The sequence below is a fragment of the Bacillus sp. EB V-12 genome (assembly GCF_056158125.1).
The window spans coordinates 1-82,321 of sequence record NZ_JBUXJL010000014.1 but is presented as its reverse complement, the minus strand read 5'-3'; the positions used below and the strand labels follow the sequence as shown (position 1 = coordinate 82,321).

The window sequence follows — 82,321 nt, the reverse complement described above, 5'->3', positions numbered from 1 at the left end:
CAATACTATTCATATAAAATTATATGGTGGAGGATGACGGGATCGAACCGCCGACCCCCTGCTTGTAAGGCAGGTGCTCTCCCAGCTGAGCTAATCCTCCGAAGTGGTGACCCGTACGGGATTCGAACCCGTGTTACCGCCGTGAAAGGGCGGTGTCTTAACCACTTGACCAACGGGCCAATATGTATGGCAGAGAAGAAGGGATTCGAACCCTCGCACCGCGTTAGCGATCTACTCCCTTAGCAGGGGAGCCCCTTGAGCCACTTGGGTACTTCTCTGTATGGCTCCGCAGGTAGGACTCGAACCTACGACCGATCGGTTAACAGCCGATAGCTCTACCACTGAGCTACTGCGGAATAATGAAGACAATTTGTATCTTATAAAAATTCTCTCTGTAAGTCAAGAAGTTTTTAACAACATCTTGTTCAAACGTGACATGTTTATAATATACTGGATTGCGTTTTTACTGTCAAGATGTTTTCGATATCGGTTTGAGTTTCCCTTTACACTTTCCACAGACATATCTTTTTGTATTTATTTGACGCCTTCTTACATATTGAATTGAACACTCCATACATTCATACTTATAAATCTTTTTTTCCTTCTCTTCATTAATCATTCGTTTACAAAAACGTGGTGCATCAACTTTCTTTAACAACTCACGAAAATCCCTGTCCCTGTGCTTATACCCTCTTCCTGCAATATGTAAGTGATAATGACAAAGCTCATGTTTAATAATCCCGACTAACTCTTCTTCACCATACACTTCGTAATATCGATAATTCAATTCGATATTATGACTCTTCAATAAATAACGCCCACCAGTTGTACGTAATCTATTATTAAACACTGCTTTATGTAAGAACGGCATCTCAAAGTATTGTAGTGATACTTCTTCCACTAGTCGCTGAATTTCTTGCTCATCCACTCTCATTCCTCCTAAACAAAAAAATATTTTTACACTTTTCTCCCTTCTTATACATATATTAAATAGTACATATACCCATCCTCATGTAAGAAGCGTGGTTTCTAAAAACAAAACATGAATAGAAATCCACTCACCAACCTCTCATAAATAGCATTTTAGATTTTTGAGAGCAGGATTAAACAAGGAGGGATTCCTATGCCTACGTGGCTAAAAAAACAAATGCAACGTGCATATTTCGAAAAAAACCGGTATCAAATTAAGTTATTAAATGAATGCTGGTTTTATTATAGCAAAATACATCAAAGCTCATAATCCATTACACTTTTTATTCCATAAAAAAAGAGCAGTTTCATCTGCTCTCTTCTCTTACTATTCAATCGGCAACATAGATAGTGCAACGCGTCCTTTTTTTGTATCAATATCATCTACCCATACTTTTACAATTTGCCCTACTGATACAACATCTAACGGATGCTTTACAAACTGTTTGCTAAGTTTAGAAATATGTACTAAACCATCTTGCTTTACGCCAACATCAACAAAAGCACCAAAATCAACAACGTTACGAACTGTTCCTTCTAATTCCATGCCACGTTTTAAATCTTCTAATTTCAAAATCCCTTTTTTCAGAAGTGGTTTAGGCAACTCATCCCTCATATCGCGTTCTGGACTAATAAGTGCATCTATAATATCAACTAACGTCGGCTCCCCAACTCCTGTTTCTTGAGATAACTTAGAAATCTCTACTTCTTCCAATCTCTTTTGTAATTGCGGTTGTCCTACGTCATCTATCGATAACCCTAGACTCTTCAATAATAATTCAACATTTTTATATTGCTCTGGATGAATACCTGTTCGATCTAATGGATTCGCTCCTTCTAGTATACGTAAGAAACCTATACATTGTTCATACGTCTTTGCACCTAAACGTGGGATTTTCTTTAATTCCGTGCGCTTCGTGAATTTCCCATCTTCTTCTCTCTTTGCCACAATATTTTTCGCAACAGTTTTCGATAAACCTGAAACATATTGTAACAATGCAACCGAAGCCGTATTTACATTAACCCCAACTTGGTTAACAGCTGTTTCTACTACAAATGTTAATGACTCATTCAGTCTCTTTTGAGATACATCATGTTGGTATTGTCCAACCCCAACTGATTTAGGATCAATTTTCACAAGTTCAGCAAGTGGATCTTGCAGACGTCTCCCAATAGAAACGGCACTTCTCTCTTCAACTTGTAAATTTGGGAATTCCTCACGGGCTAAATCAGAAGCTGAATATACACTAGCACCCGCTTCATTTACAATAATATAAAAGACATCTCGGTTCACACTTTGTAATACATCTACTATAAACTCTTCTGTTTCTCTAGATGCTGTCCCATTACCAATTGCAATCATTTCAACTTGATATTTATCTATAATAGAAAGAACTTTCGTTTTTGCATCATCATATTTACGAACAGGTGGATGCGGATAAATAACATCGATATGTAGTACTTTCCCCGTATCATCTACTACAGACAATTTACAACCAGTTCTATATGCCGGATCTACCGCTAGCACGACTTTCCCTTTCATCGGAGGTTGTAATAATAAGTTACGTAAGTTCTCAGAGAAAATATGTATTGCTTGTTCTTCAGCTGTTTCTGTTAATTCTTTACGAATCTCTCTTTCGATTGAAGATTGAATTAATCGTTTATAACCATCTTCAATCGCTAATTGTACATAATGTGCACTTTTCGAATCGTTATCACGAATTACTTTCTTATTTAAGAAAGTTACTATCTCATCTACTGGCGGAACAACAGCAACTCTCAATATATCTTCTTTCTCGCCACGATTCATTGCTAATACACGATGTGGTACTACTTTTTGCAATGGTTCTTCATAACTGTAATACATTTCATATATATTCTTTTCATCTTTTTCTTCATCTTTCACGGACGAAGACATAACACCTTTTCTAAAAGTAACATTTCGAATCCAACTACGATACGCAGCTTCATCTGAAACCATTTCTGCAATAATGTCTTGTGCACCTTGTAAAGCTTCTTCTGCAGATTGCACTTCTTTCTCTACATTAATAAATTCCACTGCCTTTTTAGCCGGATCTTCTTTCTTATATAACAATAACCATTCAGCTAATGGTTCTAATCCTTTTTCTTTAGCAATTGTCGCTTTCGTTCTTCTTTTCTCTTTATATGGACGATATAGATCTTCTACTTCTTGCAACTTTGTAGCTTTAACAATTTGCTGTCGTAGCTCTTCTGTCAGTTTCCCCTTCTCATCAATAAGACGAAGAACTTCTTCCTTCCTATCTTCAAGTTGCATCATATATTGCCATCTCTCTAAAATCGTACGAATTTGCACCTCATCTAAAGAGCCTGTCCATTCTTTTCGGTAACGAGCAATAAATGGAACTGTGTTACCTTCTTCTGTTAATTGAATAACATGACGAACTTGCTTTTCGGTAAAGCCTAATTCTTTCACTAACATTTTCATTAACGCTTGTCGATTACCTACCATTTCCATATACAACCGTAACCTCCTCTATAATAAAAAAAGTTGCCCTTCAAAGAGAGCAACTTAAACTGCCGATTTAAAAATCTATTAGTCCTAAACTAATTTGTAACGCTTCATCTACACGACTCATCATCACTTCATCCAAATGAGTGATTTTGTCCGTTAAGCGTTGCTTATCGATTGTTCGAATCTGCTCAAGTAAAATAACAGAATCTCTCTCAAAACCATACTTTTTCGCATCAATTTCCACATGAGTGGGTAATTTCGCTTTTTGAATCTGTGCAGTAATAGCCGCTACAATCACCGTTGGACTAAAACGATTTCCGATGTCATTTTGAATGACAAGAACCGGACGAACGCCTCCTTGCTCAGAACCAACAACTGGGGAAAGGTCTGCAAAATACACGTCGCCGCGTTTTACAATCAAAATATTACCCCCCGCTAACTAAGCGTTCTACTGTATGAGCTGCTTCATACTCTGCTAAGAAAGCTTCAGATGCAATACCAAGATTAATTTTTCCCATTTCAATGTACCCACGTCGCATTGATTCATGTTGGTAGCGTTTCTTCGTCTTATGTTGACGCAATAACAATTGTGTTGCCTGGCAAATTAGTTCATGGCGATTCTTATTCTCTTGTTTTCCAATTCCGTCCAATTCCGTTACCATTTGCTTTGGCAACCGAACCACGATTTCAGTAGTTACACTTGATTCGGACACAAAAATACACCTCCACCGTCAACTACACACCCAAATATATATATGACACCTATTGTAATAATACCATTGTATGGAGCCTGTTGCAAAGACTTCCTTATTCCTTGCTTATGTTTTCCAATTCACAAACAAAACATTCATCTTCTTAAATTTTTTATCTCATAACTCACTAAAAACAATAGAACTCCTCTTCAAAACTTACGTGCAACTTATATAAAAAATGATTATAAGTAAAAAACTTCTCATCAAAAAGAGCTTATTATCCAGCAATGAACAGTCACCCCAATGACAAGAAGCAATCATACTACCTTCTATATATTGTTCAAGTAATTAATTATCTCTACAACCTTACCATTCCGTATAAATATTCTTGGCACACGGAAACTGATCGTTGCAATAATTTCATAATTAATAGTCCCTGAGTATTCCGCAACCTCTGTAGCGCTAATATACTCATCTCCTTGCCTTCCAATAAGCGTAACTTTCGTACCAAGTGGCACTTCACAAGGAAGATGAATCATGAACTGATCCATTGTTACTCGCCCTACAATCGGTACCCTTTTACCATTTATAAGCACTTCAAATCCTTGTAACCTTCTAAGCCACCCATCTGCATAGCCAATCGCTACAGTCGCAATCCATTCTTCAGTTTTCGTTCGGTAGGTGACATTATAACTAATTCCATCACCTTTAATTACCTGTTTAATATGAGCGACTTTCGTATGAAGTGATAGCGCCGGTTCTAATTCAAATGGTAAAAAAGGACGTATTTCTACAGAAGGAGATAATCCATACATTGCAATCCCAATTCGCACTGCATTAAATGTAATCCCTTGAAAACGTAACGTCGCAGCACTATTAGCTGTATGAACAAACTTAGGATCCACTCCGAATTCTTTCAACCAACTTAACTGCTCTAAGAACGTGTTATATTGCTTATCAAAATACGAAGTCTCAACCTCATCTGCCGTTGCAAAATGCGTGTATACTCCTTCTAACTCTAAAAACGGTGCACCCTCTAAACTCTTTAAAAATTCTTTTAGCTCTTTTCTTTCACGTATTCCAATTCTCCCCATACCACTATCAAAGTTAATATGGAATTTCATTACAGATGAACCATCCCAAAGTTTAATTGCTTCGTCCACCCATTCTTTTTGAAAAACAGTTAGCGCTACATCATTTTCAGCAGCTACATTTACATCACGCGGCGGCGAGGGACCTAACACTAAAATCGGCTCAGTAATACCAGCCCTCCGAAGCACTAAAGCCTCATCTAAAAAAGCAACAGCTAACCTTGTTGCACCTGCTTCTAATGCCGTTTTAGCCACCGGTACATAATCGTGCCCATATGCGTTTGCTTTAACTACAGCAAAAATCTCTACATTACTTGGGATGAACTCTTTAATATGTGTAACGTTGTTATAAATGGCATCTAAATCCACTTCCACCCAAGTGTCACGGTAAAATGGTGCTTCTTCCATAAATACACTTCCTTATACACGATATGCGAAGCTTATTCTTTTATATGCTTCTTTTATGAAATCCACCTTCAAACTAAGAAAAGACGTGGTGCACATATATCACCACGTCTAAGAAGTTTACTTCACCTGCTTCGCTGTAACTGAACGAGCAACCATTAACAGCTCCTTCGGCTCTAAACCTTTAGACACGAGCATATATTCTACTCCGTTATGCGACCACGTTACAGAGTCTTTTGTTAATGCACCAATCGTAAACCCAAGATCAACTGGTTCTCCACTTACACTTACCGCTGATGATGCCTCTGCAACTTTTGCCTTTTCTTGTATTAAAGTAAAGGATTTCTTATTTCCAGTGTATGTGAGTATCGCACGCTTGCCACTGTCTGTCTTCAACTCTTTTTCATCTTGCAGAGTCATACCTTGTGGTGTATCAAATGGATACAAAATAGCAAACGGTTTGTCTTCTTTCGCTGTTGTTTGAACATCTACCTGCGCTCTAGACATATTTTGTTTCGTATCAAATGCACCTTTATCAAATTTCGCATCGAATTTCACTTTAGAGAAATCTACTTTCACAAGAACATTTTGATCATTATCCATTAACTTCACTGAAACTGGAGTCAAGTCGCTCTTATTCAATGTAATCTCTTGTCTCGGCAACATATTTTGATGTTGATAGTTTGTTTTTGTTTTAAAAATATAATACTTATCTGTTTTCTCAAAAGTAAGGTTTTTCTTGTCCTGCAAAATATCTCTTACAAGTGATTCATATAAATAAGCCTGGCTACTATTTTGCGGCCAATCACTTTGAAAACGGAAGCTCTTATTAAGTGCTGGCGTTAATACAAATACACCTTCTTCATTTCTCAAAATAATTTGGCTCTGATCTTTTTTTGCATTTTTTAAATTCACACGATAAAAAGACGGTTCCTTATGCCAAATCTCTACGTTATACTCTTGAGGCTCATTGCCTGTTTTAATAGATAATTTTGCCTCAGCTTGATAACTTTTCATCCCTTTTACTTTTGATTCTAAATCTCTCACGACATCCTCTTGCTTCTTTTCCATACAACCCGCCAACACAAAAACGGTCAACAAACCGACAAGAACTAAAAACAGACGCCTTTTCATCAATTCAGCCCCTTTGCCCCTATAAATGAATGGAAGATGTACCTTCCTTATCGCTACCTCAAATATATGAGACAAAGATATAAAATATGCAGACTAGCGTGACGAGCTTTCTAAAACAACTTGAGCAACAGCAAATTCCTTACTATGACTAATTGATAAATGAACAATATGCTCTGTACTTGTAATCAGAATTGGCTTACCTCTTTCATCATTTTTCACTTCAATATCTAAAAAACTCACTTCTTTTCCGATACCAGTACCTACAGCTTTTGAATACGCCTCTTTCGCTGCAAACCTTCCAGCTACAAACTCTGTAAGGCGACTTCCTTTCAGCTCCATAGCAACATTACGTTCATTTTCCGTTAAAATACGTTCCATAAATTTAAGCTTTCCATCTAGCATTTTTTCAATACGATTTAATTCAATAATATCGATACCAATCCCTATAATCATTTCGAAATCCCCTTCTTCTATTTAACTTTCTTCTTTCATATTGATAAGAATAACAGAGAATCTTTCTGATGCAAAAGGGGTGATAGTAACCGTATGCTAATAAGATCCACTCATATTTCTTTACAACCGACTATTCTTACCTTACTGCTTATTCATTTAGTCATGATGATATTAGGCGACTTTTTTCTCTTACCACTGGCAGCCTCTAATGAATATATCGCGAAAGGAGAATGGTGGCGTGTCATAACTTCTCTTCTCGTACACGTAGACTTACAACATTTTCTTTCTAATAGTATTTTTTTGTTTGCTCTTGGTTCTTCTATCGAGAAGCAACTCGGACACTTTTCTTTTTTTATTCTATTTTTTCTCTCTGGAATTTCTGGAAATATTTCTTCTTATATTATTATGCCGCTTGAATATATTCACGCAGGTGCATCAGGTGGTATTTTCGGACTATTAGGTGCACAGTTATTTTTATTGTACAATCGATACCGCTCTTCAAAACCAAAAGAAATTGCCATTTTCTCAATTATGATACTTCTATTACTGCTATTTACTTTCTTTAACCCTTCTGCCAATCCGATCAGTCATTTAACAGGTTTAATAACCGGTGGCATTTTAACCCCTTTTTTAACAAAAAAAAACGATGGTGCAAAGCTTATTTAATATAAAAGCTTGCACCATCGATAATTTCTACATCTACTTGTTCACTTAAATCTCTCATTAATTGAAATAAAGACTCATCCTTCATCTTCGCCTCAATCATACAATCAATTTGCGGAACACTTCCCTTTATCCTTCTTAAAAAAGATAAAAATGCGTCTACATTAATATAATCTGCATGAGCTCTTGGATCTTTTCCCTCTCTAGGGCTAGAGATATGCATTTTAATCGGCAACAAAGACGTTTCCCACGTATGAACAACACGTGCCCAATCTTCATACCAATCTTCTTGCTCATTATTCATCATATGGTGATGCAAGTCAAATACGACGGGAATATCTAATTTTTCTCCTAAATATAATGTTTCCTCTAACGTAAAGGTTGTATCATCATTTTCTAATATAATCATTTCTTGAATACCCCTTGGGACATTCGACCAATTCTCTATAAAGCGCTCTAATGCAAGTTCTTTATCTTTATATCCTCCTCCAACATGCAGTACACATCGTTGCTTATGTTCAATCCCCATGCCTTTTAATAATTTTTTGTGCATCTGCAATGTTTTTACAGATTGTTTAAAAACACTCTCCTCAGGTGAATTTAGTACAACAAAATGATCTGGATGGAAATCAATTCTCATATTCATATGAACTGCATATTCACCTAGTTTTTTTAAATTTTCTTTTAACGGACGAATATAGTTCCACTCTAGCAATTCCTCATGATTCGCTAAAGGAATGAGCTTTGAACTGAGCCGAAAGAAAGATATGTCATGTCCTTTATTATGCTTTAATAAACGTAAACAATTTTCTAAATTGGAATTAGCAATTCTTTCAAGCTTACGAATTGCAGCATCACGATCATCTAATTTCTGAAACTGTGCATACGTCATCGTTTGAGATGGAGATGCATTCTTCAAATGTACACTCATCGCAACGTAACCAAGCCTTACAAGCATATAACAGCCCCTTTTCTATCATAACTATTATGTAGTATGCACAATTATAGAAATAAAAAAAGAGAATGCCCGCAAAGGGCATTCTCTTTTTTATTAAGCTTGTGGACGGCTATGATGTTTTCTTTCGCCGCGTCCATTTGAAGAACCAGGGCGACCTTGGCCTTCACCTCTACGACCACGACTACCACCATCACGATTACGATCGCGGTTACCATCACGATTGCGATCACGGTTTCCGTCACGATTACGTCCATCACGGTTACGGTCACGATTACGTCCATCGCCACCGCCGCGTGCATCACGACTACGATTACGGTTACCATCACGGTATCCGCCTCCGTTACCGCCGCGTTTTTTAGAACCGCCGCCTCTTGAAACAACAGGTGGTTCTGATGTTAAAGCGATCGGAGTTGTATCCGGCTCTTTAGTCATCATTTTTAAAGCAGCAGCTACTACTGTTACAGAGTCATTTTCTTCTAACATTTCTTCTGCAATACGCTTGTAGTATGCTAAGTTTTCATTTTCAATTGTGCTTTGAAGCTTTTCAGCGATTAAACGTTGTTGACCTTCTAATGCCTCGTCAAGTGTCGGTGCATCCATACGGTCCATTTTACGTTTTGTTGTACGCTCGATATTTTTTAATTGTCCTGATTCACGTGGTGTTACAAATAGCATTGCAATACCTTTTTTACCTGCACGACCAGTACGACCGATACGGTGAACGTATGATTCTGGATCTTGTGGAATATCGAAGTTATATACGTGCGTTACGCCTGAAATATCAAGACCACGTGCAGCAACGTCTGTTGCAACAAGAACTTCAATAGAACCTTCTTTAAATTTACGTAATACAGACATACGTTTCGCCTGAGTTAAATCACCGTGAATACCTTCTGCAGCATAACCACGTAAGTTTAATGCTTCTGATAATTCATCAACACGACGCTTTGTACGACCGAATACGATTGCAAGCTCTGGAGATTGAATATCTAATAAGCGTGTTAACACGTCAAACTTTTTCTTTTCTTGCACTTCTAAATAGAACTGCTGAATGTTTGGCATTGTTACTTCTTTTGCTTTTACTTTAATGTGTTGAGGCTCAGTCATGAAACGCTCAGCAATACGGCGGATTGGATCCGGCATTGTCGCTGAGAATAGTAATGTTTGATGTGTTTCTGGCACATCTGTTAAAATTGCTTCAATGTCTTCAATGAAGCCCATGTTTAACATTTCATCCGCTTCGTCAAGAACAACTGTCTCTACGTTTTGCAGACGAAGTGTTTTACGGTTAATATGATCTAAAATACGACCCGGCGTACCAACAATAATGTGTGGGTGTTTTTTTAGAGCACGAATTTGGCGGTTAATATCTTGACCACCATAAATTGGTAAAATACGAACGCGTTTATGCTTACCAATTTTGTATAATTCTTCTCCAACTTGAATTGCTAATTCACGCGTTGGCGCGATAACAATACCTTGAACCGATTCTTTATGTGTATCCACTTTATCTAATAGTGGTAATCCGAATGCTGCTGTTTTCCCTGTACCTGTTTGCGCTTGCCCAATAATATCTTTACCTTGCAATGCATGTGGAATTGTTTCAGCTTGAATTGGTGTAGCCTCTTCAAAGCCCATACTTTCAACAGATTGCAGTAAAGAATCACTTAATCCTAATTCTCGAAATGTTGTCAATGTTACTTCTCCTTTTCTATCCTATACTTATCATTTAAAAAAAGGCGTTTTCCGAATTTGCGGAAAAGCCCTTTTCCTGAATGCTCACGTATATAAACGGGCGTATATTCTTCACGAAAATACTTCTAAACGTTATTACACTTTATCAATTATAAGTTTTGTATGTGTAAAAAGCAAACCCAACTGTTACCTTATTTTCATATTCAGAGTTTTTTTCTTCACTTTTATTTTTTTATATTTACTGTAAGCGCTTATTATAAGTTTCTTCTATTTTCGTAACTATCATCCCTATTTATATACACCAATTATTTCAACATCGTAATTACTTCTTCTAATTTCATACCGCGAGATGCTTTTATTAATACAACATCTTTCACATCGACTACTGCTTGTAAATCTTTTACTAACTCTTCTTTATTATCATACGCCTTTACACGTTCATTAGGGAAATTAATTTTCGCTCCTTCAGCAATTTGAGCCCCTAATCTACCGTATGTGAATACATGCGAGATTTTTGCTGGATCAATTAATTTTCCTACCTCATAATGGAACTGTACTTCTTGATCTCCAAGTTCTAACATATCACCGAGCACAACGATTTTTTTAGCAAAACCATCTAAACCATTCATTAAATGGAATGCTGCTTCCATAGCCGTCGGGCTTGCATTATAAGCATCGTTGATAATTGTTAAACCACTATTTGTTTTCACAATTTCCATACGCATGCCCGTCATTTGAAGTGTTACTAAACCTTCTTTCATCTCTTCCCACGTTACACCAAAATGTTTCGCAATTGCCATTGAAGCAAGTGTATTATACACATTATGTTTTCCTAACACCGGTAAGTAGAATGAAATATTTTCATCTCTATTCATTTTGAAATGTGTCCCAGTTGCTTGTAATGTTACAGTCGTTGGATAATAATCGTTTGCTCTTGCATCACCAAACGTAACCGTTTCTGCTGCTAAATTCATTCCAGGAACACGATTCGTTAATAAAGGCTCATCTCCGTTATATACGAACACGCCACCTTCTTGTAATCCTGTAACAATTTCTAATTTCGCTTCAGCAATTGCCTCACGAGATCCTAAATCCATTAAATGTGCCTCACCAATATTTGTAATGATAGCTGCATTAGGACGAGCTAACTTAGATAAGAATTCAATTTCGCCTCGGCTTGACATACCCATCTCTAATACTGCTACTTCTGTATTTTCTTCTAAGTTTAAAATGGTAAGAGGTAATCCGATATGGTTATTGAAGTTCCCTTCTGTTTTTTGCACTTTGAATTTAGTCGCAAGAAGACTTGTTACAATATCTTTCGTAGATGTTTTACCGTTACTACCCGTTACACCTACAACTTTAACATCCAATTGATCGCGATAGTTTTTCGCTAACATTTGCAATGCCGATAGCGTGTCTTCTACAAAAATAACCGGAAGATTCTCAGGTGGGTTCGCTACATCTTTCATCCATAATGTAGCCACAGCTCCATTTTCAACAGCTTTATCTACAAAAGCATGCCCATCGAAGCGCTCCCCTTGAATCGGAACATACAAGTTTCCTTTTTCAATTTTTCTCGTATCAATAGACACGCCTTGAATAGTAATTCCCTCATATTGCTCTGCTAATTCAGTACCATTTACCATCTGTTCCACTTGCTTTAACATTCGCTTTATCATATAGAAACGCTCCTTACATAGAGGAAGCACTATTCCTATGAATAGTGCTTCCTCCTTTTTTGTTAGATTGTATATTTAATTTTTTGTTTTTCTTCGTGACGTTCAATCGCTAAACGAATTAGCTCTTCGATTAATTCTGGATACGGTAACCCAGTATGTTGCCATAATAGAGGGAACATACTGAACGGTGTAAATCCTGGCATTGTGTTTACTTCGTTAATATACACTTCTCCATCTTTCGTTAAGAAGAAATCAGCTCGCGTTAAACCTGCACCGTCTAATGATTGGAATGCAATAATCGCATCACGCTTAATTACATTAGATTCTTCTTCTGTCATTTCAGCTGGAATAATTAGCGCCGTATCACCATCGATATATTTCGACTTATAATCATAGAAGTCCTTTTTCGGAACGATTTCACCTACAACTGAACATTTCGGCTCATCATTACCTAGTACCCCAACTTCTACTTCACGACCTACAATATTTTCTTCTACAATAATTTTGCGATCAAATTGGAATGCCTCTACAAATGCATCCTCAAGTTCTTCACGATTTTTACACTTATTAATACCAACACTTGAACCAAGGTTCGCTGGTTTTACGAAGCAAGGATATCCTAACTTATCTTCTACTTTAGAATAAGCTTCCTCACGATTTTTTTCCCATGCACTACGAATGAAGGATGCATATTTTGCTTGTTTTAAACCAGCCTCTGCAAAGATGTTTTTCATAACAACTTTATCCATACCAGCAGATGATGCTAGAACACCATTTCCTACATAAGGGATATTCATTAATTCTAATAGTCCTTGAACCGTTCCATCTTCACCGTTTGGTCCATGTAGTAATGGGAAAATAACGTCAATAGCGTTCTCCTCAGAAGCTGCAGATGGGATAATTTCTGTACTTAATGATAACGGAGAAATCGCATTTTCTGCACCGCTCATTTTTAAAGCTTCAACATCTGTTACTTCGCCTTCAATACGCTCACCACGTATCCATTGACCTTGTTCTGTAATATAAATTGGATGAATCTCGAATTTATCTTGATTTAACGCTTTAATAGCAGCAAGAGCCGTCTGTAGCGAAACTTGATGCTCAGCTGATTTTCCACCATATAATAAACCTAATTTAATTTTCGTCAATGAAATCACCCTAACCAATTGTTTTCATTTTTCTATTTTAGCACTTTTTATAAAAATAGGTAGTTCCTATTTGAAATAAAATGTAACTTCCATAAATAATTAAATAACATCACTTATTGGTTTTTCATTTCATTTTCTATATAACTACACAAAATAAAATGGCAATCTAATCTAGTTATGTACCTAAAATATGTAGAAATCCCCTTTTTTGTGTATGTCACCTATTCACTAAGAAGATTGTTTGGTTAGTGTGTCTTTTTGCCTTTGCTCCACAAGGCGATCTAAAGAAACATATACAATACCTGCAACTACACATCCTACAGCTAAAATTGTAAATAGAAAGTGACCAAGTAATCGATCTAATAAAAAACCGCCCAAAAGTGGACCAAATGCGCTTCCTGTAATCCACTGCAAACTTGCAGCTCCCATATAAGTCCCTCTCAAATGCTCAGGGGCCAAATTTGCTACAAATGTCATCTGTACAGGCGACATAATCATCTCACCTAACGTATATATAGCATAAACGAACAGTAGTATTATTAAAATAATTGTAGCATTTGTATTAAATTCTCCAAACCACTTCGGTAACCATCCTATAAAAAATAATCCAATCCCGAATAAACATGCACCATATAACATCGTCTTCCCGACTGGTTTATCCGTAGCCCATTTTGAAATTTGAAATTGGAATAAAACAACTAATAGTCCGTTTAACGCCATTAAATATGGATATGGATTATTCGTTCCAAAAATATGCTTCATTTCATTATCAAAATGTAGTGGCAACATGCCTTCGGTTTGAGAAAACCCCATCGAAATGATAATGCCTGCTAATAAGTAAATCATTAATGCCTTATCTCGCATTACAATTTTCCAAACTGCCCCAGCTTCCTTTTCTTTATGTTCTTCCTTATCTGTCCTTTTTGGCATCGTCTCTTGAATAAGAAGTAATACAAGTAACGCATAAAATAGCATTGTAGAAGAGGCAATAATAAACACAAGGTTCTTTGACAACACAACTACTGATGCTCCCATTATCGGACCAATCGCAGCACCTATATTGTGTCCCATTCGTAATAAACCATATGCCTCTGTTCTTTTTTCTGGTGCCGTTACATCCGCGACCATAGCTGATGCAGCTGGATGAAATAAAGAATTACTCAATCCTAAAAAAATAGATAAAATTGCATATGGAATAAATCCTTCTATAAATAGAAAACCGAGCATTAATAATGCATTACTTGCCATAGAAAATATCATAATAGGCTTTCTTCCATATATGTCAGCAATTCTCCCTCCTATAAGTGATCCAAAGCTTGCAGCAATTGGAGAAAGCGCCATAATAACCCCAACTTCCAACAACGAATCTACCTTATCTTTTAAATATAATGCAAAAAAAGGCATTAACATCATCATTGCAATTCCATTTAACGTCTCTCCAATAAATCGAATCCATACGTTACGGTCCATCTCCCTTAACTCACGCCACGTATTTTTCATCATTTCACCCCTTTAGTTAGCCAACAATTATCTTATAATAAGTTCAGAAAAATGTAAATTTTCAAACAAAAAATCCATTCTAACAGAATTAGAATGGATTTTTTCACTTATAAATTTGCAACATCTTCTTCTTTTTTACTATTATTTAAAGCACTATGTTTTCGGCTATATAAGAAGTAAACCGCTATACCAATAACCATCCATATCCCAAAACTAATCCATGCTGTCCCCGATAATTGAAGCATTAAGTATAAACAGAAGATCACTGTTAATGCTGGTAAAAATGGTACAAGCGGAGCCTTAAATGCCCTTGGTAAGTCTGGATGTGTTCTTCTCATTACGATTACCGCAACAGCTACGAGTGCAAATGCTGACAATGTCCCCATATTTACAAGATGTGCTAAAACATTTAAATCTATTAATCCTGAAATCAGTGCCGCAATAATTCCCGTTGTCCATGTATTTAAAAATGGCGTTTTAAATTTCGGATGGACTTTAGCAAGACGTTTCGGCAGTAAACCATCTCGGCTCATCGCATAAGAAACACGAACTTGCCCATACATCATAACTAGCATTACTGTTGTAATTCCTGTAATTGCTCCTACTGAAATTACCCCCGCTAAACCATCTTGTCCAATAAATTGAAGTGCAAAAGCAACTGGATCTGATATATTTAGCTGTCCGTATGGAACAATTCCTGTCAAAATAAGCGAAACAACGATATAAAGAACTGTACAAATTAATAACGATGCAATAATACCAATTGGTAAATCACGTTGCGGACGTTTCACTTCTTCTGCCGCTGTTGAAACTGCATCAAATCCTATAAATGCGAAGAATACTGTAGCCGCTCCAGCCATTACACCATCTAAACCAAATGGCATAAAAGGCGTCCAGTTTTCAGGTTTCACATAATTAAAACCAGCAAAGATAAAAATAAGAACAACTGCTATTTTAATAAATACCATAATGTTATTTACTCGTGCACTTTCACGAACACCCCTAGATAAAAGAACTGTCATCACTAAAATAATTAGAACTGCAGGTAGATCAATTATTCCACCCTTACCTGTACCAGGAGCCGAGGAGAGAATAGTCGGAATATGAATTCCAAACCCCTTTAATAAAGATTGAAAATATGCAGACCAACCGTTCGCTACAGCAGATGTAGCAAGTAAATATTCCAGCATTAAGTCCCAGCCAATTAAAAATGCGAATACTTCCCCCATCGTCGCGTATGTATACGTATACACACTGCCCGAGACAGGAACTGAAGAAGCAAATTCAGCATAACAAAATGCAGCAAAGGCACAAGCTAGAGCGGCAATCGCAAATGATAATATAATAGCTGGCCCAGAATGTTCCGCTGCCACAACACCCGTTAGAACAAAAATACCAGTTCCAACAATTGCTCCGATTCCAAGCATAGTTAAATCTAGCGCGCCCAATGTTCTTGCTAACGTTTTTTGCTTACTTTCTTGCATTAACTTTGCAATTGGCTTCTTTTGAAAAATTTGCTTCATCTTTCACTCCTCCAAGTTTTAAATTTTCTGAAAATTTTTAATTCGCTTTTTCATTTTACTCATTACGCTTTTCCTAGTCAATACTTTTGTCGAAACAAGTAGAAATTCTTCTGAATATGCACAATCCTTATTATTCTTTCTATATATCTTTCCATTATTTTTTTGGTATTATTATACATGTCGATTCCGTGAAAAAGGCATGCCCCCTTATTGAGAGCATGCCTTTTTTACTTATTTCACAGTATATGAACCTTGTTCAATCCAGCTATACATATACTTTTCATCTTCTGTTTCATGTGCTTGTTTTACAATACGAAGCGGACGGAATGTGTCTATCATAACAGCTAATTCAAGCGTCTCTTTCTTCCCTATACTTGCCTCTGTTTTCCCCGGATGCGGTCCATGGGGAATCCCGCTCGGATGAAGTGTAATAGAACCTTCTTCCACACCTTTGCGACTCATAAAGTTTCCTTCTACATAGTAAAGAACTTCATCACTATTAACATTACTATGATAATATGGTGCCGGAATTGACTCTGGATGATAATCGTATAAACGTGGTACGAAAGAGCAAATAACAAAATTATGTCCTTCAAATGTTTGATGTACTGGCGGTGGCTGATGAATGCGCCCTGTAATTGGTTCAAAATCCTCTACATTAAATACCCACGGATATAAATAGCCATCCCATCCCACAACATCTAACGGGTGGTGTCCTAAAACATGTTTATGCATATAGCCTCTTGATTTTGTCATTACGACAAACTCGCCTTTTTCATCATATGTCTCTAATTTTTCTGGACCACGAAGATCTCTTTCACAAAACGGACTATGCTCTAACAATTGTCCGTATTCATTTCGATAACGACGCGGCGTTGTAATTTGGCTATTCGCCTCTACAACAAGAAACTTAGTCTCTCCTTCATCTGGAATAACACGATAAATCGTTCCAATTGGGATCGTTACATAGTCGCCTTTTCTATAGTGAATCGTTCCAAACATTGTTTCAATTTTCCCTGTTCCATAATGAACAAATAACATTTCGTCGCCATCACCATTACGATAGAAATAATCCATTTTTTCTGTTGGACTCACTACTCCAATTAACAAATCTTCATTTCCAAGTATGAAATTCCGTCCACTTATTGCATCACCACTTTTTTTACTTTCTTTCGTTCGAAAGTGGCGATGAGAAAGAACAACATCCTCTTCATACTGCAACTGACAAGAATGCGATAATGCAGAATGACCTACTTCTGTTGGCATATAATGATGATACAAAATAGACTGCGTACCAGAAAAACCTTTTGTTCCCATTACCTGTTCACGATAAAGCGATCCATCTTTTTTACGAAATTGTACATGTCGTTTATGAGGTAGTTCTCCCATGTGACGATAAAACATGCCCATCACCCGCTTCCTTTTCTTTTTTGATCGTATTACGTAGTGTACCTAAACCAGTAATCGACAGTTCTACAACATCTCCATCTTGTAGCCACTCTTCTGTACCCAGTTCTAAAATACATCCTGTTCCTACTGTCCCAGAACCAATCACATCTCCTGGATATAACGTAACGTCCTCTGAAGCACGTTCAATCATTTCAGCAAATGTATAGTAAATATCTTGGAAGTTTCCTTTTGATAATAGTTTTCCATTTACATGGGCAGTCATTTCTAAATTATATCGATCACCATTACGATAAACGTCTAATTCCTCTTTCGTAACGAGATGTGCTCCTAATGAAGTTGCAAAGTCTTTTCCTTTCGCTGGACCGAGGCCTACTTTCATTTCTGTTGCTTGTAAGTCTCTCGCACTCCAGTCGTTCATAATACAATAACCAAAAATATATTCCTCTGCTTGCTCACGAGAAATATTTCGCCCTTCTTTTCCCATTACGCAAGCAATCTCCAACTCATAATCAAGCTTTTTAGACTTTTTCGGACCAATTACAAAATCACCGGAACCAATTACAGCACGATGATTAGTAAAATAAAAAACCGGAATATCATACCATTCGGGCACAACATCTAATCCTCTTCGTCCGCGAGCTGTTTTTACATGTTGTTCAAATGCGTAAAAATCTCGAATACTACTCGGATTAGGAAGAGCAGCTGTCAATTGTACTTCTTCTAAAGCATATATACCCTTATTTGGATTCTTAATATTCCGCACTACTTCTACATACTCATCCGCTTTCTCTAAAAAAGCCATCATAGAAGAAGGGATTTTCCCTTCACTAGCAAGATTCATATCTATTACTTTGTCACCTTCAAGCCATCCAGCCCGTAGTTCTTTTGAAGGAAGACAAAATGTAACAAATTTCATCCTGATTCCTCCTTATAAAAATGAAATTTCCACCAGCAAAGGGACTTTTGCTGGTGGATATAAATCTTATAAGTTTCCGCGACGCTCTTGTTCTCTTTCAATTGATTCGAATAACGCTTTAAAGTTTCCTTCACCAAATCCACGAGAACCTTTACGTTGAATGATTTCAATAAATAAAGTCGGGCGATCTACAATTGGTTTCGTAAAGATTTGTAGTAAGTAACCTTCATCATCACGATCTACTAAGATCTTTAATTCTTTTAACTTATCAATTTCTTCATCGATTTTTCCAACTCGTGCAGTTAACTCATCATAATAAGTATCAGGTGTATCTAAAAACTCCACCCCATTTGCACGAAGCGCTTCAACTGTTTTAACAATATCACTTGTTAATAAAGCAAGATGTTGTACACCAGCTCCATTATAGAATTCTAGATACTCTTGAATTTGTGACTTTCTCTTTCCGTCTGCTGGTTCGTTAATAGGAAACTTAATACGACTTCCATTCGTCATAACTTTCGACATTAACGCCGAATACTCTGTACTAATATCGTCATCATCAAAATGAATCATTTGTTTAAAGCCCATAACATTCTCGTAATAACTAACCCACTCTTCCATTTTTTCAACATTACCAACTACATGATCAACAGCAATTAAACCAGACTCTTCAAATGGAATATTAAATTCTACCTTTTGGAATCCTGGCATAAATGCCCCTTTATAATTTTTACGCTCTACAAGCGTATGAATTGTATCACCATACGTACCAATAACTGCTTTTTTCAATGTACCGTCCTCATCTGTTAATTCCTGCGGTGGAGCAATTGCGACGGCACCACGTTTCACTGCTTCTGAGTATGCTTTATCAACATCATCAACAAGTAGTGCCACATCCTTCACGCCATCACCATGAGTCTTTACAAACTCTGCAATACGATTTTCACTACTTAAAGCTCCAGACACAACGAAACGCATATTTTTTTGCACAAGAACATAAGATACCTTTTCACGGTTTCCAGTTTCTAATCCAGAGTAAGCCACAATTTTGAATCCGAACGCTCTCGCAAGATAATAACTCGATTGCTTCGCATTCCCTACGTAAAATTCCAAATGATCTACATCACGTACTGGAAAAAAGTCCTCCATTTGTGCAGCTAGCGTATCCATAGATTTTTGTTTCATAATATCTTCATCCCCCTGTAAATAGATTAAATGGTCCATACTTAAAACCAACCGAAAACGCTTCCAACATTAATTAATAGAAATTAGTTAGCAAGCTAACAAATTCTGACCTTTAAAATTTTCTATCTTTTCTGTCAAATTCCTCTTTTTTTCTTACATATAAAATTCGACTTTTTTCTCTTTGAAATAAAGCGGGATTTTATTCAGTGGATTTTTGATTATTCGTTGAATCAAGTTTCAACCGCAGCGTTTAATTAGCCATGAATGCTGGATAATGAGGTAACTTTAATACTTGAGGGGATATAAGAAGAATATAAAAAAGACTCCAACATATTAACTACTTACTAATACGTTAGAGTCTTTATTTTTTTTGAATGATTGTATTTATATATCTCATACTAATACATTTGCAAGGAATAGAATAAATGATGTTAATATTACTGCTCCACCTAAGGATCCTAATAAATCTGTTTTTGTTACTTGAAACACTTGTTCACTGTTCATATCCCTCATTCTCCTTCCTTTTTTGTTTGATTTAAAACTTCTATTATACTAATACACTTGATAAAAATACGATTAATGCTGTTAATACTACCGCTCCACTTGCTGATCCTACGAAGTCACCTTTTGTTACTTGTAATACTTGCTCTTTCATATCTTTCATTCTCCCTTCTTTTTCTTTTGTTACAAAGCTTCTATTATACTAATACGCTTGATAGAAATACGATTAACGCTGTTAATACTACTGCTCCACTTGCTGATCCTACGAAGTCACCTTTTGTTACTTGTAATACTTGCTCTTTCATATCTTTCATTCTCCCTTCTTTTTTCTTTTGTTACAAAGCTTCTATTATACTAATACGCTTGATAGAAATACGATTAACGCTGTTAATACTACCGCTCCACTTGCTGATCCTACGAAGTCACCTTTTGTTACTTGTAATACTTGCTCTTTCATATCTTTCATTCTCCCTTCTTTTTCTTTTGTTACAAAACTTCTATTATACTAATACGCTTGATAGAAATACGATTAATGCTGTTAATACTACCGCTCCACTTGCTGATCCTACGAAATCACCTTTTGTTACTTGTAATACTTGCTCTTTCATATCATTTATCCTCCCTTTTTATAAGTTATCTATATGTAATTTCTAAGAAATGTTTATTTCATAGTTTTTATGTTAACGTTACATTAATTTTGATAACGTAACGTTTGTAACATTAATGTAACATAACTATTATTACGTTGCAATATAATTACGTAAAATTTATTACACTTTTTTTACGTTTTTTTATAATAACCCTCAAAAACCTTTATTTAATGCGTTTTTCACTAAGTTCACGTTTGTAACATTCGTGTAACATTACAGTCATAAAGTGAAATGTAGTCATATTCCTCTCTATTTTTGTTATAAATCGTTTATTTAGTGACACTAAACCTATCTAATCTTTTACTTACTTTTAATATGAGATAAAATACCGTCTTTCCAAGATAAGTTTATATGTTTCCTCTATATAACTATGTATAATGAAAACAAAGAGGTGGTCATTTTGAAATTAATCGCATTAGATATGGATGGTACACTACTATCATCTAATCTTGAAATCTCCAAAGAAAACCTACAAGCAATCCAAACTGCACAAGAAGCTGGTCATATTGTAATGATCTGTTCTGGTCGTGCGAAAGAGGATGCTTTAAAGCTATTGGAAGAATATAAATTATCTCTTCCAGTCGGAGCAAGCAATGGGGCTATTGTTTATGTGGATGGAAAAGTAATTAACTCGCGTTGTATACAAAACGACAAAGTGTACAAACTTGCAAAATTACTAGAATCTGAAGGTTTCCCATATAAGCTATATACGAATAAAGGAGTTTATTCTCCATATACATGGCAAGATCAAGTGATGCAAGCATTCGAAGAAAATAAGCATGCGCTTGATGTTACATTAGAGGAACTTGAACGAATTACAGAAAAGCAAAAGAAATCGAACCTAATTACTGATTTCAAAAAAATAGAAGATGTTGTAAATAACCAAGAACTAGAAATATCTAAATTCTTCATTTCAACATTTAATGCAGCGCATCGCGCACAGCTATTAAGCGTGTTACAAGAAGACGCTGATATTATGGTTACAGCATCAGCTCCTACTAACTTAGAAATTATGGATAAGAATGGACATAAAGGAAATGGGCTACAGCAGATGGCAGCTCATTTTAATATCCCTATTGAAGATACAGTTGCTATTGGTGATAATTTTAATGATGTACCAATGCTAGAAGTAGCAGGCTTATCTGTTGCAATGGGCAACGCTGAAGAAGATGTAAAAAAACTATGTGATGTTGTAACACTAACAAACAATGAACATGGTGTTGCTCACGCAATTGAGCAATTTGTATTGAAACAAACTTCATCTAGTAAATAAAAAAAGGACTCTTTCAATTTGAAAGAGTCCTTTTTTTATACATGATGACAAGAAACAAAATGATTATCACCAACATTACGAAATTCTGGTATTGTTTTTTTACAAACATCTGTTGCAAACGGGCAACGTGTATGAAAACGACAACCCGAAGGTGGACTTGCTGGACTTGGAATATCCCCTTCTAGTATAATTCGCTCTCGCTTCACTGTTGGATCTGGTATTGGAACAGCTGATAACAATGCTTTTGTATACGGATGTAGCGGATTGGTAAATAACTCATCACGCGGCGCCGTCTCCACAATTGTACCTAAATACATAATTCCGATTTTCGTACATAAATGTTCTACTACACTCAAATCATGTGAAATGAATAAATAAGATAATCCCTTTTTCTCCTGTAACTCACTAAATAAATTAATAATTTGTGCTTGGATAGATACATCTAGTGCCGCCACAGGTTCATCAGCTACAATAAATTCCGGATTTAATACCATAGCTCTTGCGATTACGATACGCTGACGTTGTCCACCAGAAAATTCATGGGGATACCGGTCAATATGATAAGGAGCTAATCCACATAACTCCAATACTTCAATTACCTTTTCACGAACATTTTCTTTCGTCGCTAATCCGTGGGCCAACATTGGCTCTCCAAGCGCTTCTCCAATTCTCATTCTCGGATTTAATGAGCTAAATGGATCTTGGAAAACGAGCTGCATATTAGGGCGATGTTTTCTTAATTCCTCCTTGGATAAAGAATGAACATCTTTCCCTTTAAACTTCACTTCTCCCTCCGTTTTTTGAACGAGGCGTAAAATTGTTTTTCCTATTGTTGTTTTTCCGCTCCCTGATTCGCCAACGAGACCAAACACTTCACCTTTATTAATAGTAAAACTTACTCCATCAACCGCTTTTACATGCCCAATTGTTCTACTAAATACGCCACCCTTAATTGGAAAATATGTCTTTAGATTTTTCACCTCTAATAATGGTTCACTCATTGTTCCGCACGCTCCTCATATAACCAGCAAGCTACTTTATGATTTTCATCATTTACATTTAGATTTGGGGCTTCTTTTTCACATATTTCCATACAATGCTCACAACGCCCACTAAAGTAGCAAAACTCACCTAAACCAACTAAATTCGGAACTTGCCCTGGAATAGAATATAGTTTATCTATTCGTTTTCCCATTACTGGTTTTGATTTCAACAATCCTTTCGTATAAGGGTGTTTTGGATTTTGGAATATCTCTAGTACTGGAGCTTCTTCAATAACTTTCCCGCCATACATAACGACAACGTAATCAGCCATTTCTGCTACGACACCTAAATCATGTGTAATTAATAAGATCGACGTTTTAAATTCTTCTTTCACTTGTCTTAGTAAATCCAATATTTGAGCTTGAATCGTAACATCAAGAGCTGTTGTTGGTTCATCTGCAATTAATAACTTAGGATTACAACTAAGCGCAACAGCAATCATAATACGTTGTAACATCCCGCCGCTCAATTCATGCGGATAAGAATGAACAATTTCATTAGCACGGGCTATGCCAACTTTACGAATTAACTCAATTGCTTTCTTATACGCTTCATTTTTACTAAGTAATTCATGCTCCCTTAGCGTTTCTACAATTTGCTCACCTACAGTGAAGACGGGATTTAGCGATGTCATCGGTTCTTGGAAAATCATCGCAATATCATTGCCTCGTAAACTACGAAGTTCTTTCTCTTTCATTCCTAAAAGACTTTTTCCTTCATATAAAATGTCTCCACCTACTACACTGCCAGATTCAGCAATAAGCCCCATAATAGATAAAGCCGTTACACTCTTCCCGCAACCTGATTCTCCTACTACACAAACCGTTTCACCTTCTCGAACAGCAAAGCTAACATGGTTTACAGCCTTCACTGTCCCTTCCTCCGTTTGAAAGTGTGTTTGTAAGTCTTTTAGCTCTACTACCGCTCTACTCATACCTTCTCACCTACCGTCTCATCTTTGGATCTAACGCATCACGAAGTGCATCACCAAGTAAATTAATTGATACAACTGTTATAAAGATTGCAAAACCAGGCGGAATCCATAACCACGGACGCTTTTGGAAATCAATTAATGAGTTAGCTGCGCTAATCATGTTCCCCCATGATGGCGTAGGTGGGACGACGCCGAGACCTAAGTAGCTTAGCGCGGATTCTCCCAAAATAGAACCCGCAACACCTAATGTAGATACGACAATTAAAATGGGTAAAACATTAGGTATTAAGTGATATATAATTTTCCGGTAATCTTTTATTCCTAACACATCCGCAGCTTGCATAAATGCTTGCTCCCTAAGTGATAAAATTTGCCCTCTTACAAGGCGAGCAAGCCCTGGCCAACCTACTAAACTTAAAATAATCATAATGACATATAAACGATAATCAGACGGTACTTTCCACTCTGATAAAATCGCACCCATTATAATAAGTAACGGTAATCCTGGCATCGACATTAAAATATCTGCAAGCCGCATAATAATATTGTCCACAATACCACGATAAAAACCTGCAATCGCTCCTAATACAGCTCCTAGTATCACTGATAAAACCATTGAAGCTATGCCGATAGTTAATGAAATCCGTCCCGCTTGCATTAGTCTCGTTAAAATATCTCTTCCTAATTGGTCTGTACCAAGCCAATGAGAAAAACTAGGTGGTTTGTTAATTAGTGCAACTTGTATTTTCCCTGATGCATATGGTGAAAAGAAAGGACCAATAAAACAAAATAAAAACATAAAAATTAATGCATACAATCCTACGAGTGCCATCTTATTTCTTTTTATCTTTTTAAGAGCCTGTCGCCACGGTGATGATTCATTTTTCCTTTTCTTCTTTTCTTTTTTCTCTGTAATCGCTGTAACAGTTTCCATCTCATTCCCCCCTTACTTCAACCGAATACGTGGATCAACAACTGCATATACAATATCTGCGAAAAAATTCGAAACAATTGTTAAACAAGAAAGAAACATCGTAAATGCCATTAACACTGTATAATCGCGGAAATTTAATGCCTCTAATTGAATACTACCAATCCCTGGCCAGTTAAAAATTTGTTCAATAATAATCGCTCCTGAAAACAAACCTGGTAATTCAAATGCTAATAACGTAATTGCCGGTAATATTGCATTTTTTAATGCATGCTTATAAATAACCGTCTTCTCCTTCAAACCTTTCGCTCTTGCTGTTCGTATGTAATCTTGTCTTACAACCTCTAACATACTTGTTCTAAAATAACGAGTTAGCGAGCCGACCCCAAGAAGTGTCAAAATAAATACTGGTAAAATCATATGTTTTGCAACTTCTATCACGTAAGCAAATCCTGTTGAATTACTGCCAACATCAATCATTCCACCTATCGGCAATAATTTAAGATCCACTGCGAACACCTTAATTAGAAACAAACCAATAAAAAATGAAGGAAATGACATTGCCGCAAAGATACCAATTGTTACAAGCTTATCGAATAAAGAATGTTGCTTCGTCGCCGAGAATACACCGATAATAAGTGCAATTAGCCAAATAAAAAATAACGCAATAACTGCTACACTAAAAGAATTCCAAATAAATTTATTTAATAATGATGTTACAGGTTCTTGATATTGAAGCGAGAAACCAAAATCTCCTTGCAATGCATTACCTAACCAATGAAAATAACGCTCAATAATTGGCTTATTTAATCCATACAATTCCCTAAGCTCTGCTGCTCTTTGTGGTGTAATCTTAGGATTTGAATCAATATAATCCCCCGGAAGAAGTGCAAACAGGAAGAAAATAACAATTGATGTTCCAAATAGTGTAGGAATCATTTGTAACAACCTACGAACGATATACGTCTTCACCCTTTTCCTCTCCAATCTTATGCTTAAAATAGAAGAACATTTTTTCGAATCAGCATATTACTAGCTGAATGAAAAAATGTCTTCTACTTATACATTCTTCTCGTTATTTTTCAATAGATAATACTGGCGAGTTCGAACTAATACTGTCATACTTCTCAGGATCAATTCCTTTAATGTTTCCATTGTAAGCTGTGATGACTCTACGATAATTCAATAAAATTACTGGCGGATCATCACTTAATTCTTTGTATAGTTCTTTATAAATCGGTTTACGTTTTTCAATATCTACAGTTTCAAGTCCCTTTTTAATTAATGCATCTACTTTTTCATTTTTATATCCTAGGGTATTATCATCACCATCCGAGGAGTAGCCACCTACAGTTTCACTTGGATCTGTTGTAATTGGTGTTGCAACAGAAGCTAAATCATAATCTCCTTTTTTTACTTTTGACAGCATCGTATTAAAGTCCATAAATTCAGGGTTAAATTCAACGCCTAATTCTTTATAGTTCTCTTTTGCAATCGGAATAAATAAATCACCGTCTTTTGCCGAGCTTGCACCATAATACGTTAATTTAAGCTTTTGACCATCTTTTTCACGAATTCCGTCTGAACCAGCTTTCCATCCAGCTTCATCTAATAATTTCTTCGCCTTATCTAAGTTATATTCGTACTTATTAATCCCCTCTTCTGTATAAGCCCAAGATGTTGGATGAATTGGAACATTAGCTACTGTACCGTATCCTTTAAAAGCTGTATCTACATACTTTTTACGATCCAAACCATAAATAAGAGCTTGACGAACTTTCTTATCTTTTAAATACGGTTTTTTACTATTCATTCTTATATAACTAAATGAAGAAGCCGTCTCTATTTCAACATTTGCAAACTGCAAACTCTTCACTTGTTCTAAAATTTCATCCCCATAACCTACTCCTGTATAATCTATCTCACCTGTTTGGAATAATTGGAACTTGGTATCCGGTGAAGTAATTTTATAAATAAAGTTTTGAATTTTTGGTTTACCTGCATAATAATTTTCATTTGCTATAAAACGAACTTCCTGTCCTGGTATATACTTTTCGAACTTATATGGCCCCGCAGCTATCGGTTTTCCATATAACTCTTTTAAATAATCTAAACTAGTATTTTGTTTATACTCTTTTCCATAATAAGCTTTCGATAATACTGGACCACCTAAAGCAATTAGCGCTTGTGAGTTAACTTTTTCAGTCGTAATTTTAATTGTTTGTGGATCAACAACTTGAATTCCTTCAATAGACATCGCTTTTCCTTCTTTATATTCTTTTCCACCTTTAATTACATATTGTGAAATATCATCGCCGCCTTCATATGCTTTATCATGTAGAAGTGTTAATGTAAATGCTACATCGTCGGCAGTTAATGGCGATCCATCACTAAATTTCAAGTCTTTACGTAAATGAAATGTATATGTTAATTGGTCTGAAGAAACATCCCACTTCTCAGCAAGATCCGGTATCGGTTTTCCTTGTTTATCTGTTGTAACAAGAGAAGCAAATATAACCGATGTCACATTACCATCCCAACCATTCTCTTGAAAGTAAGGTAAGAAAACTCCCCCAGGCTTGGAGATACCTGAAATAAAAGTATCTTTTCTATTTTTTGCCTTATCAGGCACCTTTGTCTTATCTGTAGCAGCAATCTTTTCAACTTTTACATTTTTTAAATCCTGCTGTTTAACCGGCTCTGTAGAAGCCGCGTCCTCCTGTCCCCCACAAGCAGACAACACAAGCGAACTACTTATTAATACCGAAAATACACCAGCCCATTTTTTTGTCTTTTTCTTCATTGTCCCCACCCTAACTTTTTATGATTATACCCTCTGAACGAATTACCTTATGTATGCCTCCCACAGCAACATTTATAGCCAATCGGAAAAGTCGGTTTTAATCGTAAAAAAATAGATGTTTTTGAGGGGTAACAATCTTATTCCGACCTTTCCGGTAGACTTTATGGTTATTAGCTTATATCGTTCATTATGTTTTGTCAATTCTTTCTAAATAAATATTTTGAGAATTTTTCCAAAATTATCACTCTACATTTATACTTTAAGAAAACTCAGCTATAATTCGTATTAAAACTTAAAAATCTACTTCTATTCCTTCAGCATGAAACATAGAATACTAATAACCAATTACAAAAAAGGGGGCGAAAATATGGACAACCTATTCCAATACGTCCTGCACTACGTATTATTAACAATTATGATAGTCGGAGCGCTATTACTATTCCCGTTCTTCCCAAAGTTCGTCCTCTTTTTAGCTTTTTTTATCATGCTCGGGATCGCTATTATAATTTCAACGAGAGAAGATGCCACGCAAAAAGAGAGCAGAGTTCAGCGCGTAAAGCTGTAACTTTGCTCTCTTTTTGTTTTCATTCACTAGTCTCTGTTACACATATTTATTCCGCTATTTGCCGGGCAGTAAGACCCCCTCTGATTAAAGTTTCACTTTATCTCTCGGGAAATAATTAGCCTTTGTTTTTGTAATTACTCCTATCGAAAAACCACTAATGACATTTATTTTTCAGCTTATCATTTTCATATGTTTCACAAACTATGCAAATTAAGGAAAATGGATTTATCTAAGTTACTGTTTCACGTGAAACACATCGCTTCATTTAACCTTTAAAGCAAAATATCATTATGAAAAAAGCCACTTCCTCCAGCAAAACTGAAAGGAAGTGGCTTTCTACTCATTACTCCACCATATTCTCTAATTCATTATATAAATCTGCTCGTAACAACTCTTTCTTCGTTTTTTCCTCATATAATTTTTCAAGTCTTTCAACATCAGCTACATATTCCATTTCACTTTCTAATGCATATATATCTTCTTCTATATGCATTAACTCGTTTTCAATCTCCGCAAAACTTCTAGAATCTTTCTTTTTTATAGAGATTGCTTCAACACTTTTTCTTCCATGGTGCTTATGCTTTATTACTTCCTCCTCAAGCTTTTCTTCCCACTTTTGACGAGCCCATGCATAGTTTCCTGCGAACTCAAATAATTTGCATCTATCAATCCAGTACGTCTTTTCAAATAACTTATTTAAAAAATATCGATCGTGTGAAACAGCTAAAATCGTTCCGTTATATTGCTCAAGGGCTTCCTCTAAAACTTCCCTTGATTCAATATCAAGATGGTTTGTCGGCTCATCTAAAATTAGAAAATTGATGTCTTGATACATAAGTTGCGCAAGTCTTAATCTCATTTTTTCTCCACCACTAAGTTGCGTTACTTTCTTAAATACTGCTGGACCATAAAACAAAAACTTAGCTAATATATGTCTTGCTTCTCCCTCTGTTACAGCCACATTCTCTCTGAATGCTTCCAATACATTACTCTTCATATTTTCATATGCATGTTGTGATAAATAACCAATTTTGACACTACTACCAATTCGAATTTCACCAACGTCTGGATTTATTTCTTCTAATAGTAGTTTTAATAATGTAGTCTTTCCTGTACCATTACGACCAACGATAGCAGCACGCTCTTGAAAACGAACATGTAAATTCGCTTGTTCAAATAAAGATCGGCCAGCAAAACCTTTACTCACTTCTTTCATTACAACAACATCTTTTCCGCTTCTCTCTTGCCCTTCAAACTGAAGACCCATCTGTTTTCTTTCTAAAATCGGCCTCTTTAATTTCTCTATACGCTCTAACGCACGTTCCATATTCCTCGCTCTTTTATGCAATCCTTCATTCGGAGGATTCGCTTGATTTGCCCATTCACGTAGGCGCTTAATTGCTTCTTTCATTTTCTTTATTTTCTTTTGCTGCTCTTGATAAGCTTGAAACTCTTGAAGTGATCTTTCTTCCTTCTCCTCAACGAACTGAGAATAATTCGTATGGTACACGTGAATCTCTCCATCTTCCAGATCAAAAATTTTCGTTACAACTTCATCAAGGAAATAGCGATCGTGTGAAATAACCATAACTGTTCCATTATATTCTTTTAAAAATTTCTCTAACCATTCAACTGCAAACAAATCTAAATGATTTGTTGGTTCATCTAATAGAAGTAAATCTGGTTTCTGCAATAGCATATATGCAAGGCTTACTTTCGTCTGTTCTCCTCCACTTAATTCCGTAAATACTCTTGGAAATAAGTCTGTTACTTGTAAGCCATTTGCTACCTTCATTATATTTGCCTCTATTTCATAACCACCGAGAAATGCAAATTTTTCTTGAATTATTCCGTACCTCTCCATTAGCTTTTGCAAAGAAGATTGTTCCTGCTCCTCCGCCATATTTTTTTCTAGAGCATGCATTTCTTTTTCTAATTCCTTTTCTACTTTAAAAGCGGAACTCAATACATCATATACAGTCATGAACTCATCAAACTTCGGAATTTGTGCGACATGACCAATACGTGTACCTTTCTTCATATGGATGGCTCCTGCATCCAAACTCTCCATTCCCGTCAGAAGCCCAAAGATTGTTGTCTTCCCACTACCGTTACGACCAACTAATCCAACACGTTCACCATTCTTTATTTCAAGCGATATATTTTCAAATATGGTGTTTCCACCAAAAGATTTCGTTACATTATTTACACTACAAATAGTCATTTTCCGTACTCCTTTCAATATAAAAAACCATGAGAAAGAAACATTCCCCATGGTTTTTCGGCATAGAAAAAGGAAGCCAAATAGCTCCCTTTTCACACGTTTATTAAAAATGGGTGAAGAGATTTCTATCGTTCAATAGTCACTATGCAATTGTTAAAAAAGGGCATACGTATCCCGTTAACAACTACATCATGAAAAATCGCACGACAAAAATAGATAAAATCTAAAAATTTGGCACGTGCAGCTAAAGAACGTTTCATCTCATTCACCCCTTTCGTACGGAATTTAATACTTACTTCTTTATTATACTTTCCAATTTCATGTTTGAATAGTCATTTTTCTGAAAATAATGAAGATAGACTAAACATTTCAATAAGTGACATCAAATCTTACAAAACTGTTATGTTCACGTAATGGAAAGCGATAGTACGAAAAGATGCCTCCCTATACAATAAAGATGTAAACAAGCGAGACAAACAAAAGGAGGAAACAAACATGATGAAAGAAATCGTAAAAGCAATCTTTGAGGTATTAGTGAACGGACAAGCAGTTGTAAAAGAACTAAATGAACTATAAAAAGGAGTGAAGAAATATGATGAACATGGTGAAAATGATTTTACACGCTTTAGTCGATGCAAAAGCAGTTAGCCAAGAATTAAACCAACAATAAAAAGGGGTATATGAATATGAAGAAAGCCATTATTATAATTGCAAGCACAGCAATTACCTTATACACAATAAAAAAGAGAAAAAAGAAAAATAATGAAAATGTTCTATATTATCCATACACGCTATTAGAGAAAAAATAAAAGACAAGGTACCCTATCGTAATGAGGATATCTTGTCTTTTATTTTTCCCCTATTCCTTTAGAGGATTTCCTTCTCCTTTTCCCGAATGTATTAAGCGGGATTTTTACACATATTTTAAAGGGGCATATATACAAATGGATACACAACAACTATATTTTTTAAACGATATCGGTAAACAAAAACCAGAAAGTATTCGGAATAGAAGCGCTGCATGTCCATTTTGCGATAAAGAACAATTAACGGATATTTTAGCAACTGATGGTTCTATTATTTGGTTAAAAAATAAATTTCCTACATTACAAGATACATTTCAAACAGTGTTAATCGAAACCGATAATTGCGAAGATCATATCGCAACATATACAAAAGAACATATGAGAAAATTACTGCAATTTTCTATTCAACATTGGTTACACTTACAGAAGAACGAAGAGTTCGCATCTGTGATTTTATATAAAAATCACGGTCCATTTTCAGGTGGAAGTTTGCATCATGCACACATGCAAATTATCGGAATGAAATATGTAGATTATCTTGAAAATATTGAAGAAGAAAATTTCCAAGGGTTAATTGTTCAAAAAAATGAACGCATTGAGCTTAATATTTCAGAGCGTCCCATTATTGGCTTCACTGAATTCAATATAATCATTGATAATATTTCATATATAGATGAAATGGCAAATTACATTCAGCAAACTGTACGTTACATACTGACAGATTTCCATAAAGGATGCAGTAGTTATAACTTATTCTTCTATTACTTAAATGGAAAAATTATTTGTAAAGTTGTACCTAGATTTGTCGTTTCACCATTGTATGTAGGATATAAAATACCGCAAGTTTCTACAAAACTAGAAGAGGTGAAAATACAACTCACGCAGTATTTCACGAAAGAAAAGAATGAAATTATTCATAAAAAAACAGAGTAGGTATAGAAAACCTACTCTTTTATTACACCTTTATTTCGATAGTACACATCTTCTAATCCGATGTTATACTTCATGTTATTATCCGTCCACTCTGGCCCTAAATTCCCTGGCCATCCAGATGTATTCGCTATATATTTCAGTAATGCAAAATCAGTCAAACCTTTTTGCACCCCACGCTTATATCCTTTCATTAAATGCGGCATTGCAATTTGCGCATTTGTACGTGGATCTTTCAGCTCATCATCAGTTAAATGTTCTGGTGCAAGCCCGCCGCCGCGGTGTAGTTGAAACAATCCGAATGAAGTTCCATTATCTCCAACACTTCTTGGATTTAATCGACTTTCATGCTCGGCAATTGCAAGAGGTATCCATTCTGGAAGATTTACTTTCTTCGCTTCCTCTATAATGATTTGTTTCATCTGTTTTGCTTCTTCTGAATCAACATAGCTTGTTCCATTCACTAGCTTATCCATTCCTTCAGACTTTCCTTGGAAATATAAATATACTCCAAGAACAACTAAAAATCCTACAAAGAATTTCTTCACTACCTCTACCTCTTTCTCCGCTGAAATTTGTCCCCTTTCAGCCTTCCCTTTACAATTACCTACATTCTATTACTCTTTTATCATAGCAAATAACTATACATATTATCATCATGCTTTAGACCGATTTTGTGAAAAAACAGCTGGTAAATACGGGCAAAAATGTAACTTTCATAGACTATAACGCATTTATTGTATATAATTGTAAACTGAACTCTATATATAGAATAGGAGCGTACAAAATGAAAAAATGCCTAACACTCTTGTTCAGCATTTTACTACTCATCCCTACCTACACCTCTGCACAAACATCATCAAAACCAAAAGTACTTGTTTTGTATAGTACACAAGACGATAAAGTTTCAAATAATGTCCAAATCCTTAATACTCAATTAGGACATTTTACAAATGATATAACCGTAAAAAAATTAAAAGAAGCAACTTCAATTAATAACGTATCCTCCTATACACATATTGTTTATATCGGTGAAACAAAAGAAGCGTTTTCTGATGAAACGAAACAATTTCTAGAAAACTTCTCCGGCCCTATATTAGTATTAGGACAAAATGTTGAACAATTATCTAAGCGTTTTTCTTTCATTACTTTGAAGAGTGATGATATACGAGTTAATAAAATTGAATATCCAGACAAGAAGCTAAAAAATACCTTAGAAGAGGAACGATTAATTCAATCATTTGATACGAATGGAACTGTGCTTGCTAACGCCTTAAGCTCAAATAACACTAATCCACTAATTGTTCAGCATGAAACATCTTATTATGTTGCAACACCTAACCTCTTTGACTGGATGTCTCATTACGTCGGTGAAATGTTATTTTCTTATTTCGGCCAAAAACCAACGAAAAATAAAGTTGAAGCTTATTTACGCCTTGAGGATGTTCACCCAGCAGCAGATATAAATCAATTGAAAGAAATTGCTGAATTACTAAAAGAGAAAAAGATGCCTTACATGATTACTGTTATTCCGGTATATAAAGATCCAGATACAGGAAAGATAATACATTTAAAAGATAGACCAGAACTAGTTGATCTTTTACGCTCTATGCAAGATGATGGTGCAGCAATTATTATGCATGGTTATACTCACCAATTTTATGACAGTGAAACAGGTGAGGGCTTTGAATTTTGGGATGTAAAAACAGATCAACCAATTCGCCAACCGAAGCATGAAAAACCGAAGACAAAAGATGACTTTCCAAATATAGAGGCATATAACCAATATGTAAAAAAAGGGGAAGAATTCGAGGAAAAATATACGAAAGATCATATCGAAAAAGGAATTCAAGAACTTGTAGATGCTAAACTATATCCTGTTGCCTTTGAAGCACCTCATTACACGATGTCTCAAAAAGGATATGAAATATTATCAAGGTACTTTTCAACTTATGTAGGACAACTACAGTTAAATGATACAACTTGGAAATCCATGCACTCACCATATTATACAAGTACTCCGTCATTTTTACATGGAATGAAACTATTGCCTGAAACAGTCGGATTTATTGAAGAAGATACGCCACAAACTATTGCTAAAATGAAAGAACGTGCTCTATCTGTTTCTAAATTATCAGATGGAGTTATTGGTGCATTCTATCATCCTTACTTAGGTGTGAAACCATTAAAAGAAGTATTAAAGGATCTAGAAAGTATTCCAAATATAGAATGGATTGATTTACAAAAGGAAAAGAATGAAGTAAAAATGAAAGATATTCATATTACGACGAATAAAGACGGCATTCACGTCGAAAAACCAACCCGTGCGAATGACATAATTGATTATATAAAGCAATATGGCTTCTTCCTTATACTGGGGTTCGTTATCATTGTCTTTCTTTTATTATTAAAACGTGCGAAAAAATTAGAATCCTAATACAAAACCACCGAGCGGAACGCTCGGTGGTTTTTTTCATATATCAAACCGTGGCATTTTATTAAATAAATTCAACTTTTACTTTTTCCGTTACATTATGAAAATTATAATTCTCCTATCCTTTCAAATAAAATCGACTTGTATTTCCATATATTGTTTTTGCGACCTTATCAATGGATATGTTTTTTATAGAACTAATTTCCTTTAATACCTCTCGAATCATTCTTGGATGCGTTATAACACCCTCTTGAAATTCCCATGGTCCATCTGTTTCTACCATCATATATTCAAGCGGATAATACGAAACAATTTTTCTAATCTTCTCCTTATGTAAAACATCCGGTGTAATCGAAATATAATAACCATTCTTCATCATCCGTTTCATTGTTTCATCACTTCCTTTAAACCAATGGAAATGTGCACGTGAAACTTTATATTTCTCTAGCAAATCACATACAGTGTCAGCATCTTCATAAACTGCGTGTAATATAATCGGCAAATTATACTTACTAGCTAGTTCTATAAATTTTTTCAATACAGCTATGTATGGATCTACAGCAATTCTTTCATCTTCTTTCCTCAAATAATAGGGCAAACCTACTTCACCAATCGCAACAATTTCCTCTGCGTTCTGTTCAATAAGTTGATAAATCTGGTCACACTCTTCTTTATGAATCTGTTGCTCTGGATGAAACCCTATCGCTGGATATATAAAGGGATACTTCTTCGCTAAAGATAACGTTTCCTTACAAGATTGATAATTCATAGATACTGCAATAAGCCCCTTTATTTCCTTACTATTTTCCACCTCTTTCAGTAATCTGCTCTTCTCTTCATCCTTATATTGATCAACATGTATATGACTATCAATCCATTTCATCTTTATGCCCCCATAAAAAAAACAAGAAAGGACTTCCTTTCTTGTTTTAGCATCTATATTATTTAACAATTAAGTTTGTTATGATATCAAATAATCCAATACACACTACGGCAACAGTAAAGTAGCTACAGAAATCTTTAATTGGTAACTTCACTACTTCTTCTTTACGCATCCCATTCTTCTCCCTTCTTACTAGATCCCTAATTATTTTTCTATCTGTATCTATTATGCAAAAAATATGACAAATTTACTATCGAATTAACTTACGTAAACCTTACAATGTTGTAAGGTTTAAAAAAGGATCCCCATCTTTATTCAGATGAGGATTATTAAAAATTAGTTGGTTTTTCATTCTTCATTACAAACAGAAAGTAATACATTGAGACTTTCTAGTTACACTATATGAAAATTACTATCTTTTAACTATCGAATTACATTACAGAAGGCTTACATGTTTGTAAGTTATGTGTAATGTAATTCGATAGTTCCCCTTACTTATATTTCGTACAATAAAGTTAGGAAGTAAGCCAAATAAGAAGAACACTCACATAACCAAATTACATTGCTAGTAGCTACTCTTCTTATACCTTTCACCCATGCTACTACAATGTACCCCCTTCCTCTTTATATAATAAAAAAGCCTTAGTCTATATGGACTAAGGCTTTTTTGTTAATCTTAAAAATACCCTTACCCAGTATTTTTATTTTCGACAAAAAATAGCTGGGGGTATATTTTACTATCTCATCGTTAAAAGTTTGCTCTTCGCATTTATAGGAATATTTGCAACCTCAATCTCTTCAATCGATTCACCGTAACGTCCTTTTGCAAAAACCTTTAATGCTTCATCTCTCTTTAACATATGCTTAACCGTTTTCTTTATTTTCTGCTCTCTACCACGTTCATCGAATGCAATAAATTCATATTCATACCACTCATCACCAATATGCTGACCAATTGTATTCACAACCGTATAGTATTCTTTCGTCTTATAAAATGGATTATATTTATCGATAACCGGTCCAAGTTTCGTAGGCAGTAACATTACTACTATCACTATCATCGCTATTATAGTAGTGATCATTTTTTTCTTCATAATAAACATTCCTCCTCTGCAGGATATATATACATCCATTTTAAAAAGGGGGAATAAAATCTACTATTGAATCTCATTACATTACACTTACATTTTTGTAAGAATTAAAAAAGGTGAACGAATTTGCTCGTTCACCTTTTAGCTTGCTTTAAAGCCACCGCCAAGTACATCACGTACATCATGTATAACAACGAAAGAATCTTCATCTACCCGACTAATAACTTGTTTTAACTTAACAAGCTCTTGTTTATTAATAACAACATATAAAACTTCTTTATTTTTACCAGTATATCCGCCGCGCCCTTCTAATACAGTAACACCGCGTGTCATATTTTTCGTAATAGCTTCACGAATTAAGTCTGGTTGATTCGAAATAATCGTAACAGCCGTTTTTGTGTCCATTCCTTCTACAATGAAATCAATCACCTTCGCTCCAATGAACACAGCTACAAGTGTATACATTGCCTTTTCTTGCCCTATTATAAATACAGAACCAGCAATTACAACAATATCAATAATTAGTACACCTTTACCTACACTCCAACCTAAATATTGATTTGCTAACTGAGCTAAGATTGCTGATCCTCCCGATGTACCTCCGGCTTTGAACATACAGCCTAATCCAATACCCACAAATAAACCAGCAAATAAAGCTGCTAATAATGTATCACTATTTACATGATACTCAATATGTTCTGTAACGTATAAAAACAAAGATGTTTCTACAATCCCTAAAATTGTATAAATCATTGTTTTCTTATCAAAAAATTTATAACCAATAGCTAGTAAAATTGCATTTATAGCAAAATTCACAATCCCTGGTGACCAATCAAATAAGTAGTACGTAACAACCGTTAAACCAATAATTCCACCTTCCGATAAACGGTTTGGAATTGCAAAGTAATTAATACCAATTGCGAATAATAATGAACCAATTGTAATTAGTGTTATTTCCTTTATACGTTGATTAACCATAGTTCATACCCTCCCCCCATTTGACATTGTATCACTATCTCCTAGAGGTTTAGAAGTGGTTTTTATTCCGCATTTTCCCTCTTAAAAATTGAAATATTATGTTTAAACAGAGGGTTGATTAATTATTCATATTTGCTCTAACTACATGGACAAATCGCTCCACATTCCCTTTCTGAATATGCTTAGCTCTAACCGTTTCATGATTATAAGTAAACTCAAAGTACGAATGAAAATCTATGCTATCTATATGCAAATATGGGTACTCTTTAAATGTTGAAGGATAGTACGGAAATTTCCCGTAAAAAAGGAGACGTCTAGTAGTGGCAACAAAAATTCCATGTTGGTAACATAACATAAAATTATCCTTCTCAAAGATCCCTACTACAAAGGCTAACATTTTTTCGTTATCCTCTATATACTTGTTCACACTTAATAAAAGTTCATTCATGCATATCCCTCCAAATACTATTCTTGAAAAGAATCCATGGATTGTTACAAACCGGTTTAACTCCTTTATAAAGTATGAAACGCGTTTCCTGTCAAAGGTATTTCAAAAAAATAATCCGTTATGCGATTATACACATAACGGGTTAAAATTAAACTGTAGAGCGTTCCACAAGTTCGTATGGAATTTCCAGCTTTTCTTGTTCAGAACTCTCTTCATTCACTTTTCTATGCAACATTTCAAAAGCAGTTTTCCCTATCTCCTTTAAATTTTGATCAATAGTTGTCAATTGTAACACTTGCGAGATAGGTTGATTATCAAAGCCAATAATCGCTAAATCCTCAGGAACTTGAATCCCTAATTTTTCAACCTCTGTCATAACCCCAATCGCAACTTCATCGCCTGCTACTATTAATGCTTCAGGAAGATCCTGCATCTCTTTTAACTTATGAGCCACTTTCACACCATCTTCTAGTGTAAAACATTCTGTAAAAATCCATTCTTCATTAACCTCTTCGTCTATAGATTGCAATTGCTGTTTATAAACATCAAAACGCTTTTGACTACTCGGCCCTAATTTTCTTCCCGTACAATAACCAATTTTTTTATAACCTTTCTCAATCAAATAATCCATTCCTAATTGAAAGGCCGCTGAATGATTCGTATATACACTTGAGATGTTTGAAATATCATTGTCTTCACAAGCAATTATTGCGCCGTAAGAAGCATACGGTTCTATCGTTTCCCAATCATTTGCACGTGAACAAATAATAAGACCATCCAATTGTTTTGTTTTTAACATATGTAAACTTTTCATTTCTTCTTTTTTATTATAATTCGTTTGGCAAAGTAGCACCCTGTAATTATGAGTTAACGCTCCCTCCATCATTCCCCCTACCATTGCATCAAAGCTCGGGTGATTAATGTAAGGTAGAATTACACCAACAATATTCGTCTTCCCTTTTGATAAATGAACAGCATTTGCGTTTTGCGAGTAATTCAATTTCTCAACTATCTCTATAACCGCTTTTCTTTTTTCTTCACTTACATATGGGTGATCATTCAACACTCTCGAAACAGTCGTAACTGAAACTCCCGCCATCTTTGCGATATCTTTAATATTAGTCATACACTCACCTCTATCTTTAACTTAATGAATCCCATGAACATATGTCAAATCTTCTTATCATTACACCTTCATTCGTTTCTCTTACAAAAGTGTAATTTTTCTGTAAGCTAATTCGATAGTGACTTTCCGCAACATTTCATACAATTAAGTCAGAAACAAGGTAACAACTATTCGAAAAGGAGCGGATTAATATGATGAACAAAATAAAAACGAACAATTTCTTACATACAATGGGCATGGTATTTTCCGCTCTTATCGACGCAAAAGCTGTTGCTTCTACATTAAACAAGTAAGGAGAATGTATTATGAATAACATCACTTTTAACAAATTAGATTTTTTAGGACTAGCTAGTGGCTCGATTCTTCTTACTGCTTTTATTTACGCCGCTACGCTTGTATAACTTTGTGTCCCCTTTCCCCTTTATTATAAATAGTAATAGAAAAGACGACCGTCTATGCCCGGTCGTCTTTTCTTATTTTTGATTTGATTGCAAAGCTTCTTTTAACTCCTCAAACTTCTCATTTAATTGATCCGTCATCATTTTCATAGCGGTTTTTCGATCTATTTGTTCTCCAGCCTCAATTTGAATTGGATCTCCAAAAATCAATTGTGCCCTTTTCCCCTTTATTAATTCTTTTACACTTGATGGACCAACATAAGCTGCTGGTACTAACGGAACATTGGAACGCATCGCAATTGTCACAGCACCCGCTTTTAATGAAACATCTTCCGCTGATCTTGTTCCACTCGGAAAAATCCCTACTACCTTTCCTTCTTTTAATAAACGTGATGGAATTTTAAGTGTACTTGGTCCTGGATTCGCACGATCTACAGGGAATGCATTTACATTTTTAAAGAACCAATTTTTGAATTTCCCTTCAAATAATTCTTTTTTGGCCATGTAATGAATTTGAGTTGGATACATCCCTGTAGCTAACATTAATACATCCATAAAACTTGTATGTGTACATGCAACAACATAGGGTCCACCTTCTGGTAGCTTTTCTCTTCCTTGTACTTCTACTTTCCCAGCTGTTTTAAATATATATTTCAACAAAAATGTAATTGGTTTATACATTTATTTCGTTCCTTTCTAAACATCCGAAGTATAATCATATTCTTATAATAATTATAACACTAAGTTTTAGGAGTTGGTAATAAAATTAAGGATGAATTGTTAAATTTCAATTCTTACAAAAGTGTAATTTTCTTGTAAGCTAATTCGATAGTTACTTCTTACTATATTTCATACAATTAAGTCAGAAACAGGGCAACAATTATTCGAAAAGGAGTGGATCAATATGATGAACAAAATGAAAACGAACAATTTCTTAAATACAATGGGCATGGTATTATCGGCTCTTTTCGATGCAAAAGCTGTTGCTTCTGCATTAAACAAGTAAGGAGAATGTATTATGAATAACATTACTTTTAACAAATTAGATTTTTTAGGATTAGCTAGCGGCTCTCTTCTTCTTACTGCTTTCATTTACGCTGCTACGCTTGTATAACTTTGTGTCCCCTTTCCCCTTTATATAGAAAAAGACGACCGTCTATGCCCGGTCGTCTTTTTAATTTTTTCTTTCTTTCAATTCTTTTAAAAGCTGTATCAGCTCAGCTTGTTGTTTTATCTTTTTACGACCATTTCGATTAATTGCTGCAAGCTCACAGGCAACTCCGACGGCGAAGAAAAACAATAAACTTTCTAACATGTGAAATCCTCCATTTGCCTATTAAACAGCTTGACGTAATTGTTCTTCTTGTAAAACTCTCTTATTTATATTTTCTTCTTTTCTCTGGCAAACGTTATTGCGAATAAGCGCTGCAATAACAAGTACAGTCCCTATAATATCAAACATTGTGATTTGATACCCTTGCATCATCATAATAGCTAAAGTCGTAATTGGTACAAAATTAATAAATAAAATCCCATTAATGGATGATAAAATTTTCACACCATAGTTCCAAGCAAGTAGCGCTACAATACCTGGCAATGTCATCATGAATAACAAATCATATTTCACAATAGAAATCGTTCCCATACTCGGAACTGAAATATATCCAAGCGACGTAATAATTACCGTTATAATTCCTGTAACAGTCGTACCGAATACACACGTCAACGTAGAATAACGTAATGTTGACCAATCACTACAAGTTTGACCACCCATCGTATAAATAACCCACCCTACAACACCAATAAATATAAATGCTAATGGGAACATATTATCTTTCAATGTTACAAAGAAACTCATGTCACCTTTTGTAATAACAAACACAGCTCCTACAAAAGCAATAACCATACTCGTTATCATATACTTCTTCGGTTTTATATGCTTATATCCCCATAAAATACAAATAGAAATCATCGGCATAAGTGCTTCCATAATGGAAGCTACCATTACACCCGACTTACCCATTAACATTTGCCCTAAAAATATGAGGACATTATATACTGTAAATGCCATCGTTCCAAAAAAGACGAGTAACTTTCCTCTTCCCTCTAAACAAAATGCCTGTTTTCCTTCTTTCACTAACAACAATACAATCAGCATTATCGCCACTGCTCCATAGCGAATAAGCGAAAAATAAAATGGATCTATGTATTCTAGCGCATGATCAGCAACTGGAAACATCGCTCCCCATGACATACTCGCAATTAAACACGCCAAAGCCCCTATTATCATTTGACCTCTTCTCACCGCAATCCCCCGTTTCTTTCTATTTGCACAAAGAGAATTGTAAAAGAAAAAATATATCACGTAAAATGATTCAAAATGATGTTAACTATCATTTATAATGATAGTTAACATCAAGGGGGATTACAAAATGGAATTAAGAGACTTACAAATCTTTAAAAGCGTTGCCGATCAGGGTAGTGTAAGTAGCGCAGCAAAGGAATTAAATTATGTACAATCAAATGTAACTGCACGTATTAAACAACTAGAAAACGAATTAAAAACCCCACTCTTTTACCGCCATAAACGAGGAATGACTTTAACAGCTGAAGGAAGAAAAATGCTCGTTTATGTTAGTAAAATTTTGCAAGATGTCGACGAACTAAAACAAGTATTTTTAGATAGCGAAACACCTTCTGGTATATTAAAAATCGGTACAGTCGAAACAGTAAGTACACTGCCTACCATTTTATCTTCTTACTATAAAAGCTATCCGAATGTCGATTTATCATTACAAGCGGGTCTAACAGAAGAATTAATTAGAGAAGTACTTGATCATCAATTAGATGGCGCCTTTATATCAGGTCCTATTAAACATCCACTAATCGAACAATACGATGTTAGTACAGAGAAATTAATGCTTATAACACAAAATAAAGCCTTTCATATAGAAGAATTTACAACAACGCCTCTACTCGTTTTTAACCAAGGATGTGGATACCGCTCCAAACTAGAACGTTGGCTTAAAGACGAAGGTTTGCTACCAAAAAGAATTATGGAATTCAATATATTAGAGACAATATTAAACAGTGTTGCACTCGGTCTCGGAATTACACTCGTACCACAGTCTGCTGTCCATCATCTTTCTAAAGCAGGTAAGGTACATTGTCATGCAATCCCTGAAAAATACGGCAGTATTTCAACGGTTTTCATACGCCGTAAAGATAGCTATATGACGAATTCAATGCGTAGTTTTTTAAAAACAATTGAAGACCATCATCATATCAATATGCTGTGAAAGACATTCTTACATGAATGTCTTTTTTTCTTACAAAAGTGTAAGTCTTTCGTAAGCTAATTCGATAGTTGGAAGTATCCATATTCCCTATAATTAAGACATAAGCAGGGCAACAACTATTCGAAAAGGAGCGGATACGCATGATGAACAATATGAAATCAAATAAATTTTTAAATACAATGGGCATGGTGCTATCCGCACTTGTCGATGCAAAAGCTGTTGCAACTACATTAAACAAATAAGGAGAGATTATAATGAACAACATTACTTTCAACAAATCAGACTTTATCGGACTTGCAAGTGGAGCTACTCTTCTTACGGCTTTCATTTATACACTTGCTCAAGGTCTTATTTAACACTTTGTTTCCCCAAACCCCTTTATATATAGAAAAAGCTGCTCGTCTTATAGACAAGCAGCTTTTTAGTTTGTCCCGCTTTAATGGGCAGTAAGACCCCCTCCTCAAAATTCAGCGAAAGCAAAGAAGTTAGGTGGGGGTCGGGCTGCCCATAAAAGTCCGATTGGTGAAGGCTAATAATCAGTGGGGGACGAAGAACCCCCACACTGATTAAAGTTTCACTTTATTTCATATACAATTTGACCTGTTTTCGTAATATCATATCCGCCAATCGCATTTAATTCATTATGAAATTCTTCCGATTGCAGAATGTCTTTCACAACTTCAATCAGCTCTTCATTTTCTTTATTCTTCAAAATTACTAAATCATACTGTTCTTTCATGATTGGAATAAAGTCCACATTTACAATTTGCGAAAACTTTTCTGAACCTACTCCTACATCAGCTTTTCCATTTGCAACTTGCGTGGCAACACCAAGATGATTCGATTCTTCCCATTCATATCCACTAATATCAGCTTTATTTAATTTTCGGATTCGTAATTGTTCATCCACTAACACTCTAATACCAGAACCCTTTTCTCGATTCACAAACTTTATAGTGGACCCGGATATGTCAGCCCATGTCTTTATTTTCTTCGGATTTCCTTTTTGAACATAAAACCCTACATTTCTGGACAATAAATTAATCATAAGACATGGCTGTCCTACTAAAATACGTTTTACGTAAGGAATATTATATGTACCCGTTTCACCATCAAACAAATGCAAACTAACGATACTTCCTTCTCCTTGATACATTTTCACTAAACTCGTTAAGCTACCTTGATACGCTCTTAAAACATTAGAACTTGGCAAACGATTTTCTATACGTTTAGCTAACATATCTAACGTTAGTTCTTGACCACTAATAATACACGTGTTCAAGATACTACTACCATCGTTTTTTACAGGATTAACTTGTACTTTCCCTGTTTTCATTTGCTTTATATATTGATCTAAATCTGCTGCATCAATGCGCATCTGTCTACCAACTCTATAAGAAGGAAGTTCTCCTTTTTTAATTAAGTCGTATACAGTTAATTTTGATACTTTTAATCGCTTTGCTACTTCTTCCGTTGTGTAGGAATGATGATCCATAGACGATTCCTCACTTTCTCCTTTCATTGTAACAAAGAAAAGAATATTTCTCCTATTTTTTAAAAATAGACTTATGTTCAAATTATATTCAATTATAACTAGTTATATTTAGTTATATTTAGTTATAATTAGATGTGTCAAAATGAAAGGGGATTTTTTTATGAATAAATTTATATTACGTTCCATCGGGGCACTTATACTTTCTTTCCTTCTTATATTTAGCGCTGCTTGTACAAGTGGGGAAAAGCATACAAAGTCAGCTGCTAAAGAGGATAAAACAGTTGAACTGACTATCTCAGCTGCTGCAAGCTTACAAGATGCATTAAAAGAAATCGAAAAACAATATAAAGAAAAAGAGCCAAATATCAAACTTTCTTTTAACTTCGGTGCTTCTGGAGCACTTCAACAACAAATTGAACAAGGTGCACCTGCTGATTTATTCTTCTCAGCAGCAGAAGATAAATTCCAAACCCTTGTAAAAAAAGGATTCATTAATGAAAAAGAAGGGAAAAATCTTCTTGGAAATGAACTAGTTCTAGTCATCCCTAAAGATAGTTCTCTTACAAAATTTCAAGATTTAAAAGATGAGAAAATCAAAAAAATTGCACTTGGTACACCTGAATCTGTACCTGCTGGCAAATATGCAAAGGCTTCTCTAACACACGAAAACCTTTGGAATGATGTTCAAAATAAAGTCATATTTACAAAAGATGTTCGCCAAGTGTTAACATATGTAGAAACAGGGAATATCGATGCTGGTATCGTATACAAAACAGATGCTCTCATTTCGGATAAAGTAAAGATTGGTGAGACAGCAGCAGCTACTTCTCATGAGCCAATCCACTATCCTTTAGGTGTTATAAAGGAATCTAAACATAAGAAAGAGGCGACTTCATTTTATGAGTATTTGCAGTCAAAAGATGCACAATCTATCTTTAAAAAATATGGATTTACAGTCCTGTCGTAATTACTATGAGCATTGATGCTATTTTATCGCCTGTCTTTCTATCTTTAAGAGTAGCTGCATGCGCCACTATTCTCGTTACAATTTTAGGGACAATTGTCGGGCGAGCACTAGCTCGCTCCTCATGGCGATATAAAGTACTATTAGAAACCATATTTTTATTACCAATGGTACTTCCACCAACTGTTATCGGCTTCTTTCTCATTATCATCTTTGGAAACAACAGCCCGATCGGAAAGTGGGTTGAATCATTATTTCAGCAGTCTATTATGTTCACATCTACTGCTGCGATCATTGCTTCTACAGTTGTTGCATTTCCGCTTATGTACCAATCAGCGAAAACCGGATTTTCTATCGCAAATGTACAAATTGAAGAAAGTGCTCGTGACCTTGGCGCAAGTGAATATCAAGTTTTTCTGCACGTTACACTTCCGCTCGCATTTCCTGCCTTACTAAGCGGGATGATTTTGAGCTTTGTCCGCGCGCTCGGTGAATTTGGCGCTACACTTATGTTTGCCGGGAACATTCCTGGTAAAACACAGACAATCCCAACTGCAATTTACATGGCTATTGATGCAAGTAATATGCAACTCGCATGGACACTTGTAGTTATTACTATCAGTATGTCACTCGTATTTCTACTATGTATTCAACTTATTAATAAAAGAATTACTAACTCTTAAAGCAGCTTTTTTCGAAGCTGCTTCTTTATTTCTTAGGAAATAAAATATACCACCGGGAAATAACTGAATTTTACCTCTTATTAAAATATACATTTTATTTGAATTCACTTTCTAAAATAGGCAATTTCCTGTTATTATATGGAGGTGTTTCAAAAAATGAAGAAATGAAAACGCATTTATATCGTGAATTCTTCATCCTGTTTTAGCGATCGGTAATCTTCTACTCTATTAGTGGGGCATTACCGATCGTTAGAACGATATGTAACTATATTGGTATAGCAAACCGAAGGGAGTCTTGTAATGGACATTTTATTAGCGCTTCTTCCTGCAATTGCATGGGGAAACATCTTATTAGTAAGCGTAAAAATGGGCGGTGGTGCATATAGCCAAACGGTAGGTATGACAATCGGTGCTCTATTCTTCGCAACAATTATGTATGTATTTACTCAACCAGCTTTAACAATGACAATCTTAATTGTTGGTTTTATTTCAGGTTTATTCTGGGCTTTAGGACAAGTAAACCAATTAAAAACAGTTGAAAAACTAGGTGTTTCAACTACTGTAACGATTTCTACTGGTATGCAACTTGTTGCAACTTCTATCTTTGGGGTTATCGCTTTCCGTGAGTGGACTACTACTACAACGATCATTCTGGGAACGATTGCAATCCTATTAATCGTAGTTGGTGTTGTATTCACATCATTAGATGATAAAGAAAATGCTCAGCCACCTGGACAATTGAAAAAAGGACTTCTTACTTTAATTGTTTCTACTTTCGGCTATCTTGTATATGTAATTATTATTCGTTGGTATAATATCGATGGTTGGTCTGCTATTTTACCACAAGCAGTTGGTATGTTTGTTGGTGCGGTTGTACTGACGTCTAAACATAAACCATTTAACAAATATGCAATCCGTAATGCTTTGTCTGGTTTACTATGGGGAACTGGAAACTTATTCTTACTTCTTTCATTACCACGTGTTGGAGTAGCAACAAGCTTCCCATTATCTCAAACTGGAATCGTTATCTCAACATTCGGTGCGATTGTATTCTTAGGTGAAAAGAAAACAAAACGTCAATTGATCTTTATTGCACTAGGTAGTGTTTTAATTATCGGCGGCGCTGTATTACTTGGTATGACAAAAGCATAATCTTATATTCTATTAGTAAACCCCTGAAGCATATGTACTTCAGGGGTTTTTTAATTCTAATTATTTTCTAGATATAATTATTTGTATGTTCTTGCCCCTTATAATTGCTCTTCCACTCTAGCAAACCAGCTACACATATAAAGAGATTAATAATAGCTAATATTAGCATGACGTATAAACCAGTAGAAATATAAATTACAATGCTAACTATGTTATATAAAATCCATAAATGCCAGTTTTCTAATATTTTTCGACTTAACATAAATTGAGCCACTAGTCCCAATACGGCATTTAAAGCGTCTAAATATGGACTTGTTGACTCTAAATAACGGACTTGATAATAACCCCAACCAATCCAAGCAACTAAAATAAAACTTATATAAAAAGTCCATCCTTTCAAATCTAAACGAACTGTTGCTTTTACCTCTCCCTCCCCACTTCGTGCAATCCAATAATACCAACCATATACATTAAATATAAATTGAAAAGCGGCTAATACTGCCATTGCATATAAACCTTGTGTAATAAAAATGTATAGAAATACCGCAACAGTAATCATGCCAAATAAAAAGTTGGATACTTTTTCTCTCGCTAATAACCAAACATTAATGATCCCCATAATTGATGCGAAAATTTCAATATAACTCGATTGAATATACAATCCAACTAATACACAAATAATACTAGAAACAAGTAAAAAAAGTGGACTTCTAACCATATTTATCTCTCCCCAGATGTGTAATAAATTCCCTATCACCAGTATAAGGAATAGCCCTTTCCTTTACCATGAATCTCCTCCTTCTCATTATCCATTCCATCTACGGTAAGTCTTTTCTTTTTACAAAATTCTCTTAAAGATGATATCGTTTTTATAACATATCTCTACTAGAAAGGAATAAAGGATATGCTAACTAAACATCGAATTTTATTTATTGGTGCCGGTCGTATGGCAGAAGCTATATTTTCCGGATTACTTAAAACAAGCAAAGAGTACATCGAAGAAATTATCGTCTCTAACCGAAGCAACATAGAAAAGCTAAAACAGTTACAACATCGATATAATGTGTCTACTACAACAGATTGGAAACAGCATGTTACATCTGTTGATACGGTTGTTTTAGCAATGCCACCTTCGGCTCATGAAGAGTTATTAGCTGAGCTATCTCCGTTAATATCAAATCAACTAGTCGTAACAGTAGCAGCTGGCATTGGACCATCTTATTTAGAAGCTAGACTCCCAAAAGGCACGCCTGTTGCTTGGATTATGCCTAATACAGCTGCTGAAATTGGAAAGTCTATCTCCTTATATACAATGGGACAATCAGTAAACGAGATACATCAAGAAACCCTGCAACTACTTTTAAAAGGTATTGGTACTTCGCAACTTTGTACTGAGGAAGAAGTTCATCAGCTTACTGCAGTTACTGGAAGTGCACCAGCCTTCCTTTATTACTTTGCTGAAAGCTTAATTGAAGCAACAAAAAGTTATGGAGTTGATGAAGAAACCGCAAAACATCTTGTGATTCAAATGATTTCTGGCTCTGCTTCTATGCTTGAACAAACGCAAAATCCAGCTAACCTTCGCGAACAAGTAACAACGCCAGGTGGTTCCACAGCTGAGGGTCTCAAAACTTTATACGAATATAATTTTTCAGAGGCAATTCAAAAAGCAGTAGAAGCAACAAACAAAAAAGCTAGGGGGAAATAATATGATTTTAACAAGTTTAAAAGACTATACAACATTACATAACGGTGTAAAAATGCCTTGGTTTGGTTTAGGTGTTTTTAAAGTAGAAGATGGTTCAGAAGTAATTGATTCTGTAAAAGCAGCAATTAAAAATGGCTACCGCAGCATCGATACTGCAGCAATCTATCAAAATGAAGAAGGCGTTGGGCAAGCGATTCGTGAATCCGGTGTTTCACGTGAAGAATTATTTATTACCTCAAAAGTATGGAATAGCGATCAAGGATATGAAACAACGCTTCAAGCATTTGAAACTACATTAGAGAAATTAGGTCTAGAATATTTAGATTTATATTTAGTACATTGGCCTGTAAAAGGGAAATATACTGAATCATGGAAAGCATTAGAAACACTTTATAAAGATGGCCGTGTTCGCGCTATCGGTGTGAGTAATTTCCACATTCACCACTTACAAGACGTATTTGAAATTGCTGAAATTAAGCCAATGGTCAACCAAGTGGAATACCACCCACGTTTAGCACAAGAAGAGTTACATGCATTCTGTAAAGAACATAATATCCAGCTTGAAGCTTGGTCACCATTAATGCAAGGACAACTACTAGATAATCCAACGTTACAAGAAATTGCGACAAAATATAATAAATCAACTGCGCAAATTATTTTACGTTGGGATTTACAAAACGAAGTTGTAACAATTCCCAAATCAATTAAAGAACATCGCATTATTGAAAATGCAAACATCTTCGACTTTGAATTAAGTGCTGATGATATGAAAGCAATTCAAGCTTTAAATGAAGATCGTCGCGTTGGTCCAGATCCAGATAACTTTAACTTCTAGTAGAAAAACCACTGCCATATGCAGTGGTTTTTTCATTTAAGAAAACTGAAAATTTAAACTATATTTCATTTAGTTGACACTTCATTATTCAAGGTGTAAGATTTTGAATTATCAAAGAAACACAAAAATTAATAAAATTTATTCGTTTACTCATTGTATCAAGAGAGGTGGAGGGACTGGCCCTTTGAAACCTCGGCAACAGGTTCATTTTGAATACTGTGCCACTTCCTGCAAGCTTTATGCTTGAAAGATAGAATGAGGGACTTCGTTTATATACGGGTGCATAACTTGTACGTAAAAATCCCTCTTTCTCAATATGAAAAGAGGGATTTTTTATTTTTCATTTCCCTCATCATCATCCAAACTTAATTATTTAGGAGGAAAATCAAATGAAAAAGAAGTTTGTACCCGGTATTGCATCAGTTGTAGGAGTAAGTATTTTATTAACTGGTTGCGGTAGTTATAAAAACGAAGCAAGCGGAGCAAATGCAAAAGACGAGGCACCTAGTAAACAGGTTTTAAACTTATCTTCACCTACTGAAATACGAACAATGGATACGGCTCGTGCTACAGATACTGATTCTGGTCAAGTAATGAGAAACGTATTTGAAGGTTTGTATAATCTTGGTGAAGGTAACAAACCTGTTCCTGGTGTTGCAAAATCTCATGAAGTAAGTGGCGATAAAACGAAATACACATTCCATTTGCGAGATTCAAAATGGTCAAACGGCACTCCTGTTACAGCTAAAGATTTTGTGTTCGCTTGGCAACGTGCCGTAGATCCAGCAACAGCCTCTGAATATGCATTTTTATTCTTTGATATTAAAAACGCAACAAAAATTAACAACAAAGAACTTCCAGCCGACCAACTTGGTGTAAAAGCAGTTGATGACCATACGTTTGAGGTAGAATTAGAGCGTCCTGTTCCTTATTTTATTAGCTTAACAGCGTTCCCAACATTTCTACCAATTAATGAGGAATTCTTTAAAGTACAAGGTGATAAGTACGCTTTAGAAGATAATACAATCTTGTACAATGGAGCTTTTACACTAAGCGATTGGAAGCACGAACAAAGCTTTAAATTTAAGAAGAACCCTACCTATTGGGATAAAGATACTGTCAAACTAGAAGAAATCAATTTTAATGTCGTAAAAGAAAAATCAACAGAAGTAAATTTATTCGAGTCAAAACAATTAGATCGTATAAAACTAACATCTGACTTCGTCGATAAATATAAAAAGGATGCTAACTTTAAAGAACGTCCAAACGTAGGCGTACAATTTTTACGTATGAATCAACAAAACAAAGTACTTCAAAACGTTTCTGCACGCCAAGCAATTGATCAAACAATTGATAGAAAATCCTTTGTAAATACGTTATTAAATGATGGCTCTACACCAACATTTGGTCTCGTTCCAAAAAACTTTGCAAAAGGACCTGAAGGAAAAGACTTCCGTACTGCAAACGGCGATTTAACAAAAGTTGATACAAAATCTGCACAAGAGTTATGGAAAAAAGCTAAACAAGAGCTTGGTTCTGAAAAGATAACATTAGAATTATTAACGAGTGATGCTGACCTTGATAAGAAAACTGGTGAATTCTTAAAAGGACAACTAGAAAAGAATCTAGATGGATTAACAGTAAATATAAAACCTCAGCCGCGTAAGCAACAAGTTTCGCTTTTATTAAAAGGTGACTACGAAATCGGAATTGATGGCTGGAGCCCTGACTTTGCGGATCCAATTACATTCCTTGAGCTATTTACAACGAATAACCCTTATAACTTAGATCATTACTCTAATAAGGAATTCGATGAAACAATAGCAAAAGTGAAAACAACTTTAGCTGGTGATGAAAAAGCTCGCTGGGAAGCATTACTAGCATCCGAGAAAATATTATTTAAAGACTCTGTTATCGCTCCTCTTTACCAAAAAGGCGAATCTTATTTAGAACGTTCTTATGTGAAAGGAATTGTGCAAGTAGACTTTGCAGGTCAATTAAACTTCAAGTGGGCAAAAATTGAAAAATAAAGTGAAACTTTAATAAGTGGGGGTTTCTTCATCCCCACTTATTATTAGCCCACACCAATTGTTTTTTTAGCAAAATATATTAAAAATAGGTTCTCTCACACATGAGAATCTGCTTTTTTAATATATTATTCTGAGAAATTAACAATCTATTTTTATTATTGACATATAGTTCTTTTCAGCGTTAATATTCTAAATAATCAAAGAAACAAAATATTTCACCATCAAAATATAATGTCTACTACGTTGAAACATATAACGATAGATTACAGTTCAACATGTATATACATATAGAACACCTGATTACCTATAAACAAATATTTATAATAGGTTTTATCTCCTTCTATAGCTACTTCAAGACACGGACATTATGACGTTACGAACAACACATTTAGGGAGGAACGAACAATGAAGAAAAAAGTTGTACCTGTTGTTGCATCTGTTTTGGGGGCAAGTCTATTACTAACTGCTTGCGGGGGAAATAAAGATAATGCAAGCGGAGCGAAAGCAAACGATAAAGCACCTGATAAACAGGCAATTAACTTATCATTCGCTTCAGAAATTCCAACAATGGATGTTGCAAAAGCAACGGATGGGGAATCCATGAACGTAATGCGTAATGTTTTTGAAGGGCTATATGCAATGGGAGAAGATAATAAACCGGTTCCTGGTGTCGCTGAGTCGGTTGACATTAGTCCCGATAAAACAAAATATACATTCCATCTCCGTGATTCAAAATGGTCAAACGGTACTCCTGTTACAGCAAAGGACTTTGCCTTCGCTTGGCAACGTGCCGTAAATCCTGATACAGCAGCTGAATACGCATTCTTATTCTTCGATATAAAGAATGCGAAACAAATAAGCCAAAAACAATTGCCAATTGATCAACTAGGGGTCAAAGCTGTTGATGATAAAACGTTAGAAGTACAACTAGACCGTCCTGTTCCCTACTTCTTAAGCTTAACTACATTCTCAACATTCTTACCAATTAATGAAGAGTACTTAAAGTCTCAAGGCGATAAATATGGTTTAGAAACAAATCATTTAATTTATAACGGTGCTTTCACATTAGATAACTGGAAACATGAACAAAGCTTCCAATTGAAGAAAAATCCTAACTATTGGGATGCTAAAACTGTAAAATTAGAAGAAATCAACTTCAATGTCGTTAAAGATAAGTCTACAGAAGTGAACTTATATGATTCAGGACAAATTGATCGTGTTGCTTTAACTGCAGAGTTTGTTGATAAATATAAGAGCGATCCAAACTTCAAAGAACGCGCTGAAGTCGGTATTCAATTCTTACGATTAAATCAGAAAAATGAAACATTAAAAAATCAACATGCACGCCTTGCTATTAACGGCGCAATGAATAAAAAAGCTTACGTAGAAACAATCTTAAATAACGGCGCTGTTCCAGCTGAAGGAATGGTTCCTGCGAAATTTGCAAAGAGCCCAGAAGGCAATGACTTCCGTAAAGAAAATGGAAATCTAGTCAAGGATGATGTGAAAACAGCGAAAGAAAACTGGAAAAAAGCAAAACAAGAACTTGGTACTGACAAAGTAACAATCGAACTATTAACAAGTGACAATGCTTTAGCTAAAAAGACTGGTGAATATTTAAAAGGTGAATTAGAAAAGAACCTAGATGGATTAACAGTGAATTTAAAACCACAACCACGTAAACAACAGCTAAAACTACTATTAAGTGGTGACTATGAAATTGGTATTGACGGCTGGGGCCCTGACTTCGCTGATCCAATTACATTCTTAGATTTATTTACAACAGATAGTGCTTATAACTTCGATAAATACTCTAACAAAGAGTACGATGAGCTAATTCATAAAGTGAAAACAGATTTAGCTGGCGATGAAAAAGCACGCTTTGAAGCAATGAAGCAAGCTGAAAAAATTCTATTACAAGACGGCGCTGTCGCTCCTTTATACCAACAAGGCCGTTCTTACTTACAACGCTCTTTCATTAAAGGACTTGTAACAACTGACTTCGGTGGTGAGTTTAACTACAAGTGGACAGAAGTTACAAAATAATAAGTGCTAATAAAAAGGTATCCCACCGAGGATACCTTTTTATTTTATACTTCTTTAACTACAGAGCTTCTTCTTCCCTTTACCATTCCTTTTATAGCTAAAGTCATCACTGCTACTGATTGTGTAACCAATACAATAACTAATAATGAAATAATATTTCTCTCTAAACTAACTCCTCCAAATATTATTGTATAATAGCCATTCGCTGCATATGTTGCAGGAAATAATTCACTGATTGTTTGATATGTTTTAGAAAGCATTTCATGTGGCACAGTTACAACCATTTGTGTTAATGAAAGAAAGGCGGAAAAGACTATTGTCAATAATCCTCTTTTCCTTCTTTTTGCATCGAACCAAAACTCATCATAAATATAAACACAAACATCAAATATGTTCTCCACGTCAAAGAAGGTATATGCCCTGACCAAAGATAGCTAACTAAATAATTAATTCCCATAATACAAGACGATATTACTAAACTAATACTTATTAGTTTTACATATTTGAGCATATCTTTTCTCCTTGTTTTTATTTTTCTACTTCTTCAAACTGTAGATTCACCGGATCTTCTAAAAGTGTTTCATAAAAGTTCTCTGCCAAATCTGTTGAAGGGATTTTTTCATCTACTTCATCAAATCGAATACTATCTAGCCACACACAACCTTCTCCTGATAATAAAACACCAAATGCAATACCAAGTGCTTCTTCTTTTATATCTAATACAACCGAGTACGATTGCCAGTTATTCGTATTTTTAATGGGGCGATTTTGCATATTATCCATAGCGAGCGGTTCTGTATCTTTTCCATCTACTCGCATCCACAATCCTGCCCAATCTCTTACATTTTCACTCTTAATAAATGCTGTAAAACGTAATCTCTTCCCTACATATTTATCCGCTCGGAACATTTGCATTAATGTTGAAAATCCTCCATGCGTAACATTCTCTTTTGCTTTTATGTATGCAGATACTTTTCCTTGATGGACAACTTCATAATCTAAACCCATCTCATATTCAGCAGGATGACTTCCACTTAAGATCCATCCTTTCGGTATACCTTTTTGCATTGAAACACCCTCTCTTTCTATATAAAATGACTGAAAGTACTTTCGATATTTCTTTGGTGGCAATTGAAACATTCTTTTAAAAGCTCTCGTAAATGCCTCTTGTGAGGAAAAACCGTATTGCACTGCAATATCAATAACAGCTCTCTCCGTTGACACTAAAACTTGCGCAGCATGAGTTAACCTTCTCTTTCGAATATAATCTGTTACACTCATCCCAACATATCTTTGAAAGATGCGATGAAAATGGTACATCGATACTGCACTGTGAGATGCCACTCTTTCTGTTGTAAGCTCCTCATGTAAGTGATTCTCTATATATTCAATTGATTTTTTTATTATCTCTTTATATTCTTCATGCATTTTAGCCCCTCCCTCACAACTTCAATTTACCATATACATACAAATCGTTTTTGATTTAAATTGCGGATTAGCCCTTGTGACTGCAGGATAATAATTTATTTTCAACACATACATAATTACATGTTTTTGGGAAAAACTTGTATAGAACGAATTTACATAAGGAGGAATTTATAATGAGAATTCTACTATCAGTTTTATTAGCTCTTATGCTAGTACCTGCATTAACAGGATGTAAAGCTCCTGCCAAAGAAGACACAACTTCTAATAAAAAGACGACTGAAGAAGCAAAAAATGAGGCTCCTGCAGATTTAAAACTAAACTTCAATGAATTCGATTTAAAGGCAGACTACCAAGATACAAAGAAAGACTACGAAGCAGACTATAAAAATGTAGCAGCTGACAAGAAAATGGAAGCAAAAATTGAAGATCATAAAGCAGATGTAAAATTAACAGGAGACGAGGCTATCACAAAATTAAGCCCACTTCTACAAGAATTAAAATTTGATAAAGATACTCCTGATCAAGAAGTAATCGATCAAGTAGTGAACGTGTTCAAACTTGATAAAGACTATCAAAAATTCGATTTAGAAGTTGTCTTCTCTGATGGAACGAAAAAAGAATATAAAAGAGAAATAAAATAAAGAAGTAGGCGGTAGTAAGAAGAAAAAATAACCTTGCATAGGCAAGGTTATTTTTTCGTTTCTGCTTGAAAACGTTTATAGTATGTCGATGCTGTTGCAAAATTAATTTCTATATCACGAATCAACGATGAATCTTCTTCTTTAGCTAACTTCTGTAATTTTTTCATTGCTTGTTCCGATTCATTCAAGAAACCGACATATACCTCATGTTCTTGCTCTTTCGACTTCGGAACACGAATTTCTTTTCGTATATGATCAATATCTTCTAACATGCTCGTTGTTACCTTTTGCACATCTTCTTTATATGTAGCAGTCGTTATTTCCTTACCGCCCTTTTCTTTTGCCACTTCAAATAACTGCAGTGCGTTATTAATTTCTTTATTCATTTTCAAATCGTATTTTTCATGTACTGCAAGGTATTCTTTCATTTCTTCTGTTTGTTCTGTAGATTGCTCTACCTTTTCTTTCGGTTCTTTCGTATCCTTATTTCCATTACATCCTGCTAGAAGGATCATACTTCCCATTACAGCAATACCCAAAACCTTCTTCATCTCTTCTTCTCCTTTTATCTACAGCTACTACTCATTATAGTTTCTTTTATCTCCACTTGTTATTATACCGAGAACATCCTACTTTTTACACTTAAGACGACATCGTAATATATATACCAACATGTTTGTCACAGTATCGTCACTTTATACAAATAACTTTTGCACTGCTTTACTACTCACCTTACAAAACTGTAAGCACACATAAAGAACAAACCATGCTAGACTTACATATGCATAACGCAAACATATGTAAGGTTTTAAGGAGAATCATCTATGTACAACACAATACCTTTTATGGGAGAAGATATTCGTGTCCTTATTCGCGAAAAATCACTTCATATCGAAAATACAGAGAGCCTTCGCCGCGTATTAAAGAAGAAGCATGCTCCATTTAAGTTAGCTCAATATTTAAAACAACAACATACAAATCAATTTCATACCGTGCTAAATATATCGGATAAATCATTAACAATCGAAATCATCGGTCATGTCTACATTGGAAACTTTGCAGATACCTTAAAGGAAATCCCACGTATACCGAAGATTGCTCCTATTATCGTTAAAAAAGCGTATAAAATTACTGACCATACCGATATTATCGACTGTGGGGAAAAAGAAGTCGATAGTAATCGCTGGGTGTGGGATAAACTTGCTGTTTTATATGATACGATCATGAATAATATGTATGAGGTATTTCAAAGAAATGAAAAAAAGAACTGATTCAAACATTCCCTTTGAATCAGTTCTTTTTTGTTAAGCCTCTAAATTTTGTTTTTGCTGCAGTTCAAACTGCTTCTCACTTCTTCTGGCCATAAATAGATAACATAACACTGCTCCTACTTCACAAAGCGCAATAACAACCCCCATCGGTAATGCTGTATTACTTCCACCGATACCTACTAGCGGCGCAACAAGAGCTCCTGAAATGAACTGTAATAAGCCTAATAAAGCTGATGCTGTTCCTGCAGCTTGTTTCTGATTTCTCATCGCTAATGAAAACCCAGTTGTTGATACAACCCCGACACTTGATACGACAAGGAATAACGAACATAAAACACCGATTAAACCTATTCCTAGTACGATTGTCAGTAGTAAAGATAGGCCACCAACAGCTGCGATAATAATACCAGCAACAAATAATGTCTTCTCATTCACTTTCCCCGCTAAACGACCCGTTACCTGACTAGCAATAATAATACCGATGCCGTTAATCGCAAAGAATAAACTAAATTGCTGTGGTGATGCTCCGTATATGTTCTGCAACACAAATGGTGAGCCCGAAATGTATGCAAACATTGCCGCTGTTACTAATCCTTGTGACAATGCATATCCCATAAACAGACGGTCCTTTAACAATTTTCCGTACGTCGCCAAAGTCCCTGACAAACCACCCGTTTCTCTTTCTTCAGGAGGTAATGTTTCACGCAATACAAAAGTAGCTGAGATTAACATGAATACACTAATTGCTCCAAGAACGATGAAAACACCGCGCCACGTTGTAAACTGTAATAATTGCCCCCCAATAATCGGTGCCAAAATAGGTGCTGCTCCGTTTACTAACATAAGCAGTGAGAAAAACTTCGTCATTTCAGAACCTGAATACATATCACGTACCATCGCACGTGATATAACAATCCCGGCTGATCCTGAAGCTCCTTGTAGGAAGCGCAATAACACTAATGTCCAAATAGATGGCGCAACAGCACAAAGTAAAGAAGAAGCAACATAAATAATAAGAGCAATAATAAGAGGTTTGCGTCTTCCGTAAATATCACTAATTGAGCCAACAAATAATTGTCCTACTGACAGCCCAAGCAAACAAGCTGTTAATGTAAGCTGCGCGAGGGATGCACCTGTTTGCAAATCATCCGTTAACTTCGGTAATGAAGGCAAATACATATCAATAGATAATGGTCCAATCGCCGTAAGTGTTCCTAATACAAGAATCATCCATAACCTGTTTGCCTTTACAGGTTTATATATTTCGTGATTAACTTCATTCACTTTTTCAATTCACCCTTTCCTATACAAACTGAATCGTAACAATTATAGTTACATCATAAACATACGTCAAGTACAGTGCATTTTCCTCTTTCATAATGTAAAAAAAGCGATAGAAATTCTATCGCTTTACTTTTTTACATTGCTATTCGTAAATTTAGATACTGAGGCCATCGTCTCTCCCGTATCTAAATATGTAATTTGAATTGGGTCTCCTACTTCTGTAAACATAGCATATGGGAATTTCTTCACCGGTATCATAAATACCTTTTGTTCATTCTCTAAAAGTACGTACACGATTGTATTTTCACCTGATTTCTCTTTATATACACGTTGTACAATACCTTCTTTTTGCGCTTCTTTTCCTGTTGAGGTTGGTCTAAATGTATCACCATTACCGCTCATTACGTTTTTATAATTCTCAAGCGCTTCTTTCTGCGAAGAACCTGTCGCAAATATTTTTGCATTAGCAGCATATACAACTGTATGTGCACGTACTAGGCCTCCGTCATCAACAACCGGAATAATCCAAGCTGGTTTACCGTATACGTTATAAATGACAGGCATTGTCCCATGCCATTTCTCTCTCTTAAAGGAATTATCTACTACTTCTGTAGCTGCTGAACCATCCATAATCCCCTTTACTTCTTTTCCATTATAGTAATATAGCTTGCCTGTGCGTGCATCTACTAATGAATAGCCTAGGGCTGAATCTACTCCTTCTTTTGGAGAAGTAAAGTCTGTAAAATAATACAATGTTCCATCTTTACCAAAGATCGGGGTCACGCCTTCTTTCGTTCCCCACTCAGTCGGAATTTTCATATCTGTTTGTGAGAATTTCGTATTCCAAAATCCGTGAATATATTTACCAAAGTACGTATTTAACGTAGATGCAGTCTCATGATTTAATACACCATCAACAAATTTAGGTGCCTTTCCTTTATCATATCTTTTCACTTCACCTGTTTGTGCATCTACTACGACAACACCTTCTACCTCAAATCCAGATCTTCCTGAAATAAATTCACCATACGTCATTGTATAATATGGTTTTCCTTTATCATCAACCTCAAATTTAGGTTTTCCTTTAAAGATTAAATTTGGTTCTGCTTGCCTTACCACACGCTCTAAATTATTACCAAAAAACATGCTTGGCACATATTTCATTTTATAACCGAGGTGCAGTTTCGCTTCCGCATCAGGATTCGTACCTGACATCGTTACGTACCCTGGAATTGTCTCAGCTTTACGCGCTTTAAAAAATCCTGAAACTTCAATCGGCGCTACATATAAAGCCTCGCCGTTTACCATTTGTGGCGTTAATTCTCCTAGCTCAAAATAAGCTACTTTTGGAATATCACCAAATACTTTTTTCATCTTATTCTCCGCTGTCTTTGGCGGCACTGTAAACGGCTGGTCATTTTCAGTAAATGGCTCTGAAATATCTTTCTCTACCTTAACAACAGAATCATATTTCTTTTGCGAGATTACTATATCATGCAAATAACCAAAGTAGCCGTAACTTGCGAGTAAAATAAACATTAGAAGTCCTTTTAATGTGCCTTCTAATTTCCCTATTTGATCTTGTGAAAATAAAACAAGCCCAATTAAAATTGCTACTGCAACAGAATAATGAGTAAGAATCGAGTCTACTCGATCATCAATTAGCCAAAAGTATTCATAGATTGCAATACCTATCCAAAATAAAACAGGAATAACTAAAATAGATGATTTCTTACCCTTTACAACCTTCTTATCTCCCTTCTTATCCACTGCTCGAAGCTTACTACTACTTCTTGTCCATGGAATCAAAAACAAAGTAAGAATAGCTAAAACTACAAATTTCATCAAAGGCACTGTCCCCTTTTCTTTTGTATTCCCTTTTAGTATAACAAATAAAGGGTATTAAGGTGAAAATAGGAATAGTTATATTTTTTTACTACCTAATACAATCCCGCTCACTACATATAGAATAGATGCAATATAAAAAATTGTACCAATCGTAAAGAAATCTACTAAATATCCCGTGGCAATAACCGCTACTGCTCCGCCAATGGATGTCCACACATGGTATTTTCCAATCTCATAACCAGCCTTTTCCTGCGCAACCTTTCGTGCTAATGAAGTCTTCTCAGTATTACGCTGCACAGCACCTAAAACTCCCATTACAATTTGAAGAATATACACATGCCATACTTCCGTGGCAATCGGAAAGCAAAGCATTAAGATTGCCATGGACCAAGCGTATATGATTAATAATTTTTTATCACCTACTTGATCAGATACCTTTCCCACTAGTGGATATACAAGCGCTGATGTTAAAGCAAATAAGCCATACGCCCAGCCAAATTGCGAGAAGCTATTTCCAACGTTTCGAAGTAATAATATATAAAAAGGAAATACCATACTTCCTGCCATCATGATAATACTTTGCGAAGCCACAAATCTTCTATATGTCATTTCGTATACTCCCTATAAAATAAATTAACAAATCGCTCTTCTGAATCTACTTCCTTCTTTTTCTTGAGAAATTCTTCAATACGAGGATATGCCCTCTTTAACTGCTCTTTCGTTGGATAAGAATAGTACGGCAAATAGTAACTACCGTTATGCTTTAAAGTAACATCAATCATCTTCCGAATGACATCCTCTGTTCTCTTTATCTCACTCTCTGAGCGTCCCTGGTTAATCAAAAGAACCAGCGCAAACATATCATCTTTCGCATAGGACAAAACTGCATTTTCATTCTTTTCCACGTAACGAATCGTAATGTTGAGTAAATTAAACTCTTCTTCATTTAATACGTTACGTAAATCATCTATATACTCTGTGAAAGCATCTATAGGCACAAAGTATTCTTGTAACACTTCGGTCCTATTTGGATTTTCATATTCCATAAAAGCACTATCTGATCTCATAACATTATTACGCGTCTCATACTTTCCATCTGTACGTTCAAAATAACCTCTTTGTATATCCCAAAATGTATTCTTTCCCCAATCACTATAACGTGATAACCCAAGTAAAAATTTCGGTGCAGCTATAATATTTTCTTCCTTTAATTCACTGTACTCTTCTCTCATATTTTGATTTTGTGCCAAAGTATAATCCGTCACATACATCTCTTTTAAAAATGAATTTGGAGCAACAGAAATACGTGCTAAGTGCATACGAACATTCTCATCTCTTTTCACTTTCTCTTTGAAATAAGATGCGTATTCTTTATAATCTATCATTCTCGTGTGCATTTCATATAATTCATCTTCTGTTAACTTCAGCGTCATATCTAAAATAACTCCAAATAAACCGTAACCCCCAATGACATATGGAAATAACTCTGCATTTTCTTCTCTACTTACATTACGTACCGTGCCATCTGCCATTAACAATCTAAATGAATCTACTGTATCAATCAGTGCCTCATGACGAATATCACGCCCGTGTACATTTACACTTAATGAACCGCCAACAGTAAAAATATTTTGAGACTGCATGACCTGTACCGCAAGGCCATAAGGATTTATTTTCTTCTGAATATCATTCCAGGTGACACCACTTTGAACTGTAATCCGCTTCTTCTCTGGATCAAATTCTAATATTTTATTATATCCTTTCATATCGAGCATCGTGCCATTCGGATAATATGTCTGTCCTCCTTGGCTATGTTGCATGCCTGCAATGGAAATTTTCTCTCCTGAAACTTTTGCATCTCGCACTAATTTTATTAACGGGTGCTCTTCCGTAGCACTTTCAACACGTTTTATTTTCGTCGGAAGCAATTTACCTACATCACTCATAATAGGATGATCAATTTGTTTTTTATACGTATGTACAGACGTTGCAAGCAAAACCGTATATACGACAATGACCACTGCTATCTTTCTTTTTTTCAAAGGACACTCTCCTTATTAGCAACAAAAAGAGATACCCGTTCTTTCAGGTACCTCTCTTGACAGTGATTACTTTGCTGCTGGCAATTGTATTGGATCAAATTTATCATACGATGTAAACTTTGCATCCGTAATAATATGCGCTTTATCCTCACCATTGCTACTCATAACCATATCTATCTTTGCTGATTCATATTTAAAATCTTTTGTAATAATATATTCCCCATCTATTTCTTCTATCTTTGCATTTTGGCCTTGTAGCATTTGTTTCTGCTTTTCATCCATACTAGCTAACATACTCTCTGTCTCTTGCCCTTTTAATGCAAACTTCAGCTTATAATTATCTCCACTTTTCTCCATCTTCACTTTATTTAAAATTTCCGATGGAATCTCTAAATTATCTACCATTCCTTGAGTCGCGTTCATTCCGTTAGCATTTAATTGTTCCTCTGGTACAGACATAACTTCACCCGTATTAGGATTTTTCAACTGACCAGCAATTTTGCCACCCACATCATAAACAACAACCTCTGTACCAGAAACATTCATTTCAGAACGAGAATTTTTTTTCTTCGGCTCTAGTTGCATTTTGGCCTTTATTACATTCATCTCTGTTCCTTCAGCCTTTATTCCCACATCATATGTCATCGTTACATTTTCTTCGTTTTTAAAAGCTTCATTCGCTTTATTAAAAACATCCTTCGCTGTTAATTCCTTTTCTTTCTGCACAGCTTCTTTTTTCGGTTCATCAGTCTTTTTTGTTTTCTCATTACTACACCCTACTCCTAGACCGACTGCAAGTACTAAACTTGAAATTAAAATAAATTTTTTCATAACGTCCCCTCCTTCCCAAAAATAATATCATCTCTTTTCCTATGAAATCTATATAATTCGTAATATTTATCTTTAAATTTATTTCCTATATAACAACATGTTTGAGAAAAAGTTTAAATATGATGTAAATAATAACAACTCATTTCAGGAGGTCAGGATGAAAGCGATTATTTGCACAAAGTATGGACCACCTAATGTTCTCCAGCTTCAAAATGTAGAAAAGCCTAAACCTAAAAAAAATGAAGTATTAGTTAAAATTCACGCAACAAGTGTATCAACTGGAGATTGTAGAATACGTGGCTTTAATAGCCCCCTCTTATTTTGGATTCCTATGCGGATCATATTAGGTTTCAGAAAACCGAGAAAACCTATACTTGGCGTAGAATTATCCGGTGAAATCGAAGACATTGGAACAGATGTAACACAATTTAAAAAAGGAGATCCAGTTTTTGCATTAACAGAACTAAACCTTGGTGGTTATGCGGAATACACATGCGTGCATGAAAGTGGATTAATAGCATTAAAACCTACCAATGTGACATATGAAGAAGCTGCCGTTATTCCTTTTGGCGGAACTTCAGCATTGCACTTCCTTAGAAAAGGACAGATAAAAAAAGGGCAACGAGTACTTATATACGGCGCCTCTGGGTCAGTAGGGACAGCTGCCGTACAACTTGCGAAATACTTCGGGGCGACTGTCACAGCCATTTGTAGTAGTTCGAATTTCGATTTAGTAACAGCTTTAGGGGCAGACAACGTAATTGATTATATGAAAGAAGATTTTACTAAGCGGGGCGAGCACTATGATATTATATTTGATGCAGTTGGAAAATATAAAAAGTCTCTTTGTACAGATGCATTAATGCCTAATGGAAAATATGTATCTGTGAACGGAATGATGGCAAAGGTCAGTAAAGAAGATATGAACCTACTAAAACAACTAGCTGAAACAGAAAAGCTAAAGCCTGTTATTGATAGAACTTACCGATTAGAAGAAATTGCTGAAGCTCATATATATGTAGAAAAAGGACATAAAAAGGGGAACGTTTCGATTACCTTAAAATAAAATATATTCTGAAAATATCATTGACAATTCTTTTTGTACGATTTACTATTAGTACCATATTCAAAACTACATACACATACTCTTATCAAGAGTGGCGGAGGGACTGGCCCGATGATGCCCGGCAACCGAGCTTATGACGTATAAGCTAAGGTGCTAATTCCTGCAAAACGAGTTTTCGTTTTGAAAGATAAGAGAGGAATCTATTTCGTCTATTCGGCACCTCTCTTATTTTGGGAGGTGCTTTTTATTTTGGAACGTATATGAAGGGGGATTTATAGATGAAAAAGGTATTATTAAGCATTATAAGCGGAGCAGTATTATTATTAGGCGCATGTAGCGTGAGTTCAAATAAAGAGGTAAAAGCATTAGACGAGAAAAAGATTACTGTCGGTGTAACAGGTGGACCACATGAACAAATTTTTGAAAAGGTAAAAGAAGTTGCAGCAAAAGATGGTCTCGAAATTGATATAAAAGTATTTAATGATTATGTAGCGCCAAACGTATCATTAGATGAAAAAAGCCTTGATGTAAATAGTTACCAAACGAAATCGTATTTAGATGTATTTAAAGCTGAACGCAATATGAAATTAGCTGAAGTATTTTCAACAGTAACATTCCCTATGGGCGTATATTCTAAAGATATAAAAGATGTAAAAGACTTGAAAGAGGGCGATGCAATTGCTGTACCAAATGACCCAACGAATGAACTTCGAGCTTTAAAATTATTTGAAAAAGCAGGGGTTTTAAAAGTTGATCCAAAGGCTACAGAAAAAGCGACTGCAAAAGATGTAATTGAAAATCCAAAAAAATTAAAGATTGTCGAATTAGAGGCATCTCAATTACCAACGCAACTAAGTGAAGTGAAAGCAGCTGCAATTAACACAAACTTTGCATTAGGTGCAAAATTAAGTCCAGCGAAAGATTCTATTTTCCGCGAAGGAAAAGATTCACCCTATGTGAACTGGGTTGTTGTTCGTACTGAAAATAAAGATGATGCCGTTGTAAATAAATTAAAGAAAGCTTATCAATCTAAAGAAGTAAAAGAGTTTATCGAGAAAAAATTTGATGGTTCAGTTTTACCATCTTGGTAGGAGCTGACGATAATGATTGAATTAAAAAACATATCCAAAGTATTTACAACAAAAAAAGGGAATGTTGAGGCTCTTAAGTCTACTTCCCTTAAAGTAGAAAAAGGCGAGGTATTTGGAATCATTGGGTATAGTGGCGCTGGTAAAAGTACATTGATTCGATGTGTAAATTTATTAGAAAAACCAACGACAGGAAATATCATTGTAAACGAACAAGACTTAACAACGTTATCGACAAAAGAACTAGCAAAAGCGAGACAAAGAATCGGAATGATCTTTCAAGGATTCAATTTACTTAAAACTGTTACCGTTTATGAAAATATCGCATTACCGTTACGGCTTGCTGGCATTCCAAAAGCAGAAATTGAAAAAAGAGTAGAAAAGTATTTACGCATTGTCGATCTTTTTAATCGAAAAGATGCGTATCCAAGCGAACTTTCTGGTGGTCAAAAACAGCGTGTTGCAATTGCTCGTGCGCTATCACATGAACCTGAAGTGTTATTAAGTGATGAAGCAACGAGCGCATTAGATCCCGAAACAACCGATTCTATCCTTGATTTGCTATTAAAGATTAACGAAGAAATCGGAATTACGATTTTACTCATTACACATGAAATGAATGTCATCCAGCGTATATGTGACCGCGTTGCTGTTATGGAACATGGATCTGTAGTCGAAAGTGGGACTGTAAAAGATATTTTCACAAACCCACAACATGTAACAACGAAGAAATTTGTAAATAGCGCATTTGCAGCGAAAATTCCAGAAGAGGTACAGAAAGAACTACAAAGTACTGGAGAAATTGTAACACTTTCATTTATTGGCACTACTTCAGGGGAACCTGCCTTAGCCGTTGCCACAAAACGTTTCCAAGTGTATCCCAATATTTTATCCGGTAATATTACGCAGTTAAAACATGAAGCATATGGGAAACTAGTCGTTCATATGCAAGGGGAACAAAATGAAATCCACCGTGCTTTATCATTTTTACAAGAGCAAGGAATCATCGTAGAAGGAGGTAGAACAGACTATGGGAAACAAGTCCTTTTTGGATGAGTGGGGTAAAGTCATATGGGAAGCTACGATCCAAACCTTTCAAATGACATCTATTTCATTACTCATCTCGATCCTTATTGCACTGCCACTTGGTGTTACACTTGTTTTAACGAGACCTGGTGGGCAGCGTGAAAATAAAATCATCTATCCTATTCTTAATACAATTATTAATATCATTCGCTCTCTTCCATTTATCATTCTATTATTCTTTATTTTACCTTTTACAAAGTTTCTAATGGGAACGTCCATTGGCGTGCAAGGTGTTATCGTACCGCTTGTCGTCTTCACAGCCCCTTATATCGCACGTTTAATGGAGACAGCTTTACTAGAAGTCGATCGCGGTGTCATTGAAGCCTACCAAGCGATGGGCGTTTCTACTATAAAAATCATTTGGCACGTCATGGTTAAAGAAGCTCGTCCCTCCCTTGTACTTGGATTAACAATCGCAACAATTGGCTTAATTGGCGCAACAGCAATGGCTGGCCTTGTAGGTGCTGGCGGGCTAGGGGATTTAGCATACCGGTTCGGACATTTACGCTACGAGCCTGAAGTAATGTATGCAACCGTCTTTATTTTAATTATCCTCGTTCAAGGATTACAGTCTTTAGGGAATGGTGTTGCACGAAGATTGAAGAAAGATTAAAAAAAGAAGGCATCTCACCAAGGTGAGATGCCTTCTTTTTTATCTTTTAAATCCACCTTCTGAATGAATAACTTGCCCAGTAATCCACTCGGCCTCTTCACTTACTAAAAATTTAATGAGTCTAGCTGCATCCCTTGGCTCACCAATTCTGCCAAAAGGAAACAGCGGCTTTAACCCTTGTTTTATCTCTTCAGTCATCCATCCTGTATCGGTTGGTCCTGGATTAATTGCATTCACTGTTATTCCTAAATGAGCTACCTCTGCTGACAACGTACTAGTAAGAGCATCAATAGCTCCCTTCGTTGTCGCATAAGCTAGTTCTCCTGCCATAGGACCTTGAAATTGCCCCGAAGTAATATTAACAATTCTACCACCATATTTCTTATCAAATCCCCGGGAAAATTGACTACTGAGCAATGTAGTCGCACGAACATTTACCATATAATGCTTATCTAATTCTTCAGCAGTCAACGTAGAGAAATCATTATTCGTAGAATATGCTGCATTATTAATTAATATATGAGGGTACCCTAATTGTTCAGTAACTTTATTTATAAGATCTTTCGGTGCATCATTCTGAGTTAAATCTAACTCCATACTTGAGACTTTAACACCGTTTTTTAGTAACTCTTCTTTTAATTGTATTTGTTCATTTTTATCAACGCCCCAAGGCATCTCTTTATCGTAAGCTGTCCAATACGTAAAAAATATATCGTATCCTGATTCAGCTAATTCTTTACAAACCGCTGCGCCTATACCATCTAGACGACTTACCCCTGTAATAACTGCTACTTTATTTTTCAATTGGTTCATCATATACTCCTCCAAGTTTAAAGGACGCATATTTTATATAAGAGATATAAACTTTCCCACAAAAAAGACAGATACATAAAATAGGCACCTATCCTTATAAAAGGGATGTACAATCCAAATATGCATTCCTTGAATGATTTACAGATAACTAAATAAACCCTCGCTTATGAGAGCAAAATTCATCTATCTAGTTTCTAATCATTACAAGTTCATCCACATATCTAGTCTTTGCCTCCTTTTGATATATCTCTATTATTAGTCTATCAAAAAAGATGAAATGTTACAAAAAATAAAACAATTACTCAAAACATATATTCGTTCACATTTCCTCCATTGTGAATTTATTCACAATGGATATATAATAAACATGTAAATACAATATTGGAGGGATTTCAATGGTTATCAATTTTTTAAGAACTGATAAACGTGCTACTTTCATATTATTACTTTTACGGCTTTACATAGGATATACATGGCTCGCTGCTGGGATAGGCAAAGTCTTCGGACAATCTTTTGACGCAAGCGGTTTTCTAAAGGGTGCTATTGCTCAAGCATCAGGTGACCATCCTGCAGTACAAAGTTGGTGGGCAGATTTTCTTCAACATTTTGTCCTTCCAAACGCAGACCTATTTAGCTTTTTAGTTCAATGGGGAGAAATTTTAGTAGGTCTAGGTTTGATTTTAGGCGGATTAACAAAAACAGCTGCATTTTTCGGAATCATAATGAATCTTTCATTTTTATTAAGTGGAACCGTTAGTGTAAACCCAAACCTGCTTATTTTGACTATGTTCATTTTAGTTGCAGGGCAGAACGCTGGACGTATTGGATTAGATGGCTATGTTTTCCCTAAACTTTTCCGTAAAAACAACCACAGAACATATAAATTAAGTAAAACTGCGTAGTAACAGTTTACTTTTAAAATATAAATAAGAAAAAGAGCCTGAATATAGGCTCTTTTTCTTATTTATCCTAATTTAAACTTTTAACGAACCACGAAAACCTCTGGCAGCATAGTAAGAGTCTGCTCCATTGTGGTACACGAAAACATGTCCAAAGCGATAATCGCAAAATAGAGCACCACCAAGCTCTCTAATATCTGAAGGTGTTTGTACCCAACTCGATGATTTCATATCAAAATCTCCAAGTTGTTGTAACTCTCGATATTGTTCTTCCGTTAATAACTCAATGCCCATAGCATTGGCAACATCAATAACGTTATTTTCTGGTTTATGTTTTTTTCTTGATTCTAACGCTTCAAGATCATAACAAAGACTTCTGCGGCCTTTAGGACTCTCCTTTGAACAATCATAGAAAGTATATTCGTCCTTTTCTTCATCATAACCAACAACATCCGGCTCACCACCAGTTACTTCCATTTCGTTAAGTGACCACATTTTTTCATTATTAGTAGTCAGCTTCGCTTCAACTTTAGCCCATTCAAGACCTTCATGGCGGTTCATGTTTTTCTCAAAACGAGCTTGCAATACTTTCAATAACTCTTCACGTTTTTCTACTAGTAAGTCATTTTTATTTCCTGTCATATTAGTCCTCCCTGATGTATGTACTGATAGTAGTTTAAGTATATATTTTATAATAAATCATCTCAATATGAAGACCGTTTCAACCCTATGTCTTGTACAAACATCCATTACAAAGTCCTAAAGCCCTCCATACTCTCCTCAAGAATATAGTGTGAAAACCACATCAAGTTCTGCTTCATAATAGCCACATGAACTCCTGGTTGGTCAGAACTATATGCCATTCCTTTAAATATAATTAATTCTGTATCAACTTCCATATCCATTAATCCTTGATATAGATCATATGCATTTGTAATTGGAATTCTTGCATCCTTTTCCCCATGTTGAATTAAGGTAGGCGTACAAGCTGATTTAATATACGTCATAGGTGATGTCTTCGTATATATCTCTGGATCATTCCATGGAGTATTTCCTAAATACATTCTAATAAAGTAAGGTATATCTGTATTTACATAATGGGTACTCCAGTTAGTGATTCCACCGCCAACTGAAATAGCTTTAAACCGACTACTAAACGTAGAACAGAAAGCTGATACATATCCACCGTTGCTCCATCCCATAACTCCTACTCTATCCTTGTCTACCATCCCTTTTTCTACTAGTTCATCCACTCCAGATATAACATCATCGTAGTCAGCAATCCCCTGTTTTCTATAGTTAGCTTTTAAAAATTCATTACCATAACCTGAACTTCCTCTGTAATTTGGTTCTAAAACGATAAAGCCTTTTTCAACAAACTGTTCAATCGGATATTTCTCATTGAAGCAGTCTGAAAATATCGGAAAAGATGCCCAAGCCGGACCGCCGTGAATTACTACTAATAAAGGATATTTTTTATTAGTGTCAAACTCTACTGGCGTTGATAAAACACCTTCTATTTCAAGACCATCGCTACTTTTCCATGAGATGATTTCCCTGTTACTTCTAAGTTTCCCTTTGAAAAAGCTATTTTCATCCGTTATTTTTTTATCGTCTAAATAGATTTCAAAGGTTTCATTTGTTATAGCCTTATTGTAGGATATATGTTTGCCATCCTTTGTTATAGAAGCATCCATTATAAAGCCATCTACTTTTTCGCTTAATATTTCCACAGTGCCATCTTCGGCTAGCAAACCAATAAGATAATTCGTTTTATTCTGCCACCTAATTAAAACCCCTTTAGCTGTCCACTGTAATGGCATAACCGTACTATCAAAATTTGTTACAGGTTGAATTACCTTTCCGGTATTTATATCATATATCTCTAACGTACTATCTTGTATATGGTTTCTATAGTAATCCTTCTCTCTTATGCTTGCTGTGTAACATATTTCACTGCCATCAGGAGAAAAGCAAACACTCCCTCCCAACAACTTATCCACATTCAGCTTTTGTAGCTCTCCAGCTTTAATATGGAGTATGTATAGATCTCCATTTATATAATCTGCCATATTTGAGCTTGGTGTCGCCATAAATACAACCTTTTTACCATCATTTGAAATATCAAATTCATGGATATGAAAATCCTTACCATCCGTTAATTGATAAACGACTCTGTTCTCGTGTTCATCTGTATCACTTTGTATCACCTTCTCTATTTCAATGTAATATAAACAATTATTCTGGTGTTCCTTACCTATATGTTGAAAATCTCCATATAGGTCCTTACGTTTCTTTATCTCCTCACATTCTTTTGACTGCGTAACATAATAAAGACCCTTGCCAGTAGGACCCCATTTGAATGTACTGACTCCTTCTTTCTCATCGGTAATTTGAACCTCTCTATAACCATCTAGTGACTTAACAAATATCTGATTTTTCCCATCACCAACTGGACTAAGATATGCGATACACCTAGCATCTGGAGACCATAATGGGTGTATACTATCTATATCACTATTTGATAATGGGTAACTCCGCTTCTTATCTTTTTCATATATCCATACATGATTCCTATATGTATTGTCTTTCCAATCAGCCGTCTTCTTAACAAATGCTACGTTTTTACCATCATCACTTATGTTTGTACTTGATACGGTTGGTAATGAAATAACCTCTTCTATACTTAAATATGTTTTTTCATTCACTTTCATCAATATACCCCCTCGAAATGTCCATAAATCTCTCGTCTCTTTTTGTCGTAATAAAGGAAATTGTTCACGAATACTTAAAATGATAACGGAAAATTCAGATAAATAAAAGTGAAGTCGATAAAGTAAAACTTTAATTTATGGAGTTCTATCCACTTACCAATTCTAGATGTTCTTTTTCGACACAAAAACACCCCTTTTAGATACAAATTTGTAAATTTATTTTAAAGCTATAACTATATGTTGGTTTGGAATAAAATTTGATAGAAATGAAGTCACAAATCTTTATTTAACAACAAAAAAATTCATTTTGAAAAAACGATTGATCAAAATAGAATTACTCTTTTTAACTAAGTATGAGATTTTTATAAAAAAATTTTAATCAAAACTCACTTAGAATCTTTACTTGAAGGAATAAAGCTTCGCATCTTTTTTGTGAACATCGTTAAACTAAGATAAATTTTGACCGTATCTGTAATTAATTGTAAAATATTATACGTAGAAAGGTATTATAAAATAAATATAGAAGGGGTATGTTTTTTAGTTTTAAAGGGGCTAAAGCACATCTATTTTATGTTTTCAAAGGGAGAATTGAAAAATCATATGAAGAATTTCAAAAAGAGTACAGGTAAAATTTTACTAGCATCCGGATTAGTAGTTTCTATGTCAGCTTGTAGTGTAACAAATTTATTTGGAGAAAAAGAAAAAACAAATGCTGAATCTGGTAAACAAGAAAGTAAAGAAACTAAGACAGAAGGAACAAATTCAACTAAGTCAGAAGGTAAATCATCTGAAACAAAGGAAAAATCAACTAACTCAAAAGAAGAAAGTAAAGATGTTAAGATGATTATGGTTTTACCTGAGGATTACCCACAACTTATGGTAGACATTGAAGAAGACTTATTAAGACGTCTAGATTACTATGATGCTTCTGTGAGGGATAATAAAAAGGGAAGTAAGTCAAATGAAGAGGTACGAGATAGTATTAAAGACTTAGATAAAGTATTTAATAAAATAGAACGTATAGATGCACCAGGAAAATACAAAGAAGATCATAAGGAAATTGTAAAAGCTGTTCAAAAGTTAAAAGAATCTTTCAAAGAAGTATCGAAGTTATTTGATTACTCTAAAACACTTAAAGATACGGATGATGCAATCATAGATAAAGCAAACAATAAATTAGATGAAGCAAAACGCATTTGGAAACCTGTATTTAATAAGTTAAAAGCGGAAGCTAAGGGTGGTTCAACAACTACTTCTACAACAAGTGGTACTAGTTCTTCTAACTCACCGAGTTTATCTAGTGGTAATACAGTTAAAACATACAGTACCCAAGATAAAACTGGTATATTCAAAGGAAAAATTGATACACCAGACGAGGATTCCGCTAAGTTTAAGAATGTACAGAACAACTATAAAGACGGTACAGAGCTTGTAGGTAATTGGGGTATTGATTACGGAGACGGAGTCAAAACTACGTTAGTCCTAAAAGCAGATAAGACATTTGAAACATATGCAAATGGTTCTTATCCAAATAAAGATAATTACTTAACAGGAACATACCAAGCAGACGTTTCTTCCCATCAGTTAACGCTAATGGTGGAAAAAGGAACTCAAAATGGTCAAGAAGTGAAATTAGAAAGACCTATTTATTCATCATATGAGGTTAAAAATTTAGATGGTAAAGCGTTACAGATTTTCCACATAGACGAACAAGTAACAATTTGTTATGTAAAACAATAAATAACTAAAAAAACTCTGTAAAATGATTTTTACAGAGTTTTTTCTTAGTTTTAATTTATTTCAAACGTATAACTATACTTATTAACCTACCAATCTCCTACTCAACAGTAACAGACTTAGCTAAGTTACGTGGCTTATCAACGTCACACTCGCGGTGAAGTGCTGCGTAGTATGAGATAAGTTGTAATGGAATAACTGCTACTAGCGGTGCTAGCGCTTCGTGTACAGCTGGTAATACGAAGCTGTCACCTTCCATTTCTAAGCCTTTCATTGAAATGATACATGGGTTAGCCCCGCGTGCTACTACTTCTTTCACGTTACCACGAATTCCAAGGTTTACGTGCTCTTGTGTAGCAAGTGCGATAACTGGTGTACCATTTTCGATTAAAGCGATTGTACCGTGTTTTAACTCTCCTCCAGCGAATCCTTCTGCTTGGATGTAAGAGATTTCTTTTAGTTTTAACGCACCTTCTAATCCTACGTAGAAGTCTACGCTACGTCCGATGAAGAAACAGTTACGCGTTGTCGCTAAAAATTGTTTTGCTAATGCGTCCATTTCTTCTTTTTGATCACAAAGTTCTATCATTGCATTTGCTACAAGTCCTAGTTCGTGTGTTAAATCGAAATCAAGAACTTCACCTTTTGCTTTAGCAATATCAGCCGCTAAAATTGAAAGTACTGCAAGCTGTGCTGTGTAAGCTTTCGTTGATGCAACTGCAATTTCTGGTCCAGCGTATAACGGAAGTGTATAATCAGCTTCACGAGAAAGCGTAGAACCAGGCACGTTTGTAATTGTTAATGCTTTATGGCCCATTTCATTTGTTTGCACAAGTACTGCACGGCTATCAGCTGTTTCACCACTTTGTGAAATGTAAATGAAGAATGGTCTTTCTGTTAATAATGGCATGTTGTAAGAGAATTCACTTGCCACGTGTACTTCAACTGGCATTTTTACAAACTTCTCGATAAATTGTTTTCCAACAAGACCTGCATGATAACTCGTTCCACATGCAATGATGTAAATACGATCGCTATCTAAAATCGCATTGCGGATGTCTTGATTTAATTCAATTTCGCCATTTTCATCTTGATACTTTTGAATTATATTGCGGATTACAAGTGGTTGCTCATCGATTTCTTTAAGCATGAAATGAGGATATGTTCCCTTTTCAATATCACTTGCGTCTAATTCCGCTGTAAACGGTGCACGTTCAATCGTTTCACCTTGTAAGTTTTTAATTGTAATACTTTCTTTCGTTACGATTACGATTTCTTTATCCATTAGCTCAATAAATTGATCTGTAACTTGTAACATCGCCATAGCGTCGCTTGCCACAACATTAAAGTTGTCACCAACACCTACTAATAGCGGGCTTTTGTTTTTAGCAACATAAATCATGTTTGGATTTTCAGCATCAAGTAATCCGATTGCATAAGAGCCATGTAAAAGAGATAGCGTATTACGGAACGCTTCTTCTACACTTAATCCTGTGCTCACTTGTTGTTCCATAAGCTGTACGATAACCTCTGTATCTGTTTCACTTACGAACGTTACATCTTGTAAATATTCCTTTTTCACTAATTCATAGTTTTCAATTACACCGTTATGAACTAATGTAAAGCGTTTTGATGTACTTTGATGCGGATGCGCGTTTACCTTACTTGGAACACCGTGTGTAGCCCAGCGTGTGTGTCCGATACCTACGCTTGCTGCTACGTTCTCATCTACGATTTCACGAAGTTTTGCGATACGGCCTTTTTCTTTGTATACAACAACACCGTTCTCTGCTTGTACTGCAATACCTGCTGAATCATATCCACGATATTCTAGCTTTTCTAAACCTTTTAATAAAATTTCCTTTGCATCTTGCTCTCCAATAAATCCTACGATTCCACACATGTTTAGTCGCCGTTACAAATGCTTACACTGCTCTGCGAACATGTAACGACATAGTCCGATACCATTTTTATTTATACTAAAAAACGGATTACATATTGCTAGCCCTGTAAGCTTGTAACGGCTTTCACCTTCCTCTCGATTGGGTTTAAGTCCGTATATACTTATACAGCTAGTTTTCATCCGTTCCTCTTCTCTCATCACACTTTCACCTTTGTCCACTAAGTCACCTTAATGATTTAAGTAAAAGTTTGCGGTTGTGATGAACAACCGGGAGTCATCCGCCGAAATCTCGATAAACCCCACCTCGTCAACTACACTATTTGTAGTTCTGGCGCTTTTATAATTTACAATATTTCCTTTGAGAAAAAGAACAAGACCATCTTATAACAAACATGGATAAACCGTCAATGAAATTTTTTTCATCGTCTATAAAACATATGAAAAAGGAGCACTTTTTGTGCTCCTTTTTCATATAAATTCAGCTAATTATTCAGCGCCAACTTCGGCTTTCACAACTTCTACAATGCGATGTACATATGCATCACAAACTTCTTGTGTTGGTGCTTCTGCCATTACACGAATAAGTGGCTCTGTTCCAGATGGACGAACAAGAATACGGCCATCACCGTTCATTTCTTCCTCTACAACACGAATAATTTCTTTAATTTTTTCATTTTCTAATGCTAATTTTTTATCTGTTACACGAACGTTTACTAACAATTGTGGGAATTTCGTCATTTCTCCTGCAAGCTCAGATAATGGCTTTTTCGTCATTTTCATGATGTTTACAAGTTGAAGTGCACTTAACATTCCATCACCAGTTGTAATGTAATCAAGTAAGATAATATGGCCTGATTGTTCTCCACCTAGGTTGTAACCCCCACGCTTCATTTCTTCCATTACGTAGCGGTCACCAACTGCTGTTTTATCACTTGTAATATTATTTGCTTCAAGTGCCTTGTAAAAACCTAAGTTACTCATAACAGTTGAAACAACTGTATTATGTTTTAATTGACCAGTTTCTTTCATATATTTCGCACAAATGAACATAATTTGATCACCGTCAACGATGTTTCCTTTTTCGTCTACAGCAATTAAACGGTCGCCATCGCCATCAAAAGCAAGTCCGATATCCGCACCTTTTTCTTTTACCAATTCAGCTAAGCCTTCTGGATGTGTAGATCCTACACCCTCATTAATATTCATACCGTTTGGAGAAGTTCCCATTGTTGAAATATCAGCTTCTAGGTCTGCAAATAAGTATGGAGCTAGAGAAGAAGTTGCACCATGTGCACAATCTAAAGCGATATGTAGGCCAGAGAAATCTTCTTCAACAGTTTGTTTAATGTACTGTAAATATTTTTGTCCACCTTCAAAGTAATCGCTCACTTGTCCAAGATTAGTACCTGTCGGACGTGGTAGTTCATCAACTTCTTTGTCTAATAAAGCTTCAATCTCAGCTTCTTGCTCATCTGTTAATTTAAAGCCGTCTGAACCAAAGAATTTAATACCGTTATCTTGTACTGGATTATGAGATGCAGAAATCATAACACCCGCTTGTGCATCTAGTGCTTTTGTTAAATAAGCAACGCCCGGTGTAGAAATAACGCCAAGGCGCATTACTTCTGCTCCAGTTGATAATAGGCCTGCTACTAAAGCTCCTTCTAACATATGACCAGATACACGTGTATCACGACCGATAATTACTTTTGGACGATCTGTATCTTTTGTTAATACATAACCACCAAAACGTCCAATTTTGAAAGCTAATTCAGGTGTTAACTCCTTATTTGCAACTCCGCGTACTCCATCTGTACCAAAATATTTACCCATTATGATTCGCTCCTTTTTCTTGCTCTTTTTGATTATCTACTGTTGGTTCTTGACTCGTTTCTTTATCTTTATCTTTATCTTGATTTTGATTTTGGTTTTGATTCTTTTCCTGTTCTTTTTCTGAATCAGGTTCAGGATTTTTTGGTTTCTCATTTTGATTTTCTTGATCCGTATTTGAATCCGGTTGTTGACCGTTACCCTGTACTTCTTTATCTGGTTTTTCTTTCTTCACAATAGTAACTTTAGCACTTTTTTGTTTTGGCTCTATTGAAATATTACCAGGACCGCTCACTTGAATGGAAATATCTTTCGTCCCTGAGGATACATTTTGCAGATTAATTACCGCTGTTATTTGAGCAGCTGTTATTTTATCTACTATACTTGCTTCTCCTGAAATATCAACACTTATCTTTCCATCTTGCGGCGAAAGTAGCTGAGCAGTAACATCTTTAGACAGTCCATTTTTCTGGATTGGGATACCATCAATCGTTTTTGTTTTCGTTTGTTTTGTTTTTTGCACTCCCACCGAAACCTTCACTTGATTCGGTTTTGCACTTGTTACACCCTTGGGTAATAAAACAGAGGCATCGAATGTTGTAGACTCTGTCAATTGACTAAGATCTACTTCGACCCCCTCTAGAGATTGTATATTATCCAAAATATCTTTTGGACCAGCTATCGTTACTTCTCTCGGTTCAACACTGATATTTGTAACCGCCAATCCTTCTGCTAAACTCCCCTTCTTCGTATACGTTACAGGAACAGTTTTTTCAGTATTATTGGCTGTAGTTTGCGTTGCCACATTCAACGTTACACTAATCTTAGATGGACTTGTTCTTACATTTAAACGTTTTCCTTCTTTATTGTATAATGTAACTTCGGGAGTTTTTGTAACAGTTTTATTAACACCTTTTAAATCAACATACGCTTTGGCAGATGAAATGCTTTCAATTTCTTCTTTCGTCCCAACTACCTCAACAGTATCCGGTTTAAGGCTTGATTTTTCTAGAGTAGCCCCCGCTGGCATCTGATCCTCATTTGATAATTTCAGATCTACATGAACATATTTTCTCGCCTTTTCATGAAGAGTAACTTTAATTGTTGATGGCTGAACTGTTCCTTTCACATCATCTGGAAGCCCGTTCGTTTTTAAAGAAATCTCATAAGTTCCTTTTGGACTATCTCGCAAATCAACCGGTATGTCAAATTGTTTTTTTGCTTTTGCTGTAGCAACTGATGCTTTTGGGCCTTCTAATTTTACTTTAACGCCCTCTGCCGGAATACCACTTACAATATATTTTTCCTCATCATACTTAAGATTAATAGCATAATTAGTTAATGTTTCTTTCGTATCATTTGCAAAAGGTAATATACCTGATGTCGTATTTTTTTCAGTTAACGTCGCTGACATAAAAAGCATACACGCCAATAGTAATGAGATCCCTTTTAAAAACCAATGATTCTCCATTAACTTATCCATGACGCTTTCTCCTCCAATTCCATAAAGACGAAGAAGTCGTTTTTTCGTTTCCACTAAATTCAGCTAATAACATATCTTTCAGCTGTTCTGTCTTCAAATCACGATGCAACTTACCATTTTTCGTTAAAGAAATTTGACCAGTTTCTTCAGACACAACTACTGTAATACTATCAGTAACTTCACTAACTCCCATTGCAGCACGATGTCTAGTTCCTAATTCTTTAGAAATAAACGGACTTTCTGATAATGGAAGATAGCATGCTGCTGCTTTAATTGTACTTCCTTGCATAATTACCGCTCCGTCATGAAGAGGTGTATTTGGAATAAAAATATTAATAAGTAATTCCGATGATACGTTTGCATTAAGCGGAATACCCGTTTCCACATAATCACCCATACCGGTCTCTTTTGACAAAGTAATTAATGCACCAATTCTACGTTTCCCCATATATTCGGTTGCTTTTGCTATCGCTGTTGCAACCATTTCAGGTTCATCATCCTCATGCGTTCCAACACGCGAAAATAAACTCCCGCGCCCTAGCTGCTCAAGTGCTCTTCGCAATTCTGGCTGAAAGATAATAATAACGGCTAAAAATCCCCACGTTAATACTTGTTCAGTTAGCCAAGATAGCGTACGCAATTCAAGGAAAATACTGATCATCTTAACGACGATAATAACTGTAATCCCTTTTAAAAGTTGAACAGCTTTCGTCCCTCGGATTATAAGAATTAGCTTATATATAATAAACCATACAATGGCAATATCTAATGCCGTACTAAGATATTTCAAAATGGTCGTATCTTCAAAAGGCATGCTATCCCTTCCTCCTACTTACGAGCAATTCTATCCATATATTGAAATATTGTTTTATGCTCTATCTGTATGTATTTCCAACAACTAGTTAATTATACCATACATGAAACAAACGACAATTACAAACAACCCCCTTTAGCTCAAATTGGTAAGATGTCAAACATTTTTATTGTACAGTATAATATAAATCATTATTATACGCTTATTTTCAAATAAAAAAAGCAACTTCTCAGTTGCTTTTCTTACATTTATTTTAGTTTTTCACCGAATAAAGAACCCATTAAAGCAACTGCTGTTGTTGCCGTTCTATTTCTCTCATCTAAAATCGTATTTACCTCAACAAATTCAGCAGATGTGATAATATCAGCTTCTGCTAACATTTCCATCGCCAAATGACTTTCACGATAAGATAGACCGCCAATTACAGGCGTTCCAACACCTGGTGCATCATGAGGATCAAGACCATCTAAATCTAATGATAAGTGTACACCATCGGTATGAGATAAATATGCGATTGTTTCTTCCATCACAGCCGTCATCCCCATACGATCAATTTCATGCATTGAGAACACTTTAATACCTTCATTGCGAATGAAATCTTTTTCTCCCTCATCCAATGCACGCGCACCGATAATTACGACATTCTCTTTTTTCACCTTTGGATATGCTCCGTATAAATCTACAAGTGAAGAATGTCCATAACCTAAACTTGCTGCAAGTGACATACCATGAATATTTCCAGATGGTGAGGTTTCCTCTGTATTTAAATCACCGTGTGCATCATACCAAATAACGCCTAAGTTTTTATAATGTTTTGCTACACCAGCTAATGTACCGATAGCAATACTATGGTCACCACCTAATACAAGTGGAAAACGACCTTCTTCTATAATATGATCCACCTTACTTGCTAATTCATTACATACAGTTGCAACTTGTGTAAGGTTTCTTAATTTTGTATTTTCATCTATCTCTTTTTCTCTCTCTATACATATATCTCCCATATCTTTAACGTCATATCCAATTTCTTCAATTCTTTCAATTACCCCTGCATAACGGATCGCGCTCGGTCCCATATCAACTCCACGACGCATCTGTCCTAAATCCATTGGAACTCCAATAACTGAGATTTCTTTTTTCATAGATAGTATCCCCCTTTTATGCCTTCACTAAATATTTTAAATCTTTTATATAGTCTGACTCAACTCGACATTTTTCTGTATGGATATACAATTTATTCACTTATATTCACGTTGAAAACCAAATTTTAAGACTATTCTATGTATAAAGTTAACTTAATGAAACAATCGCAATCACTATTATTAAATAATAATAATAATAAAACACTCCTATATTTAGAAGTGTTTTTCTGATGCTATTTTCCATACTGTTGCAATATTCTTCGTTGTCATTTCAATATTTTCTTCTGCTACTTTATATGCTTCTTCTAGTGTCATCGGTCTCGTTGTAATACTAAATACCGCATCTATTCCTTTCTCGTACACAGCTGAATAATCAGATGATACAGACCCTCCAATAGCAATTACAGGCACAGAAAAACGTTTTGCACGCCCCGCAACACCCACAGGAGCCTTTCCATATGCAGTTTGTTTATCTATTCTACCTTCACCAGTTATAATAAGATTTGCATCTTCTATATGTTTATCGAAATTTGTATAATCTAATACAATTTCAATGCCCCTACGCAAGTCTCCCTTTAACACTGAAATAACAGCCGCTCCCATTCCTCCCGCTGCCCCTGCACCAGGTATTTCAGATACATCAAAAGATACACATCGTTTAAGCATATTCGCATAATGTTGTAAATTTTCATCTAGCTCTTTCATCATCTCTATATTTGCACCCTTTTGTCTCCCAAATACGAAAGATGCTCCCTGCATTCCGACTAATGGATTATCCACATCACATGCCGCTTCTATCTTTACCCCCTTTAAGCGTGGGTCCATTCGTGAAAAATCAATAGTAACAATCGAGTGTAATGTGCCACCAGATGGATCTATTACTTCACCCTTGCCATTTATAAACCTTACTCCTAAAGCCGCTAACATACCTGCCCCGCCATCATTTGTAGCACTTCCTCCAAGTCCTAAAATTATGTACTCCACTCCTTGATCTAGCGCATGTAATATAAGTTCTCCTGTTCCTTTTGTCGTTGTAATAAGTGGGTTGCGCTTTTCAACTGGAACGTGCTGTAATCCTGATGCTGCTGCCATTTCAATAAACGCTGTCTTTTTATCTTTAGAAATGCCATAAAAAGCTTGTATACCTTCTCTAAGCGGTCCTGTCACACTAATTGATATAATTCTCCCCCCTGTAGCATCAACAAGTGATTCAACCGTCCCTTCTCCTCCATCTCCAATTGGTATTTTCACATACTCTGCATTAGGAAAAATTGCTCTAAAACCTCTTTCAATAGCTCCACATACTTCTATAGCTTTTAGGCTTTCTTTATATGAATCAGATGCAATAACAACTTTCACAATTATCTCCCCATCCCTTATTTTTACGTTTTCTTCATTTTAAACGACAAGTATAAAAGTTGTCTTTTTAAACACAAAAAAAGCTTACATCGTATGATGTAAGCTTTTTTATTTAGATGGAGCCTAGCGGGATCGAACCGCTGACCTCCTGCGTGCAAGGCAGGCGCTCTCCCAGCTGAGCTAAGGCCCCTTATTAATTAAGCGGAAGACGGGATTCGAACCCGCGACCCCAACCTTGGCAAGGTTGTATTCTACCACTGAACTACTTCCGCAAAAATGA

At 35.5% G+C, this 82,321-nt stretch carries 84 protein-coding genes, 6 tRNA genes and 2 riboswitches; of the genes, 26 read left to right on the top strand and 64 right to left on the bottom strand.

What is annotated here, in order from left to right; all coding sequences use genetic code 11:
* Window positions 1-24: 24 nt before the first annotated feature.
* The 5 genes from ACZDYH_RS26990 to ACZDYH_RS26970 form a co-directional block, all read right to left on the bottom strand.
* Window positions 25-100: transfer RNA gene (locus tag ACZDYH_RS26990), tRNA-Val, on the bottom strand.
* Window positions 101-104: 4 nt separating this feature from the next.
* A tRNA-Glu gene (locus ACZDYH_RS26985) sits at window positions 105-179 on the bottom strand.
* Window positions 180-187: 8 nt separating this feature from the next.
* Window positions 188-278, bottom strand: a tRNA-Ser gene (locus ACZDYH_RS26980).
* 3 nt (window positions 279-281) lie between these two features.
* Window positions 282-356: transfer RNA gene (locus ACZDYH_RS26975), tRNA-Asn, on the bottom strand.
* A 113-nt stretch (window positions 357-469) separates the two neighbouring features.
* On the bottom strand, window positions 470-928 hold the full coding sequence (locus ACZDYH_RS26970; protein WP_088363519.1) for a SprT family protein: 459 nt from the start codon (window positions 926-928) through the stop codon (window positions 470-472).
* Between the two features lie 195 nt (window positions 929-1,123).
* Here ACZDYH_RS26970 and cmpA point away from each other — a divergent pair, with 195 nt between their 5' ends.
* The gene (gene cmpA / locus ACZDYH_RS26965) at window positions 1,124-1,240 is read left to right on the top strand and encodes a cortex morphogenetic protein CmpA (protein WP_001143642.1); all 117 of its coding nucleotides are present in this window, start codon (window positions 1,124-1,126) and stop codon (window positions 1,238-1,240) included.
* 57 nt (window positions 1,241-1,297) lie between these two features.
* Here the strand turns inward: cmpA and ACZDYH_RS26960 are convergent, their stop codons facing one another.
* The 6 genes from ACZDYH_RS26960 to acpS form a co-directional block, all read right to left on the bottom strand.
* Complete coding sequence (locus ACZDYH_RS26960; RefSeq protein WP_016124211.1) at window positions 1,298-3,466, bottom strand: Tex family protein; 2,169 nt, start codon at window positions 3,464-3,466, stop codon at window positions 1,298-1,300.
* Window positions 3,467-3,533: 67 nt separating this feature from the next.
* Window positions 3,534-3,884, bottom strand: a complete 351-nt coding sequence (ndoA, locus tag ACZDYH_RS26955) for a type II toxin-antitoxin system endoribonuclease NdoA (protein WP_000635965.1) — start codon at window positions 3,882-3,884, stop codon at window positions 3,534-3,536.
* Between the two features lie 4 nt (window positions 3,885-3,888).
* Window positions 3,889-4,176: an antitoxin EndoAI gene (locus tag ACZDYH_RS26950; RefSeq protein ID WP_000004570.1), complete on the bottom strand. Its 288-nt coding sequence runs from the start codon at window positions 4,174-4,176 to the stop codon at window positions 3,889-3,891.
* 308 nt (window positions 4,177-4,484) lie between these two features.
* Window positions 4,485-5,654 carry an alanine racemase gene (alr, locus tag ACZDYH_RS26945; protein WP_000390615.1) on the bottom strand — a complete coding sequence of 390 codons (1,170 nt, stop codon included), beginning with the start codon at window positions 5,652-5,654 and terminating at the stop codon, window positions 4,485-4,487.
* 117 nt (window positions 5,655-5,771) lie between these two features.
* On the bottom strand, window positions 5,772-6,722 hold the full coding sequence (locus ACZDYH_RS26940) for a LolA family protein (RefSeq protein ID WP_434714550.1): 951 nt from the start codon (window positions 6,720-6,722) through the stop codon (window positions 5,772-5,774).
* A gap of 156 nt (window positions 6,723-6,878) precedes the next feature.
* Window positions 6,879-7,238, bottom strand: coding sequence for a holo-ACP synthase (gene acpS / locus ACZDYH_RS26935; protein ID WP_000583415.1), 360 nt, complete (start codon window positions 7,236-7,238; stop codon window positions 6,879-6,881).
* A gap of 93 nt (window positions 7,239-7,331) precedes the next feature.
* Between acpS and ACZDYH_RS26930 the strand changes: the two genes are divergently transcribed.
* Window positions 7,332-7,904, top strand: a complete 573-nt coding sequence (locus ACZDYH_RS26930) for a rhomboid family intramembrane serine protease (RefSeq protein ID WP_000908523.1) — start codon at window positions 7,332-7,334, stop codon at window positions 7,902-7,904.
* Here the strand turns inward: ACZDYH_RS26930 and uvsE are convergent.
* The 14 genes from uvsE to ACZDYH_RS26860 all read right to left on the bottom strand — a co-directional run bounded on the left by uvsE (window position 7,897) and on the right by ACZDYH_RS26860 (window position 21,027).
* On the bottom strand, window positions 7,897-8,859 hold the full coding sequence (uvsE, locus tag ACZDYH_RS26925) for a UV DNA damage repair endonuclease UvsE (protein ID WP_000961166.1): 963 nt from the start codon (window positions 8,857-8,859) through the stop codon (window positions 7,897-7,899). The genes ACZDYH_RS26930 and uvsE overlap by 8 nt on opposite strands.
* Before the next feature lie 93 nt (window positions 8,860-8,952).
* The gene (gene cshA / locus ACZDYH_RS26920; protein ID WP_000206585.1) at window positions 8,953-10,554 is read right to left on the bottom strand and encodes a degradosome RNA helicase CshA; all 1,602 of its coding nucleotides are present in this window, start codon (window positions 10,552-10,554) and stop codon (window positions 8,953-8,955) included.
* Window positions 10,555-10,859: 305 nt separating this feature from the next.
* The gene (murF, locus tag ACZDYH_RS26915; protein ID WP_000595957.1) at window positions 10,860-12,236 is read right to left on the bottom strand and encodes a UDP-N-acetylmuramoyl-tripeptide--D-alanyl-D-alanine ligase; all 1,377 of its coding nucleotides are present in this window, start codon (window positions 12,234-12,236) and stop codon (window positions 10,860-10,862) included.
* A 62-nt stretch (window positions 12,237-12,298) separates the two neighbouring features.
* Window positions 12,299-13,384, bottom strand: a complete 1,086-nt coding sequence (locus tag ACZDYH_RS26910) for a D-alanine--D-alanine ligase (RefSeq protein WP_016124207.1) — start codon at window positions 13,382-13,384, stop codon at window positions 12,299-12,301.
* 228 nt (window positions 13,385-13,612) lie between these two features.
* Window positions 13,613-14,884 (bottom strand): MDR family MFS transporter, encoded by a 1,272-nt coding sequence (locus tag ACZDYH_RS26905; protein WP_049108565.1) that lies wholly within the window; start codon window positions 14,882-14,884, stop codon window positions 13,613-13,615.
* 107 nt (window positions 14,885-14,991) lie between these two features.
* Window positions 14,992-16,407, bottom strand: coding sequence for an amino acid permease (locus ACZDYH_RS26900; protein ID WP_434713333.1), 1,416 nt, complete (start codon window positions 16,405-16,407; stop codon window positions 14,992-14,994).
* A gap of 231 nt (window positions 16,408-16,638) precedes the next feature.
* Window positions 16,639-17,811, bottom strand: a complete 1,173-nt coding sequence (locus ACZDYH_RS26895; protein ID WP_088363520.1) for a homogentisate 1,2-dioxygenase — start codon at window positions 17,809-17,811, stop codon at window positions 16,639-16,641.
* Window positions 17,777-18,733, bottom strand: coding sequence for a fumarylacetoacetate hydrolase family protein (locus tag ACZDYH_RS26890; protein WP_000673988.1), 957 nt, complete (start codon window positions 18,731-18,733; stop codon window positions 17,777-17,779). Before ACZDYH_RS26890 ends, ACZDYH_RS26895 begins: the two co-directional genes overlap by 35 nt.
* Window positions 18,734-18,799: 66 nt before the next feature.
* A complete protein-coding gene (gene hppD, locus ACZDYH_RS26885) occupies window positions 18,800-19,918 on the bottom strand; it encodes a 4-hydroxyphenylpyruvate dioxygenase (RefSeq protein WP_000810922.1) in 1,119 nt (372 codons plus the stop codon).
* Window positions 19,919-20,311: 393 nt separating this feature from the next.
* Window positions 20,312-20,422 (bottom strand): DUF3948 family protein, encoded by a 111-nt coding sequence (locus tag ACZDYH_RS26880; RefSeq protein WP_001083690.1) that lies wholly within the window; start codon window positions 20,420-20,422, stop codon window positions 20,312-20,314.
* A 43-nt stretch (window positions 20,423-20,465) separates the two neighbouring features.
* Window positions 20,466-20,582 (bottom strand): DUF3948 family protein, encoded by a 117-nt coding sequence (locus ACZDYH_RS26875; protein ID WP_000654250.1) that lies wholly within the window; start codon window positions 20,580-20,582, stop codon window positions 20,466-20,468.
* Between the two features lie 34 nt (window positions 20,583-20,616).
* Complete coding sequence (locus tag ACZDYH_RS26870; RefSeq protein ID WP_000664237.1) at window positions 20,617-20,724, bottom strand: DUF3948 family protein; 108 nt, start codon at window positions 20,722-20,724, stop codon at window positions 20,617-20,619.
* Window positions 20,725-20,768: 44 nt separating this feature from the next.
* Window positions 20,769-20,885: a DUF3948 family protein gene (locus tag ACZDYH_RS26865; protein ID WP_000654250.1), complete on the bottom strand. Its 117-nt coding sequence runs from the start codon at window positions 20,883-20,885 to the stop codon at window positions 20,769-20,771.
* 34 nt (window positions 20,886-20,919) lie between these two features.
* Complete coding sequence (locus tag ACZDYH_RS26860; protein WP_000664237.1) at window positions 20,920-21,027, bottom strand: DUF3948 family protein; 108 nt, start codon at window positions 21,025-21,027, stop codon at window positions 20,920-20,922.
* A 442-nt stretch (window positions 21,028-21,469) separates the two neighbouring features.
* On the opposite strand from ACZDYH_RS26860, the gene ACZDYH_RS26855 reads away from it, so the two are divergent.
* Complete coding sequence (locus tag ACZDYH_RS26855; protein WP_000766424.1) at window positions 21,470-22,342, top strand: Cof-type HAD-IIB family hydrolase; 873 nt, start codon at window positions 21,470-21,472, stop codon at window positions 22,340-22,342.
* A 35-nt stretch (window positions 22,343-22,377) separates the two neighbouring features.
* Here ACZDYH_RS26855 and ACZDYH_RS26850 read toward each other — a convergent pair whose 3' ends face one another.
* The 5 genes from ACZDYH_RS26850 to ACZDYH_RS26830 form a co-directional block, all read right to left on the bottom strand.
* Window positions 22,378-23,343, bottom strand: a complete 966-nt coding sequence (locus ACZDYH_RS26850) for an ABC transporter ATP-binding protein (protein WP_434713329.1) — start codon at window positions 23,341-23,343, stop codon at window positions 22,378-22,380.
* Window positions 23,340-24,320, bottom strand: a complete 981-nt coding sequence (locus tag ACZDYH_RS26845) for an ABC transporter ATP-binding protein (protein WP_065229648.1) — start codon at window positions 24,318-24,320, stop codon at window positions 23,340-23,342. Before ACZDYH_RS26845 ends, ACZDYH_RS26850 begins: the two co-directional genes overlap by 4 nt.
* A 10-nt stretch (window positions 24,321-24,330) precedes the next feature.
* Window positions 24,331-25,254 carry an oligopeptide ABC transporter permease gene (opp4C, locus tag ACZDYH_RS26840; RefSeq protein WP_000451060.1) on the bottom strand — a complete coding sequence of 308 codons (924 nt, stop codon included), beginning with the start codon at window positions 25,252-25,254 and terminating at the stop codon, window positions 24,331-24,333.
* Window positions 25,255-25,266: 12 nt separating this feature from the next.
* Window positions 25,267-26,223 (bottom strand): ABC transporter permease, encoded by a 957-nt coding sequence (locus ACZDYH_RS26835; protein ID WP_000860745.1) that lies wholly within the window; start codon window positions 26,221-26,223, stop codon window positions 25,267-25,269.
* Window positions 26,224-26,326: 103 nt separating this feature from the next.
* The gene (locus tag ACZDYH_RS26830) at window positions 26,327-28,054 is read right to left on the bottom strand and encodes an ABC transporter substrate-binding protein (RefSeq protein WP_434713326.1); all 1,728 of its coding nucleotides are present in this window, start codon (window positions 28,052-28,054) and stop codon (window positions 26,327-26,329) included.
* Between the two features lie 367 nt (window positions 28,055-28,421).
* Between ACZDYH_RS26830 and ACZDYH_RS26825 the strand changes: the two genes are divergently transcribed.
* Window positions 28,422-28,619 (top strand): hypothetical protein, encoded by a 198-nt coding sequence (locus ACZDYH_RS26825; protein ID WP_000369254.1) that lies wholly within the window; start codon window positions 28,422-28,424, stop codon window positions 28,617-28,619.
* 343 nt (window positions 28,620-28,962) lie between these two features.
* Here ACZDYH_RS26825 and abc-f read toward each other — a convergent pair whose 3' ends face one another.
* Both abc-f and ACZDYH_RS26815 read right to left on the bottom strand, forming a co-directional pair.
* Window positions 28,963-30,843: a ribosomal protection-like ABC-F family protein gene (gene abc-f / locus ACZDYH_RS26820; protein ID WP_086388411.1), complete on the bottom strand. Its 1,881-nt coding sequence runs from the start codon at window positions 30,841-30,843 to the stop codon at window positions 28,963-28,965.
* Window positions 30,844-30,968: 125 nt separating this feature from the next.
* Window positions 30,969-31,103: an RAxF-45 family protein gene (locus tag ACZDYH_RS26815; RefSeq protein WP_000830643.1), complete on the bottom strand. Its 135-nt coding sequence runs from the start codon at window positions 31,101-31,103 to the stop codon at window positions 30,969-30,971.
* 420 nt (window positions 31,104-31,523) lie between these two features.
* Here ACZDYH_RS26815 and ACZDYH_RS26810 point away from each other — a divergent pair, with 420 nt between their 5' ends.
* Window positions 31,524-31,652: a hypothetical protein gene (locus tag ACZDYH_RS26810; protein ID WP_002023099.1), complete on the top strand. Its 129-nt coding sequence runs from the start codon at window positions 31,524-31,526 to the stop codon at window positions 31,650-31,652.
* Between the two features lie 135 nt (window positions 31,653-31,787).
* Entirely contained in the window at window positions 31,788-32,582 is a 795-nt protein-coding gene (locus ACZDYH_RS26805) for a DUF4931 domain-containing protein (protein WP_025710407.1), read from the top strand.
* 11 nt (window positions 32,583-32,593) lie between these two features.
* Here ACZDYH_RS26805 and ACZDYH_RS26800 read toward each other — a convergent pair whose 3' ends face one another.
* Window positions 32,594-33,127 (bottom strand): transglycosylase SLT domain-containing protein, encoded by a 534-nt coding sequence (locus ACZDYH_RS26800; protein ID WP_000713249.1) that lies wholly within the window; start codon window positions 33,125-33,127, stop codon window positions 32,594-32,596.
* 239 nt (window positions 33,128-33,366) lie between these two features.
* Here ACZDYH_RS26800 and ACZDYH_RS26795 point away from each other — a divergent pair, with 239 nt between their 5' ends.
* On the top strand, window positions 33,367-35,016 hold the full coding sequence (locus ACZDYH_RS26795) for a DUF2334 domain-containing protein (RefSeq protein ID WP_197324298.1): 1,650 nt from the start codon (window positions 33,367-33,369) through the stop codon (window positions 35,014-35,016).
* Window positions 35,017-35,131: 115 nt separating this feature from the next.
* On the opposite strand, the gene ACZDYH_RS26790 is transcribed toward ACZDYH_RS26795, so the two are convergent.
* The 5 genes from ACZDYH_RS26790 to ACZDYH_RS26770 form a co-directional block, all read right to left on the bottom strand.
* Window positions 35,132-35,896: a TatD family hydrolase gene (locus ACZDYH_RS26790; protein ID WP_434713322.1), complete on the bottom strand. Its 765-nt coding sequence runs from the start codon at window positions 35,894-35,896 to the stop codon at window positions 35,132-35,134.
* Between the two features lie 737 nt (window positions 35,897-36,633).
* Entirely contained in the window at window positions 36,634-36,990 is a 357-nt protein-coding gene (locus ACZDYH_RS26785; RefSeq protein ID WP_000728422.1) for a YxeA family protein, read from the bottom strand.
* Between the two features lie 138 nt (window positions 36,991-37,128).
* Window positions 37,129-37,965 carry a YitT family protein gene (locus ACZDYH_RS26780; RefSeq protein ID WP_000248038.1) on the bottom strand — a complete coding sequence of 279 codons (837 nt, stop codon included), beginning with the start codon at window positions 37,963-37,965 and terminating at the stop codon, window positions 37,129-37,131.
* Between the two features lie 118 nt (window positions 37,966-38,083).
* Window positions 38,084-38,413, bottom strand: a complete 330-nt coding sequence (locus ACZDYH_RS26775; protein ID WP_001004230.1) for a PH domain-containing protein — start codon at window positions 38,411-38,413, stop codon at window positions 38,084-38,086.
* A 148-nt stretch (window positions 38,414-38,561) separates the two neighbouring features.
* Window positions 38,562-39,539, bottom strand: coding sequence for a LacI family DNA-binding transcriptional regulator (locus tag ACZDYH_RS26770; protein WP_434713319.1), 978 nt, complete (start codon window positions 39,537-39,539; stop codon window positions 38,562-38,564).
* 305 nt (window positions 39,540-39,844) lie between these two features.
* Here ACZDYH_RS26770 and ACZDYH_RS26765 point away from each other — a divergent pair, with 305 nt between their 5' ends.
* A complete protein-coding gene (locus ACZDYH_RS26765; RefSeq protein ID WP_001059999.1) occupies window positions 39,845-39,940 on the top strand; it encodes a DUF3948 family protein in 96 nt (31 codons plus the stop codon).
* Window positions 39,941-40,012: 72 nt separating this feature from the next.
* Here ACZDYH_RS26765 and ACZDYH_RS26760 read toward each other — a convergent pair whose 3' ends face one another.
* On the bottom strand, window positions 40,013-40,618 hold the full coding sequence (locus ACZDYH_RS26760; RefSeq protein WP_000277782.1) for a lysophospholipid acyltransferase family protein: 606 nt from the start codon (window positions 40,616-40,618) through the stop codon (window positions 40,013-40,015).
* Between the two features lie 337 nt (window positions 40,619-40,955).
* Between ACZDYH_RS26760 and ACZDYH_RS26755 the strand changes: the two genes are divergently transcribed.
* Window positions 40,956-41,051 (top strand): DUF3948 family protein, encoded by a 96-nt coding sequence (locus ACZDYH_RS26755; protein WP_001060007.1) that lies wholly within the window; start codon window positions 40,956-40,958, stop codon window positions 41,049-41,051.
* Between the two features lie 60 nt (window positions 41,052-41,111).
* Here ACZDYH_RS26755 and ACZDYH_RS26750 read toward each other — a convergent pair whose 3' ends face one another.
* Window positions 41,112-41,252, bottom strand: coding sequence for a YrzO family protein (locus ACZDYH_RS26750; protein ID WP_000894065.1), 141 nt, complete (start codon window positions 41,250-41,252; stop codon window positions 41,112-41,114).
* A gap of 21 nt (window positions 41,253-41,273) precedes the next feature.
* A complete protein-coding gene (locus tag ACZDYH_RS26745) occupies window positions 41,274-42,242 on the bottom strand; it encodes a DMT family transporter (protein WP_002182372.1) in 969 nt (322 codons plus the stop codon).
* A gap of 127 nt (window positions 42,243-42,369) precedes the next feature.
* On the opposite strand from ACZDYH_RS26745, the gene ACZDYH_RS26740 reads away from it, so the two are divergent.
* Both ACZDYH_RS26740 and ACZDYH_RS26735 read left to right on the top strand, forming a co-directional pair.
* Entirely contained in the window at window positions 42,370-43,236 is an 867-nt protein-coding gene (locus ACZDYH_RS26740; RefSeq protein WP_000423031.1) for a LysR family transcriptional regulator, read from the top strand.
* Window positions 43,237-43,490: 254 nt separating this feature from the next.
* The gene (locus ACZDYH_RS26735; protein WP_001060017.1) at window positions 43,491-43,592 is read left to right on the top strand and encodes a DUF3948 family protein; all 102 of its coding nucleotides are present in this window, start codon (window positions 43,491-43,493) and stop codon (window positions 43,590-43,592) included.
* A gap of 218 nt (window positions 43,593-43,810) precedes the next feature.
* On the opposite strand, the gene ACZDYH_RS26730 is transcribed toward ACZDYH_RS26735, so the two are convergent.
* Entirely contained in the window at window positions 43,811-44,731 is a 921-nt protein-coding gene (locus ACZDYH_RS26730; RefSeq protein WP_002180310.1) for a substrate-binding domain-containing protein, read from the bottom strand.
* A 160-nt stretch (window positions 44,732-44,891) separates the two neighbouring features.
* Between ACZDYH_RS26730 and modA the strand changes: the two genes are divergently transcribed.
* The 3 genes from modA to ACZDYH_RS26715 all read left to right on the top strand — a co-directional run bounded on the left by modA (window position 44,892) and on the right by ACZDYH_RS26715 (window position 47,530).
* Window positions 44,892-45,698, top strand: a complete 807-nt coding sequence (gene modA / locus ACZDYH_RS26725) for a molybdate ABC transporter substrate-binding protein (RefSeq protein ID WP_033696506.1) — start codon at window positions 44,892-44,894, stop codon at window positions 45,696-45,698.
* Between the two features lie 5 nt (window positions 45,699-45,703).
* Window positions 45,704-46,378: a molybdate ABC transporter permease subunit gene (modB, locus tag ACZDYH_RS26720; protein WP_098584308.1), complete on the top strand. Its 675-nt coding sequence runs from the start codon at window positions 45,704-45,706 to the stop codon at window positions 46,376-46,378.
* A gap of 300 nt (window positions 46,379-46,678) precedes the next feature.
* A complete protein-coding gene (locus tag ACZDYH_RS26715; RefSeq protein ID WP_000353544.1) occupies window positions 46,679-47,530 on the top strand; it encodes a GRP family sugar transporter in 852 nt (283 codons plus the stop codon).
* A gap of 67 nt (window positions 47,531-47,597) precedes the next feature.
* Here the strand turns inward: ACZDYH_RS26715 and pnuC are convergent, their stop codons facing one another.
* Window positions 47,598-48,248 carry a nicotinamide riboside transporter PnuC gene (gene pnuC, locus ACZDYH_RS26710; RefSeq protein ID WP_033696507.1) on the bottom strand — a complete coding sequence of 217 codons (651 nt, stop codon included), beginning with the start codon at window positions 48,246-48,248 and terminating at the stop codon, window positions 47,598-47,600.
* A 186-nt stretch (window positions 48,249-48,434) separates the two neighbouring features.
* Between pnuC and proC the strand changes: the two genes are divergently transcribed.
* From proC to ACZDYH_RS26690, 4 genes are all read left to right on the top strand, one after another.
* Entirely contained in the window at window positions 48,435-49,238 is an 804-nt protein-coding gene (gene proC, locus ACZDYH_RS26705; RefSeq protein ID WP_000956253.1) for a pyrroline-5-carboxylate reductase, read from the top strand.
* Window position 49,239: 1 nt separating this feature from the next.
* Window positions 49,240-50,073 (top strand): aldo/keto reductase, encoded by an 834-nt coding sequence (locus ACZDYH_RS26700; RefSeq protein WP_000604203.1) that lies wholly within the window; start codon window positions 49,240-49,242, stop codon window positions 50,071-50,073.
* A 152-nt stretch (window positions 50,074-50,225) separates the two neighbouring features.
* Window positions 50,226-50,330, top strand: a riboswitch (SAM riboswitch).
* A gap of 132 nt (window positions 50,331-50,462) precedes the next feature.
* Window positions 50,463-52,103 carry a peptide ABC transporter substrate-binding protein gene (locus ACZDYH_RS26695; protein ID WP_000726482.1) on the top strand — a complete coding sequence of 547 codons (1,641 nt, stop codon included), beginning with the start codon at window positions 50,463-50,465 and terminating at the stop codon, window positions 52,101-52,103.
* 405 nt (window positions 52,104-52,508) lie between these two features.
* On the top strand, window positions 52,509-54,149 hold the full coding sequence (locus ACZDYH_RS26690) for a peptide ABC transporter substrate-binding protein (RefSeq protein WP_088363513.1): 1,641 nt from the start codon (window positions 52,509-52,511) through the stop codon (window positions 54,147-54,149).
* Between the two features lie 44 nt (window positions 54,150-54,193).
* Here the strand turns inward: ACZDYH_RS26690 and ACZDYH_RS26685 are convergent, their stop codons facing one another.
* The 3 genes from ACZDYH_RS26685 to ACZDYH_RS26675 are packed head-to-tail and all read right to left on the bottom strand — an operon-like array spanning window position 54,194 to window position 55,577.
* Window positions 54,194-54,472: a hypothetical protein gene (locus ACZDYH_RS26685; protein ID WP_140421641.1), complete on the bottom strand. Its 279-nt coding sequence runs from the start codon at window positions 54,470-54,472 to the stop codon at window positions 54,194-54,196.
* On the bottom strand, window positions 54,469-54,660 hold the full coding sequence (locus ACZDYH_RS26680) for a hypothetical protein (protein ID WP_000922547.1): 192 nt from the start codon (window positions 54,658-54,660) through the stop codon (window positions 54,469-54,471). The genes ACZDYH_RS26685 and ACZDYH_RS26680 overlap by 4 nt, the downstream gene beginning before the upstream one ends.
* A gap of 17 nt (window positions 54,661-54,677) precedes the next feature.
* Entirely contained in the window at window positions 54,678-55,577 is a 900-nt protein-coding gene (locus ACZDYH_RS26675) for a helix-turn-helix transcriptional regulator (protein ID WP_000544202.1), read from the bottom strand.
* A gap of 173 nt (window positions 55,578-55,750) precedes the next feature.
* Here ACZDYH_RS26675 and ACZDYH_RS26670 point away from each other — a divergent pair, with 173 nt between their 5' ends.
* Window positions 55,751-56,218: a YusW family protein gene (locus ACZDYH_RS26670; protein ID WP_001221552.1), complete on the top strand. Its 468-nt coding sequence runs from the start codon at window positions 55,751-55,753 to the stop codon at window positions 56,216-56,218.
* Window positions 56,219-56,265: 47 nt separating this feature from the next.
* On the opposite strand, the gene ACZDYH_RS26665 is transcribed toward ACZDYH_RS26670, so the two are convergent.
* Complete coding sequence (locus ACZDYH_RS26665) at window positions 56,266-56,769, bottom strand: hypothetical protein (RefSeq protein ID WP_000756525.1); 504 nt, start codon at window positions 56,767-56,769, stop codon at window positions 56,266-56,268.
* Window positions 56,770-57,042: 273 nt separating this feature from the next.
* Between ACZDYH_RS26665 and ACZDYH_RS26660 the strand changes: the two genes are divergently transcribed.
* On the top strand, window positions 57,043-57,489 hold the full coding sequence (locus ACZDYH_RS26660) for a hypothetical protein (RefSeq protein WP_000282860.1): 447 nt from the start codon (window positions 57,043-57,045) through the stop codon (window positions 57,487-57,489).
* Between the two features lie 33 nt (window positions 57,490-57,522).
* On the opposite strand, the gene ACZDYH_RS26655 is transcribed toward ACZDYH_RS26660, so the two are convergent.
* The 5 genes from ACZDYH_RS26655 to ACZDYH_RS26635 form a co-directional block, all read right to left on the bottom strand.
* Window positions 57,523-58,782, bottom strand: a complete 1,260-nt coding sequence (locus ACZDYH_RS26655; RefSeq protein ID WP_224200803.1) for a multidrug effflux MFS transporter — start codon at window positions 58,780-58,782, stop codon at window positions 57,523-57,525.
* A gap of 117 nt (window positions 58,783-58,899) precedes the next feature.
* The gene (locus tag ACZDYH_RS26650) at window positions 58,900-60,618 is read right to left on the bottom strand and encodes a DUF3981 domain-containing protein (RefSeq protein WP_000674048.1); all 1,719 of its coding nucleotides are present in this window, start codon (window positions 60,616-60,618) and stop codon (window positions 58,900-58,902) included.
* A gap of 78 nt (window positions 60,619-60,696) precedes the next feature.
* Window positions 60,697-61,230 carry an MFS transporter gene (locus ACZDYH_RS26645; protein WP_065223227.1) on the bottom strand — a complete coding sequence of 178 codons (534 nt, stop codon included), beginning with the start codon at window positions 61,228-61,230 and terminating at the stop codon, window positions 60,697-60,699.
* The gene (locus ACZDYH_RS26640; protein WP_474887542.1) at window positions 61,227-62,663 is read right to left on the bottom strand and encodes an FAD-binding protein; all 1,437 of its coding nucleotides are present in this window, start codon (window positions 62,661-62,663) and stop codon (window positions 61,227-61,229) included. The genes ACZDYH_RS26645 and ACZDYH_RS26640 overlap by 4 nt, the downstream gene beginning before the upstream one ends.
* Window positions 62,664-62,729: 66 nt before the next feature.
* A complete protein-coding gene (locus tag ACZDYH_RS26635) occupies window positions 62,730-63,494 on the bottom strand; it encodes a DUF6612 family protein (protein ID WP_000713522.1) in 765 nt (254 codons plus the stop codon).
* Window positions 63,495-63,651: 157 nt separating this feature from the next.
* Here ACZDYH_RS26635 and ACZDYH_RS26630 point away from each other — a divergent pair, with 157 nt between their 5' ends.
* The 4 genes from ACZDYH_RS26630 (at window position 63,652) to ACZDYH_RS26615 (ending at window position 67,347) form a co-directional block, all read left to right on the top strand.
* Window positions 63,652-64,560 (top strand): NAD(P)-dependent alcohol dehydrogenase, encoded by a 909-nt coding sequence (locus ACZDYH_RS26630; RefSeq protein ID WP_000643859.1) that lies wholly within the window; start codon window positions 63,652-63,654, stop codon window positions 64,558-64,560.
* A 79-nt stretch (window positions 64,561-64,639) separates the two neighbouring features.
* Window positions 64,640-64,754: riboswitch (SAM riboswitch) on the top strand.
* Between the two features lie 84 nt (window positions 64,755-64,838).
* The gene (locus ACZDYH_RS26625) at window positions 64,839-65,651 is read left to right on the top strand and encodes a MetQ/NlpA family ABC transporter substrate-binding protein (protein WP_000756961.1); all 813 of its coding nucleotides are present in this window, start codon (window positions 64,839-64,841) and stop codon (window positions 65,649-65,651) included.
* A gap of 12 nt (window positions 65,652-65,663) precedes the next feature.
* On the top strand, window positions 65,664-66,704 hold the full coding sequence (locus tag ACZDYH_RS26620) for a methionine ABC transporter ATP-binding protein (RefSeq protein WP_000571317.1): 1,041 nt from the start codon (window positions 65,664-65,666) through the stop codon (window positions 66,702-66,704).
* Window positions 66,679-67,347 carry a methionine ABC transporter permease gene (locus tag ACZDYH_RS26615; protein ID WP_000527151.1) on the top strand — a complete coding sequence of 223 codons (669 nt, stop codon included), beginning with the start codon at window positions 66,679-66,681 and terminating at the stop codon, window positions 67,345-67,347. Before ACZDYH_RS26620 ends, ACZDYH_RS26615 begins: the two co-directional genes overlap by 26 nt.
* Before the next feature lie 39 nt (window positions 67,348-67,386).
* Here ACZDYH_RS26615 and ACZDYH_RS26610 read toward each other — a convergent pair whose 3' ends face one another.
* On the bottom strand, window positions 67,387-68,163 hold the full coding sequence (locus tag ACZDYH_RS26610; RefSeq protein ID WP_033686082.1) for an SDR family oxidoreductase: 777 nt from the start codon (window positions 68,161-68,163) through the stop codon (window positions 67,387-67,389).
* 392 nt (window positions 68,164-68,555) lie between these two features.
* Between ACZDYH_RS26610 and ACZDYH_RS26605 the strand changes: the two genes are divergently transcribed.
* Window positions 68,556-69,062: a DoxX family membrane protein gene (locus ACZDYH_RS26605; protein ID WP_000236368.1), complete on the top strand. Its 507-nt coding sequence runs from the start codon at window positions 68,556-68,558 to the stop codon at window positions 69,060-69,062.
* Between the two features lie 72 nt (window positions 69,063-69,134).
* Here ACZDYH_RS26605 and ACZDYH_RS26600 read toward each other — a convergent pair whose 3' ends face one another.
* Together ACZDYH_RS26600 and ACZDYH_RS26595 are read right to left on the bottom strand one after the other, a co-directional pair.
* The gene (locus ACZDYH_RS26600; protein ID WP_000147394.1) at window positions 69,135-69,701 is read right to left on the bottom strand and encodes a DUF4256 domain-containing protein; all 567 of its coding nucleotides are present in this window, start codon (window positions 69,699-69,701) and stop codon (window positions 69,135-69,137) included.
* A 107-nt stretch (window positions 69,702-69,808) separates the two neighbouring features.
* Window positions 69,809-71,773, bottom strand: a complete 1,965-nt coding sequence (locus ACZDYH_RS26595; protein WP_149149279.1) for a S9 family peptidase — start codon at window positions 71,771-71,773, stop codon at window positions 69,809-69,811.
* A 588-nt stretch (window positions 71,774-72,361) separates the two neighbouring features.
* On the opposite strand from ACZDYH_RS26595, the gene ACZDYH_RS26590 reads away from it, so the two are divergent.
* Entirely contained in the window at window positions 72,362-73,513 is a 1,152-nt protein-coding gene (locus tag ACZDYH_RS26590; protein WP_414635045.1) for a DUF3994 domain-containing protein, read from the top strand.
* Window positions 73,514-73,610: 97 nt separating this feature from the next.
* Here ACZDYH_RS26590 and glmS read toward each other — a convergent pair whose 3' ends face one another.
* The 9 genes from glmS to ACZDYH_RS26545 all read right to left on the bottom strand — a co-directional run bounded on the left by glmS (window position 73,611) and on the right by ACZDYH_RS26545 (window position 82,313).
* Window positions 73,611-75,413, bottom strand: a complete 1,803-nt coding sequence (gene glmS, locus ACZDYH_RS26585) for a glutamine--fructose-6-phosphate transaminase (isomerizing) (protein ID WP_098594972.1) — start codon at window positions 75,411-75,413, stop codon at window positions 73,611-73,613.
* 12 nt (window positions 75,414-75,425) lie between these two features.
* Entirely contained in the window at window positions 75,426-75,611 is a 186-nt protein-coding gene (locus tag ACZDYH_RS26580) for a hypothetical protein (protein ID WP_001206405.1), read from the bottom strand.
* 288 nt (window positions 75,612-75,899) lie between these two features.
* Complete coding sequence (glmM, locus tag ACZDYH_RS26575) at window positions 75,900-77,246, bottom strand: phosphoglucosamine mutase (protein WP_000521476.1); 1,347 nt, start codon at window positions 77,244-77,246, stop codon at window positions 75,900-75,902.
* Window positions 77,239-78,726, bottom strand: a complete 1,488-nt coding sequence (locus ACZDYH_RS26570; protein ID WP_000359600.1) for a CdaR family protein — start codon at window positions 78,724-78,726, stop codon at window positions 77,239-77,241. Before ACZDYH_RS26570 ends, glmM begins: the two co-directional genes overlap by 8 nt.
* Window positions 78,719-79,540: a diadenylate cyclase CdaA gene (gene cdaA / locus ACZDYH_RS26565; RefSeq protein ID WP_001115697.1), complete on the bottom strand. Its 822-nt coding sequence runs from the start codon at window positions 79,538-79,540 to the stop codon at window positions 78,719-78,721. Before cdaA ends, ACZDYH_RS26570 begins: the two co-directional genes overlap by 8 nt.
* 248 nt (window positions 79,541-79,788) lie before the next feature.
* Entirely contained in the window at window positions 79,789-80,682 is an 894-nt protein-coding gene (gene rocF, locus ACZDYH_RS26560; protein WP_000711563.1) for an arginase, read from the bottom strand.
* A 213-nt stretch (window positions 80,683-80,895) separates the two neighbouring features.
* Entirely contained in the window at window positions 80,896-82,041 is a 1,146-nt protein-coding gene (locus ACZDYH_RS26555; RefSeq protein WP_434713294.1) for a glycerate kinase, read from the bottom strand.
* A gap of 117 nt (window positions 82,042-82,158) precedes the next feature.
* A tRNA-Ala gene (locus tag ACZDYH_RS26550) sits at window positions 82,159-82,231 on the bottom strand.
* A 10-nt stretch (window positions 82,232-82,241) separates the two neighbouring features.
* Window positions 82,242-82,313, bottom strand: a tRNA-Gly gene (locus tag ACZDYH_RS26545).
* Window positions 82,314-82,321 lie beyond the last annotated feature (8 nt).

Coding starts and splice junctions, on each gene's coding strand:
- cmpA (WP_001143642.1), top strand. CDS start 1,124: ATGCCTACGTGGCTAAAAAAACAAATGCAACGTGCATATTTCGAAAAA.
- ACZDYH_RS26960 (WP_016124211.1), bottom strand. CDS start 3,466: ATGGAAATGGTAGGTAATCGACAAGCGTTAATGAAAATGTTAGTGAAA.
- alr (WP_000390615.1), bottom strand. CDS start 5,654: ATGGAAGAAGCACCATTTTACCGTGACACTTGGGTGGAAGTGGATTTA.
- ACZDYH_RS26940 (WP_434714550.1), bottom strand. CDS start 6,722: ATGGAAAAGAAGCAAGAGGATGTCGTGAGAGATTTAGAATCAAAAGTA.
- acpS (WP_000583415.1), bottom strand. CDS start 7,238: ATGATTATAGGGATTGGTATCGATATTATTGAATTAAATCGTATTGAA.
- ACZDYH_RS26930 (WP_000908523.1), top strand. CDS start 7,332: ATGCTAATAAGATCCACTCATATTTCTTTACAACCGACTATTCTTACC.
- uvsE (WP_000961166.1), bottom strand. CDS start 8,859: ATGCTTGTAAGGCTTGGTTACGTTGCGATGAGTGTACATTTGAAGAAT.
- murF (WP_000595957.1), bottom strand. CDS start 12,236: ATGATAAAGCGAATGTTAAAGCAAGTGGAACAGATGGTAAATGGTACT.
- ACZDYH_RS26905 (WP_049108565.1), bottom strand. CDS start 14,884: ATGAAAAATACGTGGCGTGAGTTAAGGGAGATGGACCGTAACGTATGG.
- ACZDYH_RS26900 (WP_434713333.1), bottom strand. CDS start 16,407: ATGAAGCAAATTTTTCAAAAGAAGCCAATTGCAAAGTTAATGCAAGAA.
- ACZDYH_RS26895 (WP_088363520.1), bottom strand. CDS start 17,811: ATGTTTTATCGTCACATGGGAGAACTACCTCATAAACGACATGTACAA.
- ACZDYH_RS26890 (WP_000673988.1), bottom strand. CDS start 18,733: ATGAAATTTGTTACATTTTGTCTTCCTTCAAAAGAACTACGGGCTGGA.
- hppD (WP_000810922.1), bottom strand. CDS start 19,918: ATGAAACAAAAATCTATGGATACGCTAGCTGCACAAATGGAGGACTTT.
- ACZDYH_RS26880 (WP_001083690.1), bottom strand. CDS start 20,422: ATGAACAGTGAACAAGTGTTTCAAGTAACAAAAACAGATTTATTAGGA.
- ACZDYH_RS26875 (WP_000654250.1), bottom strand. CDS start 20,582: ATGAAAGATATGAAAGAGCAAGTATTACAAGTAACAAAAGGTGACTTC.
- ACZDYH_RS26870 (WP_000664237.1), bottom strand. CDS start 20,724: ATGAAAGAGCAAGTATTACAAGTAACAAAAGGTGACTTCGTAGGATCA.
- ACZDYH_RS26865 (WP_000654250.1), bottom strand. CDS start 20,885: ATGAAAGATATGAAAGAGCAAGTATTACAAGTAACAAAAGGTGACTTC.
- ACZDYH_RS26860 (WP_000664237.1), bottom strand. CDS start 21,027: ATGAAAGAGCAAGTATTACAAGTAACAAAAGGTGATTTCGTAGGATCA.
- ACZDYH_RS26850 (WP_434713329.1), bottom strand. CDS start 23,343: ATGAGTGAACCATTATTAGAGGTGAAAAATCTAAAGACATATTTTCCA.
- ACZDYH_RS26845 (WP_065229648.1), bottom strand. CDS start 24,320: ATGAGTAGAGCGGTAGTAGAGCTAAAAGACTTACAAACACACTTTCAA.
- opp4C (WP_000451060.1), bottom strand. CDS start 25,254: ATGGAAACTGTTACAGCGATTACAGAGAAAAAAGAAAAGAAGAAAAGG.
- ACZDYH_RS26830 (WP_434713326.1), bottom strand. CDS start 28,054: ATGAAGAAAAAGACAAAAAAATGGGCTGGTGTATTTTCGGTATTAATA.
- ACZDYH_RS26825 (WP_000369254.1), top strand. CDS start 28,422: ATGGACAACCTATTCCAATACGTCCTGCACTACGTATTATTAACAATT.
- abc-f (WP_086388411.1), bottom strand. CDS start 30,843: ATGACTATTTGTAGTGTAAATAATGTAACGAAATCTTTTGGTGGAAAC.
- ACZDYH_RS26815 (WP_000830643.1), bottom strand. CDS start 31,103: ATGAAACGTTCTTTAGCTGCACGTGCCAAATTTTTAGATTTTATCTAT.
- ACZDYH_RS26810 (WP_002023099.1), top strand. CDS start 31,524: ATGAATATGAAGAAAGCCATTATTATAATTGCAAGCACAGCAATTACC.
- ACZDYH_RS26805 (WP_025710407.1), top strand. CDS start 31,788: ATGGATACACAACAACTATATTTTTTAAACGATATCGGTAAACAAAAA.
- ACZDYH_RS26795 (WP_197324298.1), top strand. CDS start 33,367: ATGAAAAAATGCCTAACACTCTTGTTCAGCATTTTACTACTCATCCCT.
- ACZDYH_RS26790 (WP_434713322.1), bottom strand. CDS start 35,896: ATGAAATGGATTGATAGTCATATACATGTTGATCAATATAAGGATGAA.
- ACZDYH_RS26785 (WP_000728422.1), bottom strand. CDS start 36,990: ATGAAGAAAAAAATGATCACTACTATAATAGCGATGATAGTGATAGTA.
- ACZDYH_RS26780 (WP_000248038.1), bottom strand. CDS start 37,965: ATGGTTAATCAACGTATAAAGGAAATAACACTAATTACAATTGGTTCA.
- ACZDYH_RS26775 (WP_001004230.1), bottom strand. CDS start 38,413: ATGAATGAACTTTTATTAAGTGTGAACAAGTATATAGAGGATAACGAA.
- ACZDYH_RS26770 (WP_434713319.1), bottom strand. CDS start 39,539: ATGACTAATATTAAAGATATCGCAAAGATGGCGGGAGTTTCAGTTACG.
- ACZDYH_RS26765 (WP_001059999.1), top strand. CDS start 39,845: ATGAATAACATCACTTTTAACAAATTAGATTTTTTAGGACTAGCTAGT.
- ACZDYH_RS26760 (WP_000277782.1), bottom strand. CDS start 40,618: ATGTATAAACCAATTACATTTTTGTTGAAATATATATTTAAAACAGCT.
- ACZDYH_RS26755 (WP_001060007.1), top strand. CDS start 40,956: ATGAATAACATTACTTTTAACAAATTAGATTTTTTAGGATTAGCTAGC.
- ACZDYH_RS26750 (WP_000894065.1), bottom strand. CDS start 41,252: ATGTTAGAAAGTTTATTGTTTTTCTTCGCCGTCGGAGTTGCCTGTGAG.
- ACZDYH_RS26740 (WP_000423031.1), top strand. CDS start 42,370: ATGGAATTAAGAGACTTACAAATCTTTAAAAGCGTTGCCGATCAGGGT.
- ACZDYH_RS26735 (WP_001060017.1), top strand. CDS start 43,491: ATGAACAACATTACTTTCAACAAATCAGACTTTATCGGACTTGCAAGT.
- ACZDYH_RS26730 (WP_002180310.1), bottom strand. CDS start 44,731: ATGGATCATCATTCCTACACAACGGAAGAAGTAGCAAAGCGATTAAAA.
- modA (WP_033696506.1), top strand. CDS start 44,892: ATGAATAAATTTATATTACGTTCCATCGGGGCACTTATACTTTCTTTC.
- modB (WP_098584308.1), top strand. CDS start 45,704: ATGAGCATTGATGCTATTTTATCGCCTGTCTTTCTATCTTTAAGAGTA.
- ACZDYH_RS26715 (WP_000353544.1), top strand. CDS start 46,679: ATGGACATTTTATTAGCGCTTCTTCCTGCAATTGCATGGGGAAACATC.
- pnuC (WP_033696507.1), bottom strand. CDS start 48,248: ATGGTTAGAAGTCCACTTTTTTTACTTGTTTCTAGTATTATTTGTGTA.
- proC (WP_000956253.1), top strand. CDS start 48,435: ATGCTAACTAAACATCGAATTTTATTTATTGGTGCCGGTCGTATGGCA.
- ACZDYH_RS26700 (WP_000604203.1), top strand. CDS start 49,240: ATGATTTTAACAAGTTTAAAAGACTATACAACATTACATAACGGTGTA.
- ACZDYH_RS26695 (WP_000726482.1), top strand. CDS start 50,463: ATGAAAAAGAAGTTTGTACCCGGTATTGCATCAGTTGTAGGAGTAAGT.
- ACZDYH_RS26690 (WP_088363513.1), top strand. CDS start 52,509: ATGAAGAAAAAAGTTGTACCTGTTGTTGCATCTGTTTTGGGGGCAAGT.
- ACZDYH_RS26680 (WP_000922547.1), bottom strand. CDS start 54,660: ATGCTCAAATATGTAAAACTAATAAGTATTAGTTTAGTAATATCGTCT.
- ACZDYH_RS26675 (WP_000544202.1), bottom strand. CDS start 55,577: ATGCATGAAGAATATAAAGAGATAATAAAAAAATCAATTGAATATATA.
- ACZDYH_RS26670 (WP_001221552.1), top strand. CDS start 55,751: ATGAGAATTCTACTATCAGTTTTATTAGCTCTTATGCTAGTACCTGCA.
- ACZDYH_RS26665 (WP_000756525.1), bottom strand. CDS start 56,769: ATGAAGAAGGTTTTGGGTATTGCTGTAATGGGAAGTATGATCCTTCTA.
- ACZDYH_RS26660 (WP_000282860.1), top strand. CDS start 57,043: ATGTACAACACAATACCTTTTATGGGAGAAGATATTCGTGTCCTTATT.
- ACZDYH_RS26650 (WP_000674048.1), bottom strand. CDS start 60,618: ATGAAATTTGTAGTTTTAGCTATTCTTACTTTGTTTTTGATTCCATGG.
- ACZDYH_RS26645 (WP_065223227.1), bottom strand. CDS start 61,230: ATGACATATAGAAGATTTGTGGCTTCGCAAAGTATTATCATGATGGCA.
- ACZDYH_RS26635 (WP_000713522.1), bottom strand. CDS start 63,494: ATGAAAAAATTTATTTTAATTTCAAGTTTAGTACTTGCAGTCGGTCTA.
- ACZDYH_RS26630 (WP_000643859.1), top strand. CDS start 63,652: ATGAAAGCGATTATTTGCACAAAGTATGGACCACCTAATGTTCTCCAG.
- ACZDYH_RS26625 (WP_000756961.1), top strand. CDS start 64,839: ATGAAAAAGGTATTATTAAGCATTATAAGCGGAGCAGTATTATTATTA.
- ACZDYH_RS26620 (WP_000571317.1), top strand. CDS start 65,664: ATGATTGAATTAAAAAACATATCCAAAGTATTTACAACAAAAAAAGGG.
- ACZDYH_RS26615 (WP_000527151.1), top strand. CDS start 66,679: ATGGGAAACAAGTCCTTTTTGGATGAGTGGGGTAAAGTCATATGGGAA.
- ACZDYH_RS26610 (WP_033686082.1), bottom strand. CDS start 68,163: ATGATGAACCAATTGAAAAATAAAGTAGCAGTTATTACAGGGGTAAGT.
- ACZDYH_RS26605 (WP_000236368.1), top strand. CDS start 68,556: ATGGTTATCAATTTTTTAAGAACTGATAAACGTGCTACTTTCATATTA.
- ACZDYH_RS26600 (WP_000147394.1), bottom strand. CDS start 69,701: ATGACAGGAAATAAAAATGACTTACTAGTAGAAAAACGTGAAGAGTTA.
- ACZDYH_RS26595 (WP_149149279.1), bottom strand. CDS start 71,773: ATGAAAGTGAATGAAAAAACATATTTAAGTATAGAAGAGGTTATTTCA.
- glmS (WP_098594972.1), bottom strand. CDS start 75,413: ATGTGTGGAATCGTAGGATTTATTGGAGAGCAAGATGCAAAGGAAATT.
- ACZDYH_RS26580 (WP_001206405.1), bottom strand. CDS start 75,611: ATGAGAGAAGAGGAACGGATGAAAACTAGCTGTATAAGTATATACGGA.
- glmM (WP_000521476.1), bottom strand. CDS start 77,246: ATGGGTAAATATTTTGGTACAGATGGAGTACGCGGAGTTGCAAATAAG.
- ACZDYH_RS26570 (WP_000359600.1), bottom strand. CDS start 78,726: ATGGATAAGTTAATGGAGAATCATTGGTTTTTAAAAGGGATCTCATTA.
- cdaA (WP_001115697.1), bottom strand. CDS start 79,540: ATGCCTTTTGAAGATACGACCATTTTGAAATATCTTAGTACGGCATTA.
- rocF (WP_000711563.1), bottom strand. CDS start 80,682: ATGAAAAAAGAAATCTCAGTTATTGGAGTTCCAATGGATTTAGGACAG.